Raw genomic sequence first — 114,657 nt, 5'->3', positions numbered from 1 at the left:
GATTGCTCCTCATGCTTCCAAGATTGAAGGCACAGCGCCCAAAGTGCCGAGTGTAAACGATGTAGTGCTGTCGATTGCCTGGCAAGAGATGACGCCGCGGCTTGCCAACGGCAGCGTCGATACTTTGAAGGTGATTTCCAGATCGACACTCGACCATCGAGGTTCTCAGGGGAAAGGCTACTTAAGGGTCCACGCGGCCGAAACACACGAAATTTTAGCCGGTCGGAGTCGCTTCTGAATCTCTCGCAAAGCGGCCAGCTTCCTAATGCCTCGCGCGGCGTGAACAAAAAATCTATAAGAGCCAAAGTATCGACATCAACTTGTACATGTCGACGAATTGCCGCATCGCCCGCTCATAATTCTTCGGCGCAGCAAGCAGCTTCACGCCTTAGCACCGGTACCGCCGGATGCAGTATGCTGGCCCACTCTGCATCGTGCCCCAACCACCTGAATTTATTGAGCGCTCCAGGTTATTCTCTGGTTTGTGAGTGCGCTATGACGACCGCATTCACAAGCATAGCGTCAAGCAAGTGCAGTCCGAATGGATATTGTCCAACTGCCAATTCGGCCATTTCCACGCCAACTAACAGAACTGGAACACCTACATCATCAAGAAAAGATGCCCTTCCGGACAGTGACCGTGGCCAGCGAGGCGACCGTCAACAAGCCCGGTGGAGAGGATGCGGCGGCTGCGGTTCGCGGATGAACTCGGTGAAATCTGGTCGCTCGGAGCGAAAGGACCGGTGGCGCAGCATGGCCACTTCCGGCCGCCGAGGCCAGTCTCGCCCGTGCGTTGGTTGGGCCTCTCGCCACCCAGGTCGGGTTGCGTGCGGTCTAAGTGCCTCATGCTACAAGTCCTCGGCTGGCGATTGCGCTGACTTCTTTAACCCGAGAACTAGAGCGCTTCATGACTTGAGGGAATCAAAGGGGATTCCGGAAGTGGGCTGGATGTGATTCAAGATGCTGGCTGGAATGGAGGCCAGCATCGATGCGTCCTCTCTCGAAAGACCTGCGTGAGCGTGTCGTTGCAGCGGTAGGAGCCGGCGAGAGCTGCCGGTCTGTGGCGGCCCGGTTTGATGTTGCGGCGTCGACGGTCGTGAAGTGGTCGCAGCGCTATCGGGCGACGGGGTCGGTAGCGCCGGGCAAGGTCGGCGGGCACCGCAAACCGGTGCTGGAGGCCCATCGGGCTTTCATTCGGGAGCGGATCGACCAGACGCCGCATCTGACGCTGCACAAGCTCAAGGATGAGCTGGCGATCCGGGGTATCGTCGTCTCGCACAATGCGGTGTGGACATTCCTGCGCCGCGAAGGACTGAGCTTCAAAAAAAACACTGTTCGCTCTTGAGCAGGCCCGGGCCGACGTGGCCCGTCGGCGACGGCGCTGGCAGGCCCTGCAGGCCGGCCTCGATCCGCGCCGCCTGGTCTTCATCGACGAGACCTGGATCAAGACAAACATGGTTCCCTTGCGAGGCTGGGCCCCGAAGGGCCAGCGCCTGCGCGGTTTCGCCCCTCAAGGACGGTGGCGAACCCTGACCTTCCTCGGTGCGCTCCGCTGGGACGGGATCACAGCACCCTGTATCTTCGACGGTCCGATCAATGGCCAGTGCTTCCGCGCCTATGTCGAGCAGCTGCTGTTGCCCGTCCTGCGGACCGGAGACATCGTCGTCCTCGACAATCTCGGCAGCCACAAAGCAAAGGCCTTGCGCCCGATGCTCAAAGCCGTTGGCGCGAGGCTTTGGTACCTCCCGCCCTACTCGCCCGATCTCAATCCGATCGAAAAGGCCTTCTCCAAGATCAAACACTGGATGAGGCTCGCCCAGAAGCGCACCCCGGATGGCATCTCGCGATACGTCGGCAAGCTCCTCAAGAGCATCCGCCAATCCGAATGCTGCAACTACATCCAAAGCGCTGGATACGATCACGTCAAAGCGTGAAACGCTCTAGCCCGACCCCGATCATCCGAACTGCATCTTCCGCCGCACATATCAGGAGCTTCTGTGCGTCTCGGATCGCCTCATCGAGACTGCAGGGCTGCTTTATGATCCCGGCGAAGGCATCGATGCCATGGTCGAAGTTCGCCATGCAGCCTGGTCCGATAGTGCCGGCAAGAGCCACCACGGGTAGGCCCCGCGCCTTCGCTCGTCGAGCGACCTCTGTCGGAATCTTGCCGACGGGCGTCAGCCCGTCCAGCGAGCCTTCCGCCGTCACAACGAGATCGGCCTCGGCGAGCAAGTCATCGAACTTTAGGAAAGGCATGATGACCTGAAACCGCGGGTGCAGCCGTCCGCCAAGGAGTGCACGAATCCCCGCTCCTAGCCCGCCCGACGCACCGGACCCGGGAGCGGTCGAGATATCGCAACCGGTCGCCTCCCGAACACGATCTGCGTAGATTTCAAGCGCGTGCTCAAGGACCGCGACCTGCTCGGGGGTGGCGCCCTTCTGTGGACCGAACAGACGGGCTACACCCCGGTCTCCAAGAAGGACATTCTGCCAATTCACGGCGGCGTCGATTACAACATGATTGAGTCGGGGGTCCCGCCGAGACAAGTCGATACGGCTGATTCGGCTTAGCTCGGCGCCGCCGAAACCAATATGGTTGCCATCGCGATCCAGAAGGCCCACCCCGAGCGCCTGTGCCATTCCAGTGCCGCCGTCATTGGTGCCGCTGTCGCCGCAACCGATCAGGATCCGCTCGACGCCGTGGTCGAGAGCGTCAAGGATCAGCTCACCGACACCAAAGCTTGTTGTGCGGGTCGGATCCCGATGATCTCCCGGTACAAGAGAGAGGCCAGCCGCAGCGGCGATTTCAACAATCGCCGTCTTCGGCCCCGACCCGCCCATGAAGCCGTAGAAGCTCTCGACGGGCAGGCCGATTGGGCCGGTTACAACCATTCGCCGGATGGTGCCACCCGTCACGCCTACCAGCGCTCTGACGAACCCTTCACCGCCGTCCACCATCGGGCATTTCAGCACCCGGGCTTCCGGCATGGCTCGCTGGATGCCGGTCGCGATCGCTTCAGTCACAGCCCATACATCGAGGCTTTCCTTGAAGCCGGACGGTGCGACAAGAATGCTTAAAGACACGGTATATCCTCGATTAACGACGGAAATCCAAATTGCGGCCAGATGTGAACCAGAAACAAACGACAAGCCCCTGTGAACCGACCTAAACGGGCACCCAGTTTGGCACTCGACTTGACGGTTTGGCAGAAACAAGTTTCGACCGCGCGTGGGGAGATCAATCGCGCAGGATTGGTCCCGGCGCTCACTCATGCGACACTCCAAATGTTTGGACTCAAGTGAATCGACCCAATGCAACGGCGGAGATGAGAAAGACACCGAGCACGCCACGATAGATCACGAAGGGCCACGCCGAGAAACGCTCGAGCACGCGCATCAGTCCCCAAATCGCGAAGAAGGCCGAGACAGAGCCTACCACTAGACCGACAAGAAGGATGGACCAGCCGTCGAGAGACAGCTGGACTTTGTGAAGCTCCCACAGTTCCTTGAGACCCGCCAAAGTGATTGCCGGCAAGCCAAGGAGGAACGAGAATCGAGCCGCCTCTTCTCGTTTGAAACCGAGCGCCAGCGCGGCGGTCAAAGTCGAGCCGGAGCGCGACACTCCCGGGATCAGGGCCCCGACCTGAGCGATGCCCACGATCATTGCATCGATGACCGATACATTCTCTAGCGTCCGTCTATGCCGGGCATAAAGCTCCGCGAGCGCGAGGAGAATGGCCATGACGATGCACGCCCAGCCGATCACTGTGAGGGTCCGCAACGGGGAACCGCAGGCGTTCAGCACCGCCGACAGAGACAGACCTGCCACGCCGATCGGGATCGTCGCAAGGATAATCCAAACGGAGAAGCGGAAATGTCGGTCCCGGAAATCCCGACGCGCCACGGCGTGGAAAGAATTCGTGGCCAACTGCCTCACGTCGCTCCAAAAATAGCTGACGACGGCAGCTAGTGCTGCGAGCTGCATGGCGGCTGAGAACGCGGAGCCGGGATCTTGCCAACCGAGCAGTGCCGGCACGATCCGCATGTGCGCTGTCGAGGAGATTGGCAGGAGCTCGGTGATTCCTTGCACGACGCCCAATACGGCGACCTTTGCATAGCCCAACGCCACGAATCCGGTGTCGACGCCCTGGGTACACGCTTCAGTCATGCTGGCTCCTCTGATTGGCGAAAGGCGGCCCGAATGTGTGAAGGACGAGCGCCAGGCTGCGCGGCCAATGTGCCGACCGATCAGCGGCAGCTGACGCGACCGCGCGATTTTCGTTGAAAGAAACCGTAGACACCTTCACCCCACGCTTCGCGTGATAGCGTGCCAGCGGCAAAATTCGCTGGTCCAGTGGAGCCTGTCGGAGGGACATGCTTGCCCATATCGTTCCTCAACAGCCCATCACCGCGACCGAGATGCCAACAGATCCAAACCTGTTGGGAAGAACTGGATGAGGAACAGGCTTGGCAGGGCGAACGCCTTCCAGAGATCGAACCGCAGTGTCAGGAAGAGCATGGTGCCAAAGAACGACTGCGCGGCCGTCAGGAAGATTCTCCTCACGCGCCACCGTCCCGAGCGGTATACGAGAAACCGACCGGCCCCGGTCAAGACATCGGATCGTCATCGTCTCATTCAGCGGGTCTCTGTTCGATCAAAGCCCTCCTGAATCGACCTCGTTGGCCAAAGCGAGCCAGTGATCAACAGGACGACACCGACAACTATCATCACGTCCGCCATATTGAAGGCCGGCCAGTGCCAATCGCCGACGTGGAAATCGAGGAAATCGGTTACGGCACCCCGACGCACCCGGTCCACCACGTTGCCTACAGCACCGCCGGCAATGAGGCCGAAGGCGAACGTATCGATGCGTTTTGTGGTTCGCACGGCCAAGATGAAGAGGCCTGCCGCGATCGAGCCTGTCATCCCGGCGAGGAACAAAGGTCGCTTCACAAAGAAATCGCCGAACATTCCGAAGCTGACGCCCGGATTAAAACCGAGCGTGAGATTGAAAAATGGCGCGATCTCGATCGTGCGCGGCGGCACCATTATAACGTTTAGAATCAGATATTTCGTGATGAAATCAACCGCAAAGGCGGCAGCTAGGGCACTGCCGGCCAATGCAGCGCGTCGAATCAATCTTGGGTTCGCCACGATACTGAAGCCTCATTCTTCATGCGGTTCTCCGAGACCGGCGCATCGCTGGGAGCGGCCGCTACGCCGGGGACGCCTTCGGGGCGATTGCCAGGGGCGGGCGCCGGTGCGCCGGAACGCCAAGTCCGCCGGAAGGCCCGCCCTGTTGAGTGCCCGTCTGACCACGGTTCAGTAGGCGCAGGCCGTTGAGAACGACCAGCAGTGATGCACCGACATCGGCCGCGATGGCACCCCATAGCGAAGCGAGGCCAATCACCGTCAGTGCTGTGAACACGAGCTTCACGGCAATGGAAAACGCAACGTTCTGCCTGATCACGGCCAGAGTCGCGTGCGAATGGCGCACCAGCCAAGGAAGCTTCGAGAGATCGTCAGACATGAGCGCCACGTCGGCCGTTTCAATGGCGGCGTCGCTGCCCATGGCGCCCATAGCGATGCCGAGATTGGCACGCCCCATCGCGGGAGCATCGTTGACGCCGTCGCCGACCATGGCAACGGAGCCGTAGCGCTTCACCAAATCCTCGACCGCCGCCACTTTGTCGGCCGGTAGAAGCTCCGCCCGGACCTCGTCGATACCTGTCTGCTTGGCAATCGCTTCTGCCGTCGCCCGGTTGTCACCCGTGAGCATCACGACGTGCTTGATGCCGGCGCTGTGAAGCGCCGTAACGATGCCCTTCGCTTCCGGCCTGACGGAATCGGCAACGGCCACGAGGCCCCAGACTTCCTGACCATCGCCAACCCCTACGATGGTGCGACCGGCACTTGAAAGTCCATCGGCCTGCTGCAGGACTGCGTCTGAGCTGATGCCTCGCTCCGCAAGGTAGCGGCGTGAGCCGAGCCATGTCTCGCGACCGGCCACTCGCCCGGTGACGCCTCGGCCCGCGATGGCTTGGACGGCCTCGGCGGGTTCGGCATCGATCCTCAACTCGATGGCCTTCGCCATGATGGCGCGCGCGATTGGATGCCCGCTGCGCGCCTCCAGGGCCGCGGCCAAGCCGAGTACGTCGGCTTCGTTGCGGCCGCCGAGCGGTACGATCTCGACGACCTGGGGCCGCCCTTCAGTGAGCGTGCCGGTCTTGTCCATGGCAATGGCCTTTAGGTGCGCGGGCGTCTCGAGGTGGGTGCCGCCCTTCACAAGGACACCCTGTTTCGCTGCGCCGGCAAGGGCCGCCACGATGGTTACTGGCGTCGAAATCACGAGGGCGCAGGGGCAGGCGATCACGAGGAGCACTAGCGCGCGGTAGAACCAGACGTCCCAGGCACCGCCCAGGAGCAGGGGCGGAGCCAGAAAGATTGCGATGGCAAGCGCCATCACGACGGGCGTGTAGATGCGAGCGAACTTCTCCACCCACTGCTCACTGGGCGCACGTCGACTCTGCGCCGAGCCGACCATCCGGATGATCTGGGCGAGTGTCGTGTCGTTTGCCGCTTTGGTGGTCACAACATCGAGGGCACCCTCGCCGTTGATGGTGCCGGCAAAGACTTCGTCTCCCGCCGCCTTCAATACGGGGACACTTTCACCGGTGATCGGCGCCTGATTGACCTCGCTTTCCCCGGCGGCAATCCGGCCGTCGAGCGGTACCTTGTCTCCTGGTCGGACGATGATGTGCATGCCGACCCGAACCTCGGCCGCCGGGACATCGCGCTCGGAGCCGTCTTCGAGCTTGACGCGGGCTGTGGGCGGCGCGAGTTCCATGAGGGCGGCAACCGCGCGGCGCGCGCGACCAAGGCTCCAAGCCTCAAGCGCCAGCGCCAGCGCGAAGAAGAACGAAACCGTGGCAGCCTCAAACCAGGCGCCGATGCCAATGGCGCCCGCGACCGCAACCATCATCAGCAGATTCATGTCGGGACGAAGACGCTTGGCGGCGAGCCAAGCCTTGGGCGCGACGTAGCGTGCCGCGCCGAGTACTGCGAGTGTGTACAGCGCCATGCTCGGCAGCGGAGTCGACCCCGAGCCGTGTTCACCCGCCTCGAACGCCGCGATGACGCCGCCACCCAGCCAAGCATGGATCGCAAAGCCCAGCGCCGTGAACACGCCGCTCGTGGTCGTCAGCCACGACTGCATCCGCCTGCGGCGCTCTTCGGCCTGCGCGGCTTCGCTGGTTCCGCCTTCAACCCAGGGCTCGGCACGCAGTCCAGCGCGCGCGACGGCCTTCTCGATTCTTGATTCGAGTGTCGCATCCGGCGCCATGTCGATCGACATGCGGCCGTTGAGAAGATCGAAGGCAAGCTTATCCTCGCCGACCAGCGGCCCAACCTCGCGCTTCAGGGCCGCGATTTCGTCGGCACAGTCCATGCCGTGAATGCGAAACACAACTTGGCCGGCGAAGCGGGTCGGGAGGGGTGGCGTGAGTGCATCCTGCACCTCCGCAGCAGCGCCGGATGCAGGACCGCCAGGCGCTTCGGCGGGATCGTCCGTGCCGGGCGAAATTGCTGGCGGCGACCAGGGCTCCGCGCGCATGCCCGTTCGTGCCACGGCTTCCTGGATCGCGTCAGGCGCCGCCCGGCTTTGGGCAGCCACGGTCATCATGCCTTGCGCCGTGTCGAAAGCGAGCTTGTCCTCGCCCACGAGTGGACCCAGTTCACGCGTGAGCGCGGCCACCTCGTTCTTGCAGTCGAGGCCGTCGACGCGGAAAAGCAACGTTTCTGCCGTGCCGTCCTCAACAAGTAAAGCACGCATTCCAGTCGGACCGACGCGGCCGACGATGTCTTCGACTGTCGCCTGCCCTTGCGGCGCGACCGTCATGAGCCCCTTGGCCGTATCGAACGACAGCCAGGCTTCGTTCCCAACTAGCGGACCAACCTCACGCTTGAGCGTGGCGACTTCGTTCTTGCAGTCGAGCCCTTCGACCCGAAACAGCAATGCAGGCTGCTGGTTAGGCTCGCGCAGTAGATGCGCCTGCATGCCGGTCGTCGCGACCGCCCGCTGGATGTCATCGACTGTCGCGGCGTCCTCGCATGCCACTTCCATAACACCAGCTTGGGTACTGAAGGACAACTTGTCGTCGCCGCCAACGATTGGCCCCACGGCGGCACGAAGTGCACGAACCTCATTTTGGCAGTCCAGGCCGTCAACCTTGAAGCGCAGCGAGCTTGACGTGCTCATCGTCGCGGCATCAGCAGACATTGTTATCTCCTTGGTATGTGTCGGCTTTGGCTCCGAGCCTTCTCCTTACCTTCCGGCCACCATACATCCTGTAGTCACTCCAGAATCAAGCATCTCGACAAACCAGCCCTAGCTGCTCGTCCGGGAACGAGGGCCCAAATGGACTCGCACTTTTATCTTGGGCCCGGAATGCGCCTTGCCCACATTTTGAACGGATCCTGCCGGCATTTGCGCGATCTAGCCGATATCGCACGCTACATGAGGGAGGGAGAGACCCTTCGCTAGCACAACGGCTGCGAAGTCAGCATGTTTCGTCGCCACGTTGAAATTGAAAGAGAAGCTCTATGGCAGAACGACCATAAATATTGCGACAACACGTGCGGGCGATAGTGTTCAAGGCGAGATTAAGATCACCTACGACAGCAAGACCACGACCTACCGGGCGGGCGGACGATCGGGACCCGCCGCGCGGCAACCCGCCTTACGGCCCGGCCCGGAAGGCGCGGTGACTCTTTTCGGACGGATGTAGCAATTCCTCACAATGACAAAAGCGCGCCAGCCTGGCATCTCGTGCCCGCGTTCACGCTTTCCCCGGTGATGCTCTGCAGCCTGATCGCCTGGCTGCAGAACGCCCACATCATCAACGGCATGTACAAGAGCGTCCAGGCCGAGTCCTGGATCGCCGATCCCGGTCGCGCGTCGCTTGATCCATCGAATTACCTCCTTTTCCCACTGCATGGCACGCTCTGCCGCCTGCTGGACTAGGTGGGAATCGAGCGCGGCGTGCCGTGGCGGCAGTTCGCCTATCTCAATGCCTTCTTCGCCAGCCTCTGCACGGTCATCGTGTGCGCCTTCATCCATTTCGTGACAGGCAGCGCACGTGTCGCACTGCTGGCGGCCTGCTTCCACTTCGGCTGCGGGTTCGTGCTGCTGCTCTCGGTGATCAGTGAGGACATCATGCCCGGCTACACGCTGATGCTGGGAGCCATGGCGCTGGCCGGCGTGTGGTTCGACCGGCCGAGTCACGGCCGCGTCGTGTTGGTCTGCGCATCTTCACCTTGGGCTGGCTAGTGGAATGGCGGTTGATGTTCCCCACGCTGCCCGCGCTTCTCGTCGCGCTCGCACTGTCGGACGGGCGGTGGATGCGTCAGCTGGCATTGATCGGCAGCTTGATCCTGTCGATCCTTATCGTGTCGGGCGTCGTGCAGCTCCTGTGGGCATGCCGGCGCTGTCGGCCTGCACGACATGCTGTGGACCGGCAAGGGTGTGGCGACCGGCTGAGCCGCTCTTCATCTCAGTGCTGTTTCAGGCCGCCAGCCTCGTGGCCGCCGTCGTCCTCTTGTGGCCGCTGCGCGCCGACCCAGGACTGCGCACCATCAGCGTCGTTTTCCTCGGCACCCTGGGTGCGGGGCAGGTCCTGAATCTTTATTCCCAGCCCCAAGATCCGCAGATGCAGCTCAACGTCATGCCGTGGCTCGCGGTGGCGTGGGGCCTGCTGCTGGGCGCGTCGCTGACGAAATCACGCGGCGCCGCGATCGTGCTCGCCGCGCTCTCGCTTGCGCCGCTCGCCTGGAATGTGAGCCAGCTCGCACGCTTTCGCGGCGGTGATGCGGCGGCACTGAAGGCCGTGGCGGCACTCGAGCAGCGCTTCCCGCCGGCATCGACGGTGTGGGTCTATTGGGGCTTCGAGCCCATCACCATGTGGCAGTATGCGTTGTGGAGCCGCACTTGGGACTGGGACGGCGCCGTCACCATCGCGCCCGCGCCGGCGGCCGATCCCAAGTTCAAATGGATCGCCCTCGATGCCGGCGCCATCCGCCATCGCGACTGGACGGCGGACCACAATGCGGAGGTGATCAAGCGCGACATCGACCAGGCCTTCGAGCGCGGCTATCGCGTCGTCATCTCCAACGTCTGAACCTGGAGCTTGCCTGAGTTCACCGGCCAGCTCGGCGTTTTGTGGACCGCCGACCGTGCCCCGCCATCTGGCGGAGGCTCCACGAAAATTTTGACGCGCAACTCATCTTTCGCGATCCTACGGTCGGCAGCTACTACGAGCTGCGACTGCGTTGAATTTCGACGACTGCCCATGGCCTCCGGATAAAGGCTAGCCGTCGACTTTGGAACGCAGCGAGCTTGAAACGGCTTATCGCCGTGTGATCAGCTTTCATCATGTATCTCCTGGCTGTCGCGAGCTCTGTCCCAAGTTTCTCCTTGCTCCTTGAAGATCATAAATCCCGGAGCCCCTACAGAATCACCGGGCGCACAGCAGGCGCGGGCCAGCTCAATGCTAATGCCGTGCTCTAACATCGCTTAGTGCCGTTTAGGCGCTTGCTCCTGCAATCGCTACAGGATGTACAGTTGCCTGAACGTCTTGCGCGAGGTGAGGTCGAGCGGTTTCGGGTATGACGGCATCGCTTTGCACCAGAGCCGGAGGAAGGCCTATGACGAACATCATGAAAGAGTTCGCGAAGTTCTTCGCCGGTGTGGCTGCGATGCAAACTGTATTTCACTGGGCGCTCGGATTGAGCGACGTGCTCCCGGTGACGCTCGTCGGCATCACTTACACGCCGGGCCTGAATACGACGGCCATGGTTGCATGGCCCATCATCATGGTTCTGCTGATCTATTACGCGTGGCTGAGGAGAAGCGCCGGATAACAGCGCCCTGCCCACGCATTTATCGCAATCCGGCCAACGAGGCTTTAGCGCATGCCTCTCAAGAACAGGGACATCCTTATTTCGGGAGCAGGCATAGCGGGGCCGGCTTTGGCCTATTGGCTCCAGCGATACGGCTTCGCGCCAACCGTTGTCGAACAAGCACCTAAACCTCGGGAAGGCGGGTACTTGATTGACTTCCGGGGCACTGGGATCGAAGTGGCGGAGCGAATGGATGTTATGCGTTGCGTGAGGGCGGAACAGTTCATTCCGAAGGAAATGCTGTTTGCCAACGCATCCAATACGGCGATCGGAAGAGTCGACATCGGCCGCCTGTTTCGGGAGACGTTCGATGACCCCCGCAAGGCGCAAACGCAGATCATACGATCGAAGCTGGCGCGGATTCTCTATGACGCAAGCAAGGAAACTCATGACGATTCCGAGCGTCGCGCGATTTGTGGCCAAGCGAACGTATGGAAGAGTGGTCCGAGTGGAAATCACGCTCAAAGACTATGAGGAGCAAGGGATGCGGTCACTCTGAACGATCAATGTGGCTCATGGCATGCATGGGCGGTCGACCCTGGCGAGCAGGCGCGCACTGCGTCGCAGCGGATGTTGCGGGCAACTCCGTGGACATGGCGGCGGCCCGCCACATTTGGAGGCGGGATGGCGGATGGCCTGGAGCCGCAGACGGTAGAGGCGCACGAGCCTGCTTTTGTGGCGCCGCGCGTGGATGTGATGAGCCCATGGTCAGTTCTTCGCGCTCAGGGGAAAGGCGCTGCGCCCTGTTGGCTGCGCCAGGCCCGGAGCAACGTCCCTCGTCGAGGAGATCTAGCGAGAAGGAACACCAAAAAATCCCCAAGTGTTGTGCCGCCATGCCCACCCGGTCGGGCTTCGATCCTGGGACGGATAAGGCTGCGTCCGCTGTGGCGCGGGTTCCGGCGCACAGGCTGCACCTGGGCGGTCCGAACCTCCTCGCTCGCGCTGCGCTCGATGATCGACGACCTTGTCGGGTTCGCCGCGATTCCAGCCAGAGGCCGCAGCACTTCGGACAACAATCGATTTTCGTGTCCTTAGTTGCCGGCGCGTCTCTTTGGCTGGGCTGCCACTTGGTGGCTGCGTCCTACATTTGCCGGGCACCCGTGTGCAAGGGGCGACATATCTCACCGTTGTTGTCCGTCGGCGGAAGACTGACCTCGCGCCTTGCTAGCCTCCTTCAGAATGTCCCAACCGCCCTTGACGACGATTCCACTAACCAGCAGCCCGATGATCAGATCGGGAAGCGGAGATCCGAAGAACATCACTGCAGCGGCGGATACAACGATGCCAGCGTTGGCCAGCATGTCGTTAGTCGTAAAAATCCACGACGCCTTCAAGTGCACGCCCTGGTCCCGATGCGCTCGCAGCAGCCGCAAGCAAACGAGATTGGTCGCGGCGTTAGCGATGGCCGTAACAATCATGGCTACGCCGATCGGCTCAGCGCCTACGAAAAAACGTCGGAGAACCTCCAGGAGCAGCGCCAGCCCCAACACGATCAAGAGGACGCCGGAGAGGCGTGCGGCGCGCGCCTTGGCCGCTACCGCCCGCCCAACGGCATAGATGCTGACCAAATACACGCCGGCGTCCGCCAAATTGTCCAGAGCGGCGCCTAGTAGACCAGTCGAGTCTGCGATGACGCCCACCGCCCCGGCGACAATAACTTGAAGGAAGTTGATGCCGAGTACCCACAAGAGGGTCTTGCGTTCCGCGGCATTACTCGCATCAAGCTGGATTTCTGATTCTTCTTTCTCATTTGCGCTCATGCAGACCCACAGGCTTTTCTACTTGCGGTGATGGGGCCGCTGGATCTCGTTGGTCAGCGCGTTGATGAAGAGCGTAGGGTTGACGGAAGCGAACTCCAAACCGTGGAAATTCACCCGCCATCGCCCGTCCTTGTCGATCACATGGGCGACGACGCCATGCGTCAGCTGCCCGTTCTCGGCCCTAGTCAATTTGTGGCCATATCGCTCGACGAGTTTCCCGGTCAGATCGGACGGTTGATCTGGCGTCATTGTCAGCAAGACCCAATTGGCGTCGTCCAATCCGTGCGCCGGACCGTAGCCGCGCAGGATTTCAGGCGTGTCGTGCTTAGGATCGGTCGAAATGCTGATGAACTGGACCATGCCCTTCATCGGAGTGCGGTTGACCATCGCCTGCATCTCGGTGATCTGGTCGGCGTGCAGCGGGCAGACGTCGGGGCAGTCCGCATAGATGAAATGCAGGACAACAACCCTGCTGCGGAAATCCGCGAGCCGGAAGACCTTCCCGTCCGCGTTGCGCAGCATGACCTCGGGCGCAGGCTTGTCGACGGGCTGGAAGTACTTTTCGTTCTCGAAAAGCATCGCCTGAAGCTCCTCGAGCGAATGGCGTGCGCGGCGTCGTTAGGGTAGCCCGCCGCTGCGAAGACAAGGATCCAGCCGACGATCGAGCGTATCGTTCACTCCCGACATGTGGGAAACGATCCGCCACGCCGGATGGCGCAGCGGATCGATACCGCACTACTGCTTCTTTTCGGTCTGGCCGCCTGCCGGCGGGCTGCCGTCGCGCCATTGCTCATTGGGCCTGCGGGAGGCGCCTTGCATCATTCGGTTGCAGTGGTCCATCATCTGGCCCATCCCCATCATGTTCCCCGGGCCCATCATCGAGCCTCCCGCGCCGCGCGGGGTTGCGTTGTCGTGCGCCTGAAGCGCCGACGGTATCGAGAGTGTCACCGCCACGACGGCGGCCGCGCCCACTGCAAAGGTGGATCTACGCATCGGTCAGTCTCCTTTCCTGTTGAGATTTCGGTTGTCCACCCGCCATCGTCGCCTCGACGAGAGCGGTTTGCGAATCGCTCACGCCGCTCGTGGTCGAGGTGACGGCGGGATGTTACGCGTCGCAGTCAGCGGATCGTCGACCCCGCTGCTTCGTGATGTCGGCGGCGCGCACGTCGAACGGGACCGTCGGCCCATGCGGTGCACGTAGGGGACCGCGCTCATCCAGGGTGGCAGTGACGAAGGAGCGGTGCGATGCCCACCGCCACCAGCCAGCTGTTGAATGAAGGGTGGACCTCGACTCGGTCATGGGCAACCTCCTTCCCCCTTCGCCGCCATTACTCGCGCGGCTGCGGTACGATCCGCAGGTACGGTTTGAGCGCCTTCCACCCACCAGGGAACTTCTTCCTGGCGTCCTCGTCGGAGACGGTAGGGACGATGATCACGTCTTCGCCCGGCTTCCAGTTCACCGGCGTCGCCACTTGGTGTTTCGCGGTCAGTTGGATCGAATCCAGCACCCGCAGCACCTCGTCGAAGTTGCGGCCGGTGCTCATCGGGTAGGTCAGCGACATCCTGATCTTCTTGTCGGGGCCGATTAGGAACACCGTGCGCACGGTCGCGTTCTGGGCCGGCGTGCGGCCCTGTGACGTCACGCCGGCATCGGCAGGCAGCATGTCATACAACTTGGCTACCTTCAGTTCAGGATCGCCGATCATCGGGTAGGTCACGGCATGGCCCTGGGTCTCCTCGATGTCTTTCGCCCATTTCTTGTGGTCGTCAATGGGATCGACGCTGAGCCCGACGATCTTGCAGTTGCGCTTGTCGAACTCCTGCTGCAGGCCCGCCATGTAACCCAGCTCGGTGGTGCACACCGGTGTGAAGTCCTTGGGATGCGAGAACAGGATGGCCCAGCCACCGCCGATCCAATCGTGGAAGGTGATCGGGCCGTGCGTCGTTTCGGCCGTGAAGTTGGGTGCTTCGTCGTTGATCCTAAGTGGCATGATTTCCCTCCAGTTGCTCCGTGACGGTCTCGTGATGTCGTGACCTCCCATTCAGTCCCTGTTGGCCCGACGGCCGTCTACCGCAGGCATGCGCGCACCCGACTGCTGGTCGATGCGCCTGCGGAAGAAGGCGACCATGTCCGGTGCGTCCCATTCGGCGGGCCGACTAGCCGGCAATCGGAGGATGCTCCGATAGCAGCCGCCGCACGATATTGACAGGCACATGACCGTCGACCACGTAGCCGCCAATGAACATCGAGTGGCAGCCTTCCAACTGCTCGGGGACGCCGGCCTTGCGGCTGATGATGGCGAGGTCGTTGGTCGGCTTGACGGTAACGTCGAAGCCGTTGCCACGCACATAGTCAGCATAGCCTTCGCAATAGGTGCATTGCGGATTCTTGTACAGGGTCGCCTCGAGGGCCTCCTTGGCCTGTGCCGCGGCTGTGCCCGTGATCATCAGTAGGACAGGAAAGAGAATACGAAACATTGCAGGTTTCCCTTTGCATCAACTGGCTGTCATCGCGTCTCGCTACCGGCGCCTTCGATCCGCAGAGTGGCCATCAGGCCGGCTGTCTGGTGGTCGGTGACATGGCAATGCAGCATCCAGTCGCCGGGATTGTCGGCCACGAACGCCACGTCGACGGTCTCCTTGGGAGCGACGAGGACCGTGTCGGCCCATTGATTGTGCGGAACAGGCGCGCCATTGCGGCTCAGCACGCGGAAGCTGTGGCCATGTAGGTGCATGGGATGCCACCACGCCGTGTCGTTGCGCAGCCTCAAGACATAGCTGCGGCCAAGCTCGAGCGTCGCGAGTGGCGGCATGCCAGCGTGGCCGTCGCCGGTCATGGAGGTCGAGTTGATTGCCCACGCGGCGCGGCCCATCCTCGCCATGCCGCCCATCCCCCGCATGCCCATCATGCCACCCTGCAGCACGAGTTCGCGCAGCTCGGCGGCTTTCAGATCTGGCGTCGGCAGCGGATTGCGCGGCAGGCGGAGCGGCGCCTCGGAAGGGTGCATTCGCATCGGCGGCGCCGCGTCGTAAGCGAGCTCGACCAGCGAGTATTTGAGCTCCTCGTCGAAATCGTCGATAACCTCGTAGCGCCGGCTGGGCTCACCCTGCATGTCGAGCACGATGTCGATGCGCATCGCGGGACCAAGCAGCAACCGGCCGTGCTTCGGCACATGCGGGTCGCAGGGTTGTCCGTCGATCGCCACGACGACCGGGTGATGTCCCTCGAAGCGAAGCGCCATGATGCGGGCGAGCGCAGCATTGATGAGGCGGATACGCACGCGTTCGCCGGCGCGGACCGGCTCGACCGTGGGCACCACGCCGTTGATGGTGACGGTGTTGCCGATGCGGCCGGACATCGCCGCTTCCATCATGTTGCCGAAGCCGCGGGCAATCTGCCCGTCAGGCCTCAGCCGCCAGTCCATGATCGTCCAGACCAGTTCGCGGTCCACCGGCACCGGCGAACGCTCCTCGACGATCAGCGCACCGGCCAATCCCCGACCGAGCTGCTCAAGCGTGTTGGCATGGGGGTGATACCAGAATGTGCCGGCATCGGGCGGCGTGAACTCGTACACGAATTTCTCGCCCGGGCGGATCGGCGCCTGGGAGATGCCGGGGACGCCGTCCATGCCGATCGGCAGGCGGATGCCGTGCCAGTGAACGGTGGTGTCCTCCTCGAGCCCGTTGTCGACGACGATCGAGACCGGCTCTCCCTGGCGAACGCGCAGGGTGGGGCCGGGTACGACGCCGTCGTACGCCCATACATCGGTCGCTGGCCGTCGCGGGCCGGTCAGCGGCGCCTGTCCACGGGCGACCGCAATCCGATGGCTTTGACTTGCCTGCGACAGGCTCGGGCGAACGAAGCCCAGCAAGGCAGCCCCGGCGCTCGCCGAGAGCATCGCCCGCCGCGTCAACAATCCGATATGATCGGCACCCACAACTCTATCCCTCCGCAATTACGATGGGTGGCGGTGCGCGTCGCCCGATGACGGCCAATCTGCACCAGTTTGGATAGCCGCCACCGTGGACGTGCGTGCACCGCCGCCTGTCAGCCGCAGGCGGCGATCAGGCTCGCGTTAGCCGAGATTTGTAGATTTAGGAGGGTAAGGATCAGGCGCATGCGCCCACCCGACGAGCGACGGCTGGACCGGCATAGGCAAGCCAAGCCCGTCGATTCGGACGCTGACGACAGGCGCCGATGCCAGCGTCGCAACGCTTGAACCTCCACAAACAGCGAGGCTGCAGTCCATTGCTTTCGCGTCGCGGCTGCCGTGATCGCAGTCCAGGCATTTGCCGTACTCGGCGGCGACGCCCATGCCCGACGCCCCGGTCATCCTGGCCGCCATCTCCGTCGCCTCGACCGCCAAAATACTCATGCTCGCGGCAAACACCAGCCCCAGAATCGAGGTCAGTGTCTGTCGAAGCCAAGAGCGAGTCATGTGCCAGAGTGTGGGGATTTATTTCCCGACTGCAAGCCGCATCCCATCACGGGCCTGCGATTTTACGACGCGTGTCGGAGCGGAGCGCAGCAAACGCAAGTGATGGCTGAAAGGCGGCAAAGCCACCAAGTGATCAGGGGGGTGTGGGAGCGTTCATGTCGGTGGTTTACCGTTACTCCGCTGATCGCTGTCTCGATCTACGACATAATCGGCCGGTAGTTCGTTTTGGTGATGCTCGGCCTCGGTTTGGCTACCTGCGCCATGCGCATGTGCGGATCGACATCCTCCGTGTTCGCCTGCCATTGCGCATGACGCCTGTATCGAGCTGTCCGGCCGCTTGCTGGTCCTGGTTCGTTTTGCATGATGTCGTCCATGGCGGCGAACTCGCACTGAACACCTTCGACACGATGGAGCGTGCATGCGCGCCACTCGGCCTGCTGACGCGCTGGATCACCAAGTCCGCGCTGCCGCTGGGCGGCGTAGTGCTGCTGGCCGGCCTATCCGTCGCCATCCTCAATACACCTGTCAGGAGAGTGCCTCCGATTGGAACTGCCGCAACGATAGCGTCGGAGACCTTGGCCTCCTCGATCAGATAGGGAACGGCCGTCTCTGGCCAAACGATGTGCGTCGGCCAATCGGAAACGGCCTGTGAGCTGAGCGCAACGTAGAGAGAGAGAGAGAGAGAGAGAGAGAGAGAATGCGCTCACGTTCCTCCGGATTCCATTTCATCGCCTGAGGAACGTTTGCCTGCACAATGCGCAAGCGCGATCCTGGCACATCTCCGGGCATGTCTCCCGCAAGTCGATACGCGCCACCCCCCGAAAGAGCAAGAACACCTATCGTCGAAACAGCTAGGGGCATCCAGCGTGGGCTCTCAGGGATCCTGCTGCCGATCGCCAGTCCAGGAGCGGCTGCGAGAAGTATGGTGAGAAATCCGAGCCCGTAGATGCCCAAGACTGAAGCTGCCTGTAGTGTCTCGTCCGCTCCTCCCCAGGCATATCCAATCAAGTTCCACGGAAAGCCCGTAAGAACGTGCCCCCTCAACCATTCGGCTCCGCTCCAGAAGACAGCAAGCGCGAGGAGCAGTCTCCAGCCGACGGCGCCTGTTGCCTTCGCAAGACCACAAGCCAAGGCAGGGAACAGAGCTAGGAACGCAACCAGTGCGGCGATCGCGGTACAGCGATTGCACCGAATCGTGTGGCGTCGACATAGAAGCTCTCAGCAATCCAATTCAGACCGACGGCAAAGCGAGCAACTCCAAACAGCTGCCCTAGGAATGCGGCGCGAGACCATTGTCGAGCACCATTGACCAGCCAAAAAAGGCCGGTAAAGGCAAGGAACAAGAGCGGCATCCAGTGGAATGGAGCCAGTGAGAATGCACCGAGCGCGCCAAAGCCGGCTGCCAACGCGCATCGCAACACGGAGCTCGCCTTGTTAGAAGTATTCAAACTGGTCGCGTTTGATCAGAAGCTTGGCGATCATCGTGCGCTTACCTCGTTTCACGACGCTATCACTCACGTCCTCCAAGTGTGCGACAGGCGAGCTCCAGGCAAAGTACACGACGATTCCTCCGAGCACGATCAACGCGATCAGAGCGATAAGTTGGAGACGGGTCGTCACGGCGATGGTGCTTGGACACCAACGTTGAAGGGGTCGATATGCCCAGCGCGGCCCAACTTCGCATCCATCCGGCTTTGGTCGAAACGGAGCCACGCGCTGAGCCCGAGATAAATCGCAAGGGCTGCGGCCGCCGCTGCTGCTCTCCACAGTATGACCTGGCTGCTCCTCACGGCGCCTTTACTTCCGATTTGACCAAGTCATGGAGTTCCTGCGCGCCAAACCGTTGAAGCGGCTTTCCATTCACGAAGAACGTCGGGGTTGCGCGGACGCCGGCTGCTTTCACGTCTTCGGCATCCTGGGCCAGCAGGGCGGTGACCTCTGGCTTCACCGCATCCTGCTTGGCCTGCGCCAGGTCGAGCCCCAGGCCTTCAACGACCGTCCAAGCGCTGTCCGCCGGGCGTCCATGCGGCGCCCATTGCCCCTGGGTTTCGAGGAGACGTTCAAGGACTGCCTCGAACTTTCCCTGCCGGCGGGCCGCTTCGAGGATGCGAATCGCCTCTGCCGACGTCGGGTGAAAAGCAGCATAGCGCAGCACGAGGCGCACCTTGCTTGGAAACGACGTCATGATCCTCTTGACCACCGGGTAGAAGGCGCGGCAGGCCTCGCACGCGGGATCGAAGAATTCGATGATCGTGACCGGCGCAGTGTTCGGGCCGAGTACGGGCGCATGGGCACGTATGAAAGGCGCGCCGGTTGACGCGGCCGGTGTCGCGACCGACTTCTCGCGGGCCGGACGCCAAAGGAGCGTACCGCCTGCAAAAATACCGGCAGCAACAATGGCGGTCGCCACGATAGCGCCTCGACGGTTCATGTGTGGTCCTTTCTGAAGGGAACGGTCAGCGATAGGATGATCGCCGCGAAGGCCGCCAGCGACAGGAACGGCAACGGCAGGAATCCGAACAGGGTCTGTTCCTCGCCGGCGCATGACGGCCCGTTGCGCGTGCACGGCTGCACGCTCTCAGCGATGACGCCGGCAAACAGGAGGCTATGCCACAGCGCGATCAGGCAGCCAGCAACCGCGATCGGCAGCACGTAGTGGCGAATGGAGGTTTCCGAGCGGTAGCAGGCAACGCCGAGAATGAGCGCCAAGGGGAACATGGCGATCCGCTGGTACCAGCAGAGCACGCACGGGGCCCGGCCCATGACCTCGCCGACGAACAGCGCACCCAGGGTAGACGCAAGCGCGATCAACCACGCGGCGTAGAGAGCGTTAGCCTGTAGCCTGACAGGCCGCATGTCATCATCACCCTGGTTTCATTGTCACGTAACAACATCCCGCAGATATGCTGGCCTCCTGTCCGTCTTCTCCGCGGGCCACGTGTACTCTCTATAGTCACTAGAGGTTCAAGGACGAATCGTCGCGAGGAATGACGCCGCATCGCTGATCCTAAGCTCTCGCTCGTCAAGGGCCAGCCCAACTCGGTGTTTGATGCCGACGGCTCAGCCGTCGGCGTGACTCGTGCCCAAGCCAAATCACGTCCCTGAAGGTGTTGTCGCCATGATCCGCCTCTGCCTGGCCCTGACCGTCGCCCTTGCGCTCGCCGTCCCGGCTCTCTCTGCAGCCTCCCATGAATACAAGCTCGGAGCGCTCGACATCGTCGAGCCCTGGGCGTGTGCCACGTCGTCCACCGCGCAGACTGGCGGCGGCTTTCTCGTGATTACCAGCAAGAGCACCTCGCCGCACCGACTGATCAGCGCCAAGAGCCCGGCAGCTGACAAAGTCGAGAATCACGAGATGAAAATGGACCGCAACGTTATGCGCATCGCGAACTCGACATGGGCCTGGACATCCCGCCCGGCGCCACCGTCGAGCTGAAGCCAGGCGGCTTTCACATCACGTTCATAGGCCTCAAGGCGCCATTCGCCAAGGATGCGAAGATCCCAGTCACCTTGGTGTTCGAGAAGGCCGGCAGTATCGATGTCGAGATAGTGGTTGCGGCTATGGCCGCCGCCGCGCCCGCTCACAAGCCTTGAGCGAGGACACCGCCAACCACGGCCAACCCTCAACTCAGCTCTGACTGACGGCGTGTCGCGACGTCGCTCGCGCGCACCTTGTCACCCTCAAGCACGCCCCATCAAGAAGCTCGACATGGACAGCATGACGATGGTGTTTCGTGTCGCCGATCCGGCGATGCTCGGCAAGGTATAGGCTGGCGACAAGCTCGAGTTCGAGGCCGACCGCGTTGACGGAGCCATCACGGTAACACAGAAACGACCTCATCTGCACGGCAAGCACATGCAGCAACGTCTAGACACGGCATGGCAGTAGAGGATGCAATGGGCCCATCGGGCCTCGGCGGGACATCTAGCCAGGAGGACTGCTAAGGCGTGATGACCTCAGTCCCGCAGGGTCACTGGCTTAGCTCAGTCCGGCTTTACGTTGCCACGTCGGGCATTCTCCATTTGGTTTGGGAGACGCTGCAACTTCCCCTCTATACTATTTGGAGTACGGGTTCCTGGGGAGAAATTGCGATCGCGGTCTTCCATTGCACGATCGGCTTATTGATGATCGCAAGCCTATCACTTCTGATCGCGCTGCTGGTTGTCGGACATCGATCGTGGCCTTCCGAAAGGTTCACCGTTGTTATGATGGCGACAATCATCATTGCGGTTGGCTACGCCGTCCGTCTACAGTGAATGGATGAACACGATAGTCCGGAAGACTTGGCAATATTCCAACTTGATGCCGACCCTACCCCTTCTCGGCACGGGAGTTTCTCCGTTTACTCGATGGCTTATTGTCCCAAGTATTGCTTGTGCGGTGGTTCGCTCACGGCACAAGCGATTGTTGCGCCATCGCTAGTTCTTGTGTCTTTCCAATCGTAGGCCTGTGGCCCGACGCGCAGGCGGTCCCATCGATGTAGGAGTGCTTTGCCACTTCTGAACGGCGTTTGCCACTACCAGCGCAGCAGCCGGGGGCCGAGGACGGCGCCAGCGAGTGTGCACAACATGATCGTGCCGCTGTACCAGATGGCGACGAACGGCAACGAATCGGCGGTGCAATGCAAGGCGTAACCAGCGGCGCTCAGCCCCCCTGCGATGAGGCCGGCAAGTGCGCCAGCTCGTCTTAGATCCGTCGGCGCGGCTTGTCGAACCGCCCAGACCACGAGGGCGAAGGGAACAATGGCGATTATCGGTATGGACAGCAGGCATTCGAGCCATTCGTTCCCCATGAACATCACTTGCCAATGCCCCGCGGGCGCATTAGCCAAGCTGATCGCGGCCAGCCCGACAATGCCGACGAACGGCAACGCCACCAGCGCTATCGACCCACGCCGGCTGCCGGCTGGTCGCGCAAATCTGGTCAAATAGAAAAAGGCAAGCGCCGCGACCGCCACTGCGAAAGCGAGCTTGGCGATCATGAAGCCAAGTGCCTCAGCGGTCCAAACGTCGGTCCGGCCGCCAAGCATGACCAGTGAGGCGCCAAGAGCGACCACCGCGCCCACCGCGATGGCTCCGGCGATGGTACGAGATACCAGCCGTTGATCGACGACTTCGACATTGGTGCTCAGCATATTGACCAGATCGTCTGTTTTCATGTCTTGTGCTCCGGCCTAATCACCGCCGATAACGCCTTCAATCCGCGGTGGATGCTGATTTTGACCGCCGACTCCGTCATGCCCGAGCGGCGCGCCGCCTCGGCGACACTCAATCCGTCCAGTTTCACGTACTTAATGGCTTGTTGCATCTTGACCGGTAGCCGGGCCATCAGCCGCCTAAGGTCGATCGAGCTCTCCACCCCGTCATGATCGGCGTGCGAAGTAAGCTCGCCGGCGTCCTCGAGCGGCACGTCGCGGTAGGACGAGTTGGTGTGGCGCAGATAGTCGATGAGCTTGTAACGTGCGATGGCGTGCATCCATGGCGTGAAGAACTCTGCTCGATCGTAGGTATGCCGTCTGGTGTGGATCGCCAGCAACGTTTCCTGCAATAGATCCTCCGCTTCAAAGTCCCCCCGCCCGACACGCGAAAGCCGTCCTCGGTAGTAGCTGCGCAAATGCTGGCTGAGCCGTTCGAGCAGCATCCGATATGCAGCAGCGTCGCCGTCGAGGCCGGCCGTCATGAGTGCCTTCAGCTCTTGCTCATTCGTCGACATACGGCTGCAGTCTTTTATTCGGGCGAGAGGCAGCCCTGGTTACACGGACCGCCAAAAAATTCGTCACGGCACGCAGTGCACTCGAATGCGCCGTTCACGTCAACGTGAGCATGACCCTGTATCCGTTGCCCCCTCCGCGTCGAACTTACGGGAAGAGGCCACTCCCTTAGGAAGGGAACCCTCAAGACAAGGAGATCGACATGGAATGTCCACTTCACAGAACGCTCGTCGGCGCAGGCGCCGTTCTGGCCGCGAGCGCAGCGAGCTTCGCCGCCGCGGTGGCGATCACGATGTCGGGCCCCGCCTTCGCCGCACCCTCAGACTATCGCTTCGAGGTGGTGCAGGCGGTACCTGCCGGTCCCGGCAAGTCGGAGGTAACCGTCCGCCTCGTGCGCACGGTCAACGGCACACCGGTTGCGAACGCGGAGATCTCCGCGGCCACGGCGATCAATTCTGTCGCCGAGCCAACAGGTTCCCGCCGATTCCGGGTCGAGACGGCAACGGCCGGTCCCCAAACATTGCAGGTCTCCGCCAAGGTGCCAGGTGCAACTCGCGTCGAGCGCTCTTTCAACTTCTCCGTGAAGTTCATGCAGGAGAGGGCCATCCGCGGCGCGAGCGAGATGGTCATCGGCGCGGTCACTTTTGAAGCCCAATGAAGTCTTGGCGGGCCCCGCGATGACGAACTCGGCCCACGGCGCCTGCCCAAGCCGGGCACTCGTCGGATCCAGAAACACTAATGGAGAGCGAAAATGTTCCGCCGAAGAGCTATAGTGCTGGTCGTCGCAGCGACGACCAGCGCAATTGCCGCGCCCACGCTGGCGTGGGACGCCAGCCTGTCCGGCGAACGGGTTCTGCCGGCCGGCCGCGTCGTTAAGGTCGATCGCGATGCCGGCAAAATCGCCATCGAGCACAAGCCGATTCCCCACCTCTTCATGGAAGCCATGACCATGATCTTTCAGGTCAAGGAGCCGGCGATGCTCGCGGGACTGACCCCGGGAGACAAGATTCGGTTCAAGGTGGAACGCGACAACGATGGGTTCGTCATCAGCAGAATAGAGAACGCCAATTGAGAAGACCGTGTCTATCCCGCGCGCTTCGGTCCGTCGGCGATCGGCAACTGCCGAAATGTGGCGCCGTTACGTCACTGCGCGCTGGCCAATCCGATAGGAGCAAATCCGATGAGCGAAGACATGTCCTGCGGTACCATGATGTGGGGCGGATGGGTGATTGGAATACTAGCCCTCGTCGTTCTTCTGTTGGGCGCTGCGGCTCTCGTCAAATACCTACGATCGAAGTGAGAAGTCGCGTTATTCGAACCGAAGGCTGGATGGTCTTGACCGAGCGCCACGTCATCGATGCAGCGTCTCTGCATAGCGCTACCGTGACAACTGCGCTGTTGGCAGGTTCGACCGATTAGCACACTATGATAGCCATGCGTCGTCTGCGCCTCCTTGCTGGCCTGCTAGGCTGCTTTGCCGTTCTCGCGGCAAGTCTGCCCGCGGCCGCTTTTTGGTCGGCACCTTCGCTCAATAGCGTACCGGCGCAGACGGCAGCATCCGAGCCCTGTGATAACTGCCCCGATTGCCAAGGGGCGCCGTGCCAGCCAGCGATGGCCGGTTGCGTCCAGACCTGCGTGGCCTCGGCGCCCGCACTCGGCGTGGCGGATTTTTCCTTGGGCGAGGTATCAACTACTGAAGCGGTAAGTTCCTCGCCGCTGGCCGCCCTGCACGGCCGATCTCCGCCACCCGATCCCTTCCCACCGCGATCCTAACTTCCCGGCGTTTATTGTAGCGAAGCGAATGCCCAATGGCATTGCGCTGCTCGCGCGTATGCACGCGAAGTTGTTGGAAGGAAAGTCGCATGTCGAGCACACCACATTCGAAGCGGGCGCACGCCGTGGCGATTGCACTAATCGCGCTGTTGCTGGGCGGGGCCGCAGGCGCCGCGGCCGTATTGTGGATGTGGAAAGGCGGCGGCTCAACCAGCCCGATGTCATCCGCTGAGGCTGCAGGGCCTACACCCACAGGCCCGTGTAACGGCAAGCCGGCCAAGCTCTATCGCAATCCCATGGGTGCACCCGACACCTCTCCGGTGCCCAAAAAGGATTCGATGAACATGGACTACATACCGGTTTGCGACGACGCAGAGGAACCGCAGGCCTCCGACATCGTCAAGGTGAGCCTCGATCGTGTGCAGCGGCTCGGCGTGCGCAGCGAATTGGTCGAGGAGCGGCAACTGGCGCGGACCATCCGCACTTTCGCCTCAGTGCAGTACGATGAGCGCCGCCAGGCCGTGGTCGCGCCGAAGTTCGGCGGTTGGATCGAGAAGCTATACGTCAACGCCACCGGCGACGTCGTGAAGGCCGGCCAGACGCTGTTTGACGTCTACAGCCCCGAGCTCAACGTGTTGCAGCAAGAATTCATGCTGTCGCGCGGCACGCAGAGCGGTGCCGAGGGCCGCCTGCGCAATCTCGACTATCCCGAGGCCGAGCTTGAGAAGCTGCGCCGTGGCGACCGCGCGTCACGCATCATCGGCGTACCGGCGCCAGAAGCCGGCACGGTCGTCGAGAAGATGGCGGTCAAGGGGATGCGCTACCAGCCTGGCGAGGTGCTGTTTCGCATCGTCGATACATCAACGATGTGGGTGCTGGCCGAGGTGTACGAACAGGATCTCGCCTACGTGAAGGTGGGCGACATGGCCAAGGTAATGGTCAACACCTGGCCCGACCGGTCGTTTCCCGGCCGCGTGATCTTCATCTATCCTAATGTTGGCAAGGAAAGCCGCACGGCGCGGCTGCGCATCGAGGTTGCTAACCTCGATGGTCTGCTGCGCGCCGATATGGCGGCCACTGTCGAGATCGAGGCGCCGTTAGGCCGCGCGCTCGCCGTACCTGATTCCGCGGTGATCGACAGCGGCCAGCGCCAGATCGTGCTGGTCGAGCGCGGCGAGGGCCGCTACCAGCCGGTGACTGTGAAACTTGGCGCGCGCGTGCCGGGCTATATTCAGGTGCTCGACGGGCTGAAGCCCGGCGAGCGTGTGGTCACCTCGGCGACCTTCCTGATCGATGCCGAAAGCAACCTCAGGGCGGCCCTTGGCGCCTTCACGGCGGGAGAGAGCAAGTGATCGCCGGCCTCATCCGTTGGTCTGCCCGGAGCCTGCTGCTGGTTTTCATCGCGACCCTCGGTCTGATCGGCGGTGGTCTCTACGCCGTCCGCCACGTTTCGCTCGACGCCATCCCTGACCTCTCCGACACCCAGGTCATCGTCTATACCGAGATGCCGGGTCAGGCGCCGCAGGTGGTCGAGGACCAAGTCACCTATCCACTCACGACGGCCATGCTTGCGGTGCCGCGCAGTCGCGCCGTGCGCGGCTTCTCTTTCTTCGGCGTGTCGTTCGTCTACATCATCTTCGAGGATGGCACCGACATCTACTGGGCGCGCAGCCGCGTGCTGGAATACCTCAACTCGGGCGCCCAGAAACTGCCGGCCGACGTCAAGCCGACCCTAGGACCGGACGCCACCGGAGTCGGCTGGGTCTACCAGTACGTTGTGGTCGGCGCGAACCGCTCCCTGGCCGAGTTGCGCTCGCTGCAGGACTGGTTCATCCGCTTCGGCGCGGCCAAGGCCGAAGGCGTGGCCGAAGTGGCGAGCGTCGGCGGCTTCGTGCGGCAATATAACGTCGTCGTCGATCCCGTGAAGCTGCGCTCGTTCGGCGTGCCGCTCGCCCGAGTCATCGAGACTATCCGGGCCTCCAACCGGGAAGTCGGCGGCCGGGTCGTCGAGATGGCCGAGACCGAGTTCATGGTGCGCGGGCGAGGCTACATCAAGAACGTGGCGGACCTCGAGCAGATTGTGCTGCGCGCCGACGGGACGGTGCCGGTACTGCTGCGCGACGTGGCGCGGGTCGAGTTTGGCCCCGACGAGCGGCGCGGCCTCACCGAGCTCGATGGCGAGGGCGAAGTGGTGAGCGGCATCGTGCTGCAGCGCTTCGGGCAGAACGCGCTCGATGTCATCTCCAACGTCAAATCCAAACTCAAGGAGATTGCCGCCGGCCTGCCGGAGGGTGTTCGCATCGAGCCAGTCTACGATCGCTCGGACCTGATCTATCGGGCCATCGATACCCTCGTCTACACGCTGATCGAGGAAAGCATCGTGGTAGCGGTGGTCTGTTTCGTATTCCTGCTTCATCTACGCTCGGCGTTGGTAGCGATCATCACCTTGCCGGTTGGCATTCTGATGGCGTTCCTCGCCATGCATGCGCTGGGCATCGGCTCGAACATCATGAGCCTCGGCGGCATCGCCATCGCCATCGGCGCCATGATCGACGCCGCGATCGTCATGATCGAGAATGCCCACAAGCACCTTGAGCGATTGAAGCCGGGGGAGTCGCGCACTGAGGCGATCATAGCGGCGGCGGTCGAGGTTGGCCCGGCGCTGTTCTTCAGCCTGCTGGTCATCACCGTCTCGTTCCTGCCGATCTTCACCCTGGAGGCCCAGGAGGGCCGGCTCTTCAAGCCGCTGGCCTGGACCAAGAGCCTCGCAATGGCCGCGTCGGCGCTGTTGTCGGTGACCCTGGTGCCGGCGCTGATGGTCCTGTTCGTGCGCGGCCGCATTTTGCCCGAGCGACGCAACCCGGTGAACCGAGCATTGATCTGGCTCTATCGTCCGGCGATCCGGCTGGTATTGTGGGCGCGCGTGCCGACTATCCTGTTGGCGGTGGCGGTCTTGGGCGCGACGGCATGGCCTGCGATGCGGGTCGGCAGCGAGTTCATGCCAAGCCTCGACGAGGGTACGCTGTTCTATATGCCGACCACGTTGCCTGGGCTCTCGGTCACCAAGTCGGCCGAGCTGCTGCAGACCCAGGACAAGATCATCAAGTCGTTCCCAGAGGTGGCCTCGGTCTACGGCAAAGCCGGCCGCGCCACCACCGCCACCGATCCCGCGCCGCTCGAGATGTTCGAGACGGTGATCAGCCTCAAGCCCAAGGACCAGTGGCGGCCTGGCATGAACATCGACAAGGTAATTGCTGAACTCGACCGGGCCCTGCAATTCCCCGGCGTCAGTAACGCCTGGACGATGCCCATCAAGGCCCGTACCGACATGCTGGCGACGGGCATCCGCACGCCCGTCGGCATCAAGCTCTTAGGCCGCGATCTCGGCGAGCTGGAAAATCTCGCGCGCCAGGTCGAAGCTGCAGTGCGCGATGTGCCCGGCACGACATCAGCGTTCGCTGAGCGTGTCACCGGCGGCTCCTTCCTCGACATCGTGCCCGACCGGACCCGGCTGGCACAATACGGTGTGCTGATCGAGGATCTCCAGTTGGCCGTGTCGAGCGCGCTCGGTGGTGAGGCAGTCGCCACGACGGTCGAGGGCCGGGAACGCTATACGATCAACGTTCGCTATCCGCGTGACCTGCGCTCCGATCCGCGGGCCATCGCCTCCGACGTCCTGGTCTCGACCATGAGCGGCGGCATGATCCCGCTCGGCCAGCTCGCCGAGGTGAAGCCCAATCGGGGCCCGACAACGATCCGCACCGAGAACGCCCAGCTTGCGGTCTACATCTTCATCGATTACCGCGACCGCGACCTCGGCAGCTACGTCGCCGACGCCCAGCGCGCCGTACAGGAAAAGGTCAAGTTTCCGCCCGGCTTCTACGCCGTGTGGAGCGGCCAGTTCGAGTTTCTGCAGCGGGCGGAGGCGCGCCTGCAGATCGTGGTGCCGGCGACGCTGCTCCTGATCTTCGTGCTCCTCTACCTCAATTTCCAGCGCATGACCGAGACTCTGATCGTGATGCTGTCGCTGCCCTTCTCGCTGGTCGGCGGCTTCTGGCTCGTTTGGTGGATGGGCTTCAACATGAGCGTCGCCGTCGCGGTGGGCTTCATCGCCCTTGCCGGCGTCGCCGCAGAGACCGGCGTCGTGATGCTGATCTACCTCGACCACGCCTTGGCCGAGCGCCGACGACGAGCGGAAGCCGAAGGGCGCCCGCTCGATCGCTCCGACCTCACGGCCGCGATCGTCGAAGGCGCCGTCGAGCGGGTGCGGCCAAAGATGATGACGGTGACGGCCATCATGGCCGGCCTGCTGCCGATCCTGTGGAGCACCGGAACGGGCTCGGAAGTGATGCAGCGCATCGCCGTACCGATGATCGGCGGCATGGTGAGCTCGACCCTGCTCACCTTGCTGGTCATTCCCGCGCTCTATGGTTTGGTGAAAGGCTGGCGTCTGCAACCTGCACCTGGAACGCTAAGGGAGGCGCACCCATGAAGCTCTTCGTGCTCACCGCATTACTGATGATGCTCCAGGCCTGTGCAACGTCGCCGCCACCGACGCTGGCGCCGTTGCCCGAGCCCGATGACCCAGCTGCAACTTCTGCCGACGCGCCCTATCGCCCTGTGATGGCTGGGACGGTCTATCACGGACTGGGAGTGGCGCCATGACAAAGGCTGCCATCATCGTGCTTTCTCTTATCGGCCTTCTGGCCGGTTGCGCCTCCTTCTCGCCAGATGGCGGCATGGGTGAGGTGGCACTGGGCGTTGGCCGGGAGATCAGTCCCGGCGTCGGCAAGAACGTCGTCAAGATCACCAACATCGAGCAGGCGCAGCGGGCGAAGGAACAAGTCGCGGCCCTGCTGGCTGCACCCCTCTCGGCCGATGCCGCAGTTGAGGTGGCGCTGCTCAACAACCGCGACCTGCAGGCGGCGTACAACGACCTGGGAATCTCCGAGGCAGCCTATGTCCAGGCCAGCCTGCCGCCCAACCCAGGGATCTCACTGATGAACATCGGAGGCACGGGGGTCGCAAATTTCGAGCTGAGGTTGATTGGAGACATCCTCAGCTTGATCACCCTGCCTCGTCGCACGGAGATTGCCGCTGATCAGTTTGCCCGTGCTCGGCAACAAGCTGTGGCGACCACGCTGACCCTCGCGACGGACACGCGCCGGGCCTATATCCGGGCGGTTGCGGCCCAGCAGCAGGTCGGCTTCCTGGACCAGGCGCGCAGCACGGTCGACGCGGCCGTGAGGCTAAATATGCAGCTAGGTCAAGCCGGCGGCGGCGACCAGCTCGATCAGGTCGAACTGGCCGCCTTCTATGCCGAATTGAGCGCGCGCATGGCCCAGGCCCGGCTCACGGCGCGCCGCGAGCGTGAGACGCTGATCCGCCTCATGGGGCTGTGGGGAGGCGACACTTCCTTCAACCTCCCCGCCGAGCTGCCGCCCCTTCCTGGCGAACCCGAATCAATGGCTGCGGTGGAGGTCGAAGCCATCAACCGCAGAGTCGACCTGACCATGGGGCGCTACGATGTCGCCGCGCTGGCTAAATCCCTGTCACTCACGGAAGCGACCCGGTACGTCTCGATGCTGCAACTGGCCGGTATCTATAATAACGAATCGCCCAACATGCTGACCAACAGCAATACCGCAATCAACCGCGGCGGCGCCCAGCTCGACTTCCAGATACCGATCTTCGATACCGGCGAAGCCCGCACGCGGACAGCGCGGGAGACCTACATGCGGGCGCTGAACCGGCTGGCTGCGAAAGCTGTCAATGCACGGTCCGAGGCGCGCATCGCCTACGAGACCTATCGCGGCACCTACGACATCGCCCGTTTCTGGCGTGACCAAGTCTTGCCGCTACGCCAGACGGTCTCCCGTGAGGTGTCACTCCGGTACACCAATGGCGTACTGGCCAGTGAGGGGCTGCGCGTCGATCTGTTCCGGTTCTTCGTCGACGCTCGCGTGCGCATTGGCGCCACCGCCTCCGCACTGGACGCCAGACGTGACTTCTATCTCGCCGCGGCCGACCTGCAGGCCGCTCTGTCCATTGGCGGCGGTGGTTCGGCGGGAAGCGAGCCAGCAGCATCAACTCCGATGCGATAAAGCCATGACGACCACCGCCCTACGCAACGCGCAAACGCTGCGCCATTACGCAGCGATCGAACTAACGGCGTTGCGCAGGACGATATGGCTAAGGGTGCCGATGGCTCCCGTCGGCCCTATGTGGTGCCGAGCAGTTCCGATGTGACGGCTGGGCGACAGAGTTTGAATGTACATACGACATAAGCTAGGCGCACGCTTGCTATGGCCACGATGATCATGCCCCAACGCCGCAGAGCGCATCCGCACGCTACTGAGCGATCAACAGGTAAGGCCAACGTCGCCACTCGCCTCAAACCGACGACGACTGCAATGATTTCTCGCTGCGCCAAATTGAGGACCGCAAGAGCTTCTCATGATGTCTGAAGCCGAACGTCGTTGCGACAAGCGTCAACATGCGACGACGTCAGATCCGCAGACACAAGTCTAATAATGCTGGCCCATCCTCTGGCAGAAGACGAGTCCAATATTGGACACCAACGGGTCATATTCGTGGTGGTTGCCGATGCAATCGCAACACACCTTCGGTGACACCCTTGGCATAAATCGTGCTGCCACAATCGCACTTGCCTTCTCTCTATTCACGCGTGGAGATTGATGTGGCTCAAACGCCAGGGCCATCTCCTGAAATATGAAGGAGGCATTGATGTGAGTGGCAAACTCGTAAAGGAGATGAGGGACATGAAGCTCGGAGGAATTTTCTCGTTGGGTCTTGCGATGGTCACCGCTGCATGCGGTCCTATGTCCACTGGGCAGGTCAAGGACCTCAACGTGAAGGACTGGGTCGGCCATAGCTCGGCTCATCTCATCCAGTCGTGGGGCAAGCCGCATCACGACGATCCGACCTCTGACGGCGGTCGCGCCATCGGGTATGTGATTACCAATCAGGCGGTGACGGGGCCGAAGTCGCAGGTCATTTTTCGAGCACAACGCTGCATGATCAACTTCACCGTCGATGCCAACGGCATCATTGATGATGCCACGGCGACCGGTTCCAAGTGCACGATCGGCCCGCACGGCGACATGCATCCGCCTGCCAGCAAGACCTGATTGCTCAAGCGACATTGCTGTCCCCGCCACAGGCACCAACGCAAGGAGCGTCAGCATTGACGGTCCCCCTTCGTTGTCTTGCGGGCTTCTGTCCGGCCTGGAACACCCTGATCCATCGCGGTCGAATCCGTGTTGCGGCGCTCATGTACCCGTGGTTCCTATACCATCCGACACCTCGGATATCGTTCCAGGTATCCGTCTGGTGACAAAGATGGCATTTTTCGACGTGGGCATGAGGTTGGCCGGCTAGCCGGACAGCAATGTCGAAATCGCCCGGTTCGCGCGGGCAGACTCGCGCGATCGGACCAGGAGATTCGCTAAGGCGCGGCGCTCACAACACATTGCCCGACTGCTGGCAGTGTTCCAAGCTGGTCGCGGGATCATCATCGTCGGTTTCCTCACGGATCGTCCCGGCGCGCCATGATACAATGCCGGCACAGGAGATAATCGTTTTGATCTCGGCGGCGTTATCGCCAAGCGATTTTCGCTGCGCTGCAATTCCGGTGATCGCCGAACGATAACCACGTCTTTTCGGCCGGCGGATGCATTTCGCCGCGAGGACCAATCCGGCACTTAATTCCTGTCGCCGTAGTGTCGTCGACAATGCGACTGCTGCCGACGACGCAATTGATCATGCAATTTAGGTGATTCGCGCTGCGTCCGATCCAGCCATTGAGGTTGAGATCCTGAGGACGTTGGGCTGGCCGCCGCAAGCGCGAGAGCCAAGGATCACTGCCAGTAACCAACATATTTTGATGCTGCCTTTCCCAACGTCAGGCCCACACTACGCATCTGAACTGACCGTTCGCTGATGGTATCGACGCAGGGACGCAGCGCCAGGAGATCCAGCTGATGGGGACGGTCCGGAGGCGACTGCAATAGGAAAATCTTTCCTACTCTATCGCACTTGAGCGTTGGTTCTCGGTTGGCGCCGCAAAATACTGTCAGTCCACGTACTCTTAATGAAAGATATCGTGGCAGCGATGTCCTGATCGCTCAACCGGGAGTTAAAAGCCGGCATATCGGTCGCATAGCCACTCGGGTAGGCTGCGGGTCCTCGCTTGATGATATCAAACAGCACCTCATCCGTATGATGCCAAGTATGACCTGCGGCGTCATGGGGTGGCGCCGGCAGCTTTCCGCTTGGCAAACGTACCCTCCAGTTAGGTTGGCCCTCCAGATTTACTCCATGACAGCTAGCGCACTCGCTTGCATAGATGCTGCGCCCTCTGTCGACGACCAGTTGGTCAGTATGACGTATGGGAGGGAGCGTCTTAGTGGAAAGGAACACGTAGAGCCCGAGGGCCGAAAACGCCACGATAGCGATCAAAGCAACAAGCCAAAGGCGCAATCCATGCTGAGTTATCTGCTTCCCGTCGATACGCTCATGCTTGATGAAGAGTCGGCGTTGCTTCCTATTCATGGGCTCTTCCAAACCCAAGCAGATGACCGCGGTAGATAGGCAACCTTCAGGACGCCCTCTCTGCCCTGGAGCTCAACTTGATCCCTCCAAACCCACGGAACAGCCTCGGCACTAGGCAGACGCCTCTCCAGGATGGCAGCAGAAACCACAAGCACAGCGTCAAGCTCCTTTGCCAGTCGCTCAAGGCGTTGCGCGACGTTCACCGCGTCGCCGACGACGGTGAACTCATAGTGTTGACCGCTTTCGAGCACACCCGCCGTCACTAGACCAATGTGAAGTCCGATGGCAGCATCAAGTGCAGGCTTAGCCTCTTCCCGCCTCTGTCGTTTCCACCGGATGAGCGATTGGCTCAGCTGTAGCGCACATCGGATCGCCCGCTCGCCATCATCGGGCTTCGCCCACGGGTGGCCAAATACAGCCATCACACCATCGCCGATAAACTTGTCCACGGTGCCACCCCAGTCGAAGACGGCCTGGGCGACATGTGTTCGATAGTCAACAAGCAGTTCAGACAACGCTGTCGGCTTGGCTGTCTCGGCAAAATGAGTAAACGACCGCAAGTCGACGAACATCACAGCAGCCGTTCGCCGCTCGAGATCAACTGAACCACTCTGCAGCTCAGCTACGATACCGGGCGAAAAGAAACGTGAAAGGCTCAAACGGCGGCGCTCGAGCTTGAGCGCACTCGTCAGCCAGGCGCCATGCTCTTGAATTATCAAGAAAGTGACAAATGCAGCAAAGGCAAAGGCGGTTGCGAGCGCGGCGTCGGTCGCGAGCACCGCGGACGCCGGGCTGTTCCACCGGTTCTCGATCACGCCTTTGACGATCAGCAGGGAAATCCAGCCCGCCAACACCAAGCCGGCGTAGAGCAGTATGAGCGACGCACGCAGGCGAAGGGCCACGTGATTCAGCAACACGAAGGCAATGGCGAAGGTTGTTGTCGTTAGCGCATGGTCCGGATTCAGCGCAGTCGCCGATCCAAAGAGATGCTCGTGGAACAGCGCCACGATCGCCAGCGCGTCGACAACGACGAAGGCCGCGCCCGTCCACGCAAGTCCCCGTCGGCTAAGTGACAGCGCAAGGGCGACGGCGCTTGCCAACGCATATCCGCCCAAGACGTTTGCGTGCACGAGGATGTTGCCACTGTGCTCACCCAACATGAGATTGAGCGTCAATATGACGAGCACGGCCAGTCGCAGCCACGCCGACCGGCGCTCATGGCGCCTTTCTCGGTCGCTGACGCTCAGGTCCGGTTCTTCATCGTGCGACCCAAGCCCCGAGGCGGTCCGTATCCATCCACGCACCCGCCCCAGGAATTCGTTCACGGCTCGACCAACAGAGACGCCTCGTCGAAGGCCCTGTCGGATGGTGTCGGAGTTACTGCTTCTCTCCGTCCCTTTCCTCATCGTCCCGGGTTCCCAGTTGCTCTCTACAGTCGGTTCCTTGGCACAAGATTCGGAGCACATCGGTTTGGCGCCTGCAGGTTACTTCATAGAGGACGATTCCTGGCGCAAGCTCCGTCGGCGCGATTTTCGACGGCACACACTGCAATCGCTGCAAGACCGTCTGAAGGGGCTGATCATCTGCCTGCGCAGGCAGAGGCGACATCAGGGCGACGACGAGCACACTGGATGCTCGTCCCAGGGTCACGAATCTCACTGAGCCACCGAATTAATGCCCCTTACCGACCTTGACGACGGTGATGGCGCCGTTGACGCGGTCGGCCTCGAACTCGATCTGCTGGCCAACCTTCAGCTTGTCGAGCATTGCGGGATCGGCGACCCGGAACACCATGGTCATCGCATCCATGTCTAGGTTCTTGATAGGCCCGTGCTTAAGCGTGACTTTTCCCGCGGGCTTGTCGACCTTGACGACTTCGGCCTTGACCATGTTGCCGTCTGCCCATGCCGGGCTCGTGAGTAAAATCGCGGCCAGCGCAATTTTGGCTATCATTCTGAACATGCCATGCTCCTTTGGTAAGCTGATCTCACTCGACAACGATTGTCCCGAACATGCCGGCTTGGCGATGGCCGGGGATCAGGCACGAGAAGTCAAAAGTGCCGACTTTGGTGAATTGCCACAGAATTTCGCCGGTCGCTTTGGGCTTCAGCCGCTTCGCATTCGGATCGTCGTGCTCCATGTCCGGATTCTTCTCCATGTCCTTCATGTGCTTTAAGTTCTCCTCGACGGTGCCGACGACGAACTCGTGGTCGACAGCGCCGTTGTTGCGGAGCTGAAAGCGGATCTGCTCTCCCTTCTTGAACTTGAGTCGGTCGGGCAAGAACAACATCCTGCCGTCGTCCTCGCGGAAGACGACTTGGACCACGCGCGCGGGCTTCTTAGGATCTCCGGGTTTCCCGTACGCTGTATCGTCAGCGTGCGAGTGCCCTTCTCCTGGTGCATGTCCGGGGCTGGCTACGGCGGGCACAGCCATTAGTACCGTAGCGATTGACGCAACGATCAACTGTCGAGTTTTCATCATGACCTCCTGGGCTTAACTATTTGTGGGAGTTGTGCGGAGACGGCTTGACTACGCGCGCCGGCGTGCTGCCCGGCTTCGCAGACGGCGTGGGCGTCGCGGCGCGGATTGCTTCAGGCTTCGGCCCCTTCCACTCCCAAGCCACAGTGCCTGGCGGGTTCTGGTACCAACCAGGATCTTTGTAATCTCCGGAGGCGAGCCCCTCGCGTACTTTAACGACGGAGAGCATGCCGCCCATCTCAATCGGCCCGAATTGCCCGAAGCCGGTCATCATCGGCAGCGTGTTCTCTGGGAGCGGCATCTCCATCTCGCCCATGTCCGCCATGCCGGCACTGCCCATCGGCATGTAGTCCGAGACCAGTCGCTTCATCTTGCGGGTGAAATCCCGCTTGTTGACGCCAATGAACGTGCGCAGGTCGTGACCCATGGCATTCATGGTGTGATGCGACTTGTGGCAGTGGATTGCCCAATCTCCGGGGTAGATCGCATCGAACTCGTAGGCGCGCATAGCGCCAACAGGGATATCGATCGTCACTTCCGGCCAACGCGCTTCTGGTCGTACCCATCCTCCGTCGGTGCAGGTAACCTCAAAGTCATAGCCGTGCATGTGAATCGGATGATTGGTCATGGTGAGGTTGCCCACACGGACCCGAACGCGATCGTCCTTCGCAATGACTAACGGGTCGATGCCGGGGAAGACGCGGCTGTTCCACGTCCACATGTTGAAGTTCAACATCTCGGCGACCTTCGGGACGTAGGAGCCGGGCTCGATGTCGTACGAGCTCAGCAAGAACACGAAGTCCCGGTCGACGCGATGCAATGTGGGATCGCGGGGATGGACGACGAAGAAGCCCATCATTCCCATAGCCATCTGCACCATCTCGTCGGCATGCGGGTGATACATGAATGTGCCGCTTTTCTTGAGCTGATACTCGTACACGTAGGTCTGACCGGGCTTGATGTGCGGCTGATTGAGGCCGCCAACACCATCCATGCCGGAGGGAAGTAGCTGACCGTGCCAATGGATGGTGGTGTGCTCGGGCAGGCGATTAGTTACAAAAATGCGAACCTTGTCGCCCTCCACCGCCTCGATGGTCGGGCCTGGACTCTGACCGTTGTAGCCCCATAGCCGGGCGATCATGCCGGGCGCCATCTCGCGCTCGACCGGTTCGGCGACGAGATGGAATTCCTTCCAATCGCCGTTCTGCCGCCAGGGCAACGTCCACCCGTTCAAGGTAACGACGGGTTGATAGTCTGGTCCGCTCGTCGGATAGAGCGGCGGCTGCATCGTGTTGCTCGTGGTGGTGGGCGCTTCGGGAATTGATTGCGCCTGGACACGGCCGCTGATGGCGGATGCGCCCAGCAGAGCCAAGCTGGAGGCGCCTACGAGATCGCGTCTGGAGAGACTCATGTTGTTCTCCTCTTCACTCAAATGCCCAAGGGAAAGGTTTGCGGCGGCGGCACGGTATTGATCACGCCTGACGGCGGCACCGTACCGCCAACGATCAATGCCGCTTCCAGGTCGGCGTCGGCCAGAAGGTAGTCACGCAACGCGTCCTGCGCGGCGAGGCTGGCCGAGATGCGCTCTCGTTCTTCGATAAGAAGTTCCAAGACGTCGATCAGCATGCCGTTGTAGCGCAGCAGGGCTTCAGCCGAGTTCTGGCGCCGCAGAGGCAGGATCTTGGTCTGGTAGTAGCGGGCGATGTCGTAGCTTCCGCGATAGGTCGCATAGGCCGCACGCGCTTCGGATCGGGCATTGATGGAGCGCTCGGCGAGGCGGTTGACGGCGCGCATATAAGTTTCTCGCGCCGCACCCAATCTGGCCTCGCCGGTATCGAAGATCGGGATCGAAATGGCGAGACTCAGGCCTGCACGGTTCACGTTCGTAACATTGCCCGGGTCAGCCTGCTCGCCTGACTCCCTTTCATTGTCGTAGACGCCGCCCAGTTCCAAGAACGACACGTAGCGAGTGGCGTTGACGAAACCCACGGACTTGGCCAGCGTTTCTATCTCGTAACGCAGGATCAGCAGGTCGGTCCGCCGTCGCATGGCCTCGACCTCGACATCAGTCAGCATTCGGGCGGAGACGGGCAACTTCGGTAGGGTTGCTGGCAACTTGTATTCGATGTCGGAGCCCCACAGACCGAGCAGCCGGGTGAGGGATTCGCGCTCACGCTGGGCGGTTAAGCGCGCGAGCCCCACCTGCGCACTTATGTCGGCATAGAAAGCTGCGACGCGCCCCTGGTCGAGTTTGTTGACCGCCCCGGTCTCACCCAACTGCTTCATAAGGCTGGCCGATGCATCGGCACTCAGCCGGACGTCCTCCAGCAGGGCGAGGCGTTGTCGAGCGGCCACGGCTCGAACCCAGGCGCGACGCACGTCCACGGCGAAGGTCAAGGTGGTAGCGATGGCTCGATACCGCTCCTCTTCGAACTCGCGCTTCGCGATCTCCGCTTTCCTGGGCAAGGTCGCAAGCGAAAGCAGGTTGCCGACGAGCTGGAGTCCCAAGCCGACAAAGCTGCCCGTTCCGGACGCGGCGGTGCCGAATGCGCGCGAGACAACGAGCGACGGATTGGCTGGCAGTGTAGCCTGCACGTAGTCGGCCTCGGAGATGCCGAGGTCGTTGTAAGAGGCTTGCAAACCGCGATTGCTCAGCAAGGCGATTTGAACGGCAGTGTCCTCGCTGAGCGGCTCTGTCAGCATCGCCTGCACGCGCCCGTGGGCGGCCCGAAGAGCCTCTGGTGAGGCATGCTTGGCGACCTCTTTGCCGATCTCGCGACGTACCCCTTCGGTCACCGGCGCCATGCCGCCGTCGCCGGTGAACTTTGCGCAGCCCGCGGCAAGAAGGCTGGCGAGGACTGCAGCAGCGAGATTCGCGGGTGCTTTCATGGCGCCCGTCCCGGCCGAGGGGCCACGCTGTCGTTCAGTTCACGCCACGGTCTGGGTGATGCCACCGGCGCATAGTCGACGGTTCCGCCCATGACCGGCTGGTAGGTCATCGGCACATCGGGCGCGAAGGGACTGTGCGGATCGGAGTCAGACGGCTCCGGCAGAGACGGCAGACTGCAGGCTGCAAGCCCGAGAGCGAGCGCAAGAAACATGGAGAAATTCATCTACGACATCCAACGGAGGATCGATGCAACGATGCTGCTGGCCGCCGCTGTAAGGCGGCGCCATCACTCAGTTTGCGCAATTCTCGCGTTAGGACGTGCTACGTCACATGCGCACGTCGCCTTACGCGCTTCTCGCGCGAACCCGATCAGTCCTGCTGTTTGGGAGGTCGTTCTGCGCGATCGCTGGATCGCCCGACAAGCATGTCGGACAAGCTGCCAGCGTACTGGCTGGCCGAAGCCTGACTGCTGCCCACGCTCGACAGTGGCGTCGCGAGGGCAGCGTGGCAGGCCACATTGCAGCATCCGTCGCCAGCATGTCCGCGTGGCTGCCGATCCGAGCAAGGTTCATCCGAATGAGTGGCCTGCTCGAGCGGCGAAGCGATCGTTGCCGGCGTCGTGATGGGCTGGTCGTGCTCTACGTGCCGGCCGGTGGAAGTCTGCACATGGCTGCGTTCGGCAGACGTGGGAGATGTTCCACCATGAGCTAGGGCCGTACCGGATGCGATGACGAATCCCAGCACAGCGAGCAATACGACTCGCCCAATGTGGCTCAAGGGATCAATTCTTCGCATCGCAATCAAAATGGCTTCAGCGATCATCGTTGTCAATGCAGTGGCGCCCCGAGATTCGCCTTACACTGCATCGATATCAATGCCGGAGCGTTGAAAGAGTCGATGAATCAAGAGCTTGACGCCCATACACCCCACCCTGGCAGGGTATGTGATTTGCTCTGACTGGTAACGGCCAGGCGAACCCACGGGAGGATCGGAATGGCCCAGCACAAGAATAAGCGCCGGATCCATAGTAATCCGGAATGCCCGAGCGTAAGGACGCAAGGCCGACCGCTCTCGGGTGTGCGGCTAGAATGAGCAGAAGTCGGGGAGAGAGGCGGCAACTTACTCAGCCTCATTTCCGGTCAGTGACTTAGATCATTTCCGGTCAGTGACTTAGATCGACCCGCCAAAGAGGCCGATACCGGACCGCGGGCGGCTAACGCCCTCGATTGTCGAGCACCGCGATCAATTCGTCGATCTTGGTCTGACGGTCCCGCGCCGAGCCCGCGTGAAAAGCGTGTGCGACGCAATGGTGTAGGTGGTCGCTCAAGGTTTCCTGCTCGACCTTGTCTAGCGCCGCTCGCACCGCCTTGATCTGAGTGAGCACATCAATGCAATAGCGATTTTCTTCGATCATGCGGGCGACGCCACGAACTTGGCCCTCGATTCGGCTAAGTCGAGCGAGCTGGGATTTCTTGATCTTATCGTCCATGGCTTGAATAATACCCCCGCAGGGTATAGATAGCAAGTCATGAAGAACACTTGCTGCCACGCTGGTCATGACCACGCGACGCATTCCCACGGCTCTGCCACGACCGCGATCGACCCGGTGTGTGGGATGGCAGTGAAGATCGAGGGCGCGAAGCACAAAACGGTGCATCGCGCGCAGACTTACTACTTCTGCAGCGCCAAATGCCTGGCGAAGTTCATCGCCGAGCCTGAGCGTTACTTGAAGCCCTCCCCGGCCAAGCAGCCGGATACCCCTGCCGGGACGATCTACACGTGTCCCATGCATCCCCAAATCCGACAGGCCGGGCCGGGCAACTGTCCGATTTGCGGCATGGCTCTGGAGCCGGAGCTGATAACGGGCGAAGCCGCGCCCAATCCCGAACTCGCGGACATGACAAAGCGGTTCTGGATCGGGCTTGTTCTGTCTTTGCCTGTGCTGGCCCTGGAAATGGGAGGTCACCTGACTAACCTGCACATGCTTCTGGGCGCCAAAACCTCAAGCTGGATCCAGTTCGTGTTGGCCACGCCGGTGGTCCTTTGGGCCGGCTGGCCGTTCTTTGAGCGTGCGTGGCAGTCCCTCAAGACGCGCAATCTCAACATGTTCACCCTGATCGCCATGGGCATCGGCGTCGCCTGGGCCTATAGCGTGGTGGCAATTGCCATACCTGACCTCTTCCCGCCGGCCTTTCGAGGGGCTGAGGGAACGGTGGCGGTGTATTTCGAGGCCGCGGCGGTCATCACAGTCCTGGTGCTACTCGGCCAGGTGCTCGAATTGCGCGCCCGCGACCAGACGTCAGGCGCGATCCGCGCCCTGCTCGATCTGGCACCTAAGACCGCGCAGCGGCTGAAGACCGACGGCACCGACGAGGAGGTTTCCCTCGACGCCATCGGCGTCGGCGACCGACTGCGTGTACGGCCGGGCGAGAAGGTGCCGGTCGACGGCGAGGTGAGCGAAGGCCGTTCCTCGCTCGACGAATCGATGGTGACGGGCGAGTCCATGCCGGTCACAAAGGAGGTCGGCGCCAAGGTGATCGCCGGCACGCTGAACACGACCGGCAGCTTCGTGATGCGGGCCGAGAAGGTCGGCCGCGATACCATGCTGTCGCGCATCGTGCAGATGGTGGCCGAGGCGCAGCGCTCGCGCGCCCCGATCCAGCGTCTAGCCGACATGGTCTCGGGCTATTTCGTGCCCGTGGTCATCGCCATCGCGCTCGCGGCCTTCGCGGCCTGGGCCATCTGGGGCCCCGAGCCGCGCCTCGCCTTCGGCCTGGTGGCGGCGGTGACGGTGCTGATCATCGCCTGCCCCTGTGCGCTCGGTCTCGCGACGCCGATGTCGATTATGGTCGGCGTCGGGCGCGGCGCTCAGGCCGGCGTCCTGATTAAGAACGCCGAGGCGCTGGAGCGAATGGAGCGGGTCGACACCCTGGTGATCGACAAGACCGGCACGCTGACCGAGGGCAAGCCCAAGGTGGTAGCGATCGTTCCGGCGGCGGGGTTCGCCGAGGCCGATGTGCTGCGCCTCGCGGCCAGCGCAGAGAAGGCCAGCGAGCATCCATTGGCGCTGGCGATCGTCGCCGCGGCGGCCGAGCGCAAGCTCGCCCTGTCCGACGTCGCCGATTTCGATTCGCCCACCGGCAAGGGCGTGGTCGGCACGGTGGAGGGCCGCCGCCTGGCGCTCGGCAATGCGCGGTTTCTGGGCGAGCTCGGCATCGCCACGACCGCGCTCGAGGGCGAGGCCGAGCGGCAGCGCCAGGAGGGCGCCACTGCCATCTTCCTCGCGGTCGACGGAAGTCCGGCTGCGATATTCGCCATTGCCGATCCAGTGAAGGAGACGACACCCGCCGCCCTTGCGGCGCTGGCGCGAGAGAAGATCCGCGTCGTCATGCTGACCGGCGACAACCTTACCACCGCGCAGGCCGTTGCTCGACGGCTCGGCATTGCCGAGGTCGAAGCCGAGGTGCTGCCCGACCAGAAGAGCGCCGTGGTCGAGAAACTGCGCCGCGAGGGCCGCGTGGTGGCCATGGCGGGCGATGGCGTCAACGACGCGCCAGCGCTGGCCGCAGCCGAGGTCGGCATCGCCATGGGCACCGGCACCGACGTCGCGATCGAGAGCGCCGGCGTCACTCTGCTCAAGGGGGATCTCATGGGGATCGTCAAGGCGCGGCGCTTGTCCCAGGCGACCATGCGCAACATCCGGCAGAACCTGTTTTTCGCCTTTGTTTACAACGCCGCCGGCGTGCCGATCGCGGCCGGCGTGCTGTATCCGATCTTCGGCATCTTGCTGTCGCCTATCATCGCGGCAACAGCCATGGCGCTGAGCTCGGTGAGTGTCATCGGCAATGCGCTTCGGTTGCGCACCCTGCATCTGTAAGGGCGAGGAGATCCCGCCGCCATGAATTCATTCGAGGTCGTGTCGACGGGAGATGCACGCGCCGTAATGGTCCAGGTCTTGCATTGGATTGCAACGATCATTGAAGTCGTGGGCGTGGGGGCCATCGTCATCGCGGCAGTTGCGTCGACTATCGTTTTCGTCAAGGCGGGGGTGAGGAGTGGCTGGAATGGCGCGATGCCGAGCTATCGGGCTGATCTCGGCCGCGGCATATTGCTGGGACTGGAGTTCCTCGTAGCGGCCGATATCCTCGTAGCGGCCGATATCATCGGAACCGTTGCCGTGGCACCGACCTTTCACAGTCTCGGCGTGTTGGGGTTGATCATCACAATACAAACCTTCTTGAGCTTTTCGCTCGAAGTCGAGATCGAAGGACGATAGCCATGGAAGCGCTCCGGATAGGTTTTCCAAATACCAACGGGGCCAGAAGCCCGACGCCGCGATTTGAGAGCTGGAGGCAGCCACAACCTCAAGTCGTTGATCCAGATCAAGGAAAACCGGGCCGGCAGAGCCTACGGTTAGCGTAGTCTTTTCATGCAGCAGTCGATGATACTGGCTTGTTCCGGGCTTCTGACGCATAGTCGAAGCGCCATCGGTTGTGTGCCGTTCGGCCAACCCTGAAGCACGCGGATGTGGCATGCGCGTTTTGGGCATAGTCTTCGTAGCTTTGATATGCGCACTCGCCTTTGGTGGTGCGGCGTCGGCTCACTCGCCTGTTCATCATGAGCAGCGAGCAGTTCCTGCCCACCCGGATCATTCCGTCTATGGCGACGCCTCGCGATCCATACACGCAGTGGGACCGCGAGAGCGAGCAGCGGCTGCCTTGTCGCCCGCGGCATTCGCTCAGTCACGGGACATTGGTCGCTCGAACGACACATCATCGGATGTCGATCTCAACGACGATTGCTGCGGTGTCGCTTGTCACGCCGCCATCGGTAGCAGAAACTACTACAGTCGAACATCGCAGTTGCCACTCAGCGCAGTTGTCACTGTAGCGGCGTCGCTGTGCGGCAGAAGCCAAGGTCGGCTAGAGAGACCTCCGCGCGCTCACTAGTCAAATCGTCGTAGTGCAAGCCAGAAGCTCGGTGGCTCCTTAGGCCATCGGTGTTGGTGATTCGCGTGCGACCATTTGAGGGACGACACGGATCGGATGATTCGTGCGCCGCATCATTCGCGCTTCTCTCCCTTCTAGACCATGGCTCAGCTATGAAATCTCCACTGTCATCGAGGCATGACGCTCTCCCATGCGTCTGCCCAAATCCGCCCATCAGTCAACTTCGCCACCGCGCGCTTGAAACCAAACCTTGTCCCGTCACGGACCCTCTTCGGAGAATGGGCGAGCAGACACTTGGTCCGTCGAGCGGGATTGAACACTTGGACGATGTCCCTCTCAAGCGGGCGTACGTCAACGGTTCGCAAGCAAAGCTTTGCGTCCAGTTTCCACATATGAGGTACTCAGCAGGCCGCCCCCTGTTCCGCCAGGGGGATCCAGCGGATGCAATCTTTTACATCGGGTACGGACAAGTGCACCGGTTAGTGACGACCGAGAAAGGCGACGACCGTCTCGTCGCAATCCTCGGCCCCGGTGATTTTTGTGGCGAGGAATGCCTCGCGAACAAGCCGTATCGCACTACATCAGCCGTTGTCGTTGAAGACGCTGAAATCGCGAGGATCGATAGGAGCTTGATGCCCAACTTGCTCCGGGAGTGGCCAGACCTCGCTGGCGCGTTTACGGCATTTCTGGTTGCACACAGCCTCGAAACCGAAGCCGCCTTGATTGATCAGCTCGTCGGATCGGCCGAACAGCGTTTGGCGCGCGTACTGCTCAAACTTGCCAACGTCGGCAACGGGAGTCGCGACTTCGGCATCACATCGAACGTCAAGCAGGAGATGCTGGCAAATCTCATCGGCTCAACGCGTCCGCGAGTGAACTACTTCCTGAACAAGTTCAGGCGTCTCAACCTAATCGAATACGGAGGCCGGACGCCGCCCGGCACAATCAAGGTGCATTCTCGTCTGAGACGATTGGGCGAAATGGATTGAAATGTCGATGGATTCGATTGCGTCGCCCATTAGCGATAAATGCAAGAACTACTCCTGTGCTGGTCGTCCCCGGACAGCTGATGCGAGATCATTGGCACGATTGAATTCGAGTCTCAGATTGAACAGCGTGAACCGCACACTTGGTCCAAGGTTTCATCAAAGGAGACCTGTCATGATGAATCGTTGGAAACTGGCCTTGGCGACTGCCGCAAGTGCGTTGGGGTTCATGGCGTTCACTCAAGTCGCGTGGGCGCAATCAACCGATGCCACGAAGGGCCAGCACATACAGGGCGGAACGCAACCCGGACCCGGAACGCACGGCCACTCCTCGTCACCCAAGCCGGGTGAAACGAAGGAGATTCAACAGCAGCAGCACAACATGCCGGCTACGCCAAGCCATTCGAGTGGACCAGCTACCGGCAAGTCTGGTCAGTAGGCAAGCCCCCTTTTTACAGGACTGCCACAAGACTATCGCTCATTAGGGCGAAGGACAAAGGTACGTCCGCGGGCAATTGAAGAGCCAAACAGAGACAAGCAGTTGGTAGACCAGCAAGGCGTGTCCTCTTGGCTCAATTGCTTAACCCCAGCCAAGGGCTGGCGCCTTCATCTTGTGGCCCACTCCTTGTAGCCTTCACGACTCACCGATCGTGTTGGCCACTGAGTCCGTTACTTCCTTTGACGTGCGCTGTCTGATTCCACGAACAAAATGCCCAAGGCTGCGACGCCCAAGCCCAAGAAGGTAGAGGTTTCAATATCCTCTCCGAAGAACAATGCGCCGTAGCCCAGTGCGATGAACGGCGTCAAGAAAGTAAAGGCATTGCCTTCATGTAGCGGGACACGGCTCAGGAGTGCGAACCATAGGCACCGAGCCAAGGCTGTGCCGACCAAGGCCAGACCGAGCAGGCTTCCGACAAAACTGTAGGACCACACAACGGCCAGCGGGTCCTCAACAACAACAGCGGTGGCACTCAACGGCAAGAAGCCGAAAAGACACTGTGCAGACGTAGCCACGATCGGGTCAACGTTGCCAGCGACCTTGCGAGTGAGGACATTGCCGGTTGCGACGCCTATGGCTGCGATCACGAGGTACAAAAAGCCTAGAGAGAAGTCGCTGGAGCGACCGCCCATCCAAGGTGGGATCGCAACAACGAGAACGCCCACAAAACCGAGCATGAGACCGATGACCTGATGGGAAGTCGGCCTCTCCGCCAAGAGCGGATATGCCAGTAGCGCGGCAATGAACGGCTGCACGTGAGTAATTGTGGTTGCCATACCAGGCGAAACAAACTCGGCACCTCTGAACATTCCCAGGTAGCCAAAGCTTATCGTCCCAATGCCGATGAGCGCGAGATATGCCCAAGTACGCGGTTCACGAGGTATCGGGCGGCCGAGGCGGATCGCAACTCCAGCCAATACTGCGCCAGCAACCAATGCTCTTAGGGCGGCAAACGTCAAATGAGGAGCACTGCTCGCACCCACCAAAATGAGCGGATAGCAGAGGGCATCCAATGCCGCAACGACGGTAAGGCCCAACCTGCCCAACGCCGAGGCGGAATGGCTCATGCGACGCATGTCATCTTGCCCTCAAAAGACCACGCCGCACGGAAGCACGGCTGCACGCGACATCGCTCGGCTTCAGGTCGAATCAATGATTGTCGATGAATGGATCCAGGCTTTGGTTGGCGAGCGCATCCCCTCTTCCGGCGATCGTCACCCACCTGACAAACCGCCAACCCGCGAACCCAACTCAGCGAAGATCGTCGTCATAGCGATAACGGTGATCGGCCGGATGGCGCACTTCTGGAAGTCTGAGCCAAGCTCTTACGAGATCCATTCGCAGCATGGCTTCGTGGTCTTTGTCCTCTTCGCACAACCGGAGCGCCAGTCGTAGTTGGCCGCGCATGTACCAGACCTCGAGCGCTGTGTGGACGTGGTCGGGCGGCTCGGGCTTGCCCGGCACGGCGATGGATCGCCACTCCGTTACCAAGTCCTCAAGTGCACTGCGGCACGTGTCAGTGGCCCGTGCGGCACCAGGTAGGCCGATAGTCGCAATGACCAAGACCCCGAAGTACATCACGCTGCAAGCGAAGCCGATGCCTCTCCTGCCAGGGCACCCCGGTTTTCGCTCATTCTTCATCGTTCGCAGCCCGGCGAGAGGGTGCGGAAAAGAATCCCGATAGCCGCGGGACGAAGCCAGCAACGTCGTGTCGATAGCGTTCATACAGACTGCCGAATTCAGCGGCGGCATCCCGCTCCTCGACGCGAGCCAAGCGCACATACATGAAGACGAGCACGGGGAACATCGTCAGGGTCAACAAGGTCGGCCACTGAAGCAGGAAGCCGAACATCACAAGGATGAAGCCGACGTATTGGGGATGACGCATGTAGCCATAAACGCCAGTCGTGACCAGCTGGTGCTGTCGTTGGCCCTGATAGAGTGCCTTCCAGCCTACCGATATCAGCAAGAAGCCCGCACCGATGAAGAGGAAGCTCAACACGTGGAACGGGCCGGCGTGTGGATTTGCCTGCCAGCCAAATATCATCTCGAGGAGATGACCGGCGTCGTGGGAGAACCAGTCAACATTAGGGAAGCGACTCTGCAGCCAACCTGACAAGACGTAGATCGTCAGCGGAAAGCCATACATTTCGGCGAACAGTGCAACCAAGAAGGCACTGAAGGCGCCAAAGGAACGCCAGTCACGCCCTGTATGCGGCTTGAAGAAGGCGAAGGCGAATCCGATGAAGATCACCGAGTTGACGATGACCAGAAACCAGAGCCCATAGGCAGGAGAGTGATCTTGCAAGATCGCCTTCGTCATCAGTCGTGATGGGTTTCGTTAAGCCGATCATCAGCGTTGCGTCGCTGCCCGCTGCGACCGCCGTGCCCATGATGCATGAAGAGATGCATCACAGGACACAGCAAGAGAAGGAGGAAGGGCAGAACACCTAGAACGTGCGCTCGGTGTTCGGTAAACAGGAGAAAACCGCCTGCAGTGAGGAAGCCGATCAGCACCCAGGGGAACGGTTGACGCCACCAAGCTGGCTTATTTGTATGATCCATTTGTCCGTCGGCCCCTCTGTGTTGATCGAGGCGAGACAGCGCCGCCAGAAGTCGTTGGACACTTCGAATGTGGCCCCTTCTGAGGAACGCGTGCACTGGCGCGCGCTGTAGATCCGCGAATGGCTGGGGTCATGCCATTGACCATGGCAGATGAGCCGCAAGGCGGGGGCTTGTGAGGATGCAGGAGCCCGTGATTGTTAAACAGCGGACCAAGGTTCCGAAACCACCAACGAAGTACGGCCAGAGCGATGAGGGAGGAACTTTACTGGTAGTTCACCCTTCGCTGATGTCCAATTTGGGACATCGCCAGAGGTATTCACTTGAGCGCAATAATGCGAAAGTGTCGAGCCCTCTTCTTTCTTCTGTATGTCTACTCCCTTAGTGATGTTTGTACCAGCCCACCCCCCTGATGTCGTTCCAAGCATCAGTTTGATGGCAGAGATAGCATTGCTCGACCCGGGCATGCTCCTGGCCCGCCACCTTCTCCGAGACCATCTCAAAGTGACCCATGTAATGGCTGGGCGGGGCTTGATGGCACTGCGCGCACTCGGTCGAACTGGGCGACGGGTGTTTGAAGCCCGCCACATTCCACGTCGCCGTCGAATGGCAGGCAGCGCACTCCTTACCGAACAGGTCGCGGTGCGGACTGCGGTTGCTGTGACAGGCGAAGCAATCGAGCGTGCCCAAGTCAGCGGGCGCGTGACCCGACAGTGACGCAAACCAGGGAGACGGTTGGTTCACGAGCCTCGAGCGCCCGATTGCGATCAGAGCATCGTGGTCCATGCGGGTCGGACGGACTTCACCCAAATGCTCGACGTGGCATGTCGCACAGGTCTGAATGGTCGCGTGAAAGGCCGTCGATTCGCGGGCGAGCGTCGTGGCATCGGCCGCATGACATGAGATGCAGGCTGCGGCTTCCACGCCCTTGACCGGCGTATGGCACGCCTCGCACTGATTGGAGAGAAAGGCGTGCTTGGTTGAAAGGGCGCCCGGCCTCACCAATGTCGCCCAGTGAGGCAAGCTTGCCGATCCCTTACGATAGACGGTACCGACAGCCATGATAGAGCTGGCGACGGTCACCGTTACAAGCAACAGGTAAATAAGCGCCTTCCATTTCATGGAAGCCACCGCAGCCCATAATAGATTCCTCCGCCGATATGCAGCAACAGGAGCCCGTACATTAGAATCGACGCGACGATGTGGACGACAATCCATCGACCGGCGATACGTTTGGCGGTGTCGCGCATCCCGAGCGAGTATTCGATGTCTGCAATCGCATCGACGAGTGTCAGGATAGGGACATCCGGTGCGGCTGCGCCGACAGTGGCTTGGCGCCCGAGGTGAAGCGCGATGCGATCATAGGCCGTGCGTAACGTCCCGAGCAGCGCCTGCTGCCGGCGTACTTCCGTCCCGAGATGTGCAAGATAGTAACGGCCGATAAAGCCCGTCCCGATCACAATCACAATATCCGCAATCAGCGCGATGCCCAGGCCGCTTTGATATTTGTGTCCCGAATGCAGGATGGCAATCAGGGATGCTAGAAGCCCGCCGTAGATGTGGAAGCTAAGAAGGCGGCCCAGCGAAACATGCCGCGTCACGCGAACTTTCAGCCAACCGATGTACTTGACGGCGGGGTAGACGAGCGCCAGCAGCATGAAAGTTGCTGCCATGATCCCCAGTACTCCGCCGGCCAGGCTGCCCGCAAAGCGCGGCGAAACGTGCAAGAGATAGCCAGGCGCAAGGAAGAGCAGCAGTGTTCCGAGCGCCAGGACGACAACTCGCTCTTTGTCGCCCATGTCAGGCGTCGACCGTGATGTCGCCCAGAGAATGGGCTTGGCAGGCGAGTATTATCCCGGACGCCTTATCGTCGTCCGTCAGCGCGTCCTGAACCTCCATAGTAACCTGACCAGCCAGCAACTTGGTCTTGCAGAGGCCACAGGTCCCTACGCGGCAGGAGTAGTCGATCGGCACGCCGATCGACTCCGCCACCTCAAGGACCGTCTTGTCGGGCGGGAGAGGCGCTGATTTGTGAGACCGGTCGAAGGAGATGGTCGCCGTCGCCGGACCCGCCACCGGTATGGGTTCCATCAACGGAGGTGTGGCAGCCTCGACCCGCTCGACAAGCTCCGTCACCATCAAAGGTGGCGGTGGGGGCGGCAGAGGACGCGGCGGCGGCACGGCCCCGGTGGCCGGACCAAAAGCTTCAGTCTTGACCTGGTTGGCTGGCACACCCAATTCGCTCAGGATGCGCCGTATAGTCTCCATCATGGGCGGTGGACCGCACAGGTGGACGCGTCGAATTTCTAGTGAAGGTACTGCATGGGCGAGTGCGTCCTTCGTTATCTGGCCTTCCAAGCCCATCCATGCTGATCCTTCCGACCTCGCGCCGACCGACGCCACAACATGGAGCTTGGGATGACGGCGCTGCAGGTACTCGAGCTCTTCACGGAAGATCAGCTCGTCGGTGTTCCGTGCAGCAAGGATCAGGAAGATCTCGCCTGGCCAGCTCATGTCCGTCAGATAGCGGATCACGCACATCATGGGCGTGATACCGACGCCGCCGGCGATCAGGACGATACTTTCGGCGTTTCCCCCATCGAAGGTGAACACACCCGAGGGGCCACGAACCTGCAGCACGCTGCCAGGCACGACGCTGTCGTGCAGGAAGCGTGAATACGCCCCCTCCTCCTCGCGCTTGACGGTGACCTCCACGTACGAGGTCCGTGTTGGTGGCGAGGCGATCGTGTAGGATCGGCGCACCAGTCTGCCGTCGATCTGCGCTGAGAAAGTCAAGAACTGGCCGGGGGCATAGGAGAACGGGATAGCGCCACCTCCTGGCTCAACCAGCCGGAAGGTCTTTACGAGAGGTGTCTCACGAACAATGCTGGCGACGCGCAGCGTTCCGGACCATGTCGATATAGACGTTGGAGGCGATGGTAGCGGAGGTGACTGCTGGACCTTTGTCGACGGCGGTGGTGGAGGGGATACCGCTGGAGTCGTGGGCGTAGGGGAGGCAGAGATCGGTACGGGCGCACGACCCTGCGCTGGTTGGGGGCCGGCTGGTCGAGTCAAACGATTGACCAAGGCAAGCGAGCGATGTCGACGCCCAACACCGACGACAAGCATCGTCAGCGCGAACAGCAGTACCACCGTCATGGAGACGATGTGGAACCAAGATAGGTTGAGCGGTCCAACCTCTTCTTGTACTGGCGAGGTCGGCCGAGCGAGATTCATCTGGTCACGGAACCAGCTCAAGGCAATCTCGTGGGGCGGACTCCCCTCTGCGAGCGCACGCAACGCTGATGTGCCGCTCTCGATCTCTGCCAACGCAGCACGCTGGCGAGACAAGGCGGCTGACATTGCGGCCGCGTCATTATTCATCGCAGCGCGGTGATAATCGTCCTGCCCCTGTACGAGTGCCGCGTTGCCGGTGACAATTCGGGCTCGCGCGTCCGTCTCAATCTTGAGACGGGCTTCCGGGGTCATGACCGGCAACTCCATCAGCTGGGGATAGAGCTGCTTTCTGGGTGGGCCGCCCATCATCGAGCCCATCATCTCCATGCCGCCGGCGGATGATGGTGCCGGTTGGCCGGCAGACGGAGCGGACGGCGTCTGACCGGGATGATGCTCGGAATGGGAATCTGCGGGCTGTGCAGCAGCGGGAGCTGCACCTCCAAAAACGGCTACCGCCAGAAGCATCAAGCCACGGCGCATCGCCTTATTGCGGGCCGGCGGATATTCACTCTTCACCGCTGCTTCCCAATATTACTCGATGTTCTTGACACACCTTTGCTGGACGCTCTGCACGCGTTGCCCCTTCAACAGATTGACGAGCGACGTTGACTTCAGGATGAACAACCCTGCCCCGCATGGTTACAAGCATCCTTGCCCGCTGCCCGACCTTCTCCGCATCGGTTCTGCGTCTATTGATCAAAGAGGCGAATTGCGCTGTCCAATTTGAGACACATATGCAGATTTCTAGCGTGATCTGCCGCCTGCCGGGCCCTCAATGGCGCCCCCTCAATCTGCTCGACCTGGGACTGTCGCGATCGCTTAGGGCATCAAGCTTGGCGAGTTCACTCCCACCGCAATAGCCTCGGCCCCTGAGATGTCCGGCGCAGAAACGGGGCCTATTGCTTTGGCGCATGCCCCTTGTACGAGCCCGCGGCAGAATTCGCGCACGTGTCCCAAATGGGACAGCGTGATCAGCCTCATTGGCCGAATACTTTCAAATGCATCGCAACGAGACACGGCACGGCCAGAAGGCTGGCTCTAGAGGGGATTGACGTGAAAGCACGCTGACCGCCCGGAACCGCTCAAACGCATATTGCTACGTCGCTGGCCACGAACGGCATTGCCTCAACTTAGAGGACGCCCGACTGCCCCGCGTTCCGCGCCACTGCAAAAGAGCAGGCAACCACGTAGCTGACAAACTGGCTTCAGAAGAAAGGAACTCCCATGACACGTATGAACTTCTTATCTGCTGCAAGCCTAGCGACGATGGCGACCATCGTACTTGCCCCGGCGATCGGTTCTTCGCAGACCCTCGATCCGACAAAGATCGTCGTTGCGCAGATGATGGACGACGATAAGGGCATGAAGGGTCAGGGTATGAAGGGCCAAGGCATGCAAGGCCAGGGCATGCAGAGCCAGGGAAAGAGCATGGGCATGGAAGGCCACAACATGGGTGGCTCGGGCATGCAGAACATGCAGACACCCGGTGATTGCTCTGGCGGACAGTGCGGAGCGATGCAAGGTCCTGGCGTGCAGGGTCAAGTGGCGGGACCAATGGGACCCGGAGCCATGATGGGCCCCCAGATGATGCAGATGATGATGCAAACCCGCATGATGGATCTGCCCACGGACCACATCGACGGTCGCATCGCCTACCTTCATGCTGAGCTGAAGATCACGGAACCGCAGATGCCGACATGGACAGAGTTTGCGACCGTTATGCGCACGAATGCAAAGCGCGTCGAGGACGCCCAAAAGGGTCAGCCGCAGCGGACCACGACAACCGCCGCCGACCGACTGGATGATCAAGAGCGCTGGCTCACGGTGCGCCTGGAAAGCGTGAAGGCGTTGAAGCCCGCCTACGCGAAGCTCTATGCGGCGCTCGACGACAAGCAGAAGAAAATCGCCAACGAACTCATCGCGCCGCACATGGGCATTCGGTAGCAAGCGAGCGCACCGTGGCCCCCCGGCGATATCGCGTCCTTGGCTGAAGTAAACCCCAGTATCCCCCAACCTCAGCTGGGGGCGCGATATCGCTTCTCACGCATTGGTGTCGCCAAAAGCCAACTAAGAGACCGTCGCTAGTCGGAAGGAGGCGGTGCCATGGGAGTCCGTCCATCGCTCTACGAAGAATTGCGAAACCAAGGTGTGTCACGGCGCGGCTTCCTGAAGTTCTGTGGGTACATGAGCTCGGTGCTGACCTTGCCGGTGGGAAGCGCGGAAGTGATTGCGCAAGCTCTTGCGTCCAAGCCCCGGCCAAGCGTGATCTGGCTGTCGGTACAAGAATGCACCGGCTGCAGCGAATCGCTGCTCCGCTCCTTCGAGCCAACTCTGGAGAGTCTGATCCTCGACTCCATCTCGTTGGACTACCACCACGTGCTTCAAGCGGCAGCCGGCGCAGCGGCGGAGGCAGCGCGCGATCGGGCGATCGAGCAGAATTGGGGCAAGTATTTCCTCATCGTCGATGGCTCAATTCCCGGAAAGGATGCGGGCGCGCGGTCAACGACCGGAGGCAAGGCAGGCCTGTCGCTGGTCCGCAATGCCGCCCAAGGGGCGGCGGTTATTGCCTCGGTCGGTACGTGTGCCGCCTTTGGCGGCATCGGGGCGGCCGCACCAAATCCTTCCGGTGCTTTCGGAGCGGCAGACGCGCTCGGCGACCTCGTGGCGGCCGGCAAGGTGACGGCTCCAATCGTCAACATTCCTGGTTGTCCCCCCGTGCCCGAAGTGATCACAGGCCTTGTCACCTACTATCTCACTTACGGTTCGATTCCCGCCCTCGACGATCTGCGCCGGCCCAAGATCTTCTTCGGCAAGACCGTTCACGACAATTGCACGCGCTTGCCGTTCTTCGAGCGCCAGCAGTTCGCGCGCAGCTTTGACGACGAAGGCGCTCGCAAGGGCTGGTGCCTCAAGGATCTCGGCTGCAAGGGGCCACTAACGTTCAATGCCTGCACGACGATCAAGTGGAACCAAGGGACCAGCTTTCCAATGTATTCCGGCCACGGTTGTCTGGGCTGTGCGCAGCCGAGTTTCTGGGATCGCCCTGGCGGCTTCTACACAAAGCCGTTCTAGCCAAACGAGCCCGGCTTGAGGGAGAAAATGTTCGATGGCGCGCATCGTCGTTGACCCGGTGACCCGCATCGAAGGGCACCTCAGGATCGAGGCGGAGACCGATGCCTCCGGGTTCATCACCCGCGCTTCGAGCTCCGGCACCATGATGCGTGGCATCGAACTGATCCTGAACGGACGTGACCCACGCGATGCCTGGGCGTTCACGCAACGATTCTGCGGCGTGTGCACGGTGGTTCACAGCATCGCATCGGTGCGCGCCGTCGAGTTCGCTCTGGGATACGAGATTCCCCCGAACGCCCAGCTCATCCGCAACATCATGATCGCGACGCAGTTCGTCCACGACCATGTGGTGCACTTCTATCATCTTCATGCCCTCGACTGGGTGGACGTGATGTCGGCGGCCAGCGCCGACCCCGGTGCAACGTCACGATTGCAGCGCTCTCTCAGCCCCTGGACCAACAACAGCACGGACTATTTCGCGACTGTCCGCGACCGACTGCGCCGCTTTGTTGACGGTGGCCAGCTCGGGATCTTCACCAACGGCTATTGGGGTCACCCCGAGTACAAGTTGCCCCCCGAGGTCAATCTGCTGGCCTTTGCCCACTACCTGGAGGCGTTGGCGTGGCAACGCGAGGTCGTCAAGATTCACGCCATCTTCGGCGGCCGCAATCCGCACCCGAACTTCGTGGTCGGGGGCGCTCCCTGTACGATCAGCGAGGGCGAGCAGGTGACGGCCGTATCTGCTGCAAGCCTGAAGCAGGTGGGCGTCATTATCGAGAAGATGCGTGACTTCGTAGATCACGTCTACCTACCCGACACCCTGGCGATCGCGAGCTACTATAAGGATTGGAGCAAGGTAGGCGAAGGCACCGGCAACTTCCTATGCTATGGTGATCTTCCACGCGGGACCGATACATTCAATTCGTCGACCCTGTTGTTTCCGCGCGGCGCCATTCTCGATCGCGATTTGTCGAAGGTGCTACCCGTCGATCTCGAAGATCCGGCGCAGGTCCAGGAGTTCGTGAGCCACTCCTGGTACGATTATTCGGTCGGCAAGCACAAGCCGCTTCACCCGTACGATGGCGAAACGCGCCCGAACTACACGGGACCACAGCCACCGTACGAGCACCTCGACGTCGATCGTTCCTATTCCTGGATCAAGTCACCGCGTTGGCGTGGCAAACCAATGGAAGTCGGCCCGCTGGCGCGCATGCTGCTGCTCTATGCGACCGGAGATCGCAAGGCGAGAGAACTCATCGATAGCAGCCTTAAGCGGCTGGATCTGCCGATCGAAGGTCTTTTCTCAACGTTGGGCCGCGTTGCCTCACGAACCCTTGAAACGAAGATTCTGGCTGATGCGCTCGCGGACATGCACAGCGCGCTGCTGCGCAACATCGCGGCCGGCGATCGAGCCACGTTCGACGACAGCCTGTTCGATCCCTCAACGTGGCCACCTCAGGCCCGTGGCGCAGGGTTCATGGAAGCGCCACGCGGCGCGCTGGCACACTGGGTTGCCATCGAGAAAGGCAAGATCGCAAACTATCAGGCGGTCGTTCCCAGCACCTGGAACGCGGGTCCGCGCGACGCGCGGGGACAAGATGGCCCCTATGAGGCCGCCCTGCGAGGGCATCGTCTCGCCGATGCTACGCGGCCGCTCGAGATCCTGAGGACCATCCACAGCTTCGACCCTTGCCTGGCCTGCGCCGTGCACGTCATCGACCCGGGCGGACGTGAGCTTGTCGAGGTCAAGGTCCTCTAGGGCGCCATGCCGAGTACGCGGAACACCAGCATGCTTGACCGTAAGATGACCTTGGCCGGGCTGCTGATCACGACGCTCGCCCTCGCCGGCGGCGTGTCAACGATGGCAAGGCCAAGCCAAGGCTATGGCGACTTGATCGACACCTACTGCATTTCGCAAGGGCGCCTGCGTGTGCCGGCTCACCAGTCCCACTGTGCGATGTGCCATCAGACAGGAACCTTCGACAGTCTTCCTGCCCATCGTGTTCAGCCGAACTGGGCCGAGTTCGACAAAGGCAGGGCGACCGGCGACTTCAGCTTCTTCTGTCCAGGCGGCAGCACCGGGGCTTCTCCCCCTGCCTCCGCAGCCACTGCGGAACCGGCACCCTCAAGCGGCACTGGAGAGCTCTCCGGGTCGCCCACGATGTCAATGCACGGACGCCCGCCAGCCCCCCAGCAGGGAGCGGGATCTGCAGCATCACCAGAGCCGCATACCATGCCCATGCCTGCTGCGCGCCCTGCCCCTGCCCCTCCTTCTGTTGCCGACCGGCAACCAGTAGCGCCGGCAGAAGTCGAAGTCCGATTGACGCGATTCCGCGACGAGATCGGAATCGGTCAGCCCGAACCTGCGAATTGGACTGGCTTTGCCGAATCGGTACGTTCAGCAGCAGCGGCGGACCGCCGGGCATTCACGGAACAGACGCCCTCGAACGAGCCGTTGGACGCCGTAGCCCTGGTGCGCCAGCAGGAACGGCGTCTTTCCGCGCGAATTGCGGCGCTTCGCTACGTTGCGACGGCTTTCACCCGGCTCCTGCCGGACCTGACCGAACAGCAACGCAAAGTCGCCAATGAACGCTTCTCATTGATCCTAGAGGTCCTCTAGGGAAGGAGGATATCGTGTGCTTGGCCATCCCGATGCGGGTCGAGTCGATCAACGGGTTCGTCGCCCGGTGCTCGGTCCGTGGCGTGTCCCGCGATGTCAGTCTCTTCATGCTGGAAGAGGGCTCGGTCCTCGCAGGGGATTACGTACTTGTCCACGTTGGCTATGCAATCCAGGTCATCAGCGGCACGGACGCAGCGGCAACTTGGCAAGTGATCGACGAAGCTCTCTCCGGACAGTGAAGCAAGTATCGTGCACGAACTTTCGATATGTCAGGCTCTGCTCGACGAGGTCGCTCGCTTTGCCCGAAAGCACGGCGCGGCCAGGGTCCTGTCCGTGACCGTCCGAATCGGACCTTTGGCGGGGGTGGAGGCGGGGCTGCTGCAACGGGCCTTCACTGCCGCCCGGCGAGGCACGGTCGCCAATGACGCTCAGCTCGTCATTGAGAGGGCTCCATTGATTCTCGAATGCCGCCGGTGCGGCAGGCAGACGCCGGGCCGGCTCAGTCATATGCGATGCGCGGCCTGCGATACAGCCGACGTTCGTGTCGCCAGCGGGAAGGACCTGATTTTCCAAAGCTTGGAGCTGGAAACAGCGGAGGAAGCTCATGTGCAATGACTGTGGATGCGCGGCGCATGATTCGCGCCATGATCACGATGACTCAACGCCACGCCGTCAGCCCCGGTCGTTGACCGTGCTCCACGATCTCATGGCCGAGAACGATCGGATGGCGAAGCATAATCGGGCGCATCTAGACGAGGCGAATGTCTTCGCTGTGAACCTTATGTCGGCACCGGGGTCCGGCAAGACCGCGCTCCTCGAAGCGACGATCGAAGCCCTGAAAGGTCGACTGCACATCGGCGTCATCGAGGGAGATCTCGCAACTGAGAACGACGCGGCGCGAATCCGGAGACATGGTGTTCCGGCAGTGCAGATCACCACTGGAACGGCCTGCCATCTCGACGCGCAAATGATCCACGCGGCCTTGCACGACATGCCGCTACAGGGCCTCGATGTTCTCTTCATCGAAAACGTAGGGAACCTCGTCTGCCCAGCGTCGTTCGACCTTGGCCAGCATCGGAACGTCACCTTGCTGTCGGTGCCCGAAGGCGACGACAAGCCGGCCAAGTATCCGATCATGTTCCGGGGCAGCGACATCATTCTGGTCAGCAAGACCGATTTGCTGCCGCACTTTGACGATTTTCGTTTCGACCGGGCGGAAGCGGCAGTCCGGGAGATCGGCTGTGTCTCTCCCGTCATCGGCATCTCGGTGCGCAGCAAGGGCGGCCTTGACCCATGGATCGACTGGCTTGATCGGCAGCGGCTGGATCGTCGAGCGGCGAAGCCGGCAACCGTCATAGGAGAGTCGGCCCATGAGCGCCACGGCTAAGGTCTGGTTGGATCGACTCCGCGATCTGCCATTGGATCACCCGGTTAGCATTCTCAATGTCTGCGGCGGACACGAACGCACGCTGTCTCACACCGGGTTGCGGGCGGCCCTGCCCGAGACAATTCGGATCATTCCCGGACCGGGCTGTCCGGTTTGTGTCTGCCCCGAAGAAGACATTTGCGACGCCATGCGGCTTGCGCGCGAATGCGATGTCGTCGTCGTTGCGTTCGGGGACATGCTGCGTGTGCCGATCAACGCCGCCAGAAGCGATCCGCGTTGCCTCAGTGATGCGCGCGGCGCCGGTGCCGACATCCGGCCGATTGCCAGTCCGCGGGAGGCTGTGGCGATTGCGCGGGCGCTTCCGGACAAGCGCGTGGTCTTCTTCGCCGCTGGCTTTGAGACCACGATGGCGCCGGTCGCCGCGATGCTGTGCCAAGGCGTGCCAGACAATCTTTTCCTCCTGGTGTCAGGCCGGCTGACCTGGCCGGCGGTCGACATGCTGCTCGCTTCAGAGAAGCCAGGGTTCGATGCCCTGATTGCACCGGGTCACGTCGCCACGGTGATGGGGCCGGAAGAATGGTCGTTCGTGGCGGAACGCTATGGCCTGCCGATTGCCGTGGCGGGCTTCACGGCGGAAAGCCTGCTGGCCGCCACCTACTACGTCCTGACGCAGCTTCTCGCGACCACGGCCCACTTGAAGAACTGCTATCCGGCGATCGTACGGCCCGGCGGCAATCGCGTGGCGCAGCAGCAGTTGTCGCACTCGATGCGGATCGTGGATGCGAATTGGCGCGGCATTGGCACGATTGCCCGCTCCGGCTTTGCCCTTTCAGAAACTTTTGCAAGCCGTGACGCGCGCAGCCTGCTGGCGTCACCACAGGACGCCGCCCGTCGACACGCAGGAGAAATGCCGCCGGGCTGCGATTGCGCCCGTGTGGTCCTGGGCAAGGTGGTGCCCACGAACTGCAAGCTCTACGGCAAAGCCTGCACGCCCCGACGTCCGATCGGACCGTGCATGGTGTCGGACGAAGGCGCCTGTCACATCTGGTGGACCTCGGGCCTACACAACCGCACACACGCGCCTCATCGGCGTACTGGCGTCGCGGCCTGACAATGCAGAATCGGCTCTCGACGCTGGTGCTGGGTTACGGCAATTCATCCTACGCGGACGATGGCCTGGGGACTCGCGCGATTGCCTATCTTAGGTCCCAGGACGCTTCCGATTTCCCCGCGGACCTGCTTCTTCTGGACGGCGGCACGGCAGTATTCGAACTGTTGTCGCATATCGAGCGATGCAACCGTCTCGTCGTGGTCGACGCGGCACACTTGGCGGCAGAACCGGGCACGGTGCGCTGCTTTCTTGGCATCGACATGGACCGTCAGCTGGGAGGCGCGCGGCACACCGCCCATGAGGTAGCGTTGCGCGATATTCTGGATGTCGCCCGCCTGCAGGAGGTGCTGCCGTTAGAGCGCGCCCTGATAGGCGTCCAACCCAAGAGCCTGGACTTCAAAGTTGGGCTCTCGCCGGAAGTGGAACGATCGCTTCCGCTTGTGCGCGATAAGCTCCTCCAGCTGTTGCGCCGCGGATGGAGCTAGCGTGACCGTCGGGTCTCTCGCGTCGGTTCTGCTGCTCGTCGAAGGGCGCGTTCAAGGCGTCGGCTTCCGCCCCTTTGTCTGGCGACTGGCTCGGGATCATCATCTGGCCGGCTGGGTGCGCAACGAAGGTGCCCGGGTACTGATCCGCCTGGAAGGAGCGGAAGATGCGATTGACGCTTTCTCCGGCAAGCTAATCGAGAGGGCACCCGCCTTCGCGCGGCCGCGGCTGGTGACCCGCAAGCGGCTGGACTGGGCCGCTCTTGCCGGCTTCTCGATCGACACCAGCGCTCAAGGCGAGATGGCAATGGCGTCGATTCCGCCGGACTATCCCGCTTGCCCCGCGTGCTTGATGGAACTACGCGATCCGTCCGACCGGCGATATCGCTATCCGTTCATCAACTGCACGCAGTGCGGCCCGAGATATACGATCATCGATGTTCTGCCGTACGACAGGCCCAACACGGCGATGGCGGCCTTTTCGATGTGCGCAGCATGCCAGTCGGAGTATGAGCGACCCGACGATCGTCGATATCATGCGCAGCCGCTGGCTTGCACCGACTGCGGCCCCAGGCTGCAGTTTGTAGTGCCGGGCGACCCTAAGATGTCCCCTGGCCAATCAACCGGTGAACAAGCCCTCCGGGCGGTCATTGCGCATCTGCGCCAGGGACGCGTTGTGGCCGTCAAGGGGATCGGTGGATTTCATCTGTTTTGTGACGCTCGGTCCGAGGCCGCGGTGCGCCATCTGAGGCGGCGTAAGCAACGGCCGGACAAGCCGTTGGCCGTCATGGTCAGGGAGCGTGGGGCCGACGGTTTGGCCGAAGCGCGGGCAATTGCCCGATTGACCGACGAAGAGGCTGTCGCCTTGCTCGATCCCGTACGACCTGTGGTCATTGCCGCCAAGCGGCCGCAGGCGCTTGCCTCCTCCATAGCGCCGGGGCTGCGTGAAATTGGCCTCCTGCTCCCCTACAGCCCGCTCCATGCGCTGCTGCTCGATGGGTTTGGCGGTCCGGTCGTTGCGACCAGCGGCAATCGCTCCGGGGATCCGGTGGAGATCGACGAGAGCGCAGCCGTTGAGCGCTTGAAGGATGTCGCGGACGCCTTCTTGATTCACAACCGGCCGATACGGCGGCCCGCCGACGATCCGGTTTGCCGACGGATTGCAGGCCACGTGCGGCCGTTGCGCCTGGGCCGCGGCAACGCGCCGTTACAGCTCCACCTGCCGGTCGCGCTGGACCGCCCATTGCTGGCAGTCGGTGGTCAGAAGAAGAACACGGTTGCGCTAGCCTGGGCGAACCGCGCGGTGGTGTCTCCCCACATTGGCGATCTGGGATCGCTGCGAACTCAGTCACTGTTCGTCGATACGGTACTGGACCTTCAGACGTTGTTCGGCGTGCAGCCGCAAGCCATCGTTTGCGACCAGCATCCCGACTACAGCTCGACGCGTTGGGCCCGACGCAGCGGGTTACCCTTGATTGCCGTACAACATCATCGGGCGCACGCATCGGCGTTGGCGGGAGAACATAAGCAATCCTCCGGCATGTTGGTGTTCACCTGGGACGGCGTGGGCAAAGGGGATGACGACACGTTGTGGGGCGGCGAGGCTTTCCTGGGAGGACCAGGTCATTGGCGTCGCGTCGCCTCGCTGCGACCGTTTCGACTGCCTGGTGGAGAACGAGCCGCACGCGAGCCCTGGCGCTGCGCCCTGGGTCTCTGCTGGGAGGCCGGCCTGGATTCGGACGACGTAGCCGTGGAGACCAGGCTGTTGCGACGGGCCTGGGAAAGCAACATCAACTGTCCCGTCACGACGTCGGTCGGACGGCTGTTCGACGCGGTGGCTGCCATGCTGGGCTTTGCCGGTCGGGCGACGTACGAGGCACAGGCGGCGATTTGGCTGGAGACGGAAGCCAATCTCGGCGACGCGACACGGATCGCCCTACAGACGCCGGCCAGCCTGACGATCGCCGATTGGGAGCCGCTGATCGGGATCGTGGCAGATGCTTCCCGATCGGTCGGCGAGCGCAGCGCCATTTTCCACGAGTGGCTGGCGGAAACCATTCGCGACCAGGCGGTACTGATCCGCCGAACGACTCCAATCTGCAAGGTCGGACTCGTCGGTGGCGTGTTCCAGAACAAACGGCTGACCGAGCGCGCCGCACATTTGCTTACCGAGGCGGATTTCGAGGTCTTGTTGCCGAGCGCCGTGCCCATGAACGATGCCGGTCTCAGCTACGGACAGATCATCGAGGCGGCGGCCCTGCTGGCGGCACAAAGCGTTGGCGCCAATGGACAATGATCTTCACAAGCTACGCCATGAACTGCTCCAGCAAACGGTGAGTCTGGCCCATGGCAATGGAGGACGTCTGACTCGTGACCTGGTCGAGGGCATCTTTGCCTTCCATTTTGGCGATGATTTGAACACCACGGTTGATGCCGCGCCGCTGAGCCCGGTGAACGGCGAGTTGGTGATGACGACCGACGGTTTCATCGTCGAGCCGCTGGAATTCCCTGGCGGAAGCATCGGCAGCCTCGCCGTAAACGGCACCGCGAACGATCTCGCGGTCATGGGCGCGAGGCCACTCTACCTCACCTTGAACGCCTTCATCGAAGAAGGCTTAGAAATCCGCCTCCTGGATCGACTGGTGGCCGATGCCGCTCGAGCCGCCCATGCTGCCGGCGCCGCGATCGTCGCCGGCGATACGAAGGTTCTCCGTCAGGGCGAAGGAAGCGGCCTTTATCTCGGCATGGCCGGCGTCGGCGTGCGGGGACGTACGCCGAAACTTGGCCTCGAACACATTCGAGTGGGCGACAGGCTGCTGGTCAGTGGAACCATCGGCGACCACGGCGCAGCGGTGCTGCTGGCTCGGCAGGAATTCGGGCTGACGGGGAATCTGCGCTCGGATTGTGGCTGCTTGGTCGGAGTGGCGATGGCCCTCATAGATGTCCCCGGCCTGCGCTTCATGCGGGATCCCACACGGGGCGGCCTTGCGACCGTCGCTCACGATATCCTGCGCGGCACTGGCTGCGGTGTTCGACTGGATGAGCAGAATATTCCCGTAAGCGAAGCGGCCAAAGGCGTCTGCGAGATACTTGGCTTTGATCCGTTGATCCTTCCCAGTGAGGGTCGGCTAGTCGCTGTCGTAGCGCCCGCTGCAGCTGAACGATCACTGGCGGCGATGCAGCAACACGGATGCCCAGACGCAGCGATCGTCGGCTCCATCACGACCGAGAGCTATGTAACACTCAGGACCGAATTGGGTGAACGCCTGATCGAGGAACTCGAACACGATCCCTTGCCGAGGATCTGCTGAGCGTTACTGATACGGTTGTGCCCAGGTTTCCAGCTTGGCCTGCAGCTTGTCGGCTGCTTCGCTCGCCTCCTCGATGGTCGCCGGCAGCAGGGTTGGGACGAAAGCCATCTCGACTGTAGACCAGAGATGATCACCAAGGTCGTTTGAATGGTCGATCCACCATACGGCTGCCAGCGAGGTTTCTTGAATACGCGTTGCGCCGAGAGCACTTACCTCGATCGCCACTTCGCCTTTTCCAAGGATACCGCGAAGGCGTTGCAAATCGTACGGAAGCAGCGGCAAGCGCCGCAGATCGATTGTCGTCGGCTGGCCCGTCGTCACCAGCGTGTGCAGCCCTGCAATTACTTCGTTCAGGATCGCGGCCACCATCGGGGGGACCTCGCCTTCTCCAAATGGCTCGGCAGTACTCAAGCGAGTCCTCCCTGGTGTGATGTGCTCTTTCGACAGCCACGTGCTGGTAGGGAAAGGCGTTGATCGAGATGCATCGACGCAGCCAGCAGGACGCGTGTTGCTGCGGTGGTCGGCGGCCAAGTCACTATCAGGAGAGGCCCCGTACCGAGCACCGGAGTCTGAAGAGCTGCCCCTGCCAAGTTGCCGATCGCTGCGCCAAACCCTCTGGCGAATGTGAGTACAAGAAGATCAGGCTGGATATTCCCTCTGCTTCTGCTGCTGAGTGGGAACTCGTTCGATAGCAGGGTGCGCATCTTCGAGACTTGCCAAGAGGACGCCGACCCGGCCGGCAGACGACACCCAGTCCGCCAGTCGAGGATAATTGTCCACCAACCAATTGAATGCTCCCTGCACGGCAACGAAAGCGCCCGCCGATTGGGTCATCTCGCCCAGCTGCATGGGCCCATGGACGTAGTTCGGTACACAAAGGAGAAGTCCCATCAACGGCGCCAGGAGGGAGTTGCCATGGGATACAAGGGTGGTCCGCATGTGCTGACCGCAGAGGCGACGCCATTGGGAAATGACCTGCTTCAGGCTTGTCTCGACGGGGCACCACCAAGGCCTTGTCGGGACTGCTGGTCGCTGGCCCCCGACGGCTCATCAAATTCTCACGCAAGCGCGCAACCGCAAACTTGAACTCGGACTCGGCTTGGCTTTTCCGTTCGATGACGGAAGCCATATTGCCGCCGATTACCATCATTGCCGTCGTTGTCGAGGCAGCGTACAGCACCGCTGCGAGGACCAAATAACCTGGCACCTGCGCCTCAATGCCAAAAGGGGCGAGGCTGAGGGAGCCGCCGACATTCCATAGGACCGCTGCGAACGTGCCCGCAGTCAGCACGGAGGCAAGAAGCCCGACGGCAAAATCGATCGGGGCATCCGTGGCAATCCGGGCATCGTCGGCGATGCGGTATTCGATGAATTGCGGCTCGCTCTCACCGGCCTTGTCATCACCCTCGCCGCCCACAGAAAACCAGTTCAAGATCAGCCGTGAGGTCAGCCAAGCGCGCCACCGGCGCTGAAAACTCATGCGGCCCCAGACAGCAGCGATCGCCAGAACGACACTTTGGGCGACCAAGCTCAACACTGCGCGAGCCTGTTGCCAGATTTCGCTGCCGTCACGCCGACCAAGAGCGTTGAAGAAATCTCGATTCCAGAGATTCAGCCGATATTGCACCAGCAACTGAAGGATCACGCAGACAACCAGGAACGCGATCAGTCCCCAAGCATACCAACGTGTGTTGCCACGCCAGAATCCCCGTGCCGCTCGCCAAAACTGCTCTACCGGGCGTCCACGTATAACGGACCCGAGCTCAGCCATGTCACGGGTAGTCCACGGGCCACCACCGATTAGGGCAAGGGACATCTGAGCGGTGGCCGACCGACCTTGTCATCAGGCCGCGGTCCGAACCCGACATCGTAAAACCCGACAAGAGAACACCTTTCCTCTCAGCGTGACAGCCATGAGGTGGATCAGCAAGTGCGGATGCAGCCAAGCCCCTCAAGCCAGCGGACGCACGAAAAGACCAGCGAAACTGTGTCGGATCGGCCATTCGTGTCGGCGCTCCTGCTCCAACCAATCCAGCGTAGCATTCCCCAATATGCGACGTGGAGAGGAGTCCCAAATTGGACAGCGTGCACGGCTTCTTTGTTCCAATGTTTTACAAAGTGATGCGGTTTGGCGGCATCGCTGGAGGATGAGCTTTGCCGCTTACGACTGTGCCAGATGATGTTCCTTGGACGGGGAAGTTCTTTCTCAAGACTACGGTCGGGGGTTTCCCCGCCTGTGGTCGTTGCGACGCCTGCGGTTACGTTTCCCATGATGAGAACGCATGACTGTGGCGATGTTTTTCGATGATGTGATTTCAGCTGAATAGGAGCTTCGCATCGATGTCGATACGCTCTGGACCTTTCGAAGGGACGCCATGGGATCGACTTGCCAATCGCCGGGTAGCACCTCCCATCAGCAGAGGAGAGGGCTTAACACTTGCTTGGACACAGACGTCCGGACCGTTGGTAAAAGTCCTATGAGAATCAGTTGCTTCCTCGCGCCGTCAGCGGCCACTCTCCTGCTCCTGGCAACGGCTTGTGCCAGCACCAGCCCGGTCGCTCTGACAGCGGGATCTGACAATGCACCCCCGACAGTCGATCTAGGAGCCTCGTCGCGCATTCCCCACATCGTTGGATCGGCGGGCGAGGGCGAGGGATATGGCATGGTACAAGCCGCCTCCGCGGCTCATACGTCGATGACTGGGATGTCCCACCAGGCCACTTCAACGATGGCCAACGCGTCAATCACGACGGCTGGCCAGAGCACCATGGATCACAGCAAGATGGGCCATGGTGCAACGCCGAGCGTGACCCCTTCGCCGGCCGCCGCCCCACAAATGGCACAAGCGGCACACGTCCAGGGCACCGGCACGGTCAACGCGGTCGATCCCGCGAGCCGCAAGGTCAATCTGAGCCACAATGCGATTCCGGCGATCGGCTGGCCGGCCATGACCATGGACTTCGCTGTGGCTCCCTCTGTCGATTTGAGCGCGCTGAAACCCGGGGCGCGCGTCAACTTCATGATGGATCGGAGTCCTGACGGCATGTACGTCATCCAATCAGTGACAGCTGGGGGTGGGCACTGATGGCAGGCCATCCTTCCAAGCCACCTGTCGGCCGTCGTCGTTTCGTCCAGGGCATTGCGGCTGCGGGCGCTGCCACGGCGCTGCCTCCTTGGAGCGCGTCGGCCGCGTCGCCCTCGGTGCTGAGCGGTACCGAATTCCAGCTCGAAATTGCACCTCTGCGCTTCAACGTCACCGGTCGGACGATGACCGCCACCGCCATCAACGGGCAGGTTCCGGGACCCACGCTGCGCTTTCGCGAGGGTGATACGGTCACACTCGCTGTTACTAATCGGCTGGCCTTCACGACATCGATCCATTGGCATGGGTTGCGCATTCCGTCCCCCATGGACGGTGTGCCGGGCTTCAGCTTCAACGGCATCGCCCCGGGTGAGACCTTCGTGTATCGGTACGCGCTCCGCCAGAGTGGCACCTACTGGTATCACGCGCATGGCCCTGAGGAGCAGACCGGCGTCTATGGCTCGCTGGTTATCGAGCCCAAGGGAGGCTTCGCGCAACGCTTCGATCGCGACTATGTCGTCGTGCTGTCGGACTGGAGCGACGAGAGCCCGCTTGCAATCATCAGCAACCTCAAGTTCCAGAGCACCTATTACAACTATGGCCAGCGGACATTGGGGACGTTTATCGACGACATCCGCCGCAGCGGTCTCGGTGCAACGGTGTCGGATCGGTTGATGTGGGGCAATATGCGCATGGCCCCCACCGATATCCTCGACGTGTCGGGTGCCACCTACACCTATCTCATGAACGGCCGGCCGCCAGCCGCCAACTGGACGGCGCTGTTTCACCCGGGCGAGCGCGTGCGGCTGCGCTTCATCGACGCCGGGACCATGAGCATCTTCGACGTGCGCGTCCCCGGCTTGCCGATGACGGTGGTACAGACCGACGGCAACGACATCGTGCCGGTGACAGTCGATGAATTCCGCATCGGTCCGGGCGAGACGTACGACGTGATCGTTGAGCCGCGCGAGGCGCAAGCCTACACGATCTTCGCCCAAGCCCAGGATCGCACGGGCTACGCCCGCGGCACCTTGGCCCCACGGTCGGGCATGAGCGCGGCAGTACCGCCGATGGACCCTCGGCCTATGCGCACGATGGCCGACATGGGAATGGAGCACGGTGCGGCTGGGCACGGCGCGCATGGTGGAACGGCACCCAGTGATGCGGTGCCGGCGGCATCGAGTAACCCTCACGCCGGCCACACTATGCCGGCGGGGAACCAAGCTGCGATGCCTGGAATGCAGCACTCGATGCCGGGCATGGAGCCGGGACCAAACGCTGTCACCCCGCAGGACCACAGCGCGCACGGAGGCATGCCGGGCGCGGGCAGCGCAATGCCGAGCCAGGGATCGATGGTTGATATGTCGGCGGCAAATACCGCGTCCCAGCTTGAAGGCCGGGTCGGCGTCGACAATGTCGCGATGGCGCCGAAGTCGCGTCTCTCAGAAGCCGGAGATGGTCTCGACGGTAACGGCCGCCGTGTGCTGCTGCTCAGCGATCTGCGCAACGCCAAACGCGGCAACGATCTGCGGCCACCGACGCGCGAGATCGTGCTGCACCTGACGGGCAACATGGAACGCTTCATGTGGAGCCTCGACGGCATCAAGTTCTCGGATGCCGCGCCGATCATGCTGAAGCTCGGCGAGCGCGTGCGCTTCACCTTGATCAACGACACGATGATGGATCATCCCATGCACCTGCATGGCGTGTGGAGCGAGCTGGAGAACGGGCAGAGCGACTATCGCCCCTACAAGCACACCATCCTGGTCAAGCCTGGCGAGAAGCTGAGCTTCCTGGTGAGCGCCGACGAGCCTGGCCGGTGGGCCTTCCACTGCCACCTCCTCTACCACATGGAGCTCGGCATGATGCGCGAGGTGCGCATATCATGAAGAAGCTCGTCGCCGCTCTCTGCGCTGCTCTTATGGTCGCCATTTTCGCGGGCGGCGCCCACGCCCAGCAGACACCTGCCGCCGACCAGGGACAGCCGCACAGCATGCCGAAGATGTTGGATCAGGCCATCTTTGCCCATCTGTTGTTCGACCAGCTCGAAGGGCGGTTCGGCTTCGCCGAAGGCAACACCTTCCGGTGGTCAGCGCAAGGGTGGCTGGGCACGGACGAGAACCGGGTATGGCTGCTCAGCGAAGGAAGGTTCACCAACAACGAACTGGATGACGGTATCCAGCAGCTCCTCTACGGCCGGGCGATCACCACTTACTTCGACGCTCTCGTCGGCATCCGATACGATCTGGACTCCGCGCCGAGCCGCGGCTGGGGCGCGATCGGCATCCAGGGGCTGGCGCCCCAGTTCTTCAAGGTCTCGGCCATAGGCTACGTCAGCGGCGAAGGCCATCTCGCGGCCAGGCTGGAGGCCAGCTACGACCTGTTGATCACGCAACGCCTCATCCTGCAGCCGCAACTCGAAATGAATTTCTACACCAAGGATGATCCAGCGCGATTGGTTGGCGCCGGCCTGTCGGAACTCGACGCGGGGCTGCGCCTGCGCTACGAGATTACGCGCGAGTTCGCGCCCTATGTCGGCATTACCTATTTGGGCCAATACGGCGCGACTGCCGACTATGTCAGCGCAGCCGGCGGCTCGACCCAACAGATTCGGTTCACGGTAGGCCTCCGTGCATGGTTCTAGCGCAAATGGCGATGGAGCCAATGCCCTCGGAAGTTGGCACGAACGCAACATGACCTCCGACAAGCGGCACAGATGCGCGCCAACAGCCGGGAGGCAAAGGGCCAGAATGAAGTGGTGCCGGTTTGCACTGCTTCAGACGCGAGTTCCCGCCAGCAAAAGGGAGTCCGCTCTCGTGGGCCTTCAAGTGCCCGACGCTAGAGGGCTCGATTCAGAAGCTCATAGTCGACGAATATCCGTGACGTCGTCGCTGATCTGGGCCGACATCCTGAAGCGATCACTAAAGGCTGGCATCCAACACCCGCACTGGTCCGTGGCCGATTTGCAGAGAGCCTTGCAGAGCCGAAATGCTGCGCCGCCGACCTCGGTGGGTTCCGACCGATCGAGTCGGGCTTAAGGTACGGTCCGGCGGCTCACATGGTGCGCAACGAAATTGCCATGGTCGAGTGCCGAACAGCCGGTATCAAAGGCAGAATCTTCAAGGCGCCAAGCCAGCGGACCACACGATTGCGCACGCTGCTGTGTAACGAGCCGGATTGCTCGTCATGGCAGAGGCAATGATCGCGTTCCGGCCCAAGCAACCGCAACGGCCACGGCGAGGAGACTGGGACTGTGATGGCGGCCGGCGTCTACGCAATTGAAACAGCATGAGGGAAAAGGGCATTGCCGGTCGATCTTAGGCAGTTGCGCTACGCCATTGCGGCGGCCGATTACCGCAGCATGCGCCGGGCGGCGGAGGCGTTACGCCTGAAGGAGTCCACGCTGAGCCGTTGTGTGCGCGACCTGGAAGCAGGCTTGGACGTCGTTCTGTTCGAACGCTCGCGCGCCGGCGTGCGGCCGACAGTAGCGGGGGCAGCCTTCATCTCGGGCGCACGTCGCGTCGTGCAAGAGGTCGAGGGAACCATCAGCATCGCCAAGGCTGCTGCCCGGGGCGAGGCTGGGCGCCTGCGGCTTGGCTTCTACAATTCATTGTCCGCCGGAAGCTTGCGAGCCACGCTCCTCGACTATGCGCAACGCTATCCTGCGGTGGAGATACGCACAGTCGAGGCGGCGCGGGAGCGTCTGCTCGGCGATCTCGCCATCGATGCGCTCGATGTCGCGATCGTTACGGGCAATCCGACGCTTGTTGAAAGCCAGGCGTTGGCACTATGGAGCGAGCGGATACTCGTCGCCTTGCCGACGGATCATCCGCTTGCCTCACAGGATGTCGTAAGCTGGGGCGATCTCAGAGGCGAAACTTTCCTGATCGGGGAGCACGACCCAGGTCCCGACGTCCACGACCTGCTGATTGCCAACCTTGCAACACCCGGTGACCGCCCCAGGGTGGTCAAGCACAATGTCAGCCACGCGAACATCAAGGCGCTTGTCGGATTGGGACACGGAGTGACCCTAGTCTCCGATGCTTGTCTTGGCGCGCATTATGCGGGTGTCGTCTATCGCGAAGCCCGCGACAGCAAGGGCGGCTGTCGGATAGGCTATGCGGCGCATTGGTCGAAGGACAACGACAATCCTGCCCTGGTACCATTCTTAAGATTGCTGCGAGAGCGTTACCCGGCGTTGCGCGATCCCAGCTGAGGCCCCGATGGGCCTGCCTGCCTACGCGCCTTGCCGAAGGCACGGTCCGTCGCCATGAAGCGGGCGAGCATCGGCCCAATCAGCTTGACCGGGTCAGCAATCGGCTGTCCCGTCTCGCGTCCTAGCACCTCGGCATAGGCCAGCAGGTCGCGGTGGACTGCCGCCGGCAGTTCAACGGTCAACTTCACTGGCCGGTCGCTCTCGAGGGGTCCAAGCTTCAGCTTGGCCATGGGCTAGCCTCCAAACGGTTCGAGGACCAAGTCCCGCGTGACGATGATGCGCACGGGAAAACCTGGCCGGATGGTCAACGTCGGTGCGACGTTGAGCTGCCGCCGGATGATCTGCTGGCCGGCATCATTGATCGTGTCCTGACCGCCGTTGCGGATCGCCCGGATCAGCGCATCGTCGTTGTTGGTGGCCAGCTCGGCGCCGATGCTGAGCAAGGTTGACAGGCCTGCCGCCTTGGCGAGATCCCACCAATGATAGTCGACGCCGTCCTGAAGGCCGGCATAACCCTCGGCGTCGGCGCCGGGCTGCCGCTCGAGGACGATCGACCGGCCGTTCGGGAATATCAGCCGGTTCCAGACCAGCAAGACGCGTCCTTGGCCGAACTGCACATTGCTGTCGTATTGGCCGATGATGCGCGTGCCCTGGGGCACGAGCAAAATGCGACCGGTCGGACTGTCATGGATGTTCTCCGTGACCTGCGCGATGATCTGACCGGGAAGGTCCGAGCGGATGCCGGTGATCAGCGCGGCCGGGATCACGGCGCCCGCCTGAAGGATGTTCGGCGACGCCGGCGCCACTATCCGATCCGGCGACACGGTGCGCCGGTCGGGAGCGGCATTCAGGAAGGCAAGCTTCTGATCCTGGGCCGATGATATCATGGATGGCGCCAAGCCCAGATTTGCGAGGCTGGACACAGGGCTTGGTGCAGGTGCTGCGATTTCGGGATGAGCGGCACGCGATCGGCTTTCCGTGCCGACAAACAGTTTGCTTGTGCGAGCGGATTCGATCTCTTGCAGGCGGCGCTGATCCTCGGCAGTCATACCCGCGTTCAGTGTCGCTTGGCTTCGGGCTTGCGCGCCAAGGGCTGGTCGGCCGAGGTCGCCGGGTAAGGGCGGACCGAGCTTGGGAACACTGCTGTAATCGCGCGGCAAACCTGCCAAGCCGTCTGCCGTCGACCGATTGTCGGTCGAATAAAGCTCCTCGACGAGCCTGGCGCCGTAGCGGGACTGAAACGCATAGATGAGCGCGCCCCCAATCCCGACCCCTGCCGCGAGACCGAGGCCCATGAGCACCTTGCGCGACAGCCGCGTCACGCGCGGCGCCTCTCCGCCCAACCTCATCGACCCGGCCCCATCGGACGGGGCACCGGTCAGCGGCATGGCGACGTCTTCGCTCCGGATATCGCTCACGACGCTGGCTTCCCATCGGTACGGACGATGCGCACACGCTGCTGGTGGTCGGCTGCGCCGAAGCGCAGCTCGGCAGCCGCGAACAGCCGGTCGACGACCATGTAGTTGCCGCGGACACGGTAGTTCACGAGCTCGGAGGTGTTTCCTTCAGGTCCGACGACGAATAGGGGCGGCATCTCGCCCTGGCCGATGCCACGCGGGAACTCGATGAATACCTGCCGCCCGTCGTCATAAACCCGCAGCGGCCGCCACGGTACGCGGTCTCCCTCGACGGCGTAGCGGAAGTTGAGCTTCGACAGATCCACGTCCGTGGCGACCGGACGGGCGGCTTCGGCCTGCGCGTTCTGCCGCCGCAGCGCAATGAGCTGGTCCTGCGGGTACTGCCAGGACACCGACGCCATGTAGGTGCGCTCGGTCGAGCGCAGCTCGACATGGTAGGTGCGGATGTTGGTGTTGATGACCAGGTTGGTCGTGAGGTCGGTGCGGGTCGGCTTGACCAGGATGTGAACCTGCTGCGTCGCTCCCGTGCCACTCACCGTATCGCCGATGATCCAGCGCACCGTGTCGCCCGCGGCGACAGGTCCCGTACCGACCAGTTGTTCGCCGGGCTGGAGGGCAATATCGGTGAGCTGCCCGATGGCCGTATAGACTTGGTAGAGCGCGCCGCTGGTATACGGGTACACCTGCATCGCATTGATGAACCCGTCGCGCACCGGCTGCACGCGCGCAGCGTCATTGGCCAGATTCACACGGACGGCGGGGTCCGAGGCCTCAGGCGCCCGGCTCGATCCACCTACCCGCTTCAATTGCCCGGGCAGCGGCAATGGCTGCGGCAGCTCGACCACCTGCACCGGCGCGGGCGGATCGGTGGCCTGCACCGCGGGCGCCGCATCGTCATAGGAGATCAGCGGCGGCTTGCCAGCGGAGTCGCAAGCCGCCAGAGCTGACGAGCCCAGCAGAAGAGCGAGAACGGTGCGCTGCGGAGACGGCGTGAGTCCTTTGTGGGATTGCGTCATTGATCGAGCTCCCGTGACCAGTTGATGGCGTTGACGTAGATGCCGAGCGGATTGGCGCGCAGGCGGTCGGCGTTGCGCGGCATCTGCACGACGATGGTCAGGATGGCGGTCCAGCGGCTGGTCTCTGCGAGCTGGCCGTTCTCGTAGCGGCGTTCGACCCACGCCACGCGAAAACTCTCCGGCGAGGCCCGAATGACGCTCGAGACATCGACCGCGACCTGCTGGCGGCCGACCTTGGCAAAAGGGTCGTTCGAGCGCGCATAATCGTTGAGGGCTGCCGCGCCGCGGTCGGTCGTGAAGTCGTAGGCGCGCAGCCAGTTCTGCCGGACGATGATCGCGTCCGACGGGATCGACCGGACCTGCTCGACGAAGCGGGCGAGATGGAAGGCGACCTGCGGATCGGTCGGACGATAGTCTGCCACGGCGGGCGCGATCGCCTGCGCCTGGCCGACCTTGTCGATCTGCACAACCCACGGCACCACCGTGCCGCGCGCCGATTGCCAGATGAGGCCGGCCGCGAAGCTCACGGACAGGATCAGCGACCCGAAAGCCATCAGCCGCCAGTTCCTAGCCTGGACGCGCGCGCTGCCGATCCGGTCGTCCCAGACCTGGGCGGCCCGCTGGTAGGGCGTTTCGGGTTCCGGTGACTTGCCGTAATGAGTGGAAGGGCGCTTGAACATCAGCGGTCGCCTTGAGAAAGGTTAATGGAAGTGCCGCCGCCGTGGCTGTCGCCGCTGCGCACGGCGTGGGCGACGGCGGTGACGCCGTGACTCATGGCCTGGGAGCGCTTCATGCGACGGGCCCAGGCCGGTGGCCCGTCGGTGGCCTCGGCCGGCGCACTCTCAGTGGCGCTTGCGCCGGTCGGACTCGGGGCGGACGTATCGCCGGCACCAGAGACCGACTTCGCGCCTTCCGAGTAGCTGGTCTTCATGCTGTCGGCCGCGCGAGCGGCCGCGCGCCGCAGCGGCGAGACAGTCGCATCGCCAACGGCGCGAGCGATACCGCCAGCACCGGACGCAACGGCTGCCGCTCCTGACTGCCCGGTCGCTCCCGCGCTGTAGGCCGCGCCGACACCACCGGCCAAAGCCGCTCCTCCCCGCGCCGCGGCCGCGGTTCCGGACAGGGCGGCGGCTCCGCCGCGCATGGCGAGCCCCCCGGCGGCACCCGCCGCCATCGCGGCACCGCCTGTCGCAAGCCCGGTCCCGACCACGGCGCCGGCCCCGAGCTGGGGACCGCCCGAGACGAGGCCGTTGGCGATGCCGGGACCGAAGATTCCGAGCCCCAGCAGCGAAAGGGCGGCGAGGACGATCGCCATCGCCTGGTCGATCGTCGGATTCTGGCCGCCGAAGCCCGCGGTGAACTGCCCGAACAAGGTCGAGCCGATGCCGATGATGACGGCGAGCACCAGCACCTTGATGCCAGAGGACACGACATTGCCCAGCACGCGCTCGGCGATGAAGGCGGACTTGCCGAACAGGCCGAAGGGGATCAGGACGAAGCCTGCCAGCGTCGTCAGCTTGAACTCGATCAGCGTGACGAAGAGCTGGATGGCCAGGATGAAGAAGGCCAGCAGCACCAGCGCCCAGGCAAACAGCAGGCAGGCGATCTGGATGAAGTTCTCGAAGAAGGAGATCCAGCCCATCAGGCCGGAGATCGACTCCAGGAGCGGCCGGCCGGCATCGAGGCCGGTCTGGGCCACGCGGCCAGGCCGCATCAGGTCCTGGATGGAGAATCCCGTGCCCGACGCCTGCAGGCCCAGGCCCGCGAAGCTCTCGAACACGATGCGGGCCAGGCTATTCCAATTGCTGATGAGGTAGGCGAAGACGCCGACGAACAGGGTTTTCTTCACCAGCCGCGCCATGACGTCGTCGTCGGCGCTCCAGCTCCAGAACAGGGCCGCCAGCGTCACGTCGATCACGATCAAGGTCGCGGCAATGAAGGCGACCTCGTTGCCCAGAAGGCCGAAGCCGCTATCGATGTAGCGCGTGAATACTTCCAGAAACTGGTCGATGACGCCGGTGCCGCCCATGATTCACCGGCCTTCCTGAGGAGACGCCGGCGGCGTCACGCCGAGAAACCGGTCGCGACCTTCGGCCCATGTGCGCAGGCATTCCGCGTCCCGCGCCGCGGCCTCGCCGAGAATCTGGCACCGCCGTTGGGCCGAGCGCAGCGCATCGGCGCTCGTCGCCCGGTCCGTCCATGCCTTCCCGACGGACGGCGGCGGTTCCCGCACGATATCCAGCGTCGCCGCGATGACGGCGCCGGCGACGAATGCGACGGCAGCGAGCCGCACCCAGAGCTTGGTGTCCATCCCCCCCCGCTCCTCACCGACCGTTGCCATTGGAGAACATCCGCGCGTTGCCGGGCTGGTAGCCGGCGCCCGGGGTCAGGAACCGCCGCCGCTGCTCGCGGCCCTGCTCGGCCGCGGCCGCGCGCTCTGCTTCGCTCAGCGCCTGCGCGCGACCGTTGGCGGCGAGGACCGCGGCGAGATCCGAGAGCTGCTGCGCCTGGAGGGCGAGGAGCTGGTTGCCGGCCTGGGCCGCCTGCAAGGCGCCCGTCGCGCCCTGGCTCTGGCCAACGAGCGCCGACATCTCGGCGCGATGGGTGTCGATATTGCCCACGACGCCGGCCTGAACCCGCAGGGCATCCTGCAGACCGCCGACGCTGTTCTGCCACCGCTGGCGTGCCTGGGCGATCAGCTGCTGATCGCTCGCCGAGGGCGAGGCGTTGCCGTAGGTGGAGGTGAACGCCTGGTCGATCTGCTGGACGTCGTAGGCGATCCGCTGCGCCTCGCCCAGGAGCTGCTGCGTCCGCTGCACCGACTGCTGCAGTTCCTGGAGGGCGGAATACGGAAGGCTCGCGAGGTTGCGCGCCTGGTTGATCAGCATCATGGCTTCGTTCTGAAGCGAGGTGATCTGGTTGGTGACCTGCTCCAGCGCGCGCGCCGCTGAAAGAGCATTCTGCACATAGTTGGAAGGGTCGAAGACGGTCATTTGCGCAGACGCCGGCCGCATCATCAGCGGACCCGGGATGACCGGAATCGACAGGATGGATGCGGCAAGAAGCGCCGCACGCAGGTGACGGTGACTCATGGCTTGTCCTCCAGGTTGGTGAGGTCGGGAATGAGCTCGGCCGCCCAGGGAACGCCGCGCTGCCTGAGCCAGGCGTCTAAGAATCCGTCGAGGCCATGCTCGGCCAGCGTCACGCCGATGGCCGCCTGGTCGGTCTTGGACGAGGTCGCGCAGAGCGCCAGAGCCACGTCCGAGAGGCCGAGCTCGAACAGCCGGTTGCCGCGGCGGGATTGGCAGTAGTAGTCGCGCTTAGGCATTGCCTGGGCGAGGATCTCGATCTGGCGATCGTTCAGGCCGAAGCGGCGATAGATCGCCGTGATCTGCGGCTCGATCGCCCGCTCGTTGGGCAGCAGCAGCCGGGTCGGGCAGCTCTCGATGATGGCCGGCGCGATGGCCGAGCGGTCGATGTCGGAGAGCGACTGCGTCGCGAACACGACGGACGCGTTCTTCTTGCGCAGCGTCTTCAGCCATTCGCGGAGCTGGCCGGCAAAGCCCTCGTCATCGAGCGCCAGCCAGCCCTCATCGATGATCAGCAAGGTCGGACGTCCGTCGAGCCGGTCCTCTATGCGATGGAACAGGTAGGACAGGACAGCCGAAGCGGCACCCGTGCCGATAAGGCCTTCTGTCTCGAACGCCTGCACCGACGCTTCGCCCAGATGCTCTCTCTCGGCGTCGAGCAAGCGGCCATAGGCGCCGCCGATGCAATACGGCCGCAGCGCCTGCTTCAGCTCGTTCGACTGGAGGAGCACCGCGAGTCCAGTAATGGTGCGCTCGCCGACGGGCGCGCTGGCGAGCGAGGTGAGCGCCGTCCAGAGGTGTTCTTTCACCTCCGGCGTGATCGCGACGCCCTCGCGCACCAGGATGGCCACGATCCAGTCGGCCGCCCAGGCGCGCTCTGGTACCTGATCGATGCCGGCGAGCGGCTGCAGCGAGACGCTATCGGCCGCTCCTTCGGTTAGGCCGCCGCCAAGGTCGTGCCAGTCGCCGCCCATGGCGAGCGTCGCGGCGCGGATCGAGCCGCCGAAGTCGAAGGCGAAGACCTGCGAGCCGGGGTAGCGGCGGAACTGCAGTGCCATCAGCGCCAGCAGCACCGACTTGCCGGAGCCGGTCGGTCCGACGACGAGTGTGTGCCCGACATCGCCGACATGAAGGGAAAACCGGAACGGGGTAGAGCCTTCGGTCTTGCCGTACAGCAAGGAGGGGGCACCGAAGTGATCGTCCCGTTCCGGCCCCGCCCACACCGCCGAGAGCGGGATCATGTGGGCGAGATTGAGGGTGGAGATCGGCGGCTGCCGCACGTTGGCGTAGACATGGCCCGGCAGGGAGCCCAGCCAGGCGTCGACAGCGTTGAGGGTCTCCGGCATGGCGGTGAAGTCGCGCCCCTGCACCACCTTCTCGACCAGCCGCAGCTTCTCGGCCGCCAGCCGAGGATCGGCGTCCCAGACAGTGATCGTGGCCGTGACATAGGCTTGGCCGGCATGATCGGCGCCGAGTTCCTGCAGGGCGAGATCGGCATCCGCCGCCTTGTTGGCCGCATCGGTGTCAACCAGCACCGACGCCTCGTTGGTCATCACCTCCTTGAGGATAGCGGCGACCGACTTGCGCTTGGCGAACCACTGCCGTCGGATCCGGGTCAGCAGCCGGGTCGCATCGGTCTTGTCCATCAGGATGGCGCGCGTCGACCACCGATAGGGAAAGGCCAAGCGGTTGAGGTCGTCGAGAAGCCCCGGCGTCGTGACGCTCGGAAAGCCGACGATGGTCAGGATGCGCAGATGCTGGTCGCCGAGACGGGGCTCCAGGCCACCGGTAAGCGGCTGGTCGGCGAGGAGCGCATCGAGATACATCGGGGTCTCGGGGACCCGGACGCGCTGGCGCCGGGTCGAGACGGTCGAGTGGAGATAGGTCAGCGTCTGCCCGTCATCGAGCCAGGCGCATTCCGGCATGAAACTCTCGATGAGCTGCAGGACGCGGTCGGTGCGATCGACGAAGCCCTGCAGGATCTCGCGGGGATTGACACCCTTCCCGCTCCTTCCTTCATAAAGCCAGCGTTCGGCCCGAGCGGTGTCTTCAACCGGTGGCAGGTAGACGAAAGTGAGGAAGTAGCTCGATTCGAAGTGGCTGCCTGCCTCCTCGAATCCGGCCTTGCGTTCGGCGTCGACGAGGGCTGACGCGGCATCGGGGAAACGGCTCGCCGGATAGGCGCCCACGGCGTGCCGCTGCGCCTCGACGAAGAGCGCCCAGCCCGACCCCAGCCGACGGAAGGCGCTGTTGAGTCGGCCGGCGACGGCCACCAGCTCGGCCGGCACCGCCGAGTCGAGATCCGGTCCCCGGAACCGCGCCGTCCGCTGGAAGCTGCCGTCCTTGTTGAGGACGACGCCCTCCCCCGCCAGCGCCGCCCACGGCAGGAAATCGGCGAGACGGGTCGAAGTTCGACGATACTCGGCAAGATTCATCATGGCGGGACCTCAGACGCTCAGATGACCGGGGATGCGCAGGTGCCGGCGCACCACGTCGACGAACTGCGGATCGCGCTTGGCAGCCCACACGGCGGCGAGATGGCCGATCGCCCAAAGGCCAAGGCCGACCAGCCAGAGGCGCAGGCCGAGCCCAAGCGCCGCCGCCAGCGTGCCGTTGAGGATGGCGATCGAGCGCGGCGCGCCGCCCAGTAGGATCTGCTCGGTTAGCGCCCGATGAACCGGCACGACATAGCCCGGCACATCGGGGGCGTGGTCCATCAACCCGGCCATCAGACGAGCGCTCCGCCGCCGAAGGAGAAGAACGACAGGAAGAAGCTCGACGCGGCGAAGGCAATGCTCAGCCCAAACACCACCTGGACCAGCCGCCGGAAGCCGCCACTGGTGTCACCGAAGGCGAGCGTCAGGCCGGTGACGATGATGATGATCACAGCCACGATCTTGGCGACCGGCCCCTCGACGGATTCGAGGATCGACTGGAGCGGCGCCTCCCAAGGCATCGACGATCCAGCGGCATGGGCGGCGGACGCCATCATCAGGCTGGCGAAGGTGACGGATACGGCCGTCGCGACATGACGGCGAATACGCAAGGCTTGGCGGATCATGCAGGTTCTCCTTGGGCAGGTTTTATTGCGGTAATGACGCAGTAGTCGCCGTTTGGCTGGAGGCCCTCGACGCGGGCCAGTTCGGTCAGGCGGCGGGTCAGGCCCCGGCCGCTCAGCACCACGACGAGGTCGATAGTCTCGGCGATCAGCGCGCGCGGCACGGTAATGACGGCTTCCTGGATCAATTGCTCGAGGCGGCGCAGCGCGCCCAGCGCAGTGCCGGCGTGGATGGTGCCGATCCCGCCGGGATGGCCGGTTCCCCAGGCCTTGAGGAGGTCGAGCGCTTCGGCGCCACGCACCTCGCCGATGGGAATGCGATCGGGGCGAAGGCGAAGCGAGGAGCGCACGAGATCCGACAGCGAAGCGACACCGTCCTTGGTGCGCAGGGCGACGAGGTTGGGCGCCGCGCATTGCAGCTCACGCGTGTCCTCGATCAGGACTACGCGGTCGGCGGTCTTGGCCACCTCCGCCAGCAGCGCGTTAGTAAGCGTGGTCTTGCCGGTCGAGGTGCCGCCAGCGACCAGGATATTGCAACGATCGGCGACGGCCTGGCGCAGCACGTCGGCCTGGTCCGGCGACATGATCCCGCCCGTGACGTAGTCCTGCAGGGTGAAGACGGCGACCGCCGGTTTGCGGATCGCGAACACGGGGGCAGCCACCACGGGCGGCAGCAGCCCCTCGAACCTCTCTCCCGTACCGGGCAGCTCGGCTGAGACGCGCGGAGCACCGCCATGAACCTCCGCACCGACATGATGGGCGACAAGGCGAACGATGCGCTCGCCGTCGGCTGCCGCCAGATGCTTGCCCGTGTCGGACAGTCCATCTGACAGCCGGTCGATCCAGAGCCGCCCATCTGGATTGAGCATCACCTCGACGACAGACGGGTCTTCCAGGAAGCCGGCGATGTCGGAGCCGAGGGCGGTGCGCAGCATGCGCGCTCCGCGAAGGATCGCCTCGGACTGCTGTTGGGAAGCTGCCATGTCGTCCCCGTTCGTAGCGCGACCGCAGACAAGCGGCCTGTGATCGGGGATGAGTAGAAGAGGCAGAACTCAGCGCCTGACAACAACAAGAATGATGCCGTAGGGCGCTGGCGTACAAAGACAGGGAAACGGCGGGACCTCAGGAGTTGAGGAGGCGAAGTATGCGACGTGCAAAGGCCGCCGCTAGTCCCCTGACGAGCGCTTGGTCTCCGCAGGTTGATCGCCAGGAATGTCTTCGGAAATCTCCTGCAGCAACTTGGGCCCCCTTGCCAAGCGGCGGCCCAATGCGGAAACGAAAGCATCGTAGCGTTGGCCCGCCTGCGCTCTCGCGGCAGCTTGGGCCGGCTCGGGCAATGGCGGGTTGGCTGTCAGCCAGAAGCGGACGAACACGGCCAGCATCTCCACCGAGATGAGGAGATCGCGTTCCTGACGCGCCATACGCCGATCGAGCTGGTCAAGACGCTTGGTCATCGCCGCCTCCTGTCGTTCGGCAGCGTCCGGTGACAGGAAGGAGGCGATCGCGGCTTCTGCGACGAGCGATCGAGATTGGCTGCGGCGAGCCGCGTATTCAACCAGGGCCTTCATGATGTCGGGATCGAGGTAGACCGAAAGCCGATGCTTCTTTGGATTCATCATCAGCGCTCCCTACAGGTTCATGCCATCATTCGGGTCGAGGGAAACCTGGCGGGCGATACCCTGCACCACTTGGTTCATTCGGCTGATGCGCGCGCTGTCGTCGTCATCGGCGTCGTCGGCGATATCGGCTTCGAATTCATTGTCGATCGGCTTCGTTCTTTCGAGGATTCTCGCCCGGTTCAACTCGGGCTGGCGCCTACGTTCAGACTCTGTGGGATCTTCGTCGTCCGCGCTGCTGCCCTGTGGCGCTGGTGCACTTGTCTGTGGAGGTGTGGGCAAAGGCAAGTTGCTCCAATCGTCGCTTTTGGTGGCTACGGGCTTATCAAGCGGTGGCGGTGGCAGCACGCGCTCCTGAAAGCGGCGGTCCTCGTAATACCGTACCTTCTTCGCGCGGACTGGCGGCGTGCCCGCAACCATCACGATCTCATCCGTGGGCGGCAGCTGCATCACCTCACCGGGGGTGAGCAGTGCTCGAGCCGTTTCTGCCCGTGAGACCATTAGGTGCCCGAGCCAAGGGCTCAGTCGGTGACCCGCATAGTTGCGCATCGCGCGCATCTCGGTGGCCGTGCCGAGCGCGTCGGACACCCGCTTTGCCGTGCGCTCGTCGTTAGTCGCAAAGCTCACGCGCACATGGCAGTTGTCGAGTATCGAGTTGTTCGGCCCGTAAGCCTTCTCGATCTGGTTCAGCGATTGCGCGATCAGAAAGCTCTTCAGGCCATAACCCGCCATGAAGGCAAGCGCGCTCTCGAAGAAGTCGAGGCGGCCGAGCGCGGGAAACTCGTCGAGCATCAGGAGGAGACGGTGGCGTCGCCTTTTTGAATGAAGATCCTCAGTCAGACGCCGGCCGATCTGATTGAGGATGAGGCGGATGAGCGGCTTGGTGCGCGCGATGTCTGATGGTGGAACAACAAGATATAGTGTCGCCGGTCGCCCTTCGCCGACAATGTCGGAGATGCGCCAGTCGCAGCGGCGCGTCACCTCCGCCACGACCGGATCACGGTAGAGCCCGAGGAAAGACATCGCGGTCGACAGCACCCCCGAGCGCTCGTTGTCGGACTTGTTGAGGAGCTCGCGCGCAGCACTGGCGATGACGGGATGAGGCCCTGCCTCACCAAGATGCGCGGTCTTCATCATGGCAGCGAGTGTCGACTCGATGGGCCGACGCGGATCGGACAGGAAAGCGGCTACGCCGGCCAGCGTCTTATCGGCCTCAGCGTAAAGAATATGCAAGATGGCGCCCACTAGGAGCGCGTGACTGGTCTTCTCCCAGTGATTGCGCTTCTCGAGCGAGCCTTCGGGGTCGACCAGGATGTCGGCGATGTTCTGCACGTCCCGGACTTCCCATTGTCCGCGGCGAACCTCGAGCAGCGGATTGTAGGCAGCCGAACCGGCGTTTGTCGGATCGAACAACAGGACGCGCCCGTATCGCGCGCGGAAGCCCGAGGTGAGCTGCCAGTTCTCGCCCTTGATGTCATGGACAATGGCCGAACCGGCCCAAGTAAGCAGTGAAGGCACAACGAGGCCGACACCCTTGCCGGACCGAGTCGGAGCGAAGCAGAGGACATGCTCTGGGCCATCGTGACGAAGGTATGCGTGATCAAATTTGCCCAACACGACACCGTCGGGTCCGAGCAGCTGGGCCTCCCGAACTTCGTCGGGTCGTGCCCATCGCGCTGAGCCGTAGGTCTCGACATTCTTGGCCTCGCGCGCGCGCCAGATCGACATGCCAATGGCGACCGCGATGGCAGCAAAGCCGCCGGAGGCCGCAATGCAGGCGCCTTCTACAAAGATCGGTGGCGCGTACGCCTCGTAGAAATACCACCACCAGAAGAAGGCCGGCGGATGGTAGATTGGCCAGCCGACCAGTTCGAACCAAGGATTGCCGAGCTGGGGCTGAAAGCCGAGGCGCCAGGCGGTCCATTGTGTCGCCGCCCACGTCGTGGTCAGGACGATAAGGGCGACGGCGAGAATCTGACCCCAGAGTATTCTCGTTCCCGACATCCGTTTCTCCTTTTGGAGAGAAAGTCAGATGTCCAGCACCGCGATTACAAGTGCTCGCAGATCACAGGCGCATACCCTCGTGGTGTAGCGAACAAAAACCTAGCATCGAGTAATTCTGTCGGCACGCACAAGACTCACCTCGGCTTACATGTCCTCAATGTCGCTTTCTGAGATCACTTCCCGTTGCCGCTTGAACCTCGACTTGATGCGCAACGCGTCGGCGCAGGGACGGAAGTAAGTGGCGTGGCCAAGCGGGCTCCTCAAGGAACACATAGGATCCTCGAGTTCGACTGTGCTTTCGCAACGACCGCAGAACAGCAAGACTGGAGGGGAGTGCTTGACCGGGTCGATCGCGAAGCACGTAGGCGCTTCGGGTTTCAAGGCGGGTAATCAAACCGGCGTCCGTCCGGAATGCCAACTCAACTTTCCACACTCACGAAGTCTCCCGTGCGCGCGGCATAGTCAAGTGCGTAGCTAAGTTCGCCCGTGGTTTCAGCGTGGACGTGCACTAGTGGTTGCCCACGATCGATCTCGTCACCAAGGCGGACCTCCACATGGACGCCCGCTGCCTTGGATTCGGGCGCGCCAGCAAGTTTAGCGAGCCGGGCGATCTTGCGGTTGTTGATATGCACAACGCGGCCGGCGCGCGGCGCGACCAGCGGATACACGTGGGCGGCCTTCGGCGGCTCGCGCAGCCCTCCCTGCGCCTCGCAGATCGCTTCGAACTTCGACCATGCGCGGCCGTCGGCCAAGGTCTTGAGCGCGAGCGCGACGCCTGCGTTCTTTTCGGCCTTGCCGCCGATTTCAAGTGCTGCGCCTGCGAGCAGGGCGGCACGCTGGCGCAGATCATCCGGCGCATTTGACAGGTTCTGAAGAACCGCCAGGACGTCGAAGGCTTCCAGGGCTGGGCCAATACCGCGGCCCACCGGCTGCGAGCCATCGGTCTGGAGGCAGGTCATGGCTAGCCCGAAACGAGTAGCGACAGTGTTGAGACGGTGGGCAAGTTGTTCGGCTGCGGCTTTGCTGCGTACCTTGGCGGTCGCGCCGACGGGTATGTCGATCACGACATGCGTCGATCCGGCGGCGATCTTCTTGGACAGGACGGAGGCGACGAGTTGGCCTTCCGTGTCCACGTCAAGCTCGCGCTCCACGCGTACGAAGATGTCGTCGGCGGGACTGAGATGCACGGCGCCACCCCAGGCGATGCAACCGCCTTCCCCGTCGACGACGCGCCTGAGCGTTTCGATGCTGAGATCGACGGGCGCGAGTGTTTCCATGGTATCGGCCGTGCCGGCGGGCGAAGTGATCGCCCTCGAAGATGTTTTCGGCATGACGAGTCCATTGGCGGCGACGATCGCAACGACGATCGGCGTGGTGCGATTGCCAGGCAACCCGCCTACACAGTGCTTATCCACCACGATCGGAACATTCCAGTGCATCTGGTCGCCGACATTGATCATGGCTCGCGTAAGATCGGCAGTCTCATTGTCGTCGAGCGGGAGCGCCGCGCTGGCGGTCAGGAAGGCGGCGAGATGGACTTCGGTGTAGCGACCCGCGGCTACGTCACCCACGATTTCGGCAAAGGCGCGCGCATCGAGGCGGTTACCGTAGATACGCCGGCGCACGCTCGCCAGAGACTCCACGGCTGGGGGGTGGGTGACGGTAATCTCGTCATTCTCGCTTAGGCCAAGAAGCTGCCAAGCTGTCTCGGAAAGACCAGCTTCGCCTTGGGCGAGCAGGGTGTCGCCCTCGACCTGAAAGAGGGTGGCCTGCACTTGTCGCGTCCCGTTCGAGACGAGCACTTGAGCACGCGGAGAAAGGCCCTCAGAGCGGCAGACGTGACAGTCTGTCCGCATTACGATGACTGGTCGATGCTGCGTGTGCAGCCGCAAGCGGCGTACGCGCAGCACTGGTTGGAAGGGCGCCCTGGATTCCACGTCAGCAAGCGTCATAGGTCGAAGGCCTGATTCTGGCGCGAGACGGCCGCATTCCATGCAAGCTCGCGGTCGATCCGGACGCGTAGCGCCTCAGATGCCTCGTCCTCGCCATGCACGATGAACACGCGAGACGGCGCGCGACGCAAGCCGGAGAGCCAGCGCATTAGCTCGTTGGCGTCAGCATGCGCCGATAGCATGGACAGGTCAGCGACTTCCGCCCGAACGGATATCCATTCCCCATGGATCTTGATCTCTCGGGCGCCTTGAAGCATGGCCCGACCGCGCGTTCCCGCAGCTTGAAAACCGGAGAACAGGATAGTGTGACGGCTGTCCGGGGCAAAGGCTTTGAGATGGTGCAAAACGCGGCCGCCGGTGGCCATCCCGCTCGCCGAAATCACGACTTTTGGAAACTTACTTGCGGTGATCGCCTTGGAGCCGTCGACATCGCGTGTATAGGTGGCGATCGAGCAAATGGCGTTGCATTCTTCGGGACCCAGGCGGTGATCGGTTCGGTGAGCGTGTAGCAAATCCGTCGCGTCGATCGCCATGGGGCTGTCGAGATAAATGGGAACCTTGCGGAGACGGCCATGCGTCCTGAGCTTCCAGAGATGGTAGAGAAGCGACTGGGCGCGTCCGATAGCAAAGGCTGGAATGACGACCGTTCCGCCGCGCGCGGTAGTGCGTTCAATGACGCTTCCCAAAGCCTCGGTGGGATCGACCGCCTCGTGGATACGGTTACCGTATGTAGACTCGATCACGATGTAGTCAGCCGTTGTCACAGCGGCGGGGTCCGGGAGGACCGGATCGTTGTAACGGCCGAGGTCTCCCGAGAAAACGATACGACGTCCCGCCCATTCGAGTTCGGCGATGGCGGCACCTAAGATGTGCCCCGCTTGGCGGAAGGTCAGCGTCGCATTACCTGGAAGGCGAACAGACTTGTCGAAAGGTTCGGGCGAGAAGAATTCAAGCGCCCGCTCAGCGTCGCGGATGCCGTAAAGCGCTAGCGCCGGCTTATGCTTCGAGAAGCCCTTTCGATTCGCATATTCCGCGTCTTTCTCTTGAAGATGGCCGCTGTCCTTCAGGATCAGCTCGGCGACATCGCGCGTCGCCGCGGTGGAGTAGATCCGACCGCGGAAGCCGTCGCGCACTAGCTTCGGCAGATAGCCGGAGTGGTCGAGATGGGCATGCGTCAGCACTACCGCGTCGATACTGGACGGAGCGACCGGCAGTGACATCCAGTTGAGCTCACGCAGATTCTTGAGGCCCTGGAATAGGCCGCAATCGATCAGGATGCGCTTGTTGTCGTTGGTGACGAGGTGTTTCGAACCTGTGACGGTTCCTGCACCGCCGAGCGAAGTGAGTGTCAGCATGGTGCCCTTCAATTTCTTGTTGCTGATAGATTGGCAGGAGAGCCCAGTCTGTCGACTGCGTAGCGTTCGACACAGGCGCCCCATTCGTCACACGACCGCGGTGTGGACGCGGTGGCCGCCGCAAGCAGTTGGTAAAGCTGCTTCGGCTCGACGAGGTCCAACGCGGCTAGCGCCTGCATGTGCTGGACGGTCTCCTCGCTATGGCGGATCGGGCCATGGCCATCGCGCCATGCCTCAAGGATTTCGTAAGTCGGTACGGCCATACTGTTCGGGGTCCTGTGAAATGTTCGTCGAAACTACCCGTCGAGCGCGCTAACCGCGCCCCCAAGGGGGTGGATCGCTGGCGGGAAAGGAATCGATGCCTGCGCGCTCCACGTCGTCGACCGGTTCCGGGGGACGGCGATGGCGGGCCAGATCGTCATTGGAAGCAGCCACAGCGATATGGGTAGCAATCAGCGGTGTAAGCCCGACGCGGTTGCTCGGGTGCGTGACCGAATCGGTCGAGACGATCCGACGGCAGAGTGGGACAAGCTGCTCGTAAGAATCTCCGGCGAAGATCCCATGCACGACAGCGACATCGGGGGCAGCGAGGCCTTGCATGCGCAACTTTCGTGCCGCTTCGATGAGCGTGTGGCCGGACGCGGCAATATCGTCGACGAGCACAGGTTGCCGATCGCGCCACATGGAAAGATCCGGCAGTTCGATTTCGACATCGCGGTCCCCGTGGCGAACTTTCTGTAGCACCGCATGCGGCGCGCCGACGCGCGTGGCAATGGCCGATACCCATTGCTCGCTCTCCTCGTCCGGGCCAATGAGCAGCGGGGCGGCCACCTCTGCCGCAATCCAGTCGGCAAGGAGCGGCGCGGCATGCAGCGTCGCTGTCGGAATGGAATACAGCGCCGAAAGAGCCGGATAGCGATGCAGATGCGGATCGACTGTGATCAACCGATCGAAACTCTTCGATATCAGGCGGGCGAACGTGAGCGACGTGACGGCCTCTCCCGCCCGGAAGCGGCGGTCCTGCCGCATGTAGGCGAGATAGGGAGCGATCAGCGTTACCTCGCTTGCGCCGAGTGACCGTGCGGCATCAGCGGCAAAGATGAGCCGCAGAAAGCCTTCGTCGGGACGTGCCAGGGTGCAGACAAGCGTCACTGCCTTGTCGACCACGTCAGACAGAATGCGCAAATAGCTCTCTCCGTCCGGAAAGTTCCGCGTTTCGAGGCTACCGAAATCCCAGTCGCATTCGTTGGCAAGCCGATGCGCGAACGCTTCGTTTCCCGGAAGCGGCAGGATCAGGTGTCTCGAAGATCGTCTTGTTGCTTGCATCGGCGTCATCCATGCCTCCGATAGCGGCGTAGGAACTGCGCGTTAATGGCTACGATGATGGTGCTAGCCGACATGAAGACCGCCGCCACGGCGGGCGTCATCAGGAAGCCAGTCCCGAACGTGATGCCGGCCGCCATGGGGATCGCCACGGTGTTGTAGGCGGTGGCCCAGATCAGATTCTGAACCATCTTCCGATAGGTAGCGCGAGACAGTCCCAGAATGGCGGCGACGTCGCGCGGGTCGCTCTTGACGAGGACTACATCCGCCGATTCCACGGCCACGTCCGTCCCGGCCCCGATTGCGACGCCGAGATCCGCCTGGACCAGAGCTGGGGCATCGTTGACGCCGTCACCAACCATCGCGACGGAAAGGCCACGCGCTTGCAGTTCCTTGATCTTGTCCGACTTCTGATCGGGAAGCACCTCGGCGAAGTACTCGGAGATGCCGAGTTCCTTGGACACCGATTGGGCGACCCCCTTTGCGTCGCCCGTCAGCATCACGGACCTTATCCCGAGGCGGGTAAGTTCCGCGATTGCTTCCCTGGATTCGCTGCGCACGATGTCGGCAAGCGCGAAGAGGGCGCGGGGAGCCCCGCCGCGAACAAGTACGACGACGGTCTTGCCGCCGGCTTCCAGTTCCTTGAGTTTCGGATGCTCGATCGGCCTGCCTTGTCGAGCCAGATGACCAGGACTGACGATTCGAATTTCCTGTCCGTCGACCTTCGCGGTGATGCCCTCCCCGGTGATGTTGCTGACCTCGGCGGCCTTTGGGACCGTGATGCCACGCTTGTTGGCCTCGGCCACGATCCCATGAGCAATGGGATGCTCCGACTGACTCTCCGCTGCAGCGGCCAAAGCGAGCTCCTGGCTATCGTCGCCTCCGGCCAAGATCACGATATCGCTGACACCGAAACGGCCTTCGGTCAGCGTGCCAGTCTTGTCGAACACGGCCGCATCGAGATTGCGTGCGCGCTCAAAGGCGGCGCGGTCGCGGATCAGCAGGCCATTGCTTGCGCTCAGCGACGTGCTGACGGCCACGACCAGCGGCACGGCAAGGCCGAGTGCATGGGGACAGGCCACGACCATCACCGTCACCATGCGCTCTATGGCGAACTCGAGAGGCGAACCGACAACGAACCACCACGCGAGAAGTGTCCCAAAGCCGACGACAAGGGCGATATAGGTGAGCCAAGCGGCGGCCCGGTTGGCGAGGTCCTGGGTCTTTGACCGAGTTGCCTGAGCCTTCTTCACGAGGTCGATGACCTGAGAGAGATAGGTCGCATCCCCCGTCGCTGTTACCTTGATGGTAACGGCGTTAGCACCATTGATCGCACCGCCGATAGCGGATGCGCCAACGTTCTTGGAAACGGGCCGCGATTCGCCTGTCAGCATGGCTTCGTTGAACGCGGTTGATCCTTCAATGATTTCGCCATCGACCGGCACCTTTGCCCCCGGACGGACGATCACGCGGTCGCCGGGTTGGAGTGCTGAGATGGGCACCTCATGCGTCGTCCCGTCGGCTTCGATCCGCGTTGCGCTGTCCGGCAGGAGCCGCACTAACTCCTCGAGTGCGCGCGAGGCGCCCATGACGGAGCGCATCTCCACCCAGTGGCCGAGCAGCATGATGGCGATGAGCGTCACCAACTCCCAGTAGAAGGCTTCGCCCGGGAACCCAAACGTGACCGCAGCCGAGAAGAAATAGGCCGCCGAGATCGCGAGCGCGATCAGCGTCATCATGCCTGGCTGACCTTTGCGCAGCTCTGAAGTGAAGCCGGTCAGGAACGGCCAGCCCCCGTAGACATAGGCGATGGTGGAGAGAACAAAGAGTACGAGACCGTCACCAGGAAACGACAATGAGTCGGCCAAGCCAAGCCAATGGCGGATCATTGGCGAGAGAAGGAGCACGGGCGGTGTGAGAAGCAGGGAAACCCAAAAGCGGCGGCGGAAGTCGGCGACCATTGCCGCGTGGTCGTGTCCGGCATGTTCAGAGTGCTCAGTTTGGGTTGATCCGGCTGCCGCGACAACGTTGGAGATGCCATAACCATGCTGCGAATGATCGGCAGTGTGCTGATGGCGCACGTAGTGACTGCCCGGCTGGGTATTCGGTGAACTCATTTGATCTCGTCCTTGACTAGCCCTGGCAAAGCTTCGGACTGCCCTTGCGGTGCCGAACCACTGGCCTGGTCGTGAAGAAATAGTACTGCCTTGACGAACGAGCAGATTGGCGATGCAACCAGCCTGAAATTCGTGCGTGCCATCCGCTTCCTCAGCGCCTTGCGAAAGGAAGGGATCTGTCCAGTTCCAATATCGGCGCCTTCACTCGACCCCAGACAGACTGATCGAAGTTTCAGGCGTCGAGCTGGAGATTACGACGGCTTTGGCTCGGTCAACGCTCCGCGAGTAGAGCGAACGTGACCATGAACCCAAGCGTTCAGCTAGGCACTGTGCAAGCCCGTCGCCTCGAAGCCAGATTGCTCACGCAGTCAGGCGGCCGAAGTTTGGACGGGGAATATCCCCTACTGGAGATGACTTCGCGGTACTGGAGGATCGAGGCCGAGAACGATGGACCGGAGGCAGTCCGCCCTTAGCGCGCATATTTTGGAGGCACCTCGTCTCACGATCTCAAATCGGCCCTGCTGGGTGGCCAAGGGCGCAACGCAGGGAGCGCAGTTCGCCTTGCAGCAACCTGACTCGGAAGGACACTTGTCCCCATCCGCATCAAGGGCTCTTAACTCTCCATCAACGAACCGAATTTCCGAAACGGGCGGCGTGGGCTCACCGCTATGCGCCATTGCCGGCCCGGACTGGATCACCCAGACGAGCATGCAAACCATCAGTGGTGCCAGATACCTGAGCATTCCCTTACCCACAGCCGTTCGGCGTGCCCGTCAAAGTATGAGCCAAGACGCCGATCAGAAGCATTTACTCTACACGCTTCCAATGGGAATTGATGCAAATCAAATTCAAACCAAGTGGATCCGTCACGGATTTCCAGCTTTCGTGCCTGTGAATGCCGGCAGTCGGGCTAGAGCGGCTTGCGATACGCTCACAGGCCAACCCCTCGCTTGCGACCGAAGCTCCAATCGACCCCGCCATCGCTTCGTGCAACACCAGACACATGACGCCCAAGCTGTTTTTCAAGAGATGGCGTCCAGGGCACGAGCTGGAAACCGAGCCCGTCGTCGATCATGGCAAATCGGCCCGAGGCGAGCGCGATACGGCGTTGGTATGCGCCGGCAACATACTCGCCTGTACCGCTCTTGTTGAACTGGCGACCGCTTTCTGCCGCAAGCTCTGCGCCGACCGCGTCCAGTTCCCGCCGGCGTAGCGTCTCGATCAGGTTGCGGTTAAAGCTGACGCCACGGCTCTGGCGTTCGGCGAGGCCTTGCCCGATCAGGTGTTCGGCACGCCGGTCCAGCGCCTCTCGGACTGCCGCTCCGAAGCCACCCTCCCCCAGCGCGGCGGGGTCGCGCGCGATCGCCTGCCGGTCGAGCCAGGTTGCGCCAGTCGCCGTGACCTGCTGCTCGATCGTGAGGTCAGACCGGACCGCCAAGGCGACACGTCTCTGACCGCTCGCATCATCGAACTTGCGTAGCTCGACGATAGACCCCGGACCGCCGTCGCCGGCGGCCTCGAGATCGGGGAGCTTGAGGTGATGGGTGCGGCCGTCCGCTCCATCCACCACCGCATAGGCAGTGCCCTTTAATTCGTCGTCGAGGCCGCGGGCAATCAGCTGGCCAACAACAGGATCGTTCAGGCTTTCCCCGGCCAGCACATAGTTGGCGGCGCCGCGTTCGATCCCGCGCTCCGTCAAGCCGCGATGGATGCGCTTGATGATGTCGCCGCGCTGGCCGAGCTCGCGAAGGGTCACCTCAGCCTTCTCTGACATGGTCCATTGGCCAGGACCGACTTGGTCGGCCAGCCCGAGTGATTCCAGCCTGCGAAGACGACCAACCTTGAGGGCGAGGAATGCGTCAGGCTGGCGGTCGGCGTGGGGCGCAAGGTCGATGATGCCGGCGCGGCTGCAGTCTAGGACGAGCTGCCGGTCGAGGTTGGTCCAGCGATCGGCGTCGATCTGGCGTTCCAGGGCGCGACGAATCTCCCGATCGGTTCGTGGCCCGAGTTCCTGGCTGATCAGGTCCCGCGCGCGATCGCGCATTCCATCCTTGATGTAGTCGCGGGAGATGACGAGGTTTTCACCATCGTCCCCCACGCCACGCACGATCAGGTGGACGTGGGGATGCTCGGTATTCCAGTGATCGACGGCGACCCAATCGAGGCGGGTGCCGAGGTCCTTCTCCATCCGCCCGACCAGCTCCCGCGTGAAGCTCCTGAGGTCAGCCATTTCCACGGCGTCGTCGGGCGAGACGATGAACCGGAAATGATGTCGGTCGCTGTCGCACCGTTCCGCAAACTCCTTGGGGCTGACCGTATCGACACCTGGGCCGAACAGCCGCGCCTTCTCCCCGTCCCGGGTGACGCCCTCGCGCCGCAGGTAGTTCAGATGAGTCGCAAGCGGCGCGGTGCGTCCGCCATGGCGGACCACGCGCGCCTTGACCACAGCGCCGCGCGAGCGCGACGTGATGAACCTGTTAGCCTGCACCGACGCGCGCTGGCCTCGTCCGAATCGCGAGCGATGCCCGGGACTGATTTTCCCGGAGCGGGAAACCGATCCCCCGGCCCGTTGGGCGGCCGCGAGCGCTTGCGCAATGAAGGGCCGCGCCCGTTGGACGCGCGTCGATCGGATGCGGCCGGGCCGAACGCGGAAGTCGTCGTCACCGGTCATTACTGTGGCCCGCACATCGCGCCATCATGCAGATATCATTGGCTAATTGCTGAAGTCGCAGGCTGCGCGGACAGGCGCACCTCGCGAATTCGCTGTGTAAGACCTTGAAAAGGCACGACCGTCCTTGAGCGCACATCGCGCTCCTTTATCCTGCCATCGCGCGGTTGGGAGGCCCTGATCACCTGCTCTCACTGCCAAGCACCCGATCACTTGCGACAGGCTGCGACAGAAGACGATTGCATTCATGGCTTGCGATTCCGACCGCCCGCCGGCACGAAGAGGCCATCCGATTGGGCGACGAGTGCCGACCTGCTGGCGATGGGATGCTGCGACGGCGCGCGATCGATCGGCCGTTGCCCGGCCGCCGACGTGCCTGCGGACACGACTTGGCCTCGTGGAACGAACAACGGTGCCTGTGTCCACGCGAGCGGATCGGTCGCCACCAGTCGGTCGTCACGCGACATCCCGTCGATCGCCCGAATGACCGCCGCAAGGTAAGCATTCGTCTCGACGGGCAGCGGCCGACTGTTCACCAGATAGTCGTCATAACGCCCCGGACCCGCATGATAGGCAGCGAGGAATCCGGGCGCGCCGTAACGATCATGCAGCTCGCGTAGATACGCCGCACCGGCATGAATATTGTCCCGGATGTCGAATGGATCGGCACCAAAGGCGTAGCGGGTGCGCAACTCAGCCCAGGTGTCAGGCATGATCTGCATCAGTCCCATGGCACCCTTGGACGACACGGCACGCGCGTCACCGGCGCTTTCGGCCTGCATGACGGCGTGTATCCACGTCGCCGGCATGCCGAAGCGCCGCGACGCCTCGGCGATGCTGGCCGCGATCGGGTCGTTGATCGCCTGGTGCTGCAACGGTGCAACCGAAGGCGCGGTCTGCGCCATCGCGGCGACATTCGTCATTGCCACCAGGGTGACGACAAACACGACGATGCGTGCCGCCATCCCGACAATCCGCAAGTGTGCCATCGTGCGCGCGTCCACCCAAGGTGAAACGCTCGCGCACCGACCGACCAGCCGCCCTGGACTACCGCCACGCGCGGCCGCGGCCAAGAAGCCGGCCGGGACGAAGGAGAGGTTCGGCAGGCTGTGGAACAGAGGAATGTCGGACCGAGAAGGAGGCGAAGGCATGGTCAGTACTCCTTGGGAACCCAGAGAGGTGTCGCGCGGCCGACGACCGACGACACCGGCAAAGAACCGAAATAGCGGCCGTCGAAGCTGTCGGGCGCTGCGGGATTCATCAGGAAGACGTCGTGCGATCCGAGCGTGCGGCAGCCCATCCAAGCCGGCAACGGACGGCCGCGATGGTCGCGCGCGCGTGCTGCACCGACGACGGCTCCGTCGATAGTGATGTGGAGGCCGTGACGACAGATGGTCTGTCCGGCGAGCGCGGCAATCGGCTTGATCAGCGGCACGCCGCTGGGCAACGAGCCGCGTGCGGCGAGGGCGGCGGCAAGCGGGTCCGGTGGCACGACGACGGCTACGTCACCGACATGCAGCACGCGCGGCGGCAGCACCGCGTACAGCCCGATCGGCACCGAGGCGCTGTTGTTCCAGAGCAGCAAGCGTGGTGCCCCGACGACGCTCGGCAGGACGATCAAAACGATCCCGCTCATAGTAACGATGATCGCGACGGCGCGTCGGTTCATGGCGTGACGTGCCGGCGCTTGAGCCAGGCGCGATGACGCGCCTGCGTGTAAGGGCGTGGTGGCTCGTTCGCGAGCAAGCGTGCATGGACATGACGCCAATGGTCGGGGGCCGCGTCTTCAGGATCGATGCCGAGCGCCTCGACGGCATCGATCACCTTCAGCACCCGCTCGACACGGGGCCAGCCGGAGCAGCGCAAGAGGGTCTCGCCGCCGGGCTGTACTCGAAAGACGGTGGAATAAGGCTCGCCCGGGCGAACGGCCCGTACGATATCGATGCAGGACAGGATGGTGCCAAAGTCGTTCCCCATCCACCGGACCGCCGCGAAGATGCTGTCCGGCGCGAAGCTGACGACACGGCGGCGACGATCGAGGATCCGTTCATGGATGACACGGCCGAACCTGATCCAGCATTCGATCTCTTTCTCCACCCACATCAGTTCGACGCTCGTGGAGCCCCTGGGCGGATCAATCGTCATGACCCTGTGTCACCGACTGGAGAGCATGCAGGTGACGTGCGGCCGCGACGCCACCCGAAGGGGCGGCGCACCTCGACGGACACACCAGCCGCGTGACGCCCAGTGCGCCAAGCGCGTCGGTGCTGCGATCTGATCTGCGCGGCCATCGGCGTTTCATTCACCGGCCGGTGCCGTCGTCGCCGCGCCGCGGCTGCGGCCTGGCGGGATGGACGACGCCGTGGCCGGGGTCGGACGTGGACTGCCGAAGGCCGCGATCGGCCCAGGTTTTCAGGTCTTCGAGCGCATAAACGATGCGGCCGCCCAGCTTGCGATAGACCGGGCCGGTGCCGAAGGTACGGTGCTTCTCGAGCGTACGGCCGGACAGGCCGAGAAACCGCGCTGCCTCGGGCGTGCGCAGGTAGCGTGGCGGCAGTTGTCGAGGATCGTCGGGCATCGGATGCGCCTCCAGCTTGTCGTGGATGCCGCTGAGGAACTGCGGCGAACTCGCGATCACGATGGAGAGGAATCTGCGGACAGGTGGAGTACGGAGTTGCGAAGCACGGCGACGCCTACCCCTTGATCCTGCATCGGCCTCGCACGGCCGCTGGTCATCGAGCGTCAGTCGCGGTGGGCGGCAGACGATCAGAACTCACCATCATCGGCCCTGGAGGAGCTTGCGATAGCCGCCATTCATGATGGCCGTGCCCTCGGTCACGAGGCGAATGACCTGCGAGCGTGCTGCAGACGATTTCCAGGCGCTTGCCGGCCAACGGGCCGCCTCGGCGTCGAGCAGCACGCGCGCGATCTCGCGATAGCTGGCACCTTCCAGATGGCCGTCGAGCGCGCGCAGCATCAGGATGAACCGGCGTCGCTGCATGGCCGTCAATCGCCAACCGCGCGGCAGCGGACCTGCCGATAGACCGATCAGCCGACGGTGCAACCGCCGCACGGCATCGAGCCTAATTCGGAACTCGGCATCGAGCGGGATGAGCACGCCAAGGCGCTGCCGTGGATCCTTTTCGAAGCACCAAAGCTGGAGCGGCCCTGTCGGATCGTCGATCAGGAAATGCCGCCCGTCTTCGGCATCATGAATCTCTTGCGGATACAGTCCAGCAACGGCATCGATACGCGCAGCTTTGAATCCCTTGGGCACAGGGACCAGCAGCACGGTGACCGGGGTCAGTTCCGGCCGCCAAAGATGTGATGCAGTGCCGACAGCAGCTGCCGGGTCGAAAGGGAAAGATCAATCCCCAGCGACGGGCTAAGTCGGCGAAAGCCCGTTGCTGGGTTACGACGCCCACCGCAACATGCTCGCGCATTCGGCTGTAAGCGGCGCGATAGGCCGGGCTCCTCCTCAGGAACTCCAAACCCAGGTGCGAACGTTGCAGATTCTTGAGTTCTTGTGCACGCTTCGGAGATCGCCAGTCAGATGTCGCCGGCATATACGCCTCCAACTCAATTGAACCAAACGCCGACGTTCAATAGGCTGTACAAATTGCAGTGCGCTAGCCCCTACGTTTGGCAATAGCGATGCATTCCATGGCAGGGTGATGTGAGCTGGTAAGCACGGATCTTAATTAGTGCAGCGGCGGACGAAGGAGATAGGCGAACCCGGTCTCAGTCATCCAGCGGGCGCGTGCAAGGTGGCTGTCATGGACGACCTTCGCCCGTTCAGGGTCACGCTGGGCGTCGAGGCCAAAGATGATCTTTACGGCTTCGCGCCAATCGGCCCCCTCTTCTGCCGCGTCAAGGAGCCGGATATAGTCGGCCAGATGGCGCTCATCATAGGTGGTAAGATGTGGCTTATCAGGGGGACGGTCATCGAACGGAACGGTTGTCATCGTAAGCCTCGCCGGTCGTGTTCATTACAGAGACCGAGCAATCTGTGTCGCGTAAAGTGCGGCGGCGACTGCGCGAACTGATGCACCGGGTGCATCGTACTAGGCCCCCCCGGCTATCGCCAAGACGTCCCTCGGCCTTCCGCTCCGGGACGCAGCGTCCATTGAATACCATACCTCCGAACGAATCGGAATGATCGTTCCTGGAACGATCATTCCGATGCAGGTTCCTCTCAGGTCATGGATCTCAAAGAGATCATGGCGGTCAATCTGCGTCGTGTACGTCATGACAAGAAAATTACGCAAGAAGAGTTGGCCGCGCGTGCCGGACTGAGCGCCCGCTATATCGGCGCGATCGAACGGGCCGACGCGTCGGCCAGCGTCTCGGTGCTGGGGCAGATCGCCGATGCGCTGGCCATCGATCCTGCCGAGCTCTTGAGGCGTCCAAAGCGATTCGACCAGGCGCATCGCTAACCGGCTCTTCCAAGCTGTGACCGCACATCCTTGAACGCACGCGGGATCGCCGTGTTCTACGGGGCGGACGAACCGGAGACAGCGCTGGCCGAGGTACGCCCTCCAGTTGGCGCGAATGTGGTCGTCGCACACTTCAAGCTCGTACGCCGCGTTCGTCTTCTGGATCTGAAGGCTTTCGCTGATATTCTCGAGAGAGGCAGCATCTTTGATCCGACATATGCCCCGAGAAAGGAACGGGCGTTATTCCTCGAGAAGCTGCTGAGACGCATGACAATGCCGGTCATGCCCAGCGATGAAGCGCTCGAATACTTGGCGACACAGGCCGTCGCGGACTTCTTGGCATCACGTGTTGAGCCCGAGCTCGATGGGATTCTGTTTCCCTCGGTTCAAGTTCCGGGCGAGAAGCAAAATGTAGTGCTGTTCCACAAGGCAGCGCGCATCAAGGCGATCAAATACCCCAAGGGCACCAAGCTCTCCGTGGATACAGGCATGTTCAATGGTGAGGAGTGGGAGCACGAGCTGACCGTGGTTGAAGAGGTGCCGCCCGAAGAACCCAAGAAGCAGCAGCTTCCCCCTCCGTTCGACACCTTCGATCTTGGCAGGCTTCAAGATGTTGATTGGGACACGACGCCCGATGCCGATGTACGACCGGCGACGCTAGAAGTGGATTTGGCGTCGCTGGAGGTGCGAAAGATCACGGGTGTGCACTTCCATACGAATAACGAGAAGGTGGATCGCAAGCGTATCGAACGTCAGCTCCACCCCCTTCCGGATGAATTTTAGGCGAACATGCCCAGACCAGTTGCGCTGATGGTTTCAGCGTCCCCGTTGAAGCTGACCGATCAGCGCGGTCAGAAGATCTTGCGGCAATCGTGTTGAGGGAGCAGATTGAAGCTGCTGTAAGGCGGCGATCAGCCGATCGGTCGGGCAGGTTCCATGCTCCGCCATGAGACCGGCAGCCCATAGAAATCCGTGAACCTCGATCTTCAACTTTGTGGCGACAGTGCGCAGTGGTCCATCCCCCGTCATAAGGATGCACGAACGTTCCTCGGCGTATGTGAGCGCGACGCAGTCGTTGAAACTGAGCCGCGAGGCGTTGCGGCTGAAATGCGCCAGCGCGGTCGTAACACCGTTGCCATCAAGCGTGCCGATGGTGAATCCAAGCCGAACAAGATCGGTCGGCGAGTAGGTGCCGAGGTCTAATAGCTCCTTGTCGAGGATCACATCGGGTATGACAAAATTGAAGGGGAGCGCCAATGTTGCTTCGATCAGGCGGGTCTTCGCCAGGTCCAGGATTACGGAAGCGTCACTAACGACTATCTGTGACGGTGGCACCGCGCATCTCCTCATCGATGGCGGCGACCGGCTTTCTCAGCAGCTCGGCAGCTTTACTGATGGTGATCAAGCCTTCGGCCAATGCGCGATAGCATAGGCGCTGGAACCGCTGTGGCTGCTCGCGTGGTTGGTCGTCGGCAGTGGCGATCGGCTGCGGTTCAGTCTTGCGCCAGGTGCGGGCAAATGATTGAAACGCATAGACCATGGTCTGTTGCGTGATGATCTCAAGATCCCTGAACCGGACGAGCAGCGCCGCCGCGCTGACGGCGTAAATCTTTTTGGTGACCATGAGTTCTGCAACGCCGAATCCGGCGCGGTGCTTGCCGACCTGATCTCTCACATGGGGGGCGGGCATCAAAAAAGCGCTGGCAAACCGGTTGGCGGCTTTTTCTTCGTCTATGCCTTCGACAATCATGAGGCGATGGGCGAGTTCGTGAATCAGGGTCAGCCGCCGACGCTCTATGCCGTGGTGCGCATTGACGACGACCACCGGAACGGCGGCCACTCCGTCGCGCTCGATCATGCAGGTGAGACCAGAGACGCTATCGGGCAACTCAAGGTGCATGACCTTGATCCCCTTCTCCTCCAGGAGTTCGGTGACATCCGGGATAGGGTCGATGCCAAGCTTCCAGACAGAACGCAGGTCCATCGCCAAGGCTTCGGCGGCTTCGAGGGTGCTGATCTGCTTCGGCGCAAACGGCGGTTCCCACGCCGCCGACTTCAGTTCAAGAACCTCTTCGACCAAGAGATAGCGCTCGACGCGCTCAAGGACGAGCGCCTCAACATGCGCGCGGTCGCGGGCGCTGGTGCCGGATTTTTTCCGGAAGTCGATGGCGCCGAGACGCACCTCGAGAGGCGCGGCCAGAAATTCCATCGAGATGTCGAGCGCCTTCGTCAGCGCGATGAGAACGGTCGAGCCGGGCATCATCTCGCCACGCTCATACTTGCCGAGCGCCTGCGGCGTCACTTGACCACCCATCGCGTCCGATAATCCCCGGAGGGATAGGCCTGCCTTCTTACGGGCGAGTTGTAGCCGGTCACCGAACATGGACTCGACTCCTATTTCGTTTTGTAGTGTAATCTTCGCAACGTAAACCAGTCAAGACAATAGGTCAATAGCTTTGACCTAAAAGAAGCGACCCCAGGGAGACGGTGGCACTTAGGCTTCCTCTAGGAGAAAAAGGTTATGAATCAGATTGTTAGGCCTACCTCCCAAGGTGACGTGATCGATATCCTGCTGGCGGATCTGGCCATCAGGGTCCAGTTATCGCCGTCGAACTACAGTTTGGCGGTTTACCGGGCGAATGTCCTGAGCGACTGGGTCGACCGGCCGGCTAGCCCCCTGCACGGGCGCGTGGTGCTGACGTATGCGCAAGGGTCGATGGCCTACAACGCCACGATCGCCCGCAAGCTGCGGACCGACGAGTTCGACATCGACATCATCGCACAGATCATCGTCCGCCCCGGCATGACGGCTAAGCAGGTCCTCGACGAACTTTACGAGGCGGTGCGCGGCGAACTGGGATCGCGGTACTACAAGATGGTCGAGCGCCGTAATCGCTGCGTCACCATCCACTATGCCGACGGCATGCATCTCGACATCACGCCCGCGGTTCTCGCCGATGGACGGTCGCCGCGCACGAGCTTCATCTTCAACCACAAGCCCGAGGATAAGAGCGACCTCACTGGCTACGCGCTTTGGGCAAACCCGTACGGCTTCGCCGAGTGGTTCAAGGTTCGGACGCCGAGCTCGGATGCATTCGCCCGGGCCTATATGGGCCGCGTCCAAAAGTGGGCGGCCACGCTCGAAGCACGGGCCGACATGGAGGCGGTCCCGGAGCAGAAGCCCCCGCACGAGAAGTCGATGGCGGTGATCGCGCTTCAGTTGTTGAAGCGGAACCGGAACGTGCGGTTCGATGGGCGGTCCGGCCGGCGGCCGCCGTCGGTCATGCTGTCGAAGTTCGCGGCGGAAGTCGCCGTGCAGACGGGGAGCCTGTTCGACCAGTTCCGGCGGCTGGCCCAGCACGTCCACGACACCATCAAGCTCGCCCATGACCGGGGGCGACTCGTGTCGGTCACCAACCCGACCTGCGCCGAGGACGTATTCACCGATCGCTGGCCTGCCTCGCTCAATGACCAAGCGATCTATATCGCCGACCTGAAGCACCTGCTCGCCAAGCTCTACGAGCTACATCGGCCTGATTGTGGTCTGCCCGAGATGCAGGACATCCTCAGCGACCTGTTCGGTGAGACGCCCACCCTGGAAGTGGTTAAGGCATACGCAGAGCGTCTCGGCAACGTGATCGATACCGGCAATGCGTACCAGGAGCGCAGCTCTGGTCGCATCGACGTCGTACGGTCCGGTCTGGCCGCGCCGGCCATCGCGGGTGCGTCCTCGACCACGTCGTTCGCCGCGCCATCCCACAAGTTCTTCGGAACGGAACCACCGGCGTGAACATGCCGCCGACCATCGCGGAACAGATTGACCGCATGAAGGAGCGCTACCCGGATTTCCGGGTGGACGCATGCGACTGGATGGCGACCTGGACTGGGGAACTGAGTCCGATCAGGCGGCCCTACACGGTGCAGGTCAGTTTCATCCGTCGGTCCTGGATCAACGGGCTTGAGTTGATCCACGGCTATGTGCCGCGCGTTCGCCTTTTGAATCCGAAACTCGAGGTGCGCCATCGCCAGACCGGCGAATTCGCACACCATGTCTATTGGGACTTCAACGACCTCGAGCGGTCCCCGTTATGTTTGTATGACCCGGCGGCTGACCCGCCTCAGTGGCGGTGGGACCGACACTTCATTGCTGATCGCATCATACCGTTCACTGCGAACTGGCTAGCTTGTTACGAGAGCTGGCAGGCGACGGGCGAATGGACGGGAGGAGGCCGACATCCGGAGAGCAGGAGAAATTCATGCCTGTCGACGACCATTCACGAAGCAGAGCCGAACCGCGCTCCTCCGGAATCGCCACGTCGCGACGCGTTCCATTGGATTGGCCGTCGGATCGGGACTTTCGCGTCCTCGCCATTGATGGCGGCGGCATCCGTGGCATCTTCCCTGCCCATGTGCTGGCCACGCTGGAACACCGCTTCCTGGGCAGCCGGTCCATCGCGTCCTACTTTGACCTCATCGTTGGTACGTCGACCGGAGGTATCCTCGCTCTCGGCCTCGGCGCCGGCCTTGCAGCTGCCGACCTCCGCGACCTCTACCGCGATCGAGGACACGAGATTTTTCCGACGGGCGGCGTAGGCTGGTTGAGTAACCTGCGGCGGTGGCTGCGCGGGAAGATACGATTGCTGCGGTATAGCTACGATAGCAAAGCTTTGTCTGACGTCCTGACAAATGTACTTGGTGACCGCAAGCTTGGGTCCGCAGCCACGCGCCTGTGCATTCCCTCGTTCGAAGGTGAGTACGGCGAGGTCTTCGTCTTCAAGACACCGCATCATCCGGCGTTCAAGAAGGATCTGTTCGAGCCGATGGTGAAAGTTGCTTTGGCGACCGCCGCGGCGCCCACATACTTTCGGCCGCACCGCGACGGTGGATATACCTTCGTCGATGGAGGAGTGTGGGCAAACAACCCCATCATGATCGCCGTGACGGAAGCATTGACGTCTTTTGATGTGCGCCGCAACCAGGTTCGCATTCTGAGTATCGGCTGCGGTGATGATCCGTATCGCGTGACCGGCTCGAAGATCTTTAAGGGCGGCATGTTTCACTGGAAGGACATCATCCTGGCCGCCATGAGGCTGCAATCCCAGAGCGCCCTCGGGCAAGCCGGCCTGCTCGTCGGACCCGAAAGCCTCGTTAGACTCGACGTTCCAAAATCGGTTCCGAAGATCGAATTGGACGACTGGACTTTGGCTGTCGAGCATTTGCCGGCGGCCGCCGAGCGCGTTGTCGATACTGCAGCAGACCGTATCGTCCGGATGTTTCTGCAAGAGCCGGCTCAACCTTACACACCCGTCTATCAACTTAGTTCAGCCAGAGAACCAACATGAATCAGGGCGACGACAAATACAGGATCGGCGGCGGGTTCGCATTTGTGAGCGCGCCATTCGCGGTTCATCCGAACGACGAACGGCGCGCACGAGCAACCATCAGACTAATGAAAGCGGACGGTCGAAGCCGATCGCAAATAATTGAGGCATTCCGCGACTATGTCGTGAAGCACTCCCCGCTAAGCGAGGAAAGGCAGATGGAGCGAGTCTACGAACGGCTGGATGACTGGTTAGATTAATGGCGGCGATCATGAACGCAGAACCTATGAAGCACGATCTTTGCCCCTTTGAAGAAGGGGATCGGGTGGACCACAAGCTGTTCGGCATGGGCACGGTGAATGGTGCAGCAACTGCAGTGGTCAGCCCTGACATGCACAGGCCGAAGGGATTCCGTGACGCCGGCTGGACCGTGCCCGTGAACTGGGATGATCCCAAGCGTGCGAGTACAAAGGTCGCCTCGTGGGCATTGCGAAAGATGTCATCCCCAGACTCGAGACCTTTCAGCTATTGGAACCGGCAGTGGCAGCCGCTGTTCCAAGAATGGATTAGCGCGCGAAGGACGCTTGAAGCACAGTTGGCGGAGTTCCGGCCACCGCCGACCTCCGACAAAGTCGCAAGGCTGCAAAGGCTTGAGAACGAAGCATTCGACGCTATGCAGGCCTTCATCCAAGCTGAGATCGGCGGCCACCATCCATAGCAACGCTCACGGCCTTCTCGCGCATGGCAGACAAAGGGAGAAGCCCCGCCCGGCGGACCGGGCGGGGCCTCTGGAGGCGTCGGCTCACTCGCCGTTCTTCTTGCGGCTGCGCGACCAGATCAGGCTGAAGCCCTCGCCGTCCTCGTCGTCGAACAGGTTGGCGAAGATCGGTGCAGTGAAGCTCGGATCGTCGAGCTTGAGCGAGAGGTAGTCGCGGCCCTCGTTGGAGCGCTTGGACCAGGCGGCCCCGATCTCGGCCCGGCCGACGAACACCCGGTGGCTGGGCGCGTTGTCGTTGCTCCTGTTGGGCTCGGGGACGATGCGCACACCCCTCGCCTGGACGCTCAACGTGACGATCTCGCCCTGGTACTCGTTGCCGGACTTCTTGAAGGAACCGATGTTGGCCATGTGACTTCTCCTGTGCTGTTTCGAGCCCCGCGACCATCGCGGCCTCGATGGCGATCTGCAGGCCGGAGGCGATCGACGCCGCACCCGCAGGGCCGGAGCAGAGCGGAGGATGGCGGCGGGGCGACTTTCTTGCCTCGCGAGGAATGGGCGAAGCCCAGGGGAAGAAAGTCGAACCGCCGCCGTTGCGGCTCAGGCGATCGAGGTGCAGCCGTCCTCTGGCCAGATCAGCCAAGGAGAGGCCGTGGGTCGCGCGCCGAGCAGCATCCTCGGGAGAAGTCGTGGCCAACCTGAAGGCTCCTGCGCAAGAGCACCGGCACACCAGGCGAAGAGACGGCGGCTATAGCGTAGAAAAAGGACGGCGTCGTCTCAGCCCAACCGATCGCAAAGCAGTGCGCCTCACCGGGTCGCTGTCGGCAGAGTCGGACGAAGGATCGAAGCGCTCCATCCAGGGCTGCGGTCTCCCTGTCGGGTCGAGACACGTGTTCACCGCCCATCCTCGCCAACCTGCTCGATGATTGGGAACGCAGAGGGCGTCAGTGACGCTGGTCGTGCAGCCGCTCGTCAGCAAGCGAGTAAGCGCCCCCGGTGCCCTGTCCGTCCGGCGGCGGGACCAACAGCGTCATGCGCGAGAAGGCCGTGCAGCCAGAGAGAACGGCACCGATCACGGCGAATGCCGTCTGCCACCCGCCACTCGACATGCCGATTCCGGCCAGCGCAAACGACACCTGATAGCCGGCGACCGTTGCCGGCACGGCATAGAGCAGGCCGATGATGATACGGATCACCGGCTTGCGGGTAGTGGCGAAGGCCATCTGCCCGAGCGCCAAGGTCGCGCCACCTGCAAAGAATCCCACGACGAGCCCGCCGATGACACCAGCACCGCTTTGAAGGGCAGCGAGGCCTGCTGTCAGTCCAGCGAGGAAAGGGAGCGCGTAAACCGCGAGCGTGAACAGCAGCCAGCAGAAGAAGCCGAGGCCGAAAATGCTGAGAACGATGCCAATGCCAAGCATGGTGGAACTCCGTGACAAAGGTCGAACGGTTGCGCCTTCCACCACCACCATGGCGCGATCGATTAACTTTCGGATGTGAAGTTGGCCAAAAGGCGGCGCTTTGCGCACCGCCCAGGCCAAAGCGAGCACCGCCATTCCCGGCATCGTTCTAGAGCAATCCAAGTGACCGGAAGGAGGCATGGGTTCCGTGCCCGATCACGACGTGGTCGTGCAGCTCGATCTCAAGCACCTTGGCGGCTGCTTTCAATTCGCGTGTCATCTCGATGTCGGCCCGGGACGGCTTGGGATCGCCACTTGGATGATTGTGGGCAGCGATCAGCGAAGTGGCGTTGAGAGTCAGAGCACGCTTCAGGACCTCGCGCGGGTAGACGGGCGTGTGATTGACCGTGCCGCGCTGCTGCACCTCGTCCGCGATGAGATTATTCTTGGTATCAAGAAACAGGATTCGAAACTGTTCGACCTGCTCGTAAGCCATTGCCGTCTGCAGGTAGGCGATCAGCGCCTGCCAGTTGCCAAGCACCGGCCGGCTGCGCACCTCGGCTTTGGCCATGCGGCACGCGATCTCCCGAACCAAGCGAAACGCGGCGATGTCACGGCCCGTCAATCCGAATGCGCGAAGCTGAGCCGCTTCGGCTGTGATGACATGGCCAATGCTTGGAAACTGCTGCAAGAGGTCAGCAGCCCGAGCGCTACCTTGCGATGAAGTCAGCAATCCGACGAGCAAGTCCTGCTCTGTCGTCTCTGTCGACAGCAAAACGGCAAGATTGCCGTTCATGACGGGACCTTGGCTCGGCGACGCTGATGCAGAAGTCAAAGATGAAGCAGACATGGATCATGTCCCGGAGAGCAGGAAGGGGCGAGCCGCCGCCCGCTCTCTCTGAAGGCCAGCGGCTCACCCGCTCCCGGTCCTCCTCTTGCTCTTGCGAGTCCGGCCATCCGGCGTCGGCAACGAGAAGAGAGGTGGCGCTCACGCGCCACCTGAACCGAAGCGCCAGACCGGGATGCCGAGCTTGCGAGCCTTGTCGGCGAGGTTCTCCTGGATGCCCGAGCCCGGGAACACGATGACGCCGATCGGCAGCACTTCCAGGATCTGGTCGTTGCGCTTGAAGGGTGCGGCCTTGGCGTGGCGGGTCCAATCCGGCTTGAACGGAACGTGCGTGACCTTGCGGGTGTCCGCCCAGCGGGCAGCGATGCGCTCGGCGCCGGTCGGCGAGCCGCCGTGCAGCAGCACCATGTTGGGATGCTTCGCGTGGACCTTGTCGAGCGTGCTCCAGATGAGCTGGTGGTCGTTGAAGTCGGCACCGCCGGTGAATGCGATCTTGGGACCGGCCGGCACGAGGAGTTCGGTCTCGGCGCGGCGACGAGCGGCCAGGAACTCGCGGCTGTCGATCATCGCGGCGGTGAGAGCCCGATGGTTGACCATCGAGCCGGTACGCGGTCGCCAGGCCGAACCGGTGTGGACCTCGAAGCGCTCGGCCGCCTGGTCGCGGAAGAGTTCCATGGCATTGCGGCGCTCAATGAGGGTCAAACCCTGGGCGGTGAGGCGCTCCAGCTCAACGGAGCGGACCTCCGAGCCGTTCTGCTCCTTCTGGCTGCGACGCTGCGCCTGCTCGTTGCCGTCGAGCTCGCGCTCGATGCGGTCGACGGCGCGATGGAACAGGTTGACGGTCGACCACAGCAGGTCCTCGAGGTCGGGTTCGAGACGGGTGTCGGCAAGGGTCGAGACCAGCGCATCGAAGATGTCCACAACGGCACCGGCGATGGTCGGGGCTTCAGGCAATGGTCTCGGGTCGGGCTCCTCCTGGAAGGGACGATGGCCAAAGAGCTGCAGCTCGCTGAGGACGTGATCGGTCGGGGATGACGCGTGCACGGGCTCGAATTCGGGATCGTCGTGGGTCGCCATGATGCTGTCCTTTGTCGGATCGGCCGCGCCCATCGCGGCCTTCGTGGGCGTCGACAGACGGCAGGCGGAACGGTCCCGCACCGCGCTTGCGGCCGGAGCGCAGCGGAGGACGGCGGGCCGAGGCTTTCTTGCCTCGCGAGGAATGCCGGCGCAGCCGGCAGGGGAAGAAAGCCGCAGGACCGCCGTTGCGGGAGCGGGCTGCCTGCCGTCCGATCGCCCCTCTAGAAGGCCGGGGCGCGCTCCCGTTCGGTCCAAAGGGCAGAAGAGCAACCGACGACGAAGCGATTCACCGTGCCCGTGCTCATCCCGTCCCGGCCGAGGCTAGGAAGCGAACCACGTCTTGCGGGACGAGCTGCCGGTGCACCGATGCCCGGAGCCCTTCGATTCCCAGGCGGCGGAGATCGTCATTGAAGTCGTCGAAGCAGGGCGACAGGACGAACGGCTCGATCCCGGCGGCGTCGGCGCGGTTGCACAGGCTGGACATCGCAGCATCGCCAGCCGGGTCGGCATCGCGAGCGACATAGAGACGGCGCAGTGTCGACGGAAGCAGCAGGGCGGCGAGGTGGTTGGCCGAGAGCGCGGCCACCATCGGCAGGGTCGGCAGGATCATGCGCAGGGACAGCATGGTCTCGATCCCTTCCCCGGCAGCCATGACATCGTCGGCCAGGCCGAAGCGGACACCGTGCCCGAGAAGATGGCCCATGGCCCGTCGCGGCGAAGCGATCGGCGCCTTGCCATGACCTGACGGATCGAGCCAGGTGCGGTGTGCTCCGGTGATCCTGCCGCCAGGATCGGTGACTGCGGCTATCAGTGCCGGCCAGGTCTCGGTCGGGCTGTGCTCGTCGGGGCGATAGTAGCAGCGCGGGTGGAAACGCAGCGGGTCACCATCAGGCACAATTACGATGCCTCGGCTGTGCAGGTAGGTTTGCGCCAGCGTGCCAGCGATCGACCGAGACATGCCGTAGAGACGTCGTGCGGATTCAGGTGACCCTCGCGGCACAGGAAGACGATCCTGCCGCGGAGCGAGCGGGACTGGTGGCAAAGCAAGAAAGGCACGTGCCTCGTCCAGAGTATCGCGAAGGCGGTTGAAACCGCGATTGAGGGCGATCAGGTCGAGAAGATCGCCGTGCTCGGCCGTTGCGGCGTCAGTCCAGTTACCAGCTGCGCCCTTGCCATGGTCCGGGCCGCTCAAGCGCACGAACAGGCTGCGGCCCTTCGTGTTGGCGACATCGCCGACCAGCCAGTAGCGGCCTTCGCGGCGACCGTTGGAGAGATAATGACGGCAGACCGCCTCAGCCTGCCTCGCCAAGCGGCGCGCCAGATCGGATGCATTTCCCGACATCGTGTTCTCCAAGAAAAAGGGCCCGCCGTCGCTGGCGGGCCCCTGGCAGTGCGGTTGGCGCTCTCGCTATTCGGCTGCGGTGGCGTGGGCGTAGGGCACGACCGAGTTAGCCTCGGCCCCTGCCCCGTCTTCCACCATGGCCGTTTCGCCGCCGGCTGCCGCCGCTTCTTCGCTCACCGTATCGTCGCGTGCATCCTCGGTATCGATGTCTTCGGACGCAGTGGCGTTGCTAACGTCGCGACCCGGCGTGCGCAGCGGCTCCGGCAGCCATCCGGAATCCGCCAAGAGCGTCTCGGCCTGCGCGGCCATCTCGGCCTTCTTGAGGTGCTCGATGCGGTCACCCGCCCGCACACCTTTGGCCTCCCGCACGGCTGCGAGAATGCGGGCCTTGGTCACCCGACCGAAGTAGGCGTCGATCGTCGGCCTCCAACCGGCCGCGACCATGTCGAGATCGACGGCCTGGGCGATCCGGTCGGCGTGGGCCAACGCGCGAGGCTTGCGATTGTACGCCTCATGGATCGCGTTGACCGACAGGGAGACGCAATGAGCGAAGAGCGCCTGACGGCTGTCGCCGTCGAACGCCATGAGCCCATCCCAAAGTTCGGCCGGTTCCTTCGGCAGGGCGGCGAGCCAGGCCTTATGCCGGGCGTCGAAAGCGACGGCGAGCGTGCTGTCGGCTAGGCCCGGCGCCTGAGCGCTGAAACCGGCGCTCTTCAGGTCGAGCTCGAGACAGGTGTCCTGCGCATAGCGGTAGAACACCTTGAGGCACAGGGCGTGAAGCGCGGCGACGAAGGCGATGTCCGGATTCTCGCCCAGCGCGTGGCGAAGCGCGAGGGTCCGATGGGACGTCAACTCGGTCATCAGCCGGTCGGGGATCGGCTTGATACCATCGTCTTCCTCCGGTTCGCCCGCAGGAGGCTCCGCGCCCGCAGGCACGCTCGTACCGTCATGCACGGTTCGCGCCCCGTTCGTCGGCTCGCCGGCCGGATCGGTCTCGGCGTCGTTCTCCGGGAGGATCGGAAGCTCGTCCTCGGGGCGCACATAACCCCGCTCGATGCGCAGGGTGCCCGAACCGTCGATGCTGACGAAGGCGCCGGCTCGCGCGACCTCCTCGGGATCGAAAGCCTGGGGGCGACCATCGAAGGCGGCCAGCGCCGTCTCGATCTCGCCGAACCGGCGATCGACCTCATCGGGCAGCTCCTCTGCTTCGGCGTAGGTCGCCTCCAGGCCGTCCATCTCGGCTTGCAACGCATCGCGCGTCGCCTGCTCGTCATCGGTGAGCGGAATCCGCTCACCGCGCAACTGCCGCAGGCCATAGGTGTGGCCGTAAGCAAAATCGGGCGCGACATCGATCCACTTCCAGCCTTCGGCGCGGATCGCCTCGGACTGCTCCCGCAGCTTCTCGGCCACCAGCGTGTCGAGGAGACCGGCATCCTGCAGCCAGCCGCCGTCGTCGCCCTGGAACAGGTCGCGCAGGATCACGCCGCCCGCCTCGGTGTAGGCATCGAGGCCGATGAATTGCGCACGCTTGTCCGACGCCCTCACGGCGCCCTCGGTGAGCATCCGGCGGATGACATGCGGCTCCTTGGAATGGGACTGGCTCAGGCGCTCGAACACCTGCTCCTGGCGCTCATGATCGCCGTTGACGGTGAACGCCATGAGCTGGTCCAGCGTCATGCCGTCGTCGGCATAGATGTCGAGTAGCTTGGGCGAGACGGATGCAAGGCGAAGGCGCTGCTTGACGACCGACACGGCGACGAAGAACGCCGCGGCGATGTCCTCCTCCGACTGGCCCTTCTCGCGCAGCGCCAGGAAAGCCCGGAACTGGTCGAGCGGATGCAGCGGCGCACGCTGGACGTTCTCGGCGAGACTGTCTTCCTCGGGAATGCCGTCCTCGCGCACGACGCAGGGCACGGGCGCGGTCTTGGCCAAGCGCTTCCGCTTGACCAGAAGCTCGAGCGCGCGGAAGCGGCGGCCGCCGGCCGGAACTTCGAACATGCCGGTCTCGACGCCTTCGGCATCGCGAACCGGCCGCACGGTGATGCTCTGCAGGAGCGTGCGCCGGGCGATGTCCTCGGCCAGCTCCTCGATCGAGATGCCGGCCTTGATCCGGCGGACATTGGCCTGGCTCAGCACCAGCTTGTTGAAGGGGATGTCCCGTGATGAGGACAAGACGATCTTCTGAACTCGGGTCATGGTCATTCTCCATGACGGGCGGCCGTGAGACTCTCTCTCGACCCTCAACCCGTCATGAAGCGAGCGCAGCCCTCTTCCTCTAGGAGGCTGGGGCTGCGCGGAATCGTAAAGGCGTGGAGGCGTGGACCCGGCTCCACGCCTCCCGTTCCCCGGTATTACCGGACGCTGGAAAGGAGTTTCGCGGCCCTGCCCTCCAGCTCCAGCCGCGCATCCTGATGCGGCTTGGCGCGGGCAAGCGCCGTGATTCCCTGGACGAAATCGAAGACCGACTCCGGCGGCCGCCCTTCCTCCTCCAGCACGGTGGCGATGATCTTCTCGGTCTCGGGACGCGAGAAGCCGCGCCTGCGCAGGAAGCTCTCGCGATCCTCATCGTTGCGCGCAACGACCTGCTCGCGAGCGGCCCTGATCCCCGCCATAAACGGCGCGGGCGATGACGTGGCGAAGCGTTCCAGCGCTGGCGCCGCCTGGTGTGCGAACCGGTGGCTGGCGAACTTGCTGTGGCGGATCGAGATCTCCTCGAAGCCCTCGGCGCCCCATATATTGCGATTCATGCAGACGGCGCGGAGGTAGAAGGACGCCATGCCGAGCGTCTTGGAGCCCACCTCGCTGTTCCAGCAATAGAAGCCGCGGAAGTAGAGGTCGGGATCGCCGTTGGGGAGGCGGCCCGCTTCGATCGGATGGGTATCGTCGACCAGGAAGAGGAAGACATCGCGATCGGAGGCATAGAGGGTGGTCGTATCCTTGGTCACCTCGACGAACGGGTTGTGCGTCATGGTCGACCAGTCGAGCAGGCCCGGCACCTTCCAGCGCGTATCGCCCGTACCCTCACCGGCGATCTTCATGACCGCGGCGACCAGCTCATGGTCCCAGATACGGCCATAGTCCGGGCCGGTGACGGCGCGTAGCTCGATCCGCCCGTCGTCCGCCTCCAGCGTCTTCACCAGCTCGGCGCGGTGCGAGAGCAGCCCATGCTGCATGTTGATGCCGGCAAGCGGCGCCGGAAGCTGCCGCATGTAGCCGGCGGGCGCGCCGACCAGGCTACACATCTGGCCGAACGACCAGTGTGTCGGAGCGATGGGCTCTTCGCGGCCGGGCACGATCAGGGCCAGGCGTTCGGCGTTATCCCGGCTGGCCTCGACACGAAGGGTCCGGGTCTCGACGGTGCGGGCGTTGGCGCGGTCGGCGCGTGCGCGAACGGTGGCGTAGAGGGCGCTGAGCGACAGATAGCGCTCGTCGTCAGGCCGCGAGAACCATTCGGACGACACTCGCCCGATTCGTTCGCCGCGCGAGATGTCGACCTTATAGCCGGCAGAAACCGGCGTGGCACGGAAGGCGTCTTGCCCGGGGAGGATGTTGATCTGAGTCATGGTAGAATCTCCATGACGGGTCGGCCGGGAGCCTCTCTCTCGACCCTCAACCCATCACGGCGACAGCCGCAGCCCTCTCCCTCTAGCGGGGCATTACGGTGCGGCCAGCCTTACGGGAGACATCGACCGAGACGCGAGGCTCGAACGCAGAGGAAGGCGTTCCCCTACTCGCCTCCTATCCTGACGCTGCGCAAACATCGAATACGCAACCTCGGGCTGAGTCTGGTGTAAGATCGATTCGGTATATGACGCAAAGTGAACCGCACACAAGAGCGGTCCAAATGCATCCGCTGCCAGCGGAGCCTGCCGATTGCGCCCACTGGCAGCGGCATCGCCGGCTAAGGGGGGGATTATGGTCGGGAGTCGAGACGCAGGAGGTTCGAAATGGCATCGGTGGGATCCGCATCTCCATGCGCCTGGGACGGTTCTCAACGACCAGTATCCTGGCGCCGATGGCTGGGCACAGTTCCTTGACCGTGTCGAGGCCTCAGACCCGCCGATACGCGCGCTCGGCATTACCGACTACTACAGCGTGGACGTCTACGAGACGGTGCTGGCGAAGAAGAAGGAAGGCCGACTCGCCGACGTTGATCTGATCTTTCCGAATGTGGAGATGCGTTACGGGATCGGAACGGGCAAAGGATCACCGATCAATGTCCATCTGCTTGTGTCGCCCGACGATCCCGAACATGTCGAGCAGCTTCGGAGGTTCCTTCGAGCCTTCACGTTCGATGCCTATGGCGAGTCTTTCCGCTGCGATCGCGGCGATTTGATCCGACTCGGCCGAGCCCACGACACCACCCTGCAAGACGATGGAGCAGCGCTCGCCGCCGGCACCAATCAGTTCAAAGTCAACCCGGACCAACTGCGTGCAGAATGGAAGCGCAGCACTTGGGTCCAGGAGAATGTGCTGATCGCCGTTGCCGCCGGCAGCAACGATGGTACGTCAGGACTGCAGGGCGACGCATCCCTTGCAGCGTTGCGGAAAGAGATTGAGCGGACCGCGCATATCATCTTCGCCTCACAGCCGAAGCAGCGCGAGTTCTGGCTCGGCCGCGGGGCGGCGAGCGTCGAGAAGCTCAATTCGGATTGGGGCGGTCGCAAGCCGTGTCTGCACGGCAGCGACGCCCATGGCCCTAAGGCGGTTGGCACCCCCGACCTCGACCGATGCTGTTGGATCAAAGGCGACATCAACTTCGAGTCATTGCGGCAGACGTGCCTGGAGCCGGATGCGCGCACCATGATCGGTGCGGCGCCGCCGCGCGGCGCCCTGCCGTCTCAGGCGATCACGTCCGTCGCCGTCACCAACGCGCGCTGGCTCAAGACGACGCCAGTTCCGCTCAATAGCGGACTCGTCGGCATCATCGGCGCGCGTGGATCGGGAAAGACGGCGCTCGCTGACATCATCGCGGCTGGCAGCTTTGCCCTATCGCCGCATCTCAGCGAGCGATCCTTCATTCGTCGCGCCAAGCCGCATCTCGGTGAAAGCGCTGCACAACTCGCCTGGGAGGATGGCGACCCGACCTCGAATGAGCTCCGGCATGTCGAGATGGAGGATTTCCTGGATTCCCCGCGCGTGCAGTATCTGTCGCAGCAATTCGTCGACACCCTTTGCTCTGCAGAAGGCGTCACAGACGAGCTGCTCGCCGAGATAGAGCGCGTCATCTATCAGGCGCATCCGTCCGAGGATCGGATGGGGACGACGACTTTTCGCGAGCTGCTTGATCTGCGCGCCGCGCGTGGGCGGGCGACCCGCCAGAGCCATGAGGAAGCCCTTGCAGAGACCGCACAGGAGCTCAACGTCGAGCGTGATCGCCGCGCGAGCCTGCCAAGCCTGCAGAAGCAGCGGATCGAAAAGGTCGGATCGATTGCCAAGGACAAGCGCGACCGCAGCACCCTGATCGGCAAGGGCGGCGAGGAACGTGCCAAGCGGCTCGATACAGTCTCGACCGCCGCGGAGGCGGTGCGGTTTCAAGTCGAGCAAGCGCGTCGCCGTCGCCAAGCCTTACTCGCCTTGAAGGATGACGTGGCTGATACACGCACGAACAGGGCGCCGATGCGCTTGCGCCAACTTCAACAGGCGCATGCGGAAGCCGGCCTATCGGCCGAGAGCTGGAGGGCGTTCCTGCTGGATTTTGCCGGCGATGTGGACGGGATTCTCACGGCGGCCATCACGGCGATGGACGGCCGTATTCGTGTGTTGTCCGGCCCGGCCGCTGGCGAAGTGGGCGCCCCCGCGGGTGCGCAGCTGTCCACGTCGTTGTTGCCGGATGGTGCCGCGCTCGACAAGCAGACGTTAAGCCTGCTCGATAAGGAGGGGGCTCGGCTCCGCGCCCTGATCGGCGTCGACGCCGAGAACGCCAAGGCCTTCGCCCGGCTCTCAGAGAAGATTTCGCGCGATGAGGCGGCGCTCGCAAAACTCGACCGCGACATCGAATCCGCCAACCAGGCCGAGGAACGGATCAGGGTGCTGATCCAGTCCCGACGCGACAGCTACGCGGCGGTATTCGACGGCATCATCGAAGAAGAAAAGGAGCTTTCAGCGCTCTATGAGCCGCTGAAGGCGCGCCTCGAGGCTGAGGAAGGAGCCTTGGGCAAGCTCTCATTCTCCATTCGCCGTTCGGTCGATGTCGCGGCCTGGGCGCAGCAAGGCGAGGATCTCCTGGACCTGCGCAAGATTGGACCATTCAAGGGGCGCGGTGCTCTGTTGGAAGCGGCGAAAGCGGAGCTGCTTCCGGCTTGGGAACGGGGCTCGAGTGCCGACGTCGCCGAGGCGATGGCCAAGTTCCGTGACGCCCATGAGTCTGAGCTGATCGCCCATGCGCCGGTTGATCGCGGCAACGCCGCGGCGTTCCGGGAATGGGGCGGACGCATCTCCGCGTGGCTCTACGGAACCGATCACATCAAGATCGCCTATGGCGTCCAGTATGAAGGCGTCGATATCGAGCAACTGTCGCCGGGGACGCGCGGCATTGTGCTGTTGCTACTGTACTTGGCGATCGATCGTGACGACGATCGGCCCCTGATCATCGATCAGCCCGAAGAAAATCTCGATCCCAAGTCGATCTTCGAAGAGTTGGTCGAGCGCTTTCGTCGCGCCAAGCTGCGTCGGCAGATCATCATCGTCACCCACAACGCCAATCTCGTTGTCAACGCCGACGCCGATCAGGTGATCGTTGCGACGTGCGGTTCGCATCGGCCAGGTGAGTTACCGGAGATCAGCTACGAGAGCGGCGGCTTGGAGAATCCAGACATTCGCCGAAAAGTCTGCGAAATCTTGGAAGGCGGCGAAGCCGCCTTCCGGGAAAGGGCGCGGCGACTGCGCGTGAGAATGTAGGGCTTGGCGGCACCGCTCGTCTTGGCGTCCCACCTGGTTGAGGCTTTATGCCGAGTTGCGTTCGGGCGCCACGGCCGGTCCATATCCGTGGGCGCGGCCAAGCGTCAGCGACTGCCGCATCCTGTCGGCGATGGCGTAAATCTCCGCGAGCGGTGTCGGCGCGACCTCGCCGCGGAGCCAACTGAAGACGCGATCGGCAAGCTGGACGCACAGGATCTCGTCGAGGAGATCACTAAAGCATAACGGAAACTGCTGAGGCCGCATCGCCGTGAGAACGTAGGTGCCCATCGCTTCTGATAGGCGGATATACTCGATGCCACGCATGATGTCGTTGCCGTCATACCCGATAAAGCCTGACGAACCCCAATCGATGATCGTTCCACGCTTGTGAAGCTGTTGGAGCCGGATGCGCGGCTTGGCGGAGAACCAGTACGGAAAGCGTTCGTCCTTGGGATCGACGCTCATGAAGAAGAAGGGATCGAACGGCTCGTCCGGTGGAATGGCGCCGCGTGCTTGCTGTTCTTCGAAGCCCAATTGGAGTTCGTAGACGTCCATCAGCCAGGCCAACAGCGACATGCTCCCGAAAGTCGGCGAGAGGTATTTGCTGTTGATGCGCAGGATTGGGAATCTGGCAAGCGCGCATAGCTGATTCTTCTTCTGATCGCGCGCGATCTGCACTGGCATCGAATGGTACCGGCCGTCGAACTCAACCGCATAGTCCGGCTCCCATTGATTACGGCAAACGACGAAGTCGAAATGGGCCTGCAGGCCGTAGCGCTTTAATTCGCCAACGACGCCGAGACTATCGAGATCGATGACGTCCGCGAGCCGAACCTTCGGATAGACCGAAAGATTCCAGCGGTCGGCCGAGGCCTTGATCTCGCCATGGGCGACTTCTTCATAGC

The 114,657-nt window shown here is 62.6% G+C and carries 109 protein-coding genes and 4 pseudogenes (2 of these 113 only partly in view); 44 read left to right on the top strand and 69 right to left on the bottom strand.

The features are described from left to right. A protein-coding gene (locus B5D62_RS33070; RefSeq protein ID WP_139374058.1) for a hypothetical protein crosses the window boundary here: on the top strand, positions 1–238 show its 3' portion. 50 nt of this gene lie to the left of the window's left edge; 238 of the gene's 288 nt are visible here — the last part of the coding sequence; its start codon lies off the left edge, out of view; the stop codon is at positions 236–238. Between the two features lie 750 nt (positions 239–988). Next, positions 989–1,934 (top strand): IS630 family transposase gene (locus B5D62_RS23980; protein ID WP_139374057.1). Its coding sequence is split into 2 segments (ribosomal slippage): positions 989–1,321 and positions 1,323–1,934, totalling 945 coding nucleotides; the frame shifts between segments, so codons are not numbered across the junction. On the opposite strand, the gene B5D62_RS23975 is transcribed toward B5D62_RS23980, so the two are convergent. The 4 genes from B5D62_RS23975 to B5D62_RS23960 all read right to left on the bottom strand — a co-directional run bounded on the left by B5D62_RS23975 (position 1,924) and on the right by B5D62_RS23960 (position 8,279). Beyond that, positions 1,924–3,084 (bottom strand): glycerate kinase family protein, encoded by a 1,161-nt coding sequence (locus B5D62_RS23975; RefSeq protein ID WP_085936564.1) that lies wholly within the window; start codon positions 3,082–3,084, stop codon positions 1,924–1,926. The genes B5D62_RS23980 and B5D62_RS23975 overlap by 11 nt on opposite strands. Positions 3,085–3,295: 211 nt before the next feature. Continuing rightward, on the bottom strand, positions 3,296–4,168 hold the full coding sequence (gene uppP, locus B5D62_RS23970) for an undecaprenyl-diphosphatase UppP (RefSeq protein ID WP_085936563.1): 873 nt from the start codon (positions 4,166–4,168) through the stop codon (positions 3,296–3,298). 468 nt (positions 4,169–4,636) lie between these two features. Beyond that, a complete protein-coding gene (gene lspA, locus B5D62_RS23965; RefSeq protein ID WP_231714921.1) occupies positions 4,637–5,155 on the bottom strand; it encodes a signal peptidase II in 519 nt (172 codons plus the stop codon). A 61-nt stretch (positions 5,156–5,216) separates the two neighbouring features. After that, entirely contained in the window at positions 5,217–8,279 is a 3,063-nt protein-coding gene (locus B5D62_RS23960) for a heavy metal translocating P-type ATPase (protein ID WP_139374056.1), read from the bottom strand. Between the two features lie 549 nt (positions 8,280–8,828). Between B5D62_RS23960 and B5D62_RS23955 the strand changes: the two genes are divergently transcribed. From B5D62_RS23955 to B5D62_RS23935, 5 genes are all read left to right on the top strand, one after another. Further along, positions 8,829–9,023, top strand: a complete 195-nt coding sequence (locus tag B5D62_RS23955; RefSeq protein WP_085936561.1) for a hypothetical protein — start codon at positions 8,829–8,831, stop codon at positions 9,021–9,023. After that, positions 9,024–9,329 (top strand): hypothetical protein, encoded by a 306-nt coding sequence (locus tag B5D62_RS23950; protein WP_085936560.1) that lies wholly within the window; start codon positions 9,024–9,026, stop codon positions 9,327–9,329. Positions 9,330–9,522: 193 nt separating this feature from the next. Next, positions 9,523–10,176, top strand: coding sequence for a hypothetical protein (locus B5D62_RS23945; protein ID WP_085936559.1), 654 nt, complete (start codon positions 9,523–9,525; stop codon positions 10,174–10,176). 526 nt (positions 10,177–10,702) lie between these two features. Next, on the top strand, positions 10,703–10,918 hold the full coding sequence (locus tag B5D62_RS23940; RefSeq protein WP_085936558.1) for a hypothetical protein: 216 nt from the start codon (positions 10,703–10,705) through the stop codon (positions 10,916–10,918). A 51-nt stretch (positions 10,919–10,969) separates the two neighbouring features. Next, positions 10,970–11,431 (top strand): Rossmann-fold NAD(P)-binding domain-containing protein, encoded by a 462-nt coding sequence (locus B5D62_RS23935; protein ID WP_085936557.1) that lies wholly within the window; start codon positions 10,970–10,972, stop codon positions 11,429–11,431. A gap of 647 nt (positions 11,432–12,078) precedes the next feature. On the opposite strand, the gene B5D62_RS23930 is transcribed toward B5D62_RS23935, so the two are convergent. The 6 genes and pseudogenes from B5D62_RS23930 to B5D62_RS23905 form a co-directional block, all read right to left on the bottom strand. After that, on the bottom strand, positions 12,079–12,717 hold the full coding sequence (locus tag B5D62_RS23930; protein WP_085936556.1) for a cation efflux transmembrane domain-containing protein: 639 nt from the start codon (positions 12,715–12,717) through the stop codon (positions 12,079–12,081). Between the two features lie 18 nt (positions 12,718–12,735). Continuing rightward, a complete protein-coding gene (locus B5D62_RS23925; protein WP_085936555.1) occupies positions 12,736–13,296 on the bottom strand; it encodes an SCO family protein in 561 nt (186 codons plus the stop codon). A gap of 156 nt (positions 13,297–13,452) precedes the next feature. Beyond that, a complete protein-coding gene (locus B5D62_RS23920) occupies positions 13,453–13,710 on the bottom strand; it encodes a hypothetical protein (protein WP_085936554.1) in 258 nt (85 codons plus the stop codon). Between the two features lie 335 nt (positions 13,711–14,045). Then, on the bottom strand, positions 14,046–14,708 hold the full coding sequence (locus B5D62_RS23915) for a peroxiredoxin (protein WP_085936553.1): 663 nt from the start codon (positions 14,706–14,708) through the stop codon (positions 14,046–14,048). A gap of 169 nt (positions 14,709–14,877) precedes the next feature. Beyond that, positions 14,878–15,126, bottom strand: a pseudogene (locus B5D62_RS23910) (DUF411 domain-containing protein); the annotation flags it as partial. A gap of 98 nt (positions 15,127–15,224) precedes the next feature. After that, entirely contained in the window at positions 15,225–16,616 is a 1,392-nt protein-coding gene (locus B5D62_RS23905; RefSeq protein ID WP_085936612.1) for a multicopper oxidase family protein, read from the bottom strand. 695 nt (positions 16,617–17,311) lie between these two features. Here B5D62_RS23905 and B5D62_RS23895 point away from each other — a divergent pair. Next, complete coding sequence (locus B5D62_RS23895) at positions 17,312–17,752, top strand: hypothetical protein (protein ID WP_139374055.1); 441 nt, start codon at positions 17,312–17,314, stop codon at positions 17,750–17,752. Here B5D62_RS23895 and B5D62_RS34415 read toward each other — a convergent pair. The 4 genes from B5D62_RS34415 to B5D62_RS23880 all read right to left on the bottom strand — a co-directional run bounded on the left by B5D62_RS34415 (position 17,745) and on the right by B5D62_RS23880 (position 20,012). After that, positions 17,745–18,317 carry a hypothetical protein gene (locus tag B5D62_RS34415; protein WP_419188812.1) on the bottom strand — a complete coding sequence of 191 codons (573 nt, stop codon included), beginning with the start codon at positions 18,315–18,317 and terminating at the stop codon, positions 17,745–17,747. The genes B5D62_RS23895 and B5D62_RS34415 overlap by 8 nt on opposite strands. After that, complete coding sequence (locus B5D62_RS34410; protein WP_419188811.1) at positions 18,302–18,577, bottom strand: hypothetical protein; 276 nt, start codon at positions 18,575–18,577, stop codon at positions 18,302–18,304. The genes B5D62_RS34415 and B5D62_RS34410 overlap by 16 nt, the downstream gene beginning before the upstream one ends. 365 nt (positions 18,578–18,942) lie before the next feature. Next, positions 18,943–19,566 carry a DsbA family protein gene (locus B5D62_RS23885; protein ID WP_218191264.1) on the bottom strand — a complete coding sequence of 208 codons (624 nt, stop codon included), beginning with the start codon at positions 19,564–19,566 and terminating at the stop codon, positions 18,943–18,945. Positions 19,567–19,583: 17 nt separating this feature from the next. Next, positions 19,584–20,012, bottom strand: coding sequence for a disulfide bond formation protein B (locus B5D62_RS23880; RefSeq protein ID WP_085936547.1), 429 nt, complete (start codon positions 20,010–20,012; stop codon positions 19,584–19,586). 262 nt (positions 20,013–20,274) lie between these two features. Here B5D62_RS23880 and B5D62_RS23875 point away from each other — a divergent pair. Continuing rightward, positions 20,275–20,750 (top strand): annotated as a pseudogene (locus B5D62_RS23875) (copper chaperone PCu(A)C). A gap of 80 nt (positions 20,751–20,830) precedes the next feature. Beyond that, a pseudogene (locus B5D62_RS34070) lies at positions 20,831–21,045 on the top strand (copper-binding protein); the annotation flags it as partial. Between the two features lie 628 nt (positions 21,046–21,673). On the opposite strand, the gene B5D62_RS23860 reads toward B5D62_RS34070, so the two are convergent. Together B5D62_RS23860 and B5D62_RS23855 are read right to left on the bottom strand one after the other, a co-directional pair. Beyond that, the gene (locus B5D62_RS23860) at positions 21,674–22,315 is read right to left on the bottom strand and encodes an NrsF family protein (RefSeq protein WP_085936544.1); all 642 of its coding nucleotides are present in this window, start codon (positions 22,313–22,315) and stop codon (positions 21,674–21,676) included. Continuing rightward, the gene (locus B5D62_RS23855; RefSeq protein ID WP_085936543.1) at positions 22,312–22,869 is read right to left on the bottom strand and encodes a sigma-70 family RNA polymerase sigma factor; all 558 of its coding nucleotides are present in this window, start codon (positions 22,867–22,869) and stop codon (positions 22,312–22,314) included. Before B5D62_RS23855 ends, B5D62_RS23860 begins: the two co-directional genes overlap by 4 nt. Positions 22,870–23,069: 200 nt before the next feature. Between B5D62_RS23855 and B5D62_RS23850 the strand changes: the two genes are divergently transcribed. The 7 genes from B5D62_RS23850 (at position 23,070) to B5D62_RS23825 (ending at position 31,791) form a co-directional block, all read left to right on the top strand. Further along, positions 23,070–23,525 (top strand): hypothetical protein, encoded by a 456-nt coding sequence (locus B5D62_RS23850; RefSeq protein ID WP_085936542.1) that lies wholly within the window; start codon positions 23,070–23,072, stop codon positions 23,523–23,525. A 114-nt stretch (positions 23,526–23,639) separates the two neighbouring features. Continuing rightward, a complete protein-coding gene (locus tag B5D62_RS23845) occupies positions 23,640–23,939 on the top strand; it encodes a copper-binding protein (RefSeq protein WP_218191260.1) in 300 nt (99 codons plus the stop codon). A 790-nt stretch (positions 23,940–24,729) separates the two neighbouring features. After that, positions 24,730–25,992, top strand: a complete 1,263-nt coding sequence (locus B5D62_RS23840) for an efflux RND transporter periplasmic adaptor subunit (RefSeq protein WP_170921098.1) — start codon at positions 24,730–24,732, stop codon at positions 25,990–25,992. After that, the gene (locus tag B5D62_RS23835) at positions 25,989–29,132 is read left to right on the top strand and encodes an efflux RND transporter permease subunit (RefSeq protein WP_085936539.1); all 3,144 of its coding nucleotides are present in this window, start codon (positions 25,989–25,991) and stop codon (positions 29,130–29,132) included. The genes B5D62_RS23840 and B5D62_RS23835 overlap by 4 nt, the downstream gene beginning before the upstream one ends. After that, positions 29,129–29,305, top strand: coding sequence for a hypothetical protein (locus B5D62_RS33495; protein WP_170921097.1), 177 nt, complete (start codon positions 29,129–29,131; stop codon positions 29,303–29,305). Before B5D62_RS23835 ends, B5D62_RS33495 begins: the two co-directional genes overlap by 4 nt. Next, positions 29,302–30,744 carry a TolC family protein gene (locus B5D62_RS23830; RefSeq protein WP_085936538.1) on the top strand — a complete coding sequence of 481 codons (1,443 nt, stop codon included), beginning with the start codon at positions 29,302–29,304 and terminating at the stop codon, positions 30,742–30,744. Before B5D62_RS33495 ends, B5D62_RS23830 begins: the two co-directional genes overlap by 4 nt. 678 nt (positions 30,745–31,422) lie before the next feature. Next, a complete protein-coding gene (locus B5D62_RS23825; protein WP_139374054.1) occupies positions 31,423–31,791 on the top strand; it encodes a hypothetical protein in 369 nt (122 codons plus the stop codon). Between the two features lie 331 nt (positions 31,792–32,122). Here the strand turns inward: B5D62_RS23825 and B5D62_RS33060 are convergent, their stop codons facing one another. The 9 genes from B5D62_RS33060 to B5D62_RS23790 form a co-directional block, all read right to left on the bottom strand. Beyond that, positions 32,123–32,356, bottom strand: coding sequence for a hypothetical protein (locus B5D62_RS33060; protein ID WP_139374053.1), 234 nt, complete (start codon positions 32,354–32,356; stop codon positions 32,123–32,125). 333 nt (positions 32,357–32,689) lie between these two features. Then, positions 32,690–33,214, bottom strand: coding sequence for a c-type cytochrome (locus B5D62_RS23820; protein WP_085936536.1), 525 nt, complete (start codon positions 33,212–33,214; stop codon positions 32,690–32,692). Further along, entirely contained in the window at positions 33,211–34,539 is a 1,329-nt protein-coding gene (locus B5D62_RS23815; RefSeq protein ID WP_170921096.1) for an adenylate/guanylate cyclase domain-containing protein, read from the bottom strand. The genes B5D62_RS23820 and B5D62_RS23815 overlap by 4 nt, the downstream gene beginning before the upstream one ends. A gap of 346 nt (positions 34,540–34,885) precedes the next feature. Next, complete coding sequence (locus B5D62_RS23810) at positions 34,886–35,176, bottom strand: copper-binding protein (protein ID WP_085936534.1); 291 nt, start codon at positions 35,174–35,176, stop codon at positions 34,886–34,888. A gap of 25 nt (positions 35,177–35,201) precedes the next feature. Continuing rightward, positions 35,202–35,696, bottom strand: a complete 495-nt coding sequence (locus B5D62_RS23805; RefSeq protein ID WP_085936533.1) for a cupredoxin domain-containing protein — start codon at positions 35,694–35,696, stop codon at positions 35,202–35,204. A gap of 16 nt (positions 35,697–35,712) precedes the next feature. Beyond that, positions 35,713–37,104, bottom strand: coding sequence for a multicopper oxidase family protein (locus B5D62_RS23800; protein ID WP_085936532.1), 1,392 nt, complete (start codon positions 37,102–37,104; stop codon positions 35,713–35,715). Positions 37,105–37,121: 17 nt separating this feature from the next. Next, positions 37,122–38,582 carry a TolC family protein gene (locus B5D62_RS23795; protein WP_085936531.1) on the bottom strand — a complete coding sequence of 487 codons (1,461 nt, stop codon included), beginning with the start codon at positions 38,580–38,582 and terminating at the stop codon, positions 37,122–37,124. Next, positions 38,579–38,806, bottom strand: a complete 228-nt coding sequence (locus B5D62_RS33055; RefSeq protein WP_139374052.1) for a hypothetical protein — start codon at positions 38,804–38,806, stop codon at positions 38,579–38,581. Before B5D62_RS33055 ends, B5D62_RS23795 begins: the two co-directional genes overlap by 4 nt. Positions 38,807–39,796: 990 nt before the next feature. Then, entirely contained in the window at positions 39,797–40,072 is a 276-nt protein-coding gene (locus tag B5D62_RS23790) for a metal-sensitive transcriptional regulator (RefSeq protein ID WP_085936530.1), read from the bottom strand. 39 nt (positions 40,073–40,111) lie between these two features. Between B5D62_RS23790 and B5D62_RS23785 the strand changes: the two genes are divergently transcribed. The 3 genes from B5D62_RS23785 to B5D62_RS23775 all read left to right on the top strand — a co-directional run bounded on the left by B5D62_RS23785 (position 40,112) and on the right by B5D62_RS23775 (position 44,521). Further along, positions 40,112–42,460, top strand: a complete 2,349-nt coding sequence (locus tag B5D62_RS23785) for a heavy metal translocating P-type ATPase (RefSeq protein ID WP_085936529.1) — start codon at positions 40,112–40,114, stop codon at positions 42,458–42,460. Between the two features lie 21 nt (positions 42,461–42,481). Further along, positions 42,482–42,859 (top strand): DUF1622 domain-containing protein, encoded by a 378-nt coding sequence (locus B5D62_RS23780; RefSeq protein ID WP_085936528.1) that lies wholly within the window; start codon positions 42,482–42,484, stop codon positions 42,857–42,859. A gap of 825 nt (positions 42,860–43,684) precedes the next feature. Next, positions 43,685–44,521, top strand: a complete 837-nt coding sequence (locus tag B5D62_RS23775) for a Crp/Fnr family transcriptional regulator (protein ID WP_085936527.1) — start codon at positions 43,685–43,687, stop codon at positions 44,519–44,521. Positions 44,522–45,187: 666 nt separating this feature from the next. Here the strand turns inward: B5D62_RS23775 and B5D62_RS23770 are convergent. After that, a complete protein-coding gene (locus B5D62_RS23770) occupies positions 45,188–46,084 on the bottom strand; it encodes a DMT family transporter (RefSeq protein ID WP_170921093.1) in 897 nt (298 codons plus the stop codon). Between B5D62_RS23770 and B5D62_RS33050 the strand changes: the two genes are divergently transcribed. Continuing rightward, positions 46,083–46,412, top strand: a complete 330-nt coding sequence (locus B5D62_RS33050) for a hypothetical protein (RefSeq protein ID WP_139374051.1) — start codon at positions 46,083–46,085, stop codon at positions 46,410–46,412. The two genes, B5D62_RS23770 and B5D62_RS33050, sit on opposite strands and share 2 nt — an antisense overlap. A 235-nt stretch (positions 46,413–46,647) precedes the next feature. Here B5D62_RS33050 and B5D62_RS23760 read toward each other — a convergent pair whose 3' ends face one another. From B5D62_RS23760 to B5D62_RS23740, 5 genes are all read right to left on the bottom strand, one after another. Continuing rightward, positions 46,648–47,340 carry a methyltransferase family protein gene (locus tag B5D62_RS23760; protein ID WP_231714920.1) on the bottom strand — a complete coding sequence of 231 codons (693 nt, stop codon included), beginning with the start codon at positions 47,338–47,340 and terminating at the stop codon, positions 46,648–46,650. Then, positions 47,340–47,582, bottom strand: a complete 243-nt coding sequence (locus tag B5D62_RS23755; protein WP_085936524.1) for a DUF2933 domain-containing protein — start codon at positions 47,580–47,582, stop codon at positions 47,340–47,342. The genes B5D62_RS23760 and B5D62_RS23755 overlap by 1 nt, the downstream gene beginning before the upstream one ends. A 378-nt stretch (positions 47,583–47,960) precedes the next feature. Next, a complete protein-coding gene (locus B5D62_RS23750) occupies positions 47,961–48,701 on the bottom strand; it encodes a class III cytochrome C family protein (RefSeq protein ID WP_085936523.1) in 741 nt (246 codons plus the stop codon). Then, entirely contained in the window at positions 48,698–49,378 is a 681-nt protein-coding gene (locus B5D62_RS23745) for an iron reductase (RefSeq protein WP_085936522.1), read from the bottom strand. Before B5D62_RS23745 ends, B5D62_RS23750 begins: the two co-directional genes overlap by 4 nt. 1 nt (position 49,379) lies before the next feature. Then, on the bottom strand, positions 49,380–51,332 hold the full coding sequence (locus B5D62_RS23740) for a 2Fe-2S iron-sulfur cluster-binding protein (protein ID WP_218191257.1): 1,953 nt from the start codon (positions 51,330–51,332) through the stop codon (positions 49,380–49,382). Positions 51,333–52,040: 708 nt separating this feature from the next. Here B5D62_RS23740 and B5D62_RS23735 point away from each other — a divergent pair. The 3 genes from B5D62_RS23735 (at position 52,041) to B5D62_RS23725 (ending at position 55,647) form a co-directional block, all read left to right on the top strand. Continuing rightward, positions 52,041–52,760, top strand: coding sequence for a Spy/CpxP family protein refolding chaperone (locus B5D62_RS23735; protein WP_085936520.1), 720 nt, complete (start codon positions 52,041–52,043; stop codon positions 52,758–52,760). A 159-nt stretch (positions 52,761–52,919) separates the two neighbouring features. Next, positions 52,920–53,888 carry a hydrogenase small subunit gene (locus B5D62_RS23730; RefSeq protein ID WP_085936519.1) on the top strand — a complete coding sequence of 323 codons (969 nt, stop codon included), beginning with the start codon at positions 52,920–52,922 and terminating at the stop codon, positions 53,886–53,888. A gap of 34 nt (positions 53,889–53,922) precedes the next feature. Then, a complete protein-coding gene (locus B5D62_RS23725; RefSeq protein ID WP_085936518.1) occupies positions 53,923–55,647 on the top strand; it encodes a nickel-dependent hydrogenase large subunit in 1,725 nt (574 codons plus the stop codon). Between the two features lie 245 nt (positions 55,648–55,892). Here the strand turns inward: B5D62_RS23725 and B5D62_RS34205 are convergent, their stop codons facing one another. Further along, the gene (locus B5D62_RS34205) at positions 55,893–56,024 is read right to left on the bottom strand and encodes a hypothetical protein (RefSeq protein WP_269435121.1); all 132 of its coding nucleotides are present in this window, start codon (positions 56,022–56,024) and stop codon (positions 55,893–55,895) included. Positions 56,025–56,208: 184 nt separating this feature from the next. Here B5D62_RS34205 and B5D62_RS33490 point away from each other — a divergent pair, with 184 nt between their 5' ends. From B5D62_RS33490 to hypE, 8 genes are read left to right on the top strand one after another with little or no spacing between them, the layout of a single operon-like run. Beyond that, entirely contained in the window at positions 56,209–56,508 is a 300-nt protein-coding gene (locus tag B5D62_RS33490; protein WP_085936517.1) for a Spy/CpxP family protein refolding chaperone, read from the top strand. A gap of 14 nt (positions 56,509–56,522) precedes the next feature. Further along, entirely contained in the window at positions 56,523–56,747 is a 225-nt protein-coding gene (locus B5D62_RS23715) for a HypC/HybG/HupF family hydrogenase formation chaperone (RefSeq protein ID WP_085936516.1), read from the top strand. A gap of 10 nt (positions 56,748–56,757) precedes the next feature. Beyond that, complete coding sequence (gene hypA / locus B5D62_RS34405) at positions 56,758–57,123, top strand: hydrogenase maturation nickel metallochaperone HypA (RefSeq protein WP_170921092.1); 366 nt, start codon at positions 56,758–56,760, stop codon at positions 57,121–57,123. Then, positions 57,113–57,895, top strand: coding sequence for a hydrogenase nickel incorporation protein HypB (hypB, locus tag B5D62_RS23705; RefSeq protein WP_085936514.1), 783 nt, complete (start codon positions 57,113–57,115; stop codon positions 57,893–57,895). The genes hypA and hypB overlap by 11 nt, the downstream gene beginning before the upstream one ends. Continuing rightward, on the top strand, positions 57,879–59,006 hold the full coding sequence (gene hypD / locus B5D62_RS23700; protein ID WP_085936513.1) for a hydrogenase formation protein HypD: 1,128 nt from the start codon (positions 57,879–57,881) through the stop codon (positions 59,004–59,006). The genes hypB and hypD overlap by 17 nt, the downstream gene beginning before the upstream one ends. 2 nt (positions 59,007–59,008) lie before the next feature. Next, positions 59,009–59,491, top strand: coding sequence for a hydrogenase maturation protease (locus tag B5D62_RS23695; protein ID WP_085936512.1), 483 nt, complete (start codon positions 59,009–59,011; stop codon positions 59,489–59,491). Between the two features lies 1 nt (position 59,492). Next, the gene (gene hypF / locus B5D62_RS23690; protein ID WP_085936511.1) at positions 59,493–61,784 is read left to right on the top strand and encodes a carbamoyltransferase HypF; all 2,292 of its coding nucleotides are present in this window, start codon (positions 59,493–59,495) and stop codon (positions 61,782–61,784) included. Continuing rightward, positions 61,774–62,799 carry a hydrogenase expression/formation protein HypE gene (gene hypE, locus B5D62_RS23685; protein ID WP_085936510.1) on the top strand — a complete coding sequence of 342 codons (1,026 nt, stop codon included), beginning with the start codon at positions 61,774–61,776 and terminating at the stop codon, positions 62,797–62,799. The genes hypF and hypE overlap by 11 nt, the downstream gene beginning before the upstream one ends. Positions 62,800–62,802: 3 nt before the next feature. On the opposite strand, the gene B5D62_RS23680 is transcribed toward hypE, so the two are convergent. After that, positions 62,803–63,168 (bottom strand): hydrogenase expression/formation C-terminal domain-containing protein, encoded by a 366-nt coding sequence (locus B5D62_RS23680; RefSeq protein ID WP_085936509.1) that lies wholly within the window; start codon positions 63,166–63,168, stop codon positions 62,803–62,805. Positions 63,169–63,337: 169 nt separating this feature from the next. Next, positions 63,338–64,444, bottom strand: coding sequence for an ABC transporter family protein (locus tag B5D62_RS23675; protein WP_231714918.1), 1,107 nt, complete (start codon positions 64,442–64,444; stop codon positions 63,338–63,340). A gap of 1,060 nt (positions 64,445–65,504) precedes the next feature. On the opposite strand from B5D62_RS23675, the gene B5D62_RS34065 reads away from it, so the two are divergent. From B5D62_RS34065 to B5D62_RS23655, 4 genes are all read left to right on the top strand, one after another. Continuing rightward, positions 65,505–65,885, top strand: a complete 381-nt coding sequence (locus B5D62_RS34065) for a copper-binding protein (protein WP_231714917.1) — start codon at positions 65,505–65,507, stop codon at positions 65,883–65,885. Then, positions 65,885–67,771 (top strand): copper resistance system multicopper oxidase, encoded by a 1,887-nt coding sequence (locus tag B5D62_RS23665; protein ID WP_085936508.1) that lies wholly within the window; start codon positions 65,885–65,887, stop codon positions 67,769–67,771. Before B5D62_RS34065 ends, B5D62_RS23665 begins: the two co-directional genes overlap by 1 nt. Then, a complete protein-coding gene (locus tag B5D62_RS23660) occupies positions 67,768–68,526 on the top strand; it encodes a copper resistance protein B (protein ID WP_085936507.1) in 759 nt (252 codons plus the stop codon). The genes B5D62_RS23665 and B5D62_RS23660 overlap by 4 nt, the downstream gene beginning before the upstream one ends. A gap of 660 nt (positions 68,527–69,186) precedes the next feature. Further along, complete coding sequence (locus tag B5D62_RS23655) at positions 69,187–70,098, top strand: LysR family transcriptional regulator (protein ID WP_218191253.1); 912 nt, start codon at positions 69,187–69,189, stop codon at positions 70,096–70,098. Here the strand turns inward: B5D62_RS23655 and B5D62_RS23650 are convergent. From B5D62_RS23650 to B5D62_RS23535, 25 genes are all read right to left on the bottom strand, one after another. Then, complete coding sequence (locus B5D62_RS23650) at positions 70,071–70,328, bottom strand: DUF2274 domain-containing protein (protein WP_085936506.1); 258 nt, start codon at positions 70,326–70,328, stop codon at positions 70,071–70,073. The genes B5D62_RS23655 and B5D62_RS23650 overlap by 28 nt on opposite strands. A gap of 3 nt (positions 70,329–70,331) precedes the next feature. After that, positions 70,332–71,486, bottom strand: a complete 1,155-nt coding sequence (locus B5D62_RS23645; protein ID WP_085936608.1) for a TraB/TrbI/VirB10 family type IV secretion system protein — start codon at positions 71,484–71,486, stop codon at positions 70,332–70,334. Positions 71,487–71,512: 26 nt separating this feature from the next. After that, complete coding sequence (gene trbG / locus B5D62_RS23640; RefSeq protein WP_085936505.1) at positions 71,513–72,532, bottom strand: P-type conjugative transfer protein TrbG; 1,020 nt, start codon at positions 72,530–72,532, stop codon at positions 71,513–71,515. Continuing rightward, positions 72,529–73,212 (bottom strand): conjugal transfer protein TrbF, encoded by a 684-nt coding sequence (trbF, locus tag B5D62_RS23635; RefSeq protein WP_085936504.1) that lies wholly within the window; start codon positions 73,210–73,212, stop codon positions 72,529–72,531. The genes trbG and trbF overlap by 4 nt, the downstream gene beginning before the upstream one ends. Next, a complete protein-coding gene (trbL, locus tag B5D62_RS23630; protein ID WP_085936503.1) occupies positions 73,212–74,561 on the bottom strand; it encodes a P-type conjugative transfer protein TrbL in 1,350 nt (449 codons plus the stop codon). The genes trbF and trbL overlap by 1 nt, the downstream gene beginning before the upstream one ends. Positions 74,562–74,564: 3 nt before the next feature. Beyond that, a complete protein-coding gene (gene trbK-alt, locus B5D62_RS23625) occupies positions 74,565–74,843 on the bottom strand; it encodes a putative entry exclusion protein TrbK-alt (RefSeq protein WP_085936502.1) in 279 nt (92 codons plus the stop codon). 13 nt (positions 74,844–74,856) lie between these two features. Next, entirely contained in the window at positions 74,857–75,624 is a 768-nt protein-coding gene (trbJ, locus tag B5D62_RS23620; protein ID WP_085936500.1) for a P-type conjugative transfer protein TrbJ, read from the bottom strand. After that, positions 75,621–78,059: a conjugal transfer protein TrbE gene (gene trbE, locus B5D62_RS23615; RefSeq protein ID WP_085936498.1), complete on the bottom strand. Its 2,439-nt coding sequence runs from the start codon at positions 78,057–78,059 to the stop codon at positions 75,621–75,623. Before trbE ends, trbJ begins: the two co-directional genes overlap by 4 nt. A 9-nt stretch (positions 78,060–78,068) precedes the next feature. Beyond that, entirely contained in the window at positions 78,069–78,350 is a 282-nt protein-coding gene (locus B5D62_RS23610) for a VirB3 family type IV secretion system protein (RefSeq protein WP_085936496.1), read from the bottom strand. Next, positions 78,350–78,682: a TrbC/VirB2 family type IV secretion system protein gene (locus tag B5D62_RS23605; RefSeq protein WP_085936494.1), complete on the bottom strand. Its 333-nt coding sequence runs from the start codon at positions 78,680–78,682 to the stop codon at positions 78,350–78,352. The genes B5D62_RS23610 and B5D62_RS23605 overlap by 1 nt, the downstream gene beginning before the upstream one ends. Next, positions 78,679–79,662 carry a P-type conjugative transfer ATPase TrbB gene (gene trbB, locus B5D62_RS23600; protein ID WP_085936493.1) on the bottom strand — a complete coding sequence of 328 codons (984 nt, stop codon included), beginning with the start codon at positions 79,660–79,662 and terminating at the stop codon, positions 78,679–78,681. The genes B5D62_RS23605 and trbB overlap by 4 nt, the downstream gene beginning before the upstream one ends. Before the next feature lie 183 nt (positions 79,663–79,845). Further along, positions 79,846–80,298 (bottom strand): ribbon-helix-helix protein, CopG family, encoded by a 453-nt coding sequence (locus B5D62_RS23595; RefSeq protein ID WP_085936491.1) that lies wholly within the window; start codon positions 80,296–80,298, stop codon positions 79,846–79,848. A gap of 9 nt (positions 80,299–80,307) precedes the next feature. Then, entirely contained in the window at positions 80,308–82,299 is a 1,992-nt protein-coding gene (locus tag B5D62_RS23590; RefSeq protein WP_085936490.1) for a conjugal transfer protein TraG, read from the bottom strand. Positions 82,300–82,718: 419 nt separating this feature from the next. Further along, positions 82,719–84,251 carry a thymidine phosphorylase family protein gene (locus B5D62_RS23585; protein ID WP_139374048.1) on the bottom strand — a complete coding sequence of 511 codons (1,533 nt, stop codon included), beginning with the start codon at positions 84,249–84,251 and terminating at the stop codon, positions 82,719–82,721. After that, positions 84,248–85,606: an MBL fold metallo-hydrolase RNA specificity domain-containing protein gene (locus B5D62_RS23580; RefSeq protein ID WP_085936489.1), complete on the bottom strand. Its 1,359-nt coding sequence runs from the start codon at positions 85,604–85,606 to the stop codon at positions 84,248–84,250. The genes B5D62_RS23585 and B5D62_RS23580 overlap by 4 nt, the downstream gene beginning before the upstream one ends. Before the next feature lie 312 nt (positions 85,607–85,918). Continuing rightward, positions 85,919–86,932 carry a ribose-phosphate pyrophosphokinase gene (locus B5D62_RS23575; RefSeq protein WP_139374065.1) on the bottom strand — a complete coding sequence of 338 codons (1,014 nt, stop codon included), beginning with the start codon at positions 86,930–86,932 and terminating at the stop codon, positions 85,919–85,921. Between the two features lie 5 nt (positions 86,933–86,937). Continuing rightward, entirely contained in the window at positions 86,938–89,046 is a 2,109-nt protein-coding gene (locus B5D62_RS23570; protein ID WP_085936486.1) for a heavy metal translocating P-type ATPase, read from the bottom strand. A gap of 931 nt (positions 89,047–89,977) precedes the next feature. Further along, positions 89,978–91,717 carry a relaxase/mobilization nuclease domain-containing protein gene (locus B5D62_RS23565; protein WP_085936484.1) on the bottom strand — a complete coding sequence of 580 codons (1,740 nt, stop codon included), beginning with the start codon at positions 91,715–91,717 and terminating at the stop codon, positions 89,978–89,980. A gap of 242 nt (positions 91,718–91,959) precedes the next feature. Continuing rightward, entirely contained in the window at positions 91,960–92,718 is a 759-nt protein-coding gene (locus tag B5D62_RS23560) for a lytic transglycosylase domain-containing protein (RefSeq protein WP_419188810.1), read from the bottom strand. A gap of 149 nt (positions 92,719–92,867) precedes the next feature. Continuing rightward, entirely contained in the window at positions 92,868–93,383 is a 516-nt protein-coding gene (locus B5D62_RS23555) for a S26 family signal peptidase (protein WP_085936480.1), read from the bottom strand. Beyond that, positions 93,380–93,859 carry a DUF2840 domain-containing protein gene (locus B5D62_RS23550; RefSeq protein WP_085936479.1) on the bottom strand — a complete coding sequence of 160 codons (480 nt, stop codon included), beginning with the start codon at positions 93,857–93,859 and terminating at the stop codon, positions 93,380–93,382. Before B5D62_RS23550 ends, B5D62_RS23555 begins: the two co-directional genes overlap by 4 nt. A gap of 157 nt (positions 93,860–94,016) precedes the next feature. Continuing rightward, positions 94,017–94,292 (bottom strand): helix-turn-helix transcriptional regulator, encoded by a 276-nt coding sequence (locus tag B5D62_RS23545; protein WP_085936606.1) that lies wholly within the window; start codon positions 94,290–94,292, stop codon positions 94,017–94,019. 201 nt (positions 94,293–94,493) lie between these two features. Next, on the bottom strand, positions 94,494–95,006 hold the full coding sequence (locus B5D62_RS23540; RefSeq protein WP_218191252.1) for a DUF2285 domain-containing protein: 513 nt from the start codon (positions 95,004–95,006) through the stop codon (positions 94,494–94,496). After that, a complete protein-coding gene (locus B5D62_RS34400; protein ID WP_366842463.1) occupies positions 94,924–95,280 on the bottom strand; it encodes a transcriptional regulator domain-containing protein in 357 nt (118 codons plus the stop codon). Before B5D62_RS34400 ends, B5D62_RS23540 begins: the two co-directional genes overlap by 83 nt. 135 nt (positions 95,281–95,415) lie before the next feature. Further along, positions 95,416–95,679, bottom strand: a complete 264-nt coding sequence (locus B5D62_RS23535; RefSeq protein ID WP_085936478.1) for a DNA -binding domain-containing protein — start codon at positions 95,677–95,679, stop codon at positions 95,416–95,418. Positions 95,680–95,916: 237 nt separating this feature from the next. On the opposite strand from B5D62_RS23535, the gene B5D62_RS23530 reads away from it, so the two are divergent. Beyond that, positions 95,917–96,150 (top strand): helix-turn-helix domain-containing protein, encoded by a 234-nt coding sequence (locus B5D62_RS23530; RefSeq protein ID WP_085936477.1) that lies wholly within the window; start codon positions 95,917–95,919, stop codon positions 96,148–96,150. A 30-nt stretch (positions 96,151–96,180) separates the two neighbouring features. Next, the gene (locus B5D62_RS23525; RefSeq protein ID WP_085936475.1) at positions 96,181–96,933 is read left to right on the top strand and encodes an RES family NAD+ phosphorylase; all 753 of its coding nucleotides are present in this window, start codon (positions 96,181–96,183) and stop codon (positions 96,931–96,933) included. A gap of 33 nt (positions 96,934–96,966) precedes the next feature. Here B5D62_RS23525 and B5D62_RS23520 read toward each other — a convergent pair whose 3' ends face one another. Together B5D62_RS23520 and B5D62_RS23515 are read right to left on the bottom strand one after the other, a co-directional pair. After that, positions 96,967–97,485 (bottom strand): PIN domain-containing protein, encoded by a 519-nt coding sequence (locus B5D62_RS23520; protein ID WP_139374047.1) that lies wholly within the window; start codon positions 97,483–97,485, stop codon positions 96,967–96,969. Next, entirely contained in the window at positions 97,460–98,533 is a 1,074-nt protein-coding gene (locus tag B5D62_RS23515; RefSeq protein WP_085936473.1) for a helix-turn-helix domain-containing protein, read from the bottom strand. The genes B5D62_RS23520 and B5D62_RS23515 overlap by 26 nt, the downstream gene beginning before the upstream one ends. A 138-nt stretch (positions 98,534–98,671) precedes the next feature. Between B5D62_RS23515 and B5D62_RS23510 the strand changes: the two genes are divergently transcribed. The 5 genes and pseudogenes from B5D62_RS23510 (at position 98,672) to B5D62_RS23495 (ending at position 102,189) form a co-directional block, all read left to right on the top strand. Continuing rightward, positions 98,672–99,940, top strand: a complete 1,269-nt coding sequence (locus tag B5D62_RS23510) for a nucleotidyltransferase domain-containing protein (protein WP_085936472.1) — start codon at positions 98,672–98,674, stop codon at positions 99,938–99,940. Positions 99,941–99,942: 2 nt separating this feature from the next. Beyond that, positions 99,943–100,377 (top strand): annotated as a pseudogene (locus B5D62_RS34485) (type II CBASS E2 protein); the annotation flags it as partial. A 29-nt stretch (positions 100,378–100,406) separates the two neighbouring features. After that, positions 100,407–101,492, top strand: a complete 1,086-nt coding sequence (locus B5D62_RS23505) for a CBASS cGAMP-activated phospholipase (protein WP_085936471.1) — start codon at positions 100,407–100,409, stop codon at positions 101,490–101,492. Then, entirely contained in the window at positions 101,489–101,731 is a 243-nt protein-coding gene (locus B5D62_RS23500; protein WP_085936469.1) for a hypothetical protein, read from the top strand. The genes B5D62_RS23505 and B5D62_RS23500 overlap by 4 nt, the downstream gene beginning before the upstream one ends. Next, positions 101,731–102,189, top strand: coding sequence for a hypothetical protein (locus tag B5D62_RS23495; protein ID WP_085936467.1), 459 nt, complete (start codon positions 101,731–101,733; stop codon positions 102,187–102,189). The genes B5D62_RS23500 and B5D62_RS23495 overlap by 1 nt, the downstream gene beginning before the upstream one ends. An 84-nt stretch (positions 102,190–102,273) precedes the next feature. Here the strand turns inward: B5D62_RS23495 and B5D62_RS23490 are convergent, their stop codons facing one another. The 7 genes from B5D62_RS23490 to B5D62_RS23460 all read right to left on the bottom strand — a co-directional run bounded on the left by B5D62_RS23490 (position 102,274) and on the right by B5D62_RS23460 (position 110,415). Next, entirely contained in the window at positions 102,274–102,597 is a 324-nt protein-coding gene (locus B5D62_RS23490; RefSeq protein ID WP_085936465.1) for a DUF736 domain-containing protein, read from the bottom strand. A 533-nt stretch (positions 102,598–103,130) separates the two neighbouring features. Further along, on the bottom strand, positions 103,131–103,742 hold the full coding sequence (locus tag B5D62_RS23485; RefSeq protein ID WP_170921090.1) for a hypothetical protein: 612 nt from the start codon (positions 103,740–103,742) through the stop codon (positions 103,131–103,133). A gap of 13 nt (positions 103,743–103,755) precedes the next feature. Continuing rightward, a complete protein-coding gene (radC, locus tag B5D62_RS23480) occupies positions 103,756–104,382 on the bottom strand; it encodes a RadC family protein (protein WP_231714916.1) in 627 nt (208 codons plus the stop codon). Positions 104,383–104,574: 192 nt separating this feature from the next. Further along, positions 104,575–105,510 carry a DUF2493 domain-containing protein gene (locus B5D62_RS23475; protein WP_085936604.1) on the bottom strand — a complete coding sequence of 312 codons (936 nt, stop codon included), beginning with the start codon at positions 105,508–105,510 and terminating at the stop codon, positions 104,575–104,577. Positions 105,511–105,811: 301 nt separating this feature from the next. After that, positions 105,812–106,852, bottom strand: coding sequence for a DUF7146 domain-containing protein (locus B5D62_RS23470; RefSeq protein WP_085936459.1), 1,041 nt, complete (start codon positions 106,850–106,852; stop codon positions 105,812–105,814). Positions 106,853–106,918: 66 nt separating this feature from the next. Further along, positions 106,919–109,048 carry a ParB/RepB/Spo0J family partition protein gene (locus B5D62_RS23465; RefSeq protein WP_085936457.1) on the bottom strand — a complete coding sequence of 710 codons (2,130 nt, stop codon included), beginning with the start codon at positions 109,046–109,048 and terminating at the stop codon, positions 106,919–106,921. A gap of 155 nt (positions 109,049–109,203) precedes the next feature. After that, entirely contained in the window at positions 109,204–110,415 is a 1,212-nt protein-coding gene (locus B5D62_RS23460; protein ID WP_085936455.1) for a DUF932 domain-containing protein, read from the bottom strand. 352 nt (positions 110,416–110,767) lie between these two features. On the opposite strand from B5D62_RS23460, the gene B5D62_RS23455 reads away from it, so the two are divergent. After that, positions 110,768–113,752 (top strand): TrlF family AAA-like ATPase, encoded by a 2,985-nt coding sequence (locus B5D62_RS23455; RefSeq protein ID WP_085936453.1) that lies wholly within the window; start codon positions 110,768–110,770, stop codon positions 113,750–113,752. Between the two features lie 45 nt (positions 113,753–113,797). Here B5D62_RS23455 and B5D62_RS23450 read toward each other — a convergent pair whose 3' ends face one another. Then, positions 113,798–114,657 carry the 3' portion of a DUF2726 domain-containing protein gene (locus B5D62_RS23450; protein ID WP_085936451.1) on the bottom strand. 22 nt of this gene lie beyond the right edge of the window, so only the last 860 of its 882 coding nucleotides appear in the window; its start codon lies off the right edge, out of view; it ends in the stop codon at positions 113,798–113,800.

The organism is Enhydrobacter aerosaccus (assembly GCF_900167455.1).
Lineage (GTDB): Bacteria > Pseudomonadota > Alphaproteobacteria > Reyranellales > Reyranellaceae > Reyranella > Reyranella aerosaccus.
Note: the sequence above shows the minus strand (reverse complement) of the source record. Positions and strands in the feature narration are given on the sequence as shown.

Bases quoted from the DNA above. Each gene is read 5' to 3' on its own strand.
- B5D62_RS23470 (WP_085936459.1), bottom strand. From the start codon at position 106,852: ATGTCGGGAAATGCATCCGATCTGGCGCGCCGCTTGGCGAGGCAGGCT.
- B5D62_RS33050 (WP_139374051.1), top strand. From the start codon at position 46,083: ATGCGACGCATGTCATCTTGCCCTCAAAAGACCACGCCGCACGGAAGC.
- B5D62_RS23730 (WP_085936519.1), top strand. From the start codon at position 52,920: ATGGGAGTCCGTCCATCGCTCTACGAAGAATTGCGAAACCAAGGTGTG.
- hypB (WP_085936514.1), top strand. From the start codon at position 57,113: ATGTGCAATGACTGTGGATGCGCGGCGCATGATTCGCGCCATGATCAC.
- B5D62_RS23535 (WP_085936478.1), bottom strand. From the start codon at position 95,679: ATGACAACCGTTCCGTTCGATGACCGTCCCCCTGATAAGCCACATCTT.
- B5D62_RS23770 (WP_170921093.1), bottom strand. From the start codon at position 46,084: ATGAGCCATTCCGCCTCGGCGTTGGGCAGGTTGGGCCTTACCGTCGTT.
- B5D62_RS23650 (WP_085936506.1), bottom strand. From the start codon at position 70,328: ATGGCCAAGCTGAAGCTTGGACCCCTCGAGAGCGACCGGCCAGTGAAG.
- B5D62_RS23785 (WP_085936529.1), top strand. From the start codon at position 40,112: ATGAAGAACACTTGCTGCCACGCTGGTCATGACCACGCGACGCATTCC.
- B5D62_RS23915 (WP_085936553.1), bottom strand. From the start codon at position 14,708: ATGCCACTTAGGATCAACGACGAAGCACCCAACTTCACGGCCGAAACG.
- B5D62_RS23695 (WP_085936512.1), top strand. From the start codon at position 59,009: ATGCAGAATCGGCTCTCGACGCTGGTGCTGGGTTACGGCAATTCATCC.
- B5D62_RS23610 (WP_085936496.1), bottom strand. From the start codon at position 78,350: ATGGCCGGGTTGATGGACCACGCCCCCGATGTGCCGGGCTATGTCGTG.
- hypD (WP_085936513.1), top strand. From the start codon at position 57,879: ATGAGCGCCACGGCTAAGGTCTGGTTGGATCGACTCCGCGATCTGCCA.
- B5D62_RS23660 (WP_085936507.1), top strand. From the start codon at position 67,768: ATGAAGAAGCTCGTCGCCGCTCTCTGCGCTGCTCTTATGGTCGCCATT.
- trbF (WP_085936504.1), bottom strand. From the start codon at position 73,212: ATGTTCAAGCGCCCTTCCACTCATTACGGCAAGTCACCGGAACCCGAA.
- B5D62_RS23550 (WP_085936479.1), bottom strand. From the start codon at position 93,859: ATGACGATTGATCCGCCCAGGGGCTCCACGAGCGTCGAACTGATGTGG.
- B5D62_RS34400 (WP_366842463.1), bottom strand. From the start codon at position 95,280: ATGCCGGCGACATCTGACTGGCGATCTCCGAAGCGTGCACAAGAACTC.
- B5D62_RS23590 (WP_085936490.1), bottom strand. From the start codon at position 82,299: ATGTCGGGAACGAGAATACTCTGGGGTCAGATTCTCGCCGTCGCCCTT.
- B5D62_RS23790 (WP_085936530.1), bottom strand. From the start codon at position 40,072: ATGGACGATAAGATCAAGAAATCCCAGCTCGCTCGACTTAGCCGAATC.
- trbG (WP_085936505.1), bottom strand. From the start codon at position 72,532: ATGACGCAATCCCACAAAGGACTCACGCCGTCTCCGCAGCGCACCGTT.
- B5D62_RS23500 (WP_085936469.1), top strand. From the start codon at position 101,489: ATGAATCAGGGCGACGACAAATACAGGATCGGCGGCGGGTTCGCATTT.
- B5D62_RS23585 (WP_139374048.1), bottom strand. From the start codon at position 84,251: ATGACGCTTGCTGACGTGGAATCCAGGGCGCCCTTCCAACCAGTGCTG.
- B5D62_RS23895 (WP_139374055.1), top strand. From the start codon at position 17,312: ATGTCGGTGGTTTACCGTTACTCCGCTGATCGCTGTCTCGATCTACGA.
- B5D62_RS23855 (WP_085936543.1), bottom strand. From the start codon at position 22,869: ATGTCGACGAATGAGCAAGAGCTGAAGGCACTCATGACGGCCGGCCTC.
- B5D62_RS23725 (WP_085936518.1), top strand. From the start codon at position 53,923: ATGGCGCGCATCGTCGTTGACCCGGTGACCCGCATCGAAGGGCACCTC.
- B5D62_RS23605 (WP_085936494.1), bottom strand. From the start codon at position 78,682: ATGATCCGCCAAGCCTTGCGTATTCGCCGTCATGTCGCGACGGCCGTA.
- B5D62_RS23475 (WP_085936604.1), bottom strand. From the start codon at position 105,510: ATGGCGACCCACGACGATCCCGAATTCGAGCCCGTGCACGCGTCATCC.
- B5D62_RS23930 (WP_085936556.1), bottom strand. From the start codon at position 12,717: ATGAGCGCAAATGAGAAAGAAGAATCAGAAATCCAGCTTGATGCGAGT.
- B5D62_RS23755 (WP_085936524.1), bottom strand. From the start codon at position 47,582: ATGGATCATACAAATAAGCCAGCTTGGTGGCGTCAACCGTTCCCCTGG.
- B5D62_RS23805 (WP_085936533.1), bottom strand. From the start codon at position 35,696: ATGATGAAAACTCGACAGTTGATCGTTGCGTCAATCGCTACGGTACTA.
- trbK-alt (WP_085936502.1), bottom strand. From the start codon at position 74,843: ATGGACACCAAGCTCTGGGTGCGGCTCGCTGCCGTCGCATTCGTCGCC.
- B5D62_RS23760 (WP_231714920.1), bottom strand. From the start codon at position 47,340: ATGACGAAGGCGATCTTGCAAGATCACTCTCCTGCCTATGGGCTCTGG.
- B5D62_RS23810 (WP_085936534.1), bottom strand. From the start codon at position 35,176: ATGTTCAGAATGATAGCCAAAATTGCGCTGGCCGCGATTTTACTCACG.
- B5D62_RS23490 (WP_085936465.1), bottom strand. From the start codon at position 102,597: ATGGCCAACATCGGTTCCTTCAAGAAGTCCGGCAACGAGTACCAGGGC.
- B5D62_RS23745 (WP_085936522.1), bottom strand. From the start codon at position 49,378: ATGGGCGACAAAGAGCGAGTTGTCGTCCTGGCGCTCGGAACACTGCTG.
- hypE (WP_085936510.1), top strand. From the start codon at position 61,774: ATGGACAATGATCTTCACAAGCTACGCCATGAACTGCTCCAGCAAACG.
- trbE (WP_085936498.1), bottom strand. From the start codon at position 78,059: ATGATGAATCTTGCCGAGTATCGTCGAACTTCGACCCGTCTCGCCGAT.
- B5D62_RS33495 (WP_170921097.1), top strand. From the start codon at position 29,129: ATGAAGCTCTTCGTGCTCACCGCATTACTGATGATGCTCCAGGCCTGT.
- B5D62_RS23820 (WP_085936536.1), bottom strand. From the start codon at position 33,214: ATGAATAGGAAGCAACGCCGACTCTTCATCAAGCATGAGCGTATCGAC.
- B5D62_RS23555 (WP_085936480.1), bottom strand. From the start codon at position 93,383: ATGAACCGACGCGCCGTCGCGATCATCGTTACTATGAGCGGGATCGTT.
- B5D62_RS23935 (WP_085936557.1), top strand. From the start codon at position 10,970: ATGCCTCTCAAGAACAGGGACATCCTTATTTCGGGAGCAGGCATAGCG.
- B5D62_RS23680 (WP_085936509.1), bottom strand. From the start codon at position 63,168: ATGGTGGCCGCGATCCTGAACGAAGTAATTGCAGGGCTGCACACGCTG.
- B5D62_RS23665 (WP_085936508.1), top strand. From the start codon at position 65,885: ATGGCAGGCCATCCTTCCAAGCCACCTGTCGGCCGTCGTCGTTTCGTC.
- trbL (WP_085936503.1), bottom strand. From the start codon at position 74,561: ATGGGCGGCACCGGCGTCATCGACCAGTTTCTGGAAGTATTCACGCGC.
- B5D62_RS23920 (WP_085936554.1), bottom strand. From the start codon at position 13,710: ATGCGTAGATCCACCTTTGCAGTGGGCGCGGCCGCCGTCGTGGCGGTG.
- B5D62_RS23580 (WP_085936489.1), bottom strand. From the start codon at position 85,606: ATGCTGACACTCACTTCGCTCGGCGGTGCAGGAACCGTCACAGGTTCG.
- B5D62_RS23460 (WP_085936455.1), bottom strand. From the start codon at position 110,415: ATGACTCAGATCAACATCCTCCCCGGGCAAGACGCCTTCCGTGCCACG.
- B5D62_RS23530 (WP_085936477.1), top strand. From the start codon at position 95,917: ATGGATCTCAAAGAGATCATGGCGGTCAATCTGCGTCGTGTACGTCAT.
- B5D62_RS23880 (WP_085936547.1), bottom strand. From the start codon at position 20,012: ATGCGGCCTGTCAGGCTACAGGCTAACGCTCTCTACGCCGCGTGGTTG.
- B5D62_RS23905 (WP_085936612.1), bottom strand. From the start codon at position 16,616: ATGCTCTCGGCGAGCGCCGGGGCTGCCTTGCTGGGCTTCGTTCGCCCG.
- B5D62_RS23840 (WP_170921098.1), top strand. From the start codon at position 24,730: ATGTCGAGCACACCACATTCGAAGCGGGCGCACGCCGTGGCGATTGCA.
- B5D62_RS23570 (WP_085936486.1), bottom strand. From the start codon at position 89,046: ATGAGTTCACCGAATACCCAGCCGGGCAGTCACTACGTGCGCCATCAG.
- B5D62_RS23595 (WP_085936491.1), bottom strand. From the start codon at position 80,298: ATGATGAATCCAAAGAAGCATCGGCTTTCGGTCTACCTCGATCCCGAC.
- B5D62_RS23465 (WP_085936457.1), bottom strand. From the start codon at position 109,048: ATGACCCGAGTTCAGAAGATCGTCTTGTCCTCATCACGGGACATCCCC.
- B5D62_RS33055 (WP_139374052.1), bottom strand. From the start codon at position 38,806: ATGAATTTCTCCATGTTTCTTGCGCTCGCTCTCGGGCTTGCAGCCTGC.
- B5D62_RS23455 (WP_085936453.1), top strand. From the start codon at position 110,768: ATGGTCGGGAGTCGAGACGCAGGAGGTTCGAAATGGCATCGGTGGGAT.
- B5D62_RS23940 (WP_085936558.1), top strand. From the start codon at position 10,703: ATGACGAACATCATGAAAGAGTTCGCGAAGTTCTTCGCCGGTGTGGCT.
- B5D62_RS23960 (WP_139374056.1), bottom strand. From the start codon at position 8,279: ATGTCTGCTGATGCCGCGACGATGAGCACGTCAAGCTCGCTGCGCTTC.
- uppP (WP_085936563.1), bottom strand. From the start codon at position 4,168: ATGACTGAAGCGTGTACCCAGGGCGTCGACACCGGATTCGTGGCGTTG.
- B5D62_RS23830 (WP_085936538.1), top strand. From the start codon at position 29,302: ATGACAAAGGCTGCCATCATCGTGCTTTCTCTTATCGGCCTTCTGGCC.
- B5D62_RS23645 (WP_085936608.1), bottom strand. From the start codon at position 71,486: ATGCCGCTGACCGGTGCCCCGTCCGATGGGGCCGGGTCGATGAGGTTG.
- B5D62_RS23800 (WP_085936532.1), bottom strand. From the start codon at position 37,104: ATGAGTCTCTCCAGACGCGATCTCGTAGGCGCCTCCAGCTTGGCTCTG.
- B5D62_RS23515 (WP_085936473.1), bottom strand. From the start codon at position 98,533: ATGTTCGGTGACCGGCTACAACTCGCCCGTAAGAAGGCAGGCCTATCC.
- B5D62_RS23495 (WP_085936467.1), top strand. From the start codon at position 101,731: ATGGCGGCGATCATGAACGCAGAACCTATGAAGCACGATCTTTGCCCC.
- B5D62_RS23780 (WP_085936528.1), top strand. From the start codon at position 42,482: ATGAATTCATTCGAGGTCGTGTCGACGGGAGATGCACGCGCCGTAATG.
- B5D62_RS23735 (WP_085936520.1), top strand. From the start codon at position 52,041: ATGACACGTATGAACTTCTTATCTGCTGCAAGCCTAGCGACGATGGCG.
- B5D62_RS23825 (WP_139374054.1), top strand. From the start codon at position 31,423: ATGAAGCTCGGAGGAATTTTCTCGTTGGGTCTTGCGATGGTCACCGCT.
- B5D62_RS23860 (WP_085936544.1), bottom strand. From the start codon at position 22,315: ATGAAAACAGACGATCTGGTCAATATGCTGAGCACCAATGTCGAAGTC.
- B5D62_RS23850 (WP_085936542.1), top strand. From the start codon at position 23,070: ATGGAATGTCCACTTCACAGAACGCTCGTCGGCGCAGGCGCCGTTCTG.
- B5D62_RS34065 (WP_231714917.1), top strand. From the start codon at position 65,505: ATGTCCCACCAGGCCACTTCAACGATGGCCAACGCGTCAATCACGACG.
- radC (WP_231714916.1), bottom strand. From the start codon at position 104,382: ATGAACGGCAATCTTGCCGTTTTGCTGTCGACAGAGACGACAGAGCAG.
- trbJ (WP_085936500.1), bottom strand. From the start codon at position 75,624: ATGAGTCACCGTCACCTGCGTGCGGCGCTTCTTGCCGCATCCATCCTG.
- B5D62_RS23510 (WP_085936472.1), top strand. From the start codon at position 98,672: ATGAATCAGATTGTTAGGCCTACCTCCCAAGGTGACGTGATCGATATC.
- B5D62_RS23545 (WP_085936606.1), bottom strand. From the start codon at position 94,292: ATGCCCGACGATCCTCGACAACTGCCGCCACGCTACCTGCGCACGCCC.
- B5D62_RS23750 (WP_085936523.1), bottom strand. From the start codon at position 48,701: ATGAAATGGAAGGCGCTTATTTACCTGTTGCTTGTAACGGTGACCGTC.
- B5D62_RS23925 (WP_085936555.1), bottom strand. From the start codon at position 13,296: ATGCTTTTCGAGAACGAAAAGTACTTCCAGCCCGTCGACAAGCCTGCG.
- B5D62_RS23775 (WP_085936527.1), top strand. From the start codon at position 43,685: ATGAAATCTCCACTGTCATCGAGGCATGACGCTCTCCCATGCGTCTGC.
- B5D62_RS23575 (WP_139374065.1), bottom strand. From the start codon at position 86,932: ATGCAAGCAACAAGACGATCTTCGAGACACCTGATCCTGCCGCTTCCG.
- trbB (WP_085936493.1), bottom strand. From the start codon at position 79,662: ATGGCAGCTTCCCAACAGCAGTCCGAGGCGATCCTTCGCGGAGCGCGC.
- B5D62_RS23795 (WP_085936531.1), bottom strand. From the start codon at position 38,582: ATGAAAGCACCCGCGAATCTCGCTGCTGCAGTCCTCGCCAGCCTTCTT.
- B5D62_RS23485 (WP_170921090.1), bottom strand. From the start codon at position 103,742: ATGGCGGTGCTCGCTTTGGCCTGGGCGGTGCGCAAAGCGCCGCCTTTT.
- B5D62_RS23505 (WP_085936471.1), top strand. From the start codon at position 100,407: ATGCCTGTCGACGACCATTCACGAAGCAGAGCCGAACCGCGCTCCTCC.
- B5D62_RS23565 (WP_085936484.1), bottom strand. From the start codon at position 91,717: ATGACCGGTGACGACGACTTCCGCGTTCGGCCCGGCCGCATCCGATCG.